We start from the raw sequence: 114,030 nt of genomic DNA, 5'->3' as shown, positions 1-114,030 counted from the left end.
GGTCGCCCACTCGTCGCAGGCACCAGGGCTCCGCGGCCACCCGGTCGCGAGCGACAACCGGAAACACGGGCCAGGGGACGCCGGCACTGCCGGCAGACCGGGCCCGGACGTGTGCGGGCCGATGCGGCCCGCGCCAGGAAAGGACGTGCCATGGCCGTCGTCACCATGCGCCAGCTCCTCGAGAGCGGCGTGCACTTCGGGCACCAGACCCGCCGTTGGAACCCGAAGATGAAGCGCTTCATCTTCACCGAGCGCAACGGCATCTACATCATCGACCTCCAGCAGTCGCTGAAGGACATCGACCGCGCCTACGAGTTCGTCAAGGAGACCGTCGCCCACGGCGGCAACATCCTCTTCGTCGGCACGAAGAAGCAGGCCCAGGAGGCCATCGCCGAGCAGGCGCAGCGCGTGGGCATGCCCTACGTCAACCAGCGCTGGCTGGGCGGCATGCTGACCAACTTCGGCACCGTGCACAAGCGTCTGCAGCGCCTCAAGGAGCTCGAGCAGGTCGACTTCGACGACGTCGCCTCCTCCGCCTTCACCAAGAAGGAGCTGCTGATGCAGCGCCGTGAGAAGGAGAAGCTCGAGCGCACCCTCGGCGGTATCCGTGACATGGCCAAGATCCCCTCGGCCGTGTGGATCGTGGACACCAAGAAGGAGCACCTCGCCGTCGCCGAGGCCCGCAAGCTCAACATCCCCGTCGTCGCCATCCTCGACACCAACTGCGACCCGGACGAGGTCGACTACCGCATCCCGGGCAACGACGACGCCATCCGCGCCGTCTCGCTGCTCACCCGCGTGATCGCCGACGCGGCCGCCGAGGGCCTCGTCACCCGCCACGGCGGCGGCACCGCCGAGACCGGCACCGCCCAGGAGCCGCTCGCCGAGTGGGAGCGCGAGCTGCTCGAGGCCCACGAGGCCCAGCAGAGCACCCAGGCGTCCGTCGTCGCGGCCGACGCCCCGGCCGAGGCCGTCGAGGCCGCGCAGCAGACCGCGGGCGCGACGCACGACGCCGAGGAGGTCGCCGAGGCCGCCGAGGCCGCGGACGAGAGCGCGCCCGTGACCGACGTGGCCGGCCCGGACACCACGCAGGTCGCGGACAACGCCGCCGCCGCGCAGGACGCCCAGGCCGCCGAGTCCGAGCAGGCCTGACCACCACCACCGATCTGGAGAGGATCGTCCATGGCGAACTACACCGCCGCTGACATCAAGGCTCTGCGCGAGAAGACCGGCGCGGGCATGCTGGACGTCAAGAAGGCTCTCGACGAGTCCGACGGCGACCAGGAGAAGGCGCTGGAGATCATCCGCGTCAAGGGTCTGAAGGGCGTGGCCAAGCGTGAGGGTCGCACCGTGGCCGAGGGTCTGGTCGCGGCCGAGGTCGTCCCGGGCGACGCCGGCGAGACCGGCGTCATCGTCGAGGTGAACTCCGAGACCGACTTCGTCGCCAAGAACCAGTCCTTCATCGACTTCGCGAACGACGTCCTGAAGGCTGCGGTCTCCACCGGCGCCGCCGACGTCGACTCGCTGCTCGCCGCCCAGCTCGACGGCGAGACCGTCTCGGACAAGGTCGACGGCATCGCCGCGACCATCGGCGAGAAGATCGTCGTGCGCCGGGTCGCCCGTGTCAGCGGCGACAAGGTCTCCCTGTACCTGCACCGCACCGCCAAGGACCTCCCGCCGTCGGTGGGCGTCCTCGTCGCCTCGGACGAGGCCGGCGCCGCGGTGGCCCGCGACGTGGCGATGCACATCGCCGCGTACTCCCCGGCGTACCTCAGCCGCGACGAGGTTCCCGCCGAGACGGTGGAGAACGAGCGCCGCATCGCCGAGGAGACCGCCCGCAACGAGGGCAAGCCCGAGGCCGCTCTGCCGAAGATCGTCGAGGGCCGCATGAACGGGTACTTCAAGGAGAACGTGCTGCTCGACCAGGCGTTCGCCAAGGACCCGAAGAAGACGGTCGGCAAGGTCGTCGAGGAGGTCGGTGGCACCCTCACCGGCTTCGTCCGCTTCCGCGTCGGCAACTGACGCACCCCCGGTGGCCCCGGTCCGGATCACGGACCGGGGCCACCGTGCAACCGGGGCGCGTCCGGCGAGCGGCGCGCGACCCACGGCCAGTACCGTCACCGCAGGAGGTTGACATGACGCACGACGAGACCACGCACCCACGCCGGGTGCTCCTGAAGCTCTCCGGAGAGGTGTTCGGGGGCGGGAGCGTCGGGCTGGACCCGGACGTCGTCTCCGGTGTCGCCCGCCAGATCGCCGTGGCCGTCGCGGACGGCGTCCAGGTCGCCGTCGTCGTCGGCGGTGGCAACTTCTTCCGCGGCGCGGAGCTCTCCCAGCGGGGGATCGACCGCTCGCGCGCGGACTACATGGGCATGCTGGGCACCGTCATGAACGCCCTGGCCCTGCAGGACTTCCTCGAGCAGGCCGGCGTGCGCACGCGCGTGCAGACCGCCATCACGATGGGGCAGGTGGCCGAGCCGTACATCCCGCTGCGGGCGATCCGCCACCTGGAGAAGGGGCGCGTTGTCGTGTTCGGCGCAGGCGCCGGCATGCCGTTCTTCTCCACGGACACCGTCGCCGCCCAGCGCGCCCTGGAGACCCACTGCGACGAGGTCCTGGTGGGCAAGAACGGGGTCGACGGCGTCTACACCGCGGACCCGCGCACGGACCCGTCGGCGCAGAAGCTCGACCACCTCACCTACGAGGACGCGATCCGCGACGGCCTGCGCGTCGTGGACGCCGCGGCCTTCAGCCTGTGCATGGAGAACAACCTCACGATGCGCGTGTTCGGCATGGGCGAGCCCGGCAACGTCACCCGCGCCCTGCGTGGTGAGAAGATCGGAACGCTCGTGACCGCGAACCTACAACACCAAGGAGTGACGCCGTGATCGACGACGCCCTGCTCGAGGCCGAGGAGAAGATGGACAAGGCCGTGGAGGTGGCGCGCGAGGAGCTCAGCCACATCCGCAGCGGCCGTGCCAACGCCGGCATGTTCAACAGCATCCTCGTCGACTACTACGGCGCGCCGACGCCGCTGCAGCAGCTGGGGTCCCTGACGATCCCCGAGGCGCGCACGGTGCTGATCGCCCCGTACGACCGGTCTGCCTCCAGCGCGATCGTCAAGGCGCTGCGCGAGTCGGACCTGGGCGTGAACCCCACCGACGACGGCAACGTCATCCGGGTGGTGCTGCCCGCCCTGACGGAGGAGCGTCGCCGCGACTACGTCAAGCTCGCCAAGACCAAGGGCGAGGACGCGCGCATCTCCATCCGGGCCATCCGGCGCAAGACCAAGGAGCAGCTGGACCGCATCAAGAAGGACGGCGAGGCGGGCGAGGACGAGGTCGACCGCGCCGAGAAGGAGCTCGAGGTGCTGACCAAGAAGCACGTCGAGATCGTCGACACGGTGCTGGAGGGCAAGGAGCGCGAGCTCCTCGAGGTCTGAGGCCGTCTGACGCGATGAACGACCAGTCCTCGCCGGACGCCTTCTCCAACGCCGTCCGGCGGCTCCGGGAGGCCCGCCAGCGCGCGCGCACGGCGCTGGTCGAGCCGGCGCCGCCGCGCCCGAAGCCGCTGCCGCCGACAGGACGGGCCGGCCGGAACCTGCCCGCGGCCATCGGGGTCGGCGTCGGCCTCCTCGCGGTCGTCGCGCTGAGCCTGTTCGTGCGCCGCGAGGCGTTCGTGGTGCTGGTCGTCGTCGCTGTCGCCGGCGCCCTGTGGGAGCTGGCGGCCGCGGTGGGCCAGCGGCACATCCGGATCCCGGTGCTGCCCCTGTGGGTCGGCGCGGTCGGCATTCTCCTCTCCGCCTGGGTGGCGGGCGCGGAGGCCATGCTCATGGCCTTCACGCTCACCGCCGGCGGCGTCTTCGTCTGGCGGGTGCTCGACGGCGGAGGGATGGACGCCGTCCGGGACGCCTCGGCGGGCATCTTCGCCGCCGCGTACGTGCCGTACCTGGCCGGGTTCGCCCTGCTGCTCCTGCGCCAGCCCGACGGCCCGTGGCTCGTGGTGACGTTCCTCCTGGCCACGATCGCCAACGACACCGGCGGGTACATCGCCGGGGTGCTGTTCGGCAGGACGCCCATGGCGCCGTCGATCAGCCCGAAGAAGTCCTGGGAGGGGCTGGCCGGGTCCCTCGTGCTCTCGGTCGCGATCTCCGTCGTCCTCGTCACCCTCGCCCTGGACGGGCCGTGGTGGGGCGGGGTGGTCCTCGGCGCCGTCGTCGTCGCCTCCGCCACCACCGGCGACCTCGCCGAGTCCCTGCTCAAGCGCGACCTCGGCCTCAAGGACATGGGCTCGCTCCTGCCCGGGCACGGCGGCATCATGGACCGGCTGGACTCGCTGCTCATCACCGCACCCGTGTGCTACCTCGTCCTGCGGCTGGTGCTCGGCGGGTGAGCGCCGGATGAGAGGATGGGCGACGTCATGACGCAGCCACCCCCCGCACAGCCCCAGGTCCGGCCCGCCCACGAAGGGCCGGGCGAGCGCCCCACGCTGACCTTCACCGCCCGCCGCCGCGGCAAGCCGCCGCGCCACCTCGCCGACCTGACGACGGCGGAGCGGGCGGCCGCGGCCGTCGAGCTGGGGCTGCCCGCCTTCCGGGCCGACCAGGTGTCCCGCCACTACTTCGACCACCTCACCCGCGACCCGCAGGACATGACGGACCTGCCCGCGGCCGCCCGGGACCAGATCGCCGGCACCCTGCTGCCCGAGCTCGTCACCAAGGTCCGCGACATGCAGGCGGACAAGGGGGCGACGGTGAAGTCCCTGTGGCGCCTGTTCGACGGTGCCATGGTCGAGTCGGTGCTCATGCGCTACGCCGACCGCACCACCCTGTGCGTCTCCTCCCAGGCCGGCTGCGGGATGGCGTGCCCGTTCTGCGCGACCGGCCAGCAGGGCCTGACCCGCAACCTCTCCACCGCCGAGATCGTCGAGCAGGTGCGGCTGGCCGCCAGGGCCTCGCGCGACGGCGACCTCGCCGGCGGCCCGACCCACCTGCGCAACGTCGTGTTCATGGGCATGGGCGAGCCGATGGCCAACTACAAGGCCGTCATCGGCGCGGTGCGCCGGATGGTCGAGCCCGCGCCCGCCGGCCTGGGCCTGTCCGCCCGCCACGTCACGGTGTCCACCGTCGGGCTGGTGCCGGCCATCGACAAGCTCGCCAAGGAGGGCATCCCCGTCACCCTGGCCGTGTCCCTGCACGCCCCGGACGACGAGCTGCGCGACGAGCTCATCCCCATCAACTCGCGGTGGAAGGTGGGCGAGCTCCTCGACGCCGCCCGCCGCTACTTCGAGGCCACCGGCCGCCGGGTGAGCATCGAGTACGCCCTCATCAAGGACATGAACGACCACGCCTGGCGCGCCCAGCTCCTCGCCGACGAGCTCAACGCGCGGGGCCGTGGCTGGGTCCACGTCAACCCCATCCCGCTCAACCCCACCCCGGGCTCGGTGTGGACGGCCAGCGAGCGGGACGTCGAGGCGGAGTTCGTCGACACGCTCCGACGTGCCGGGATCCCGACGACGGTGCGGGATACTCGCGGCAGCGACATCGACGGCGCGTGCGGCCAGCTCGCCGCGGAGGTGCTGGACCCGCCGCGCGCCGGGACCAAGGAGCAGGAGCAGGAATGACGACGATGTTCCCGCCGGCGGGGCGCTGGCGCACCGGGTACGACCGCGCCCAGGTCGAGGAGTTCTTCACCCGCGCCCGCGCCGCCTACGAGAGCGGCGAGAAGGGCACCCCCACCGACTCGCTCGACGAGAACGACGTCCGCACGGCCGCGTTCGACCTCGTGCGCGACGGCTACGCCACGGCCGCCGTCGACGCCGCGCTCGACCGGCTCGAGGCGGCCTTCGTCCAGCGTCGGCGCACCCGGTTCGTCGCCGAGCACGGCGAGGCCGCGTGGATGGACCGCATCGCCGACCTCGCCACGACCCTCTACCCGCGCCTCCTGCGCCCGGCCGGGCAGCGCTTCCGTGCGCCGGAGAGCGGCCGCGGCTACGACCGCGACGCCGTCGACGCGGTGCTGGAGCGGCTCGTCGCCTACTTCGACGACGGCGGGGAGCTCACCTCCGGCGAGCTGCGCTCCACGACCTTCCCGAGCGCGCGGGCCTCGCGCGCCTACCACGAGGGCACCGTCGACGCCTACCTCGACCGCGCCGTCGAGGTCCTCGTCGCGGTCGAGTGAGCGTGGACACGCCCACCGACGTCGTCCTCCTCGGCTCCACGGGCTCGATCGGCACCCAGGCCCTCGAGGTCGTCGACGCCGCCGGCCCCGGCACCTTCCGGGTACGGGCACTCTCCGCCGGCGGGGCCAACCTCGAGCTGCTGGCCGCGCAGGCCGTCGCCCACCAGGTCGAGGCGGTCGCGATCGCCACGGACGACGCCGACGCCGCCACCCGGCTGCGCGAGCACCTCGCCGACGCGGCGGCCCGTGCCGGCCGCGGCGGCCGGCTGCCCGAGATCCTCACCGGGCCCGGCGCCGCCACGCAGGTGGCCGGCATGCTGGGCCAGGCGGGTCGGGAGGCCGGCGCGCCGGAGGGCCGTGCCGTCGTCCTCAACGGGATCACCGGCTCCGTCGGGCTGGAGCCGACCCTGGCGGCCCTCCGTTCCGGTGCGACGCTGGCGCTGGCGAACAAGGAGTCGCTCGTCGTCGGCGGGGCGCTCGTGCGGTCCGCCCAGCGCCGTCCCGGCCAGGTGGTCCCCGTGGACTCCGAGCACTCGGCCATCGCGCAGGCCCTGCGTGGCGGGCGGCACGAGAGGGGCATGACCAGCGAGACGGTCACGGGCCGCACCGAGGTCCGCCGGCTCGTCCTCACCGCCTCCGGCGGTCCCTTCCGTGGCAGGCGGCGGGCCGACCTCGCCGACGTCACCCCCGAGCAGGCGCTCGCGCACCCCACCTGGGCCATGGGACCGGTGGTGACGGTCAACTCCTCGACCATGGTGAACAAGGGGCTCGAGCTCATCGAGGCGCACCTGCTGTTCGACGTGCCCGCCCAGGACGTCGTCGTGGTGGTGCACCCCCAGTCGGTCGTCCACTCGATGGTGGAGTTCCACGACGGCTCCACCCTCGCCCAGGCCAGCCCCCCGGACATGCGCCTGCCCATCGCCCTGGGCCTGACGTGGCCCGACCGGGCCGTCGACGTCGCCGCACCGTGCCGGTGGGACGCGCCCACCGCCTGGAACTTCGAGCCCCTCGACGAGCAGGTGTTCCCGGCGGTCGCCCTCGCCCGTGCGGCGGCCGCCGCCTCGGCGACCCACCCGGCGGTGCTCAACGCCGCGAACGAGCAGTGCGTGGCCGCGTTCCTCGACCACCGCCTGCCCTACCTCGGCATCGTCGACGTGGTCGGCGACGTCCTCTCCCAGCACGACGGCGTCGTCGAGCCCTCGCTCGCGGACGTGCTCGCCGCCGAGACCTGGGCGCGCGCCAGGGCGGACGAGCTGGTGGCCGCCCGGGTCTGACCCGCGGCCCCGGCGCGTAGACGCACCTCGTCGCACCACCACCGCCGCCAGTGCGGGTGATCTCACCCAGTGCCGGCAGCGTGCCGCCAGCACTCGGCGGCCTCGCGCGCAGTGGGCAGCTTCGTGGGCGGTCGGGCGGGGTGTTGGCGGGCGTTGGCGGGAGGCGAGTGTGACGTTTCCGGGAACGCCGCCGGCCGGTCCCGCGTTGACCACTCCGCGGGGCATGATTGACGGGACGTGACCCAGCCCCACCGGAACGAGGAGGAGTGACCGTGGACTTCGTCGTCGGCGTCCTCATCGTGGTGGTGGGCCTGCTCCTGTCCATCGCGCTGCACGAGATCGGCCACCTCATGCCGGCGAAGAAGTTCGGCGTCAAGACGCCCCAGTACATGATCGGCTTCGGCCGGACGCTGTGGTCGCGCACCGTGAACGGCACCGAGTACGGCATCAAGGCGCTGCCGCTCGGGGGCTACGTCCGCATGGTCGGCATGTACCCGCCGGCCCGGGCGGGCGCCTCGCGGAGGCGGCGCGACGGTCGTCCCTCGATGGTCGAGGAGGCCCGTGCCGCCGCGCTGGAGGAGATCCGGCCCGGCGAGGAGCACCGTGCGTTCTACCGGCTGACCGTGCCGAAGAAGCTCGTCGTCATGCTCGGCGGGCCGACGATGAACCTGCTCATCTCCGCGGTCCTGCTCGGGGTGCTCGCGGTCGGGCTCGGCGTCGGCCAGTACACGACCACGGTCAGCAACGTGCAGCAGTGCCTGCCGAAGAACCCCGACGCCACGGCGTGCGCGCCGGGCGACCCTGCCGCACCGGGCGCCGAGGCCGGCCTGCAGCCGGGTGACAAGATCGTCGCGTGGGCCGGCACCCCGGTGAAGACCTGGGAGGACGTCACGGGCGCCATCGCCGCGGGAGGCACCGGGCCGGCCGACGTGCAGGTGCTGCGCGACGGCCGGGAGACCACCGTCTCGGTCACCCCCGTGCTCCGTGAGCGCCCGGTGGTCAAGGACGGCGCCGTCGCGGTGGACTCCAAGGGAAACGACCTGACGGAGGAGCGGCCCTACGTGGGCATCGGGCCCTCGTTCGAGCTCGTACGCCAGCCGGTGACAGAGGTCCCCGGCATGGTCTGGAACGTCTTCACGCGGACCGTCGAGGTCGTCGTCTCGCTCCCGCAGCGGCTCGTGGACGTCGCCCAGGCGGCGTTCGGCACCCAGGAGCGCGACCCGGGTGTCGTCGGACTCATCGGCGTCGGCCGTTTCGCGGGGGAGATCGCCTCGCTCGACGGCCAGGGGTACGGCCTCGCCGAGCGCAGCGCCGACATGCTGTCCCTGCTCGTCTCCCTCAACATGGCCCTCTTCGTCTTCAACCTGATCCCGCTGCTGCCGCTCGACGGCGGACACATCGCAGGTGCGCTGTGGGAGGGCGCCCGGCGCCGGGTCGCGCGCTGGCGCGACGCCCCCGACCCCGGGCCCGTCGACACGGCGCGGCTGCTCCCGGCGACCTACGTCGTCGTCGCGCTCATGCTCGGGATGAGCGTGCTGCTGGCGTACGCCGACATCGTGCGCCCGGTGAGCCTGACCGGCTGACCGGCGGACCCGCCGGACGGCCCCGCCCGCCCCGCGACTCGTCAAGCCCTCCGCGACTCGTCAACTCCTCCGCGACTCGTCATCCTCTCCCTGACCGGTCATCTTCTCAGCGAGGGGTTGTTCCCGCTGCGTCCCGCCCGGACGACATCCGACCGGCATGGCGACCCTCACGCCGCCTCGGGGTGGGGCCCGTCCGATGTCGGTGCGATACTGGGCCGGTGAGCACCCCCATCTCCCTCGGAATGCCGACCGTCAAGGAAGCGCCGCCCGTGCTGTCCCCGCGCCGGAAGACGCGGAAGATCCGGGTGGGCTCGGTCGAGGTCGGTGGCGACGCGCCCGTGTCGGTGCAGTCGATGACCACCACCAAGACGCACGACATCAACGCCACGCTCCAGCAGATCGCCGAGCTGACCGCGTCGGGCTGCGACATCGTGCGCGTGGCCTGCCCGACGGACAAGGACGCCGAGGCGCTGCCGATCATCGCGAAGAAGTCGCAGATCCCGGTGATCGCGGACATCCACTTCCAGCCGAAGTACGTCTTCGCGGCGATCGAGGCCGGGTGTGGGGCCGTGCGCGTCAACCCCGGCAACATCCGCAAGTTCGACGATCAGGTCAAGGAGATCGCCCAGGCCGCCAAGGACGCCGGCGTCTCCCTGCGCATCGGCGTCAACGCCGGCTCGCTGGACAAGCGGCTGCTGCAGAAGTACGGCAAGGCCACCCCCGAGGCGCTCGTCGAGTCGGCCGTGTGGGAGGCGTCGCTCTTCGAGGAGCACAACTTCCACGACTTCAAGATCTCCGTCAAGCACAACGACCCCGTGGTCATGGTGCGCGCCTACCAGCTGCTCGCCGAGCAGGGCGACTGGCCGCTGCACCTCGGCGTCACCGAGGCCGGCCCCGCGTTCCAGGGCACCATCAAGTCGGCCACCGCCTTCGGCGCCCTGCTCAGCCAGGGCATCGGTGACACGATCCGCGTCTCTCTCTCCGCGCCGCCGGTCGAGGAGATCAAGGTCGGCAACCAGATTCTCGAGTCGCTGAACCTGCGCCCCCGCAAGCTCGAGATCGTCTCCTGCCCCTCCTGCGGACGGGCCCAGGTGGACGTCTACGAGCTCGCGGACTCCGTCACCGCCGGGCTGGAGGGCATGACCGTCCCGCTGCGCGTCGCCGTCATGGGCTGCGTCGTCAACGGCCCGGGGGAGGCCCGCGAGGCGGACCTCGGTGTGGCCTCCGGCAACGGCAAGGGGCAGATCTTCGTCAAGGGTGAGGTCATCCGGACCGTCCCCGAGGACCAGATCGTCGAGACCCTCATCGCCGAGGCCAACCGCATCGCCGCCGAGATGGGCGAGCCGGCCGACGGCGCAGCCGCCGCCGGCGCACCCGTCGTCACCGTCAGCTGACCCGGGGCAGACGCGTGCCGCGGTGGCGCCGCTCGACGGCGACGGTCCGGTCGCTCGACGGGCGTGACCGCAGTGCGGCGCTCGACGTGTGCCGCCGCGACCCGGTCGGCTCCGTCCTCGCCGCTGTGCAGGCCGAGCGGCTGGGGGAGCCGGGCCCGCCCGGCACCGAGATGCTCGGGATCTTCGACCACGACCCGGAGACCCCTCAGGCGCTGTGCTGGGCCGGCGCGAACCTCGTGCCCGTCCAGGTGGGTGAGCCGCAGCTGGACGACCTGGTCGAGCACCTGCGGCGGCGCGGGCGCCGGTGCTCCTCCATCGTCGGCCCGGCCGAGGAGGTGCTGCCCCTGTGGGACCGGCTCGCCCCGGTGTGGTCGCGGCCCCGTGAGGTGCGCCCGGACCAGCCGTCCCTGGTGATCGACCGGGACGCCGACGTGGCGCCGGACCCCCAGGTGCGGCTGGCGGCCCTGGAGGAGGTCGACCTCGTCGTGCCTGCGAGCGTCGCCATGTTCACCGAGGAGGTCGGCTACGACCCGACCGCCGTCGGCGGGGCGTACGCCGCACGCGTCGCCGAGCTCGTCGCCACCGGGCGCACCTACGTGCGCATCGAGGAGGGCGAGCACGGCCCGGAGGTCATCTTCAAGGCCGACGTCGGAGCTCTCGCCCTCGGCGTCGCCCAGATCCAGGGTGTCTGGGTCCACCCCGAGCGGCGCGGCGAGGGACTCGCCACCGCCGGCATGGCGGCCGTCGTGGCCGACGTGCGTGCCCGCCTGGCGCCGACGGTCTCGCTCTACGTCAACAGCTACAACGCCCCCGCACTCGCCACCTACGACCGGGTGGGCTTCCGCCGGGTGGGCACCTACGCGACCGTGCTGTTCTGAACCAGCCCGGCCGTCAGGCGGAGGAGTCCTCGCGCCGTGTGCTCGTGATCGCCTCGACCGCCGGCTGGTTCTCCGTCACGGTCGCCCGCGCGGCGCGCCGCCGGTCCCACGCACTGCGCAGGCGACGCTCGACCGGCTTCTCCACCAGGTGGTGCGCAAGGGCGGCGGCCAGCACTGACAGCGCCAGGAACGGCACGTGCCAGGCCAGGTTCGTCCACGACGTCCCGGCCGGTCCGCCGGCGATCCCGCGCGCCAGGTAGATGCCCGTCGCGTGAAGGAGGTAGAACGCGAAGGACCACTCGCCCAGCCGCACCATGGGAGCCGAGGTCAGGTGGGACCGGCCCCCGCGCAGCTCGTGCCCGACGGCGGCCACGATCACCACGGCGCACAGCACACCGATGAGCACCGGGACGAGACGGACGAAGCGGTCGGAGCCGTTGAGGTCCGCGCCGAAGCGGGGGACCCACCAGATCGCCGCCGCGCCGAGCCCGAGCAGGCCGAACCCGACGACCGGCTTGAGCCGCGGCCGCCACCCGGCCTGGACGGCGCGACCCAGCGCCATGCCGAGGACGAACTCCCACAGCCGCAGCACAGGCTGCGGCACGAGGTCGAGACGCAGGGCAGGTGCTTCCGCGCGAAGCAGGTAGAACACGCCCGCACCGAGCACCACGCCTGCCGCGAGCAGCAGCGCACCACGGACGGTGGCCCGCCGGAGCGGCCGGTTCAGTGCTGGGTGCAGCGCGTAGAAGAAGGCCTCGCAGCTGAGCGTCCAGGCCGCCGGGTTGCCCGAGAACAGGATCCCGGGGGACGTCGACCACCCCTGCAGGAGCAGGACCGACAGGAGCAGCACGCCGAGGGAGAAGGGCTTCACCCAGGCCATCTCGGGGTCGGGGGCGGGCGAGTGGAACACCGGGACGGCGATCACCAGAGCGACCATGTGCAACGGCCAGATCCGGGCGAAACGCCGCCACCAGAACGTCGTCGCCGACACACCCGGCCGGGCCGACCAGGTCAGCACGAACCCGGAGAGGACGAAGAAGAACGTCACCCCCTGCGCCCCCAGCGCCAGCAGGCTGTGCGCGGGCAACGGTGCGATGTTCGTCATGTGGTGCAGGAACACCCCGAACGCTGCCCACCACCGCAGCCCGGTGAGCGAGTCCAGCCGACGCGGCGCCGAGGCGGGGTCCGGAGGAGCGGGGGAGAGCACCGACGCACTCTACCGACCGGGCAGACCTCACGTTCGAGCACGGCAGCGGGGGCCGGCGCCCGCGTGCGGCCGCCTGCCCGCTGGGCCGCCGATGTTCCGTTCCGGTGGCCCGCCACTACCGCAGCAGCTTCGACATCCGCCGGTCGGCGAGCACCTTCCCGTCCGTCTGGCAGGTGGGGCAGTACTGCAGGGAGGAGTCGGCGAAGGAGACCTCGCGGACCGTGTCCCCGCACACCGGGCACGCCTGCCCGGCCCGGCCGTGGACGCGCATGCTGCGCCGCTTGCTGTCCTTCAGCTCCGCCGCCGGCTTGCCGGACGCCTGCTCGACGGCGGAGGCCAGCACCTCGTGGATGGCCTCGTGCAGCCGCGTCGTGGTCCCGTCGTCGAAGGACCGCGTCAGCGCGAAGGGGCTGATCCGGGCGGCGTGCAGGATCTCGTCCGAGTAGGCGTTGCCGATGCCGGCGATCACCGACTGGTCCCGCAGCAGCCCCTTGACCTGCTGGTTGCGGGCGGTGAGGAGCTCACGCAACCGCTCCGGCGTCAGGTCGGCCGGCTCCACGCCGAGCGTCGCGATCGCCTCCACGGCCTCGGCGCGCGGGACCACGTGGACCGCGAGCCGCTTGCGCGTGCCCGCCTCGGTGAGGTCGAACCCCGCGCCGTCGTCCAGGCGCACACGCAGGGCGATCGGGGACCGGCCCGGACGCAGCACCGTCCTCGGCACCGTGTCGTACCAACGCAGCCACCCGGCCTTCGCCAGGTGGAAGACCAGGTGGAGCGCCTCGCCGTCGCCGGACGTGACGACGTCGAGCCACTTGCCGTGCCGGGCGACGGCGGAGACCTCGCGGCCAACCAGGTCCGTGGGCGCAGGGGAGAACGTCTTCAGCGCGCTGATCGCGCCGATCTCGACCGCCGCCACGGTGCGGCCGACGGCGCGCTCGCGAAGGAACCCGGCGAGTCCCTCCACCTCCGGCATCTCGGGCATGGCCCCATCCTGCCCTGCCCCGGGCCGCTCCGGCGCGGCAAGAACGGGGCGTCGTCGTCGGGGCGGCGCCGGACCGAGGCGCGGGCCCCGGACCGCGGGGCGGCGACCGGACCGAGGGCCGGGCCGGGGTGCGCCCGGGCTCCGGGCCCGCGTCCGAGACGGCCCGCGCGCGTCGGTAGGCTGGCCCGCGTGCTGATGAAGATGTCGTCCCTTTTCTTGCGGACCCTGCGGGAGGACCCGGCCGACGCCGAGGTCACCAGCCACCGCCTCCTGGTGCGGGCGGGCTACATCCGCCGTGCCGCGCCCGGGATCTACTCCTGGCTGCCGCTGGGCCTGAAGGTGCTCGCCAAGGTCGAGCAGATCGTGCGCGAGGAGATGGACGCCATCGGCGGGCAGGAGGTCCACTTCCCCGCGCTGCTGCCGAAGGAGCCCTACGAGGCCACCGGCCGCTGGGTCGAGTACGGGCCCAACATCTTCCGCCTGCAGGACCGCAAGGGCGCCGACTACCTCCTGGCACCGACGCACGAGGAGCTGTTCACCCTCCTCGTCAAGGACCTCTACAGCTCCTACAAGGACCTGCCGCTCGCCCTGTACCAGATCCAGACGAAGTACCGCGACGAGGCGCGTCCCCGGGCCGGTCTCATCCGCGGGCGCGAGTTCATCATGAAGGACGCCTACTCCTTCGACGTGGACGACGCCGGGCTCGAGCGTTCCTACGACCTCCAGCGCCAGGCGTACCAGCGCATCTTCGACCGCCTCGGCCTCGAGTACGTCATCGTCCGCGCCATGAGCGGCGCCATGGGCGGGTCGCGGAGCGAGGAGTTCCTCCACCCGACGGCGATCGGGGAGGACACGTTCGTCCGCTCGCCCGGCGGGTACGCCGCGAACGTCGAGGCCGTCACCACTCCCGTGCCGGAGCCGCTCCCCTTCGACGGCCTGCCGCCGGCCGAGGTGCTCGACACCCCGGACTCGCCGACGATCGACACCCTCGTGGACGCGGCGAACCGGCTGCACCCGCGCGAGGACCGCGCGTGGACGGCGGCGGACACCCTCAAGAACGTCGTCCTCGCGCTCGTCCACCCGGACGGCACCCGCGAGGTGATCGCCGTCGGTCTGCCCGGTGACCGGGAGGTCGACCTCAAGCGGCTGCAGGCCGCGGTCGAGCCCGCCGAGGTCGAGGCCGCCACGGAGGAGGACCTCAAGGGCCGCCCCGAGCTGGTCAAGGGCTACATCGGCCCCGCCGTCCTCGGCCCGAACGGCGCCCCCCGGGAGACCGACGACGACGGCAGGCCCGTGGAGGGCACCGGCGCGATCAGGTACCTCCTCGACCCCCGGGTGGTCCCCGGCACCGCCTGGATCACCGGCGCCGACGAGCACGGGAAGCACGTCTTCAACCTCGTGGCCGGCCGCGACTTCACCGCGGACGGCACCATCGAGGCCGCCGAGGTGCGCGCCGGCGACCCGGCACCCGACGGGTCCGGACCCCTCGAGCTCGCCCGCGGCATCGAGATCGGCCACATCTTCGCGCTCGGGCGCAAGTACGCCGAGGCGCTCGACCTGAAGGTGCTGGACCAGAACGGCAAGGCCGTCGTCGTCACCATGGGCTCCTACGGCATCGGCATCACCCGTGCGCTCGCCGCGCTGGCCGAGGCCAACAACGACGAGAACGGACTGGTTTGGCCCATGCAGGTGGCGCCCGCCCACGTGCACGTGCTCGCCACCGGCAAGGGTCAGGAGATCTTCGCCACCGCCGAGCGGCTCGCCCGCGAGCTGGAGGCGGTCGGCGTGGAGGTCCTGTACGACGACCGGCAGAAGGTCTCGGCCGGGGTGAAGTTCGCCGACTCCGAGCTGCTGGGCGTGCCGCTGAGCCTCGTCGTCGGGCGTGGCCTGGCCGACGGCGTGGTCGAGATCCGTCAGCGGGCCACCGGCGAGCGCGAGGAGGTGGCGCCGGACCTGGCCGTCGCCCGCCTGCGCGAGCTCGTCGACGAGGCGCTCGCCGGCTGACGGACGCCGCGGCCCCCACGGGCGGCCCGCGGCCCCCACGGGCGGCCCGCGGCGCTGCGGGCGGCCCGCGGCGCTGCGGCGGGCGGCCACGCGTCCCGGCGGCCCGCTACGCGCCGGGCTGCTCCAGACCCGGCAGTGCCGGGAGCGTGCCGCCCGCGTCCACGACCCGCTGTGCGCTGTCGGCCGCGGCGTCGACCAGCGCGGCCCGCTCCTCGGGGCCGACGAGCCCCAGGCTGAAGAGCCAGTGCTCGAGCAGGCGGGACTCGGCGTCGACCACGGCCGCCTGCTCGGCGCTCAGTCCGGCCTCCTCGTCCGCGCCCGGGAGCCCGTAGACGCCGAGGCGCCCGTCCGGCGCGCCGGCCTCGACGGCGACGTCCACGAGGGTCTGCAGGTGGTCCGCGCGGGCGGTCGCCGCCTCGCGTGCCGGTCCCGCTGACCGTGCGGCCACCGTCTCCCACGCGAACCGGGCCTGGTCGAGCACCAGCAGGGTCGGCCCGTCGACGCCGCGCGCGAGCAGCGCCTCGGCCTGCAGCGGGGCGGCGGGCGACTCGGGCAGGGCCTGGCCTCCCGCGCGCGCCAGGTCCGCGGCCGCCTGCGTGCGGGAGATCGACACGGCGGCCAGCACGGCCGCCAGCTCGTCCGTCGGCGCCGCCACAGCGTCCTCGCGCGCCTGCGCGGCGCCCCGGGTCAGCAGGTCGACGACGTCCGCCACGTCGGGGTCGGGCCCCGGGGGAGCGGTCGGCACCGGCGCCGGCGTCACCGCGCCCTCGGGGGCCCCGTCCGGCCATGGCGCCCAGACGCCGCCGAGCGCCTCCAGGTGCGCGTCCGCCTCGGCGCCGACCCGGTCCAGGAGCTGCGCACCCGCCCCGTCGGCCGTGACCTCGGACACGGTGGCGGCGATCGTCGCCGCGTCCGCGGCGGTGTCCTGACGCAGCTCCTCGGCGGCGTCAGGGCTCGGCGCCACGGGTGGCGGCGTCTCCAGGCGGACGCCGCAGCCGGCCAGGAGAACGGCCGCCGCGGCGCCCGCGAGGGCGGCCACGGCCCGGCGCCCCGCGGCGCGGCGGGCGGGCGGGAGAACCGGGGGGAGCGCGGGCGTGGAGGAGGGCATCGGGGCGATCCTCCCACGGCGGCCGCGCGCGCGGGCGCGCCGCCCGGTTGAGTAGAGTCGACCACTGACCGCACCGCCTGGACCAGGAGTGACACCACCATGACCCCCGCCCGTCGAGACGACCTGCCGGACCGCCTGCGCGGCGCGCTCGGACCGGTCGTCGACGCCGCCGGCCTGTACCTCGAGGAGGTCACCGTGGCCGCGGCAGGGCGCCGCAAGGTCGTGCGCGTTGTCCTCGACCTGCCCGACGGCCCGGGCGGCGTGGACTCCGACCGGCTGGCGGAGGTCTCCCGCAACATCTCGACCGTCCTCGACGACGTCGACCTGGTCGAGGGTGCCTACCACCTCGAGGTCTCCACCCCGGGTGCGGACCGTCCGCTGCGCGAGCCCCGGCACTACCGCCGCGCCGTCGGCCGCCTGGTGCGCGCACGCACCCGGGCCGGCCGCTCCGTCACCGGGCGGCTGCTCGAGGCCGATGACGTCGCAGCGGTGCTCGACGTCGACGGCCGCCGGGAGCAGCTTCCCTACGCCGAGCTCGCGGACGCCCGCGTCGAGCTCGAGCTCAACCGTCCCGACCAGGCCTGAGGAGTACCGATGGACATCGACATGACCGCCCTCCGGCTGATCGAGAGCGAGCGCGGCATCAGCCTGGACGTGCTGGTGCGCGCCATCGAGGAGGCCCTGCTGCTGGCCTACCACCGCACCCCGGGCGCCGTGGCCAAGGCGCGGGTGGAGCTCGACCAGCGAACCGGCCGCGTCACCGTCTGGGCCACCGAGGTCGACGAGGAGGGCAACGAGATCGGGGAGTTCGACGACACGCCGTCGGGCTTCGGCCGCATCGCCACCGCGACCGCCCGCTCCGTCATCGTCCAGCGCCTGCGTGACGCCGAGGATGACCAGGTGATGGGCAACTACCGCGACAAGGCCGGCGAGATCATCTCCGGCATCGTCCAGCAGGGCCGCGACCCCCGCGTGGTGCTCGTCGACATCGGCGACCTCGAGGCGGTCCTGCCCCAGCACGAGCAGGTGCCCACGGAGAGCTACGTGCACGGGGACCGGCTGCGCGCGTACGTCCTCGACGTCTCGCGCGGCGCCAAGGGCCCGTCGGTCACGCTCTCCCGCACCCACCCCAACCTCGTGAAGAAGCTCTTCGCGCTCGAGGTTCCCGAGGTCGCCGACGGCAGCGTGGAGATCGTCGCCCTCGCGCGGGAGGCCGGCCACCGCACGAAGATGGCGGTGCGCGCGACGGTTCCCGGGCTCAACCCCAAGGGCGCCTGCATCGGACCGATGGGCCAGCGCGTGCGCGCCGTCATGGCGGAGCTCGACGGCGAGAAGATCGACATCGTCGACTACTCCGACGACCCGGCCACCTTCGTGGCCAACGCGCTGTCGCCGTCGAAGGTCAGCAGCGTGGAGGTCGTCGACGCCGAGGCGCGCGCGGCACGGGTGGTCGTGCCCGACTTCCAGCTCTCCCTCGCGATCGGCAAGGAGGGGCAGAACGCCCGCCTCGCCGCCCGGCTGACCGGCTGGCGCATCGACATCCACTCCGACACCGAGGACACCCAGGGCACCGACGCGTCCGACGTCACAGAACCGGCCGCGGAGCCGGGCAAGCACGCCGGCGGGGTGCAGGGGTAGAGTGTCCGGTGGGCACGCGCCCGGATCCCATGAGTCGACGCAGCGAGACACCTACGCCCACCGGGCCGGTGCGGACCTGCATCGGTTGCCGTGGCCGCGCCCCGAGGTCCGCCCTGGTCCGCCTGGTCCTGGACGACACCACGCCCCGCGTGGAGGTCGACCCGGAACGCAGCGCACCAGGACGGGGCGCCTGGCTCCACCCGAGCCGGGAGTGCCTGGACCTCGCCCTGCGGCGCCGAGCGATCGGCCGGGCACTGCGAGCAGCAGGACCGGTCGGCACCGACGCGGTGGCGGCGTGGTTCGACCGGTACGTCAGTCACCGGGCGTCCGATGCGCCTGGTGATCAACGAGTCATCGACGAAGAAAGCGGGTTGGAAGCCGATGGGCACCCGATGAGTACCCAGCGATGAGCTGCCAGCACTAAAGACGGTCCTCCCTGTCCCGGGATGGGCCGAGACAGGAGAGTTGTGGCAAAGGTCCGCGTCCACGAGCTTGCCAAGGAGCTCGGCGTCGACAGCAAGACGGTGCTCGCCAAGTTGCGCGAGCAGGGAGAGTTCGTGAAGTCGGCGTCGTCGACCATCGAGGCTCCCGTCATCCGTCGGCTGCGCGAGGCGTTCCCCGCCGTCCCGGCGGAGGACTCCCAGAAGAAGTCCGGGGGCACCCCCGCCCCCAGGAAGCCCGCCCCGAAGGCGGCACCGGCCCCGACGGCGCAGCCCGCCGCACCGGCCGGCCAGACCCCGCAGGCTCCGGCCGCGCCGACCCCCGCCACGGCGGGACCGGGCGTCCGCACGCCGAAGGCCCCCGAGGCCCCGGCCCCGGCGGCTCCCGCGGCACCGGCCGCCAGGGCGCCGGAGGCTCCCGCCCCGGCGGCCCCGGCCCCGAAGGCGCCGGAGGCCCCTGCGGCACCGGCCGCGCAGGCACCGGCCGCGCCGGCCGAGCAGGCGGCCACGCCGTCCCGTCCGGCACGCCCGGGCGCACCGAAGCCCGGCGCCCGTCCCGCGCCGGCGGAGAAGCCCGCCGACAAGCCCCGTGAGAGCTCGGCCCGTCCGGGCGGCGCAGCCCGTCCCGGTGGAGCACCCCGTCCCGGGGCCCCCCGTCCGGGCAACAACCCGTTCGCGACCTCCCAGGGCATGCCTCGCCCGGGTGGCAGCGGCGGTCCGCGACCCGGCGGGCCCCGTCCGGGCAACAACCCGTTCGCGACCTCCCAGGGCATGCCTCGCCCGGGTGGCACCGGCGGCCCGCGTCCCGGCGGCACCGGCGGTCCCCGTCCCGGTGCGCCGGCCGGCGCCCGTCCGGGCCCGCGGCCCGGCGGTCCGCGCCCGAACCCGGGCATGATGCCGGGGCACAGCTCCGTCGGTCGTCCGGGCGCCCCCGCGCGCGGCGGCGGCCGCGGTCGTCCCGGCGGCGCGCCCGGTGGTGGCGGCGGCTTCGGCGGTCGTCCCGGCGGCGCGCCCGGTGGTGGCGGCGGCTTCGGCGGTCGTCCTGGCGGCGGCGGTCGTGGTGGCCGTGGCGGCACGCAGGGTGCGTTCGGCCGCGCCGGCGGTCGTCCCGTCCGCGGGAGGAAGTCGAAGCGCGCGAAGCGCCAGGAGTTCGAGCAGCAGTCCGCGCCGTCGCTCGGCGGCGTCCAGGTTCCCCGCGGGGACGGCAGCACCGTCGTCCGGATCCGTGCGGGCGCCTCGCTGGCGGACTTCGCGGACCGTATCGACGCCAACCCCGCGTCGCTGGTGACGGTGCTCTTCCACCTCGGCGAGATGGCCACGGCCACCCAGTCGCTGGACGAGGACACCTTCAAGTCGCTCGGTGCCGAGCTCGGCTACGTGGTCGAGATCGTCTCGCCCGAGGACGAGGACCGCGAGCTGCTCGGCACGTTCGACATCGACCTCGAGGCCGAGGAGGCCGGGGAGTCCGACGACGTCCTGCGGCCGCGTCCGCCGGTCGTGACCGTCATGGGTCACGTCGACCACGGAAAGACCAAGCTCCTCGACGCCATCCGGTCCACGGACGTCGTCGCCGAGGAGCACGGCGGGATCACCCAGCACATCGGCGCGTACCAGGTGCGCACCGAGCACGAGGGCGAGGACCGCGCGATCACGTTCATCGACACCCCCGGTCACGAGGCGTTCACCGCCATGCGTGCCCGCGGTGCCGACGTCACGGACATCGCGATCCTGGTGGTCGCCGCGGACGACGGCGTCATGCCGCAGACCGTGGAGGCGCTCAACCACGCCCAGGCGGCCGACGTGCCGATCGTGGTCGCGGTCAACAAGGTGGACAAGGAAGGGGCCAACCCCGCCAAGATCCGCCAGCAGCTGACCGAGTACAACCTGGTGGCCGAGGAGTACGGCGGCGACACCATGTTCGTCGACGTCTCCGCGCTGCAGCGCATGGGTATCGACGACCTCCTCGAGGCCGTCCTGCTCACCGCCGACGCCGCGCTCGAGCTGCGGGCCAACCCCGACAAGGACGCCCGCGGTGTGGCCATCGAGGCCAACCTCGACAAGGGCCGCGGCGCCGTCGCGACCGTCCTGGTCCAGTCCGGCACCCTGCACGTCGGGGACGCCATCGTCGCGGGCACCGCCCACGGCCGTGTGCGTGCCATGTTCGACGAGCACGGTCAGACCCTGAAGGAGGCGGGCCCGTCCCGTCCCGTCCAGGTGCTGGGGCTGCAGTCCGTGCCCCGGGCCGGCGACACGTTCCTCGTGGCGCCCGACGACCGCACCGCCCGGCAGATCGCCGACAAGCGTGAGGCCGCCGAGCGGGCCGCCACGCTGGCCAAGCGCCGCAAGCGCGTCAGCCTCGAGGACTTCACGAAGGCGCTCGAGGAGGGCAAGGTCGAGAACCTCAACCTCATCCTCAAGGGTGACGTCTCCGGTGCCGTCGAGGCGCTCGAGGACTCGCTGCTCAAGATCGACGTGGGCGACGAGGTCGCGCTGCGGATCATCCACCGCGGTGTCGGTGCGATCACGCAGAACGACGTCAACCTGGCAACCGTGGACAACGCGGTCATCATCGGCTTCAACGTGCGTCCCGCCGAGCGGGTCGCCGAGCTGGCCGACCGTGAGGGCGTGGACCTGAAGTTCTACTCGGTCATCTACGACGCGATCGAGGACGTCGAGAACGCCCTCAAGGGCATGCTCAAGCCGGAGTTCGAGGAGGTGCAGCTGGGCTCGGCGGAGATCCGCCAGGTCTTCCGCTCCTCCAAGTTCGGCAACATCGCCGGCTCGATCGTCCGGTCGGGCCTCATCCGCCGCAACGCCAGCGCCCGCCTCGTGCGCGACGGTGTCGTGGTGGCGGACAAGCTCACCATCGAGTCGCTGCGCCGCGAGAAGGACGACGTCACCGAGGTCCGCGAGGGCTTCGAGTGCGGTATCGGTCTCGGGTTCAGGGACATCCAGGAGGGCGACGTCATCGAGACGTTCGAGATGCGCGAGAAGCCGCGCGCCTGATGCACGACCCGGGCGGCCCCGCAGGTACTCGCACGTACCCGCGGGGCCGCTCGCTCCCCACCCACCACCAGGAGGACCTCCATGGCTGACGCGCCCCGCGCCCGCAGGCTCGCCGAGCGGATCCAGCAGATCGTCGCGCGCATGCTCGACACCCGCATCAAGGACCCCCGCCTGGGGTTCGTCACCGTCACGGACGTGCGCGTGACCGGCGACCTGCAGAACGCCACCGTCTTCTACACCGTCCTGGGCTCCGACGAGGAGCGTGCCGCCTCCGCGGCGGCCCTCGCCTCGGCCAAGGGCCTCATCCGTTCCGAGGTCGGCAAGCAGACCGGCATCCGCCTGACCCCGACGCTGGAGTTCGTGCCCGACGCCGTCCCCGAGACGGCCGCGAGCCTCGAGGACGCCCTCCGCGAGGCCGCCGCCCGTGATGCCGAGGTGGCCGCCCTCGCGGCCAGGGCCAGCTACGCCGGCGAGGCCGACCCGTACCGCAGGCCCGGCGAGGAGGACGAGGACCTCGGCGACGAGGACGAGCGCGTGGACGACGGCGAGCTCGAGGACGCCCTCGGGGACGCCGTCGACGCCCCCGGCGACGAGCCGGCCGCCGGCCGGTGACGACGCCCGCGACGCCCCAGACCCCGCGGGGCGCCGTGACGGCGCAGGACGGCCTCGTCGTGGTGGACAAGCCCCAGGGGTGGACCAGCCACGACGTGGTCGCCCGCACCCGACGGCTGGCGGCGACCAGGAAGGTCGGCCACGCCGGCACGCTCGACCCCATGGCGACCGGGGTGCTCGTGCTCGGCGTCGGCCGCGCGACCCGGCTGCTGACGTACCTCGTCGGCGCGGACAAGATCTACACGGCCACGATCCGGCTCGGCCAGCGCACCGTCACCGACGACGCCGAGGGTGAGGTCACCGAGGCCCGCGGCGCGGCCGGCGTGCTGGACGGCTCCGGTGCGGTCGACGACGGCGTCCTCGAGCCGGCCCTCGCGCGCCTGCGCGGCACCGTCGAGCAGGTCCCGAGCGCGGTGTCGGCCATCAAGGTCGACGGGCGCCGCTCCTACGCCCGCGTCCGGGCGGGGGAGGACGTCGACCTGCCCGCCCGCACCGTCACCGTGCACCGGCTCGAGATCACCGGCGCGCCCCGTACGTGGACCGTCGACGGCGCGAGGGTCGTCGACCTCGACGTCCTCGTCGCCTGCTCGTCCGGGACCTACGTGCGTGCGCTCGCGCGCGACCTCGGCCGGGCCCTCGGCACCGGCGGCCACCTCACGGCGCTGCGACGCACCGCCGTCGGCCCCTTCACGCTGGAGCACGCCCGCACGGTGGACCAGCTCGTGAGCGAGGTCACCGACGACGCCGCGGCCGCCGCGCCGCGCGGCCTGCCCGTGCTCTCCCTCACGGACGCCGCGCGCGCCTGCTTCCCCGCGCGGCAGCTCGACGACGCCGAGACCGGCGCCGTCCGTGTCGGCAAGGTGCTTGCACCGGGCGGGCACGACGGCGCAGCCGGGGACGCACGGCGCGACCCGCAGGGCCCGGGCCCGGTCACGGCGGCGTTCGCTCCCGACGGGCACGTGGTGGCCCTGCTCCAGGACCGGGGCGGTAAGGCCCGGCCCGTCCTGGTGCTCGACCCGGCCTGACCGCGGCGCGTGACCACGGACCGCGGTGAGGCCGCGAGGCGGGGCGGCGGACGCGTGCGGGGGCACCCCCTCACGGGAGATACAGTCGTCCACGCGCGCCGGAGGGCGCACGGAGGAGGACGACGCGTGCAGGTGTGGAGAGGAGCCGGGGAGGTCCCGGCCGACCTGGGCCCCACCGTGGCCACCCTCGGGATCTTCGACGGTGTGCACCGCGGGCACCAGGTGGTGCTCGCCGCCACCGTCACCGAGGCGGAGGCCGCCGGCCTGACCTCGGTCGCGGTGACGTTCGACCCGCACCCGACCACCGTGCACCGCCCCGAGGAGGACTTCGTCCTCATCAGCTCCCTGACCGACCGGCTGGAGCGGCTCGCCGGCACCGGGCTGGACGCCGTGCTGGTGCTCGGGTACACCCTCGACTTCTCCCGGGCCACCCCCGAGGAGTTCGTCCGTCGCTACCTGCTCGACCTCCTGCACGCGCACGTCGTCGTGGTGGGGGAGGACGTGCGCTTCGGCCGCGACAACACGGGCGACCGGCGCACCATGGTCGAGCTCGGCCGCACGCTGGGGGTCGGCGTGGAGATCATCGAGGACATCGCCGACCCCCAGACGGGCCGGCGCTGGTCCTCCACGTGGGTCCGCGAGCTGCTCGCCACGGGCGACGTCGCCGGCGCCGCCCACGTGCTCGGCCGGCCGCACCGGGTGCGCGGCGTCGTCGTCCACGGCGCGAAGCGCGGGCGGGAGCTCGGCTACCCCACGGCGAACCTGCACGCCGACGACCTGGGCGTCGTCCCCGCCGACGGCGTCTACGCGGGGTGGCTCATCCGCCCCGAGCACGCCCCCGACGACGGCTCCTCCAAGCGGCTGCCCGCCGCGATCTCGGTGGGCACCAACCCGACGTTCCACGGTGTCGAGCGCACCGTCGAGGCGTACGTGCTGGGCCGGACGGACCTCGACCTGTACGGCGAGGAGGTGGTCGTCGAGCTGGTCGAGCGGCTCCGGCCCATGGTCGCCTTCGAGGGCATCCCGGCCCTGCTCGACCAGATGGCCGACGACGTCACCCGCACCGCCCAGGTCCTCGGCGTGCCTGCGCCGGCCGCGTCGGCGCAGGCTCCGCGAGCAGCCGACCGCCGCTGATCCGCGCGACGGCGTCCACGGAGCCGAGCGTGGACTCGTCGTGGCTGACGAGCAGCGTCGCCGCGCCGGTGGCCCGCGTCAGCGACGTCACGAGCTCGACCACCTGCTCGCCGCGCTCGTGGTCGAGGGCGGACGTCGGCTCGTCGACGAGGAGCACGTCCGGCTCGTTGACCAGCGCGCGGGCGATGTTCACCCGCTGCCGCTGACCCCCCGAGAGGGCGTGCGGCCGCCGGTCCGCCACCTCCTCCAGCCCGACGGCGGCCAGCACGGCCCGCGCGCGGGGCTCGGCGTCCCGTGGCCGGCCGCCCTGCAGGTGAGCCACGAGGGTGAGCTGCTCCAGCGCGGTCAGGCTCGGCAGCAGGCGGTGCTGCTGGAACACGATGCCGATGCGGGTCCGGCGCAGCTCGGCGCACCGCGCCGGTGGCAGCGCCGCACCGTCGGCGACGACCTCGATCCCGCCGACCGCGACGCGACCGGAGTCGGGGACGGTCAGCGTGGCCGCGACGGCCAGCAGGCTGGACTTGCCGGAGCCGGACGGGCCGAGCAGTGCCGTGGTCGAGCCGGGCGGGACGGTGAGGGAGACGTCGTCGACGGCGGTGAGCCGGGACGTGCCGTCGGGGTAGGTGAGGGTGACGTTCTCGAGGACCAGCCCGGTGCGGGCGGGGCCGGCGGTGTCTGTGGTGGCGGTGCTCATCGGTCTCTCCTTCAGCTGGCGTTGAGGGCGGCGTGCGGGTCGACGGCGGCGAGCCGGCGCAGGGCGAGGGCGGCACCCGCGAGGCCCAGGCACACCAGGACGACGGTGGGGACGAGAACGGTCGAGGGGGAGACCACGACCGGCACCACGTCGGCGAGGGCGAGGGCCGCCGCCGACGCCGCACCCGCCCCGACGCCGGCGCCGACGACCAGCACGACGAGGGCCTGGGCCACGGCGTCGCGCAGGAGGTAGCGGGTGGACGCCCCGAGAGCCTTGAGCACCGCGACGTCGGCGGACCGGTTGATCGTCCAGACGGTGAAGAACGAGCCGACGACCAGCGCCGAGATGACGAGGAGAAAGCCCTGCATGGTGCGCAGGGACGTGTTCTCCGCGGCGAAGGAGCCGATCGCGGTCAGCGCCTCGGCCCGGGGCACGGTCGTGGTGCCCAGACGGGCGTCGGCCCCGGCGAGGTCGGCGCCGCCGTCGGTGCGCAGCGCCACGACCGTCGCCGAGGGTTCCTCCGGCGCGGCTCCGCCCAACGCCTGCCAGTCCGCGAGCGTCACCCACGCCACCGGCGTGTGGGAGTAGCTCGCGTCGACGTCGAGGACCCGGGCGACGGCCAGCTCCCGTCCCGCCACCACGACCCGGTCTCCCGGCGCGGCGCCGAGCCCCTCGGCGGTCTCGTCCGTCAGGACGACCGTCCCGGCGGCCGGTGCCGCAGCGTCCGGCGGCATCATGGTCGTGCCCGGCGCGACGCCCAGCAGGGTCACGGTGGCGGCCGAGCCCGTGGTGCCTGCCCCGGCCGAGACGCGCGTGGTCGCGATGCCGAGGGGCTCGGCCGCCGTCACACCGTCCTCCTGCGCGAGGGACTCCCACACCTGAGGTCCCACGCGGGAGGCGGTGAAGGAGATCTCGCCGTCGGCGGCGACGAACGCGAGGTGGTCGGCGGGCAGGTCGGCGACCGCCGAGGTCGACTCCCGCGCCAGCCCGGCCGTCAGGGCGGCGAGGAACGTGACGAGGACGGTGATGAGTGCGACGACGCCGGTCATGAGCGCGAAGCGCCCGGCGGCGAAGCGGAGGTCGCGGTACGCGACGAACATGGTGCTCCTTCTGCTGTGCGGCCCGGTCGGCCGGTTGCCCTCCAGCCTTCCGGGACGCGGTCGGCTGGACATCGGCGACGTGGTCGGTCTCGCGCGGCCGCCCGGTCGACCCCGGGGTCGACCGTTCGGTCGATCCGCCGGGGCGCTGCTCCCTCGTACGCTGGAGGCGTGACAGCCCTGCCGAGCGCCCGCGGCGCCGCGCGCGCCATGCAGGCAGGGGTCGACCTGCTCGTGGCCGTCCTGTGCCTGCTCGTGGCGCTCGGTGGTGGGGCCGCCACCGCCGTCGGGGTGGGGTTCGCGCTGGTGCACGCGGCCGGGCGCACCGCCCTCGGTGGCGTGGTGCGCAGCGACGCGCGGCCGGACCGCCGCCGCGCCGCCCTGGTCTGGGCGGCCCTGCTCACCGTGCTGGCCGTCGTGGCGGCCGTGGTGTCCCCGGCCGGCATCTGGCTCGCGTTCCCGGTGTTCCTGGTCCAGCTGCACGTCCTGCCCGCGGTCCCCGGCGTCCTGGCCGTCGCCGCCACCACCGCCGTGACGGTGGCGACCGGGGTGTGGCGGGCGGGCCCGTCCGCCGGCGCGGTGCTCGGCCCGGCGATCGGGGCCGGCGTCTGCGTCGGGGTCGTCCTCGGCGTCCGGGCCGTGATTGCCGAGGCGGAGGAACGGCGGACGCTTCTCCAGGACCTCGTCGAGGCCCGTGACGTCCTCGCCGAGCGGGAGCGTGCCGACGCCGTCGTCGCCGAGCGTGAGCGTCTCGCACGGGAGATCCACGACACCCTGGCCCAGGGGCTCGCCTCCATCGAGCTGGTGCTGCGGGCGGCGGACGTCGCGCTCGGGGCCGGCGACGTCGCCCGGGCCCGGGAGCTGGTGGCGACCGCCCGCACGACGAGCGCGGAGAACCTCGCCGAGGCCCGCGCCTTCGTCCGTGACCTGCCGTCCCCGTCCGTGCGGGCGGGGCTGACCGAGGCACTGACCCGGCTCGCCGCGCAGACGGCCGGACGCACCGGGCTGGCGGTGGACGTGCGGGCCTCCGGGGAGGCCCGGCCGCTCCCGCAGCAGGTGGAGCAGACGCTGTGGCGGGTCGCCCAGCAGGCGCTCGCCAACACGGCCGAGCACGCCGCGGCCCGGCGGGCCACCGTGACGCTGAGCTACCTCGGGGACGCGGTGGCGCTCGACGTCGTCGACGACGGCGACGGGTTCGACCCGTCCGCTCCCGTGAGGGACGGCCGCGCGGAGGACGGGGCGCCGGGTCGCGGCAGGGGACTGGCCGGGATGTCGGCGCGGGTCGCCGAGCTCGGCGGCACGCTGCACGTGGAGTCCGCGCCGGGCAGGGGCACCGCCGTCGCCGCGGAGGTGCCGCTGTGAGCGGACCGGTGCGCGTGGTGATCGTCGACGACCATCCCGTCGTGCGGGCCGGCCTGCGGGCCGTGCTGGAGGCGCGGGAGGACATCGCGGTGGTCGCCGACCACGCCCGGGGCGAGGACCTGCTCGCCGCCCTCGGCGAGGGCGCGGGGTGCGACGTCGTCCTCATGGACCTCCAGCTCGGGCGGGACGCCCTCGGCGGCGTCGAGGTCACCCGGCGCGTGCGCGCGGCGGGCGGGCCGCCCGTCGTCGTCCTCACCACCTACGACTCCGACGCCGACATCGTCGCGGCGCTCGACGCCGGGGCGAGCGGCTACCTCCTCAAGGACGCCCCCACCGGTGACCTCGTGGACGCGGTGCGGGCCGCCGCGGCAGGCCGGACCGCGCTCGGGCCGGCGGTGCAGGAGCGGCTCGTGGACCGGCTGCGCTCGCCGGCCACCACGCTGACGGCCCGGGAGGTGGAGGTGCTGGAGCGGCTGGCCCACGGTGACTCCAACGAGGCCATCGCCGCGGCCCTGTTCCTCTCGCGCGCCACGGTCAAGACGCACCTGGTCCACATCTACGACAAGCTCGGGGTGAGCTCCCGCACGGCAGCCGTGGCGCAGGCACGCGCGCGGGGGATCCTGCGGACCTGAGCGGGGACGGGAGCTCCTCGGGAGCTGAGCGGGGACGGGCGCCGGTCCTGAGCGAGGGCGGGCGCGCCCGCCCGTGTGGCGCACGCCGCTCCTCCCGCACCGACCCGCACTCGCGGGGGATCCGGCCCGCCTGCTAGTCTGGCCTGTGCCGTCAAGCCGGCCACGGATGTGTCATGCCCGGGAGAACATGCCCCGGTGCTCCGTGCAACGACCTACCAGGAGAACCAATGGCCCTCGCTGCTGACGTGAAGCAGTCCATCATCGCTGAGTACGCCACCCACGAGGGTGACACCGGTTCGCCGGAGGTCCAGATCGCCCTGCTGAGCCGGCGTATCAAGGACCTCACCGAGCACTTCAAGACCCACAAGCACGACCACCACTCGCGTCGTGGTCTGATGCTCCTCATCGGTCAGCGCAAGCGTCTGCTCGCCTACCTGGCCGCCGAGGACATCGAGCGCTACCGCAGCCTCATCGCGCGGCTCGGCCTGCGCCGCTGATCCCCCGACCGGCTCGGACCCACGGGTCCGGGCCGGTCGTGCATGCGCGGCGACCCGGGTGACCGGCCCGCCCCGCAGCCAGCCAACTGAACAACCAGCACCCGCCCCGGGACGGTACGTCCGGTCCTCGGTAGTGGCCTCCGGAACCCGGAAGGGAGTCCGTGGGCCTCGATCGAAGGCCGTCGGCCGACCGGGCGGACGACACAGAAGGAGGGCACCCATGGAGGGTCCCGAGATCACGTCCGCCGAAGCCGTCATCGACAACGGCCCCTTCGGCACCCGCACCGTCCGCTTCGAGACGGGGCGTCTGGCCCGCCAGGCCGCCGGCTCCGCCGTCGCCTACCTCGACGACGAGACGATGGTCCTGTCGGCCACCACGGTCGGCAAGCACCCCAAGGACCAGTTCGACTTCTTCCCGCTGACGGTCGACGTCGAGGAGCGCCAGTACGCCGCCGGCAAGATCCCCGGCTCGTTCTTCCGCCGCGAGGGCCGCCCCTCGACCGAGGCGATCCTCGCCTGCCGGCTCATCGACCGCCCGCTGCGCCCCACGTTCGTCAAGGGCCTGCGCAACGAGGTCCAGATCGTCGAGACGGTCCTCGCGATCCACCCCGACGACTCCTACGACGTGCTCGCGATCAACGCCGCGTCGATGTCGACCCAGATCTCCGGTCTGCCGTTCTCCGGCCCCATCGGCGGCGTGCGCATCGCGCTGATCGGCAACCAGTGGGTGGCGTTCCCCCGCTACAGCGAGCTCGAGAAGGCCGTCTTCTCCATGGTGGTCGCCGGCCGCGTCGTCGGTGACGACGTCGCCGTGATGATGGTCGAGGCCGAGGCCACCGACAACGCCTGGACCCTCATCAAGGAGCAGGGCGCCACCGTCCCGACCGAGGAGGTCGTGGCCGAGGGGCTCGAGGCGTCCAAGCCGTTCATCAAGGCCCTGGTCGAGGCGCAGCGCAGCCTCGCCGCGGAGACCGCGAAGCCGACGGCGGAGTTCCCGCTGTTCCTCGACTACCAGGACGACGTCTACGCCGCCGTCGAGGAGCAGGTCTCCGCCGACCTCGCCCAGGCCATCACGATCGCCGGCAAGCAGGAGCGCGAGGCCCGGCAGGACGAGATCAAGTCCGCCATGCTCGAGGCGCTCGGCGAGCGCTTCGAGGGCCGCGAGAAGGAGCTCTCCGCCGCCTACCGCGCCGTCACCAAGAACGCCGTGCGCCGGCGCGTCCTCACCGAGGGCGTGCGCATGGACGGCCGTGGCCTGCGCGACATCCGCACCCTGTCCGCCGAGGTCGAGGTCCTGCCGCGCGTGCACGGCTCGGCCCTGTTCGAGCGTGGCGAGACCCAGATCATGGGCGTGACCACGCTGAACATGCTGCGCATGGAGCAGCAGCTCGACACCCTCTCGCCGGTGACGCGCAAGCGCTACATGCACAACTACAACTTCCCGCCGTACTCGACCGGTGAGACCGGCCGCGTGGGTTCGCCCAAGCGCCGCGAGATCGGCCACGGCGCCCTGGCCGAGCGGGCCCTCATGCCCGTGCTGCCCACCCGCGAGGAGTTCCCCTACGCGATCCGTCAGGTCTCCGAGGCCCTCGGCTCCAACGGCTCGACCTCGATGGGCTCCGTCTGCGCCTCCACGCTGTCGCTGCTCAACGCCGGCGTGCCGCTGCGCGCGCCCGTCGCGGGCATCGCGATGGGCCTCATGAGCGACGAGGTGGACGGCGAGACCCGCTACGCGGCGCTCACCGACATCCTCGGCGCCGAGGACGCGTACGGCGACATGGACTTCAAGGTCGCCGGCACCCGCGAGTTCGTCACGGCCATCCAGCTCGACACCAAGCTCGACGGCATCCCCGCCTCCGTGCTGGCCGGCGCGCTGACCCAGGCGCGTGACGCGCGCCTCTACATCCTCGACGTGATGAACGAGGCCATCGACACCCCGGACGAGATGGCCCCGACCGCCCCGCGCGTCATCACCGTCAAGGTGCCCGTGGACAAGATCGGCGAGGTCATCGGCCCCAAGGGCAAGATGATCAACCAGATCCAGGAGGACACCGGCGCCGACATCTCGATCGAGGACGACGGCACCGTCTACATCGGCGCCACCGACGGCCCGTCCGCCGAGGCGGCCCGCCAGGCCGTCAACGCCATCGCGAACCCGCAGATGCCCGAGGTGGGCGAGCGCTTCGTGGGCACGGTCGTCAAGACCACCTCCTTCGGCGCGTTCGTCTCCCTCACCCCCGGCAAGGACGGTCTGCTGCACATCTCGCAGATCCGTCGCCTGGTCGGCGGCAAGCGCGTGGAGAACGTCGAGGACGTCCTCGCCGTGGGCCAGAAGGTCCAGGTCGAGCTCGCCGAGATCGACCCGCGCGGCAAGCTCTCCCTGCACGCCGTCGTCGAGGGCGAGGAGAACGGCGAGGCCGCCGAGGAGCACGAGGAGGCCGCCGACGAGCGTCCCGCCCGCGAGGAGCGTCCCGCCCGCGACGAGCGTCGCGGCGGTCGTGACGGTGGCCGCGACGGTGGTCGCCGTCGTGAGCGCACCCGCACCCGCCACTCCGGCGAGGAGAAGGCGGAGCGCGAGCCGGCCGAGTCCGGCGCCGGCGAGGCCGACGCCTGAGGATGCCTCACCCGCTGATTCTGGGCCCGGCCGGTGGGCCGGGCACCGAGATCCGCACCGAGCAGGACGGCAGCGTCATCCGGCGCTCCGTCCTGCCCGGCGGTATCCGGGTGCTGACCGAGGCGATGCCCGGTCAGCGCTCGACCGCCGTCGGGGCGTGGGTGGCCGTCGGCTCGCGCGACGAGACCGACGGCCACCACGGCTCCACGCACTTTCTGGAGCACCTGCTCTTCAAGGGCACGCCGTCCCGCACCGCCCTCGACATCGCCGAGGCGTTCGACGCCGTCGGCGGCGAGGCGAACGCGGCCACCGGCAAGGAGCACACCGCCTACTACGCCCGGGTGCTCGACGTCGACCTGCCGATGGCCGTCGACGTCATCCTCGACATGGTCACCTCCTCGCTGCTCGACCCCGGCGAGCTCGAGACCGAGCGCGGCGTGATCCTCGAGGAGCTCGCGATGAACGACGACGACCCCGTCGACGTCGCCCACGAGCGCTTCTCCCTCGCCGTGCTCGGCGACCACCCGCTCGGCCGCCCCATCGGGGGCACCGCGGAGACCATCCGCGCGGTGCCCCGTGAGGCGGTCCTCCAGCACTACCGCCGCACCTACGTCCCGTCCGAGCTGGTCGTCACCGCGGCCGGCAGCGTCGACCACGACGCCCTGTGCGAGCAGGTGCTCGCCGCGGTGCGCCGCGGCGGCTGGGCGCCCGACCCCGCCGCCGTGCCCGCCGAACGCCGGCTCGGCGCCGTCGCAGCCCGGGCCCGCGGCGTCGACGTGCCCGGCTCCGGCGCCGTCGTCGTCCCTGGGCCCGAGTCCGCCCTGCTGCCGACCCACGGCTCCGCCGTGACCGTCATGCGCCCGACCGAGCAGGCCAACGTCCTCCTCGGCGGCCCCGGCATCGCGGCCGGCGACGAGCGCAGGTACACGCTGTCCGTGCTCACCACCGTCCTCGGCGGCGGCATGAGCTCGCGCCTGTTCCAGGAGATCCGCGAGAAGCGCGGGCTCGCGTACTCCACCTACGCCTTCGCGTCGTCCTACGCCGAGGCCGGCACGTTCGGCCTCTACGCCGGGTGCGCACCCGGGAACGTCGAGCAGGTCACCGAGCTGCTCGACGCCGAGTGGCGACGTCTAGCCGAGGAGGGCATCACCGAGGAGGAGCTGGGCCGTGGCGTCGGCCAGCTGCGCGGGAACATGGTCCTCGGGCTCGAGGACAACGGCTCGCGCATGTCCCGCCTCGGCCGCGCCGAGATCGTCCACGGCGAGCTGATCAGCCTCGACGAGCTCATCGCGCGGATCTCCCAGGTGACCGCCGGGCAGGTGCGCGACCTCGCGGCCGAGCTCGCCGCCGCGCCCCGCTCGCTGGTGGTCGTCGGCCCGTTCGAGGACGACGTCGCCGCCCGCCTGCTCGCCTGACCGCCCCTCCCGCCCCGCCCCCTCCCTCCCGCACCTCCGGTGAGATGTCATCTTCTCCGTGAGATGTCATCTTCTCCTTGAGAAGTCATCTCCTCCGGCGATGACGAGATGAGGGTGCGACGCCTCGTCCGGGTTCTGGCGGTGACCGCGGCTCGACCACCAGACTCCTCGACGAGAGCCTGACCTCTCGCCAGCGGGTGACTCGAGGTTCGACCTCGACCACCTGACTCCTCGGTGAGAACTTGACCTCTCGGTGAGAACTTGACCTCTCGGTGAGAACTTGACCTCTCGGTGAGAACTTGACGTCTCGAGGAGGACTTGACGTCTCGCCGGGGAGGGGGCAGGGGCTCGTCAGCGAGGAGCTGGCCTCTCGCCGGCGGTGGTGGGGAGCACGGCGGGGAGCCAGCCCCGGACCGCGGCACGGACCGCCGGGACGTCCCTGGCCAGGTTGTGGTCGCCGGCGACCACCACCACCTCCCGGCCCGGCGCCGGCGGCGGCATGCCGAAGGGGTCGCGCTCGCCCTGCACCACCAGGACCGGGACGGTGACCTGCTCCAGCTCGGGCAGGCGGCTGGGCCGGTCCGGGCGCCCGGGCGTCTGCAGCGGGAACGCCAGGCACAGCACCGCGGCGGCCCCGATTTCGGCGGCCGTCCGGCACGCCACCCGGGCGCCGGAGGAACGACCGCCCACCACGAGCGGAACCCCCGCGAGTGCGCCGGCGCGCAGCTCGGCCATCACCGCCGTCCACGCGGCGTCGAGCTGGCGCGCGGGGGCGGGCGCGCGGCGACCCGCCACCCGGTAGGGCTGCTCGACGAGGGCGACGGCGAGGCTCAGACCGGCCGCCACCTCCGCCGTCGCCACGAGATCCTTGGCGCCGACACCACCGCCCGCGCCGTGCCCGAGCGCCAACGCCCCGCGCGGGGAGTCGGGCACCGTCACGTGCACGCGTGCGGGTCCGTGAGGGGTCGTCACGTCGAGGACGTCGTCCTTCTCGCTCGTCACATCGTCCCTCCGCGCACGGCGCCACCGACGGGTGAAGCAAGACGTGAGGCTACCCGAGCCGGGCGCGACGGACCTGTGCCCCGAGACCGGCAGGGGGGCGTACCGCGCCGGTTGCGGACGGCCGGGGCAACGTTTGGCAACCGTTTGCCATTCGGGTGACCCACGCAACATGGTGGCCACGTGCCCGGACCTCCGGGCGACCGGCGGGAGCCGGGGTGCCGGGGTGCAGACGCCCCGGGACAGGAGCGAGCCGCAGGGGGCGGCTCGACACGTCGAGGGAGACAGTGTGAAGAGAACGACAAAGGGCGGACTGGTCGGCGTCGCCGTCGCGGTGCCGCTCTCGCTCGGACTGGTGGGCAGCGCGTTCGCCGCGCCGCCGGACCACGCGAGCAACAACGGGCGCGCGGCCGAGGCCGCCGCCGGGAACGAGGGGAACCACGGCCGGCCGCCGGAGCTCGGCGCCGAGGTCAAGGACGTCATCACCGTCAAGGGACGGGAGTTCAAGGACCTCAACGACAACGGGAAGCTCGACCCGTACGAGGACTGGCGCAAGCCCGTCGACGAGCGCGTGGAGGACCTCGTCGGGCAGATGACGCTGGACGAGAAGGCCGGCCTCATGCTCATCGACACGCTCAACGCCTCGTGCGACCCGGCGACCGGTGAGTTCGGCACGCTGCCTGCGGTCGCCGACGACTACATCGACAACCAGCACATGCACCGGTTCATCTTCCGCAACGTCGTCGACAGCGGCGAGCGTGGCGCGTGCGAGACCGGCGGCGGCGGCTTCTCGACCAACGTGCGCGTCACCCCCGGCGAGGCGGCGGCGTTCATGAACAAGGTGCAGGCGAGGAGCGAGGCGACCCGCCTCGGGATCCCGGTGCTGTACAAGTCCAACGCCCGCAACCACATCGACGCGCAGGCCCGCGCGGGCATCAACGAGGCCGCCGGCGCCTTCTCCGCCTTCCCCAAGGAGGCCGGCATCGCGGCGGCCGCGCTCGGCGAGCAGGCGAAGGCCACCGGCGAGGCGACCGACGGCGACATGTCCGTGGTCGAGGACTTCGCCGGCGTCATGGCGGCGGAGTGGGAGTCGATCGGGCTCCGCGGCATGTACGGCTACATGGCCGACCTGTCGACCGAGCCGCGCTGGTACCGCACCCACGAGACGTTCACCGAGGACGCCGACCTGGGCGCGAACATCATGGGCGAGCTGGTCGAGACGCTCCAGGGGCCCGTCGGCAAGGACGGCAACTCCCTGAGCCCCGACACCTCGGTCGCCCTCACCATGAAGCACTTCCCGGGCGGCGGACCGCAGGAGCTCGGCCTGGACCCGCACTACGCCTTCGGCAAGACCCAGGTATACCCGGGCGACGCGTTCGGCTACCACCTCAAGCCCTTCGAGGCGGCCATCGAGGCTGGCGTCTCGTCGATCATGCCGTACTACGGCGTGCCGATGGACGTCACCTACGAGGGGGTCGACTACGACGAGGTCGGTATGGCGTTCTCCGACCAGATCGTCAACGGCCTGCTGCGTGACCAGATGGGCTTCGACGGCTACGTCAACTCCGACACGGGCATCATCAACGACCGTGCCTGGGGCCTGGAGGAGGCCACCATCCCCGAGCGGGTCGCCGCGGCGATCAACAGCGGGACCGACACTCTCTCGGGCTTCCACGACGTCAAGACCATCACCGACCTCGTCGCGGACGGTCTCGTGAGCCAGGAGCGCGTGGACCTGGCCGCCGAGCGACTGCTCGCCCCGATGTTCGAGATGGGCCTGTTCGAGAACCCCTACGTCGACCCGGAGGTCGCCGACGCGACCGTCGGCTCGGACGAGAACCGCGAGGTCGCCCTCGACCTGCAGCGCAAGTCCAGCGTGCTCCTGCAGAACCAGGAGGTCGACGGCGAGGCGGTGCTGCCCCTCGACGGCGACGAGAAGGTCTACGTCCTCGGCAACGTCGACGCCGCGGAGGTCGAGGCCTCCGGCTACGAGGTCGTCGACGGCAACGTCGCGGCGGGCGAGACGCGGCCGAGCGCCGCGGACGCCGACGTCGCGCTCATCTCGGTGACGGCGAAGAACGTGGGCACCGGGGCCTACCGGAGCAACGACCCGGCCACGGGCATGAACCCGGAGCACCTCAACCCGATCGTCTGGGACGGCGCCAGGAACCTCGACGGGCAGAGCCCGTACGGTGCCGCCGACGCGTGCGTCGCCTACGACGAGGCGGCGTGCACGGACAACGGGCTCCGCTTCGGCGGCTCCTTCCCGTGGGAGTCGAGCATCCTCGACCTCACCGGCATGGAGAACGAGGCGCAGTCCTGGGAGGTCACCCCGTCCCTGGAGACCATCCAGGCCGTGATGGACGAGGTCGGTGCCGAGAACGTCGTTCTCGACATCTACTTCCGCCAGCCGTACGTGCTCGACGAGGCCAGCGGTCTGCGTGACGCCGGCGCGATCCTCGCGAACTTCGGCAACAGCACCACCGCGCTGATGGACATCGTCTCGGGCGACTTCGCGCCGCAGGGGAAGATGCCGTTCGCGCTGCCGGCCACCCGCCTGGCCGTCGAGCAGCAGCACAGCGACCTGCCCGGGTACGACGAGACCGAGGACGGAGCCCTGTACGAGTACGGCTTCGGTCTGACGTACGAGGAGTGACGCCAGTCCTGTGAGACGTGCGGCCCCCGCCCACCCGGGCGGGGGCCGCGCTGCGTCCGGATGGTGCACCCGTGACGCCGGGCGCGGGTCCCCGGACTACGCTGCCCGACGTGACGAAGCTGGGTGTGGCAGTGATCGGCGCCGCCGGGCGCATGGGACGCGCGGTCTGCGAGGCCGTCGACGGCGCAGCGGACCTGGAGCTGGTGGCACGGCTCGGGGAGGACGACGACGTCGCGGCCCTGAGGGCCTCCGGCGCGAGCGTCGGGGTGGACTTCACCGTCCCCTCAGCCACGGAGGCGAACGTCCACGCGCTCATCGACGCGGGCCTGCACGCCGTCGTGGGCACGACCGGGTGGACCGACGAGTCGCTCGGCCGGGTCCGCGAGCACCTCGACCGGGTCAACGCGGGACGCGAGCAGGGCCTCGGCGTCCTCATCGCCCCGAACTTCGCGCTCTCCGCGGTGCTCGCCATGCGGTTCGCGCAGCAGGCGGCCCGCTTCTTCGAGTCGGCCGAGGTGGTGGAGCTGCACCACCCGGACAAGGTCGACGCCCCGTCCGGCACGGCGCTGACCACCGCCCGCCACATCGCGGCCGCCAGGGCCGAGGCGGGGCTCGGGCCGGTGCCGGACGCCACGGAGAAGCAGGTGGACGGCGCCCGCGGGGCCGTGGTCGACGGTGTGCACGTGCACGCGGTGCGGCTGCGCGGCCTCGTCGCCCACGAGGAGATCCTCCTCGGCAACCCCGGCGAGCAGCTGACGATCCGCACGGACTCCTTCGAGCGGTCGAGCTTCATGCCCGGCGTGCTGCTCGCGGTCCGCGCGGTGGTGAGCCGGCCGGGGCTCACGTTCGGGCTCGACCAGGTCCTCGACCTGGGCTGACCGGCGCCGCCCGGCGGGGAGCTACAGGTCGGCGTACCAGCAGATCTCGACGACCTCCTCGCCGCCCACGTCCAGCGACCGGCGCAGCCCGGCCGGCGCGAACCCCGCCTGGCTCAGGAAGCGCGTCCGCGACTCGTCCGCCTGCACCGTCCACACCTGCACGCGGGTGGTGCCCTCCTGGCGGAGCAGGTCCGCGCAGGCGGCCAGCAGGCGGGAGCCGTGCCCGCGTCGACCGTGGGCGGCGGGCACCTCCAGCGCCAGGATCTCGGCGACGGCCCGGGCCTCGTCGTCGCCGTCCGGGGCGTCGGCCCCCGCAGGGTCGCCCGCGGCGGCGTCAGCGGGGACGGGCTCGTCGGTGCCGTCCTCGGAGCCGTCCTCCGCCGGGGCCGGGCGCACGTCCACCGGTACCTCGGCGGGCGCGAACGCGGCGAAGCCGACCACCTGCGCCCCCGCCACCGCCGTCAGCACCCGGTGGCGCGGCGACGGCGGCGAGCCGATGGCGGCGGCCCAGGACGCCCCGAGCGCCGCAGGGTCGAGCGCCGCGGCGAGCTCGGGACCGAGGTCGTGGCCGACCCCGGCCGCCAGCGAGGCGCGCAGCGTGCGGGCGTGCAGGTCCCCGATGGCCGTGGAGTCCTCCGGCACGGCCGGACGGACAGAGAGGTCCGCCGTCGGGCGCAGCGGGTCGTCGTGCGCGTGGCCCGCGTGCGGGTCCTCGGTGCCGGTCCCGGCGAGGAGCCCGCCCAGCACGTCCTGGTGGCCGAGGTCGTCCGGTGAGGTCATCGCCCCAGGCTAGCCGCCCGGCCGGGGGAGCCCCCGGCGCGGTCGCCACCATGTGGAACGTGTGGCCCGCGGCACGGGCCTGCCGCGTTACCGTCATGCCCATGGACTCCACCGCCTCCCCGCGCCTCCCGTCGCGCACGTTCGGCTCCGTCGCCACCGCGATGGTCACCCCGTTCCACGAGGACGGCTCGATCGACGTCGACGCCGGCGTGGCGGTCGCCGTCAAGCTCGTCGACGACGGGTGCGACGCCCTCGTCCTCCACGGCACGACGGGGGAGTCCCCCACGACCCACCAGCCGGAGAAGGACGAGCTGGTGCGTGCCGTCGTCGAGGCGGTGGGGGAGCGCGCCATGGTCATCGGCGGCGCCGGCTCGAACGACACCGCGCACGCGGTCCGGATCGCCCAGGGCGCCGAGCGCTCGGGCGCCCAGGGCCTGCTGGTGGTCTCCCCGTACTACAACCGGCCCTCGCAGGAGGGGGTGTACCAGCACATCAAGGCCGTCGCCGACGCGGTCGACCTGCCCGTGATCCTGTACGACATCCCCGGCCGCACCGGCGTCGCGATCGCCGACGAGACCCTCGACCGGCTCGCCGAGCACCCCCGGGTCAAGGCCGTCAAGGACGCCACCGGCAACGTCCCTGCCGGGTTCGAGCGGATGGCCCGCACCGGCCTGGAGTTCTACTCCGGCGACGACGCCCTGAACTTCGACTGGCTCGCCCACGGCGCCTCCGGTGTGATCTCCGTCGTCGGCCACGTCGCCGCCGGCGCGTACGCCGAGATGGTCTGCGAGGTCGACGCCGGGGACCTGCCCGGCGCCCGCGACGTCGCCGCCCGCCTGCGCCCCCTCGTCGCCGCCATCATGGGCGGCGGGCAGGGCGCGGTCATGAGCAAGCACGCCCTCCACCTCCAGGGCGTGATCCCCACCCCGACCGTCCGCCTGCCGCTCGTCCCGGCCGGCGAGCAGGAGGTCGCGAACCTCGCCGCGGTGCTGCGCGCCGAGGGCCTGCTCACCGCCTGAGCGGGGCCGCGGGACCGGCCGGCCGCGCCGCCCTGGCAAGATGGGTCCGTGAGCCATCCCCATCCTGAGCTGTCCGCGCCCGGTCCGATCCCCCAGGGAGGCCTGAGGATCGTCCCGCTCGGCGGGCTCGGCGAGGTCGGCCGGAACATGACCGTCTTCGAGCACGCCGGCCGACTCCTCATCGTCGACTGCGGCGTCCTCTTCCCCGAGGACAACCAGCCCGGCGTGGACCTGATCCTGCCGGACTTCGACTACATCGCCGACCGTCTCGACGACATCGAGGCCATCGTCCTGACCCACGGTCACGAGGACCACATCGGCGGCGTCCCGTACCTGCTGCGCCAGCGCCGCGACATCCCGCTGATCGGCTCCCAGCTGACCCTCGCGTTCATCGAGGCGAAGCTCAAGGAGCACCGCATCACGCCCGTGACCATGGCCGTGCGCGAGGGCCAGACGGAGCAGCTCGGGCCGTTCGGGCTCGAGTTCATCGCCGTCAACCACTCCATCCCGGACGCCCTCGCCGTCATGATCCGCACCGGCGCCGGCAACGTCCTGCACACCGGCGACTTCAAGATGGACCAGCTCCCGCTGGACAACCGCATCACCGACCTGCGGGCCTTCGCCCGCATGGGCGAGGAGGGCGTCGACCTGTTCATGGTCGACTCCACCAACGCGGAGGTGCCCGGCTTCACCGCTCACGAGCGGGACATCGGCGGGGTCCTCGACAACGTCTTCGGCCAGGCTGAGGGGCAGATCGTCGTCGCCTCCTTCGCCTCCCACGTCCACCGGGTCCAGCAGGTGCTCGACGCCGCCGCCCTGCACGAGCGGAAGGTCGCCCTGGTCGGCCGGTCGATGGTGCGCAACATGGGCATCGCCGCCGACCTCGGCTACCTCAAGGTGCCGCCGGGCACCCTCATCGACGTCAAGAACATCGACAGCTTCCCGCCGAACGAGACGGTCCTCATGGCCACCGGCTCGCAGGGGGAGCCGATGGCCGCGCTCAGCCGGATCGCCAACCGCGACCACCGCGTCTCCGTCGGCCCCGGTGACACGGTGATCTTCGCCTCCTCCCTGATCCCGGGCAACGAGAACTCGGTGTTCCGCGTCATCAACGGGCTGATGCGGCTGGGGGCGAAGGTCGTGCACCAGGGCAACGCCAAGGTGCACGTCTCCGGCCACGCCAGCGCCGGCGAGCTGCTGTACTGCTACAACATCGTCCGGCCGAGGAACGTCATGCCGGTCCACGGCGAGATCCGCCACCTGGTCGCCAACGGCGCGCTCGCCGTCCAGACCGGCGTGCCGGCCGAGCGGGTCGTCCTCGCCGAGGACGGCGTCGTCGTCGACCTCGTCGACGGCAGGGCGCGGATCGCCGGCGCGGTGCCGTGCGGGTACGTCTACGTCGACGGCTCCTCCGTCGGCGAGATCACCGACGCCGAGCTGAAGGACCGCCGCATCCTCGGGGAGGAGGGCTTCATCGCCATCTTCGCCGTCGTCGACACCGCCACCGGCAAGGTGCTCACGGGGCCGCACATCCAGGCCCGCGGCATGGCCGAGGACGACTCCGTCTTCGACGCGATCCTGCCCGACGTCACCAACGCCCTGAACGAGGTGGTGGGCCGCGGCAACGCGGACACCCACCAGATGCAGCAGGCGATGCGCCGGGTCGTGGGCCGCTGGGCGGCCAAGCGGCTGCGCCGCAGCCCGATGATCATCCCCACGGTGGTCGAGGCGTAGCTCCCCGGCGAGACCCGGGTGTGGCGCTTCTCGCTCACGCCCTGAGCCGCCCCTGCGGCGCGGCGTCACGGCAGGGGCGCCGCCCCCGGGCTAGTTTGGGGAGATCATGGCTACCCGTACGACTTCTCGCGGACGGTCGGCCTCGACAGCACGAGGGTCCCAGTCGCGCGGCTCCCGGAGCGGCAAAGGAACCCGTGGTGGCGGGCGGTCGACGAGACAGTCGCGCCCGCGGCGCCGGTCGCTCCCGGTGCGCGCGGCCCGCGGCCTCTGGATGGGAGGAGCGCACCTGGTGGGTGGCACCGCACGCAGCGTCGGATCAGGCGCCAAGGATCTCGACCCGGCCCTGCGCCGCGACGGGCTGGCGTTCCTGCTCCTCGGCGTCGCCATCGTCATCGCGCTGCGCGAGTGGTTCGGGCTCTCCGGCATCGCCGGGGACGTCATCCACCACGTCGCCGCCGGCGTCGTGGGGGTGCTGGGTGTCCTCCTGCCGCTCGTGCTGGTGGCCATGGCCGTCCGGCTGATGCGCCACCCCGAGCGTGCCCAGGCCAACGCCCGCGTCTCGATCGGCCTCACCGCCGTCATCGCCGCGGTGTGCGGGCTGATCCACATCGGTCTCGACCTGCCCAGCCCGGCCGACGACTTCGCCGCGGTCGAGCGGGCCGGCGGACTGCTCGGCTGGCTGCTGGGGACCCCGCTGACGATCCTGCTCTCCGAGTGGGGAGCGGTCCCGATCCTCGTCCTCGTCGGCCTGTTCGGGATCCTCGTCGTCACCGCCACCCCCGTCGCCGCCGTGCCGGCCCGCCTGCGCAGCGCCGGCGCCTGGTTCCTGGGGCGCCCGGCCGACGGTTCCGACGGCGACGCCGCCACCACCGAGGTGGTCGCCGCCGACGGCACGCACCGCCCGCCCGCCCCGCGCCGCCGTCGGAAGAAGGCCGAGACCGCCGAGGCCGTCGTGCCCGGGGAGTACGCGGCCGACGAGGCCTTCACGACCGCCGCCGAGCTCGCCCCCGCCCAGGAGGGGGCCCCCGCCGCGCCCGGCCGGAAGGGACGCAAGCGGGGCGGCGCCACCGCGGCCACGGCGGCGACCGCCGACACGGCCGGCCCGACGGCGGACGTCACCGCCGAGGAGAAGGCGGAGCTCACCGCCCCGCCCACGCAGGCCCTGCCGGCGCGGGCCGAGCAGCTCGAGCTCGCGCCGGACGTCATCTACACGCTCCCCGCAGACGAGATGCTCATCAAGGGCGCCCCGCACAAGGTGCGCTCCGCCGCCAACGACCGCGTCGTCGAGGCGCTGACCCAGGTCCTCACCGACTTCTCCGTCGACGCACGGGTCACCGGCTTCTCCCGCGGCCCGACGGTCACGCGTTACGAGCTCGAGCTCGGCGCCGGGGTGAAGGTCGAGCGCATCACCGCGCTGAGCAAGAACATCGCCTACGCCGTCGCCAGCGCCGACGTGCGCATCCTCTCGCCGATCCCCGGCAAGTCAGCCATCGGCGTCGAGATCCCCAACGCCGACCGCGAGACCGTCGCCCTGGGCGACGTGCTGCGCTCCTCCGTGGCCCGGCGCACCGAGCACCCGCTCGTCGTCGGGGTCGGCAAGGACGTCGAGGGCGGCTACGTCGTCGCCAACCTCGCCAAGATGCCGCACCTCCTCGTGGCGGGCGCCACGGGCGCCGGTAAGTCGAGCTTCGTGAACTCGATGATCACCTCGATCATGATGCGCGCCACCCCGGAGGAGGTGCGCATGGTGCTGGTCGACCCCAAGCGGGTCGAGCTGACCATCTACGAGGGCATCCCGCACCTGATCACCCCGATCATCACCAACCCGAAGAAGGCCGCCGAGGCCCTGGAGTGGGTCGTGCGGGAGATGGACGCCCGGTACGACGACCTGTCCATGTACGGCTACAAGCACATCGACGACTTCAACGCGGCCGTGCGGGGCGGCAAGGTCAAGCCGCTCGAGGGCTCCGAGCGCAAGATCTCGCCCTACCCGTACCTGCTCGTGATCGTCGACGAGCTCGCCGACCTCATGATGGTCGCCCCGCGCGACGTCGAGGCCTCCATCCAGCGCATCACCCAGCTCGCCCGCGCCGCCGGCATCCACCTGGTCCTGGCCACCCAGCGGCCCTCGGTCGACGTCGTCACCGGGCTCATCAAGGCCAACGTGCCCTCCCGGCTGGCCTTCGCCACCTCCTCCCTGGCCGACTCCCGCGTGGTCCTGGACCAGCCCGGCGCGGAGAAGCTCATCGGGCAGGGCGACGCCCTGTTCCTGCCGATGGGCTCGGCCAAGCCGATGCGCGTGCAGGGGGCGTGGGTCACGGAGTCGGAGATCCACGCCGTCGTCGAGCACGTCAAGGCCCAGCTGCAGCCGACCTACCGCGAGGACGTCATCGCCCCGGTCGCGAAGAAGCAGGTGGACGAGGACATCGGCGACGACCTCGACCTGCTGCTCCAGGCCGCCGAGCTTGTCGTGACCACGCAGTTCGGCTCCACCTCGATGCTCCAGCGCAAGCTGCGCGTGGGCTTCGCCAAGGCCGGGCGGCTCATGGACCTGCTCGAGTCGCGCGAGATCGTCGGCCCCTCCGAGGGGTCCAAGGCCCGGGACGTCCTGGTCCAGCCGGACGACCTGCCCGGGACCCTGGCGATGCTGCGGGGCGAGGAACCCGCCGAGGCGCCGTACGACCCGAACGACGCGGCCGACGTCGTCCACGTGGACGAGGCGCCGGTGGACCGGTACGCGGACGGGGTCGCGGGCCACCTGCCCCAGGCGGCGGCCGGCTACGACGACGAGGACAGTGACGACGGCGAGGACGCCTGGGAGCTCACCGGGCGCTGAGGGGGGGGCTCCGCCGTCATCGTGGGCGGGGGAGGACCGTCGGCTCCGGGCCGGTCGGCCGGGGTGCCTGCAGCCGCTCGCCCTCGGTGCCCATCACCTCGCTGACGCGGGCGTCGCGCGCGGCGATGGTGGCCGCGTCGAGGCCGAGCCCGTCCGGCCGGACGCCCGCCGCCAGGTCGTTCAGCGCGTGGACGCGGCGGCTCTCGGCCACGTCGACCGTGACGGGCGTCCACTCCAGGGCGGTGACCGCGGCGGGCCCGCGCGCGGGGACCTGCACGGTGGCGGTGGTCATGACCCCGGTCGCCGTCTCCATGGTGCAGCACTCCTCGTCCTGGTTGGAGAGGAAGTTCCCCATCGACCACGCGACCCACATGCCCTCGCCGCGCGGGCCGCCGGGCAGGCGGTCGATCGGCTGCGGCACGTGCGGGTGGCTGCCGAGGACCACGTCGACCTGGCCGCCCTGCGCGAGCGCCGTGGCGATCCGGAGCTGCTCGGCGTCGGGGGAGTGGGCGTACTCGACGCCCCAGTGCAGGTTCGCGACGACCACGTCGGCCCCGGCCTCGCGCGCCGTGCGGGCCTGCTCGGTCAGCGCCGCGGGGTCCGCCCCGGTCACCGACCGGTCCGTCGCCGACGGCCCGGCCCGGCCGTTGACGACGGCCGTGGCCGAGAGGTGGGCGACGACGATCGTGCGCCCGCCGCGCTCGAGCCGGTACAGCTGGGGAGCCGCCGCCTCCGCCGCGCTGCGGGCGGTGCCGACGTGGCCGAGCCCCGCCGCGTCCAGCATGTCGAGCGTGTGCGTCACGCCGGCCGTGCCCCGGTCGAGGGCGTGGTTGGTCGCGGTCGCGCAGCCGTCCCAGCCGAGCTCGGCGAGCGCCGTGACCAGCTCGGCGGGCGCACCGAACACCGGGTACCCCGTGACCTCCTGGCCGGGAGGGGCGAGCGGGACCTCGAGGCTGCACAGGGCGAGGTCGGCCCCGGCTGTCCACTCCCGCACCCCAGCCATGAGCGGCACGAAGTCGTACCCGCCGCCGGGCAGCGCGGCGACGCGGTTGACGTTGGCGTGGGGGAGCACGTCGCCGGCGGACAGGATCGTGAAGCTGACGTCGTCGGACGACGGCGCAGCAGCGGCCGCCGCGGACGGCGCCCTCGAGGCGTGCGCACGCGGTGCGGCCGTCGTGGCGCCGGAGGCCCGATCCTCCCGGAGCCCCGGCGTCGCGCTCCGCTGCGGCGTCGGGGCCGGGTGCGCCGTCGTCCGCCCGCCGGTCCCGGCGCCGGTCCCGGCGTCCACGCGGACGCCCAGGACCACCGAGGCGAGCGCCGCTCCGGCGGCCCCGAGCGCGAGCGCGCGCTCCCGGCGCAGGCGGCGCCGCCGCCCGCGCTCCCGACGGGACACCGCGCTCACGAGCGAAGCGTAGAGGGCCGCGACGCCCTCTCGGCGGGCCCAAGGTGCCGACGAGCCGTGGGGCTCACCGTGTCGGGCGGCCGACCGGCCGCGCGGGCCATAGGGTGGGGCCGTGACGACCGACCCCGCGACGACGCCGGCCGGTGCCGGGCAGCCGACCCCCGTACCGCTGTGGAACGTGGCCAACATCCTGACGATGGCCCGCATCGTGATGGTGCCCGTGTTCGTGTACCTGTTCCTCCAGGAAACCACCGCCTCCCGGCTGTGGGCCACCGCGGTCTTCGCGCTCGCGGCGGCCACCGACAAGCTCGACGGCTCGCTCGCCCGCAGTCGCGGGCTGGTGACCGACTTCGGCAAGATCACCGACCCCATCGCTGACAAGGCGCTGGTGATCTCCGCCCTCGTGCTGCTCTCCGCCGACGGTCTGCTCCCGTGGTGGGTGACCGTGGTCATCATCGTCCGAGAGCTCGGCATCACGGTGCTCCGCTTCTTCATGATCCGGCGCGCCGTGATGGCGGCGAGCAAGGGCGGCAAGCTCAAGACCACCCTGCAGATCGCGTTCATCCTGCTGCTGCTGGTGCCGTGGGACGGGATCCTCTCCAACGGGGTGGTGGACGCCATCGCGGTCGTGACGTGGGTCGTCGTGCTCCTGGCCGTGGCGGTCACCGTGATCACCGGCATCGACTACGTCGTCCAGGCGGCCCGCATCTCCGCGGCCGCCAAGGACGACGGCGCCTCCCGGACCTGATGTCGGACCGGTCCGCGGGGCTGCCGAGGCGGTCCCACGCCGGGTCGCGGCACGCGGAGCTGGTGGGGCGTGCGGTCGCCGGCCTGCGGGACCGGGGAGCGACCCTCGCGGTGGCGGAGTCGCTGACCGGCGGTGCCCTCACGGCCACCCTGGTCACCTTCCCGGGCGTGTCCGCGGTGCTGCGCGGCGCCGTCGTCGCCTACGCGGCCGACGTCAAACGTGACCTCCTGGGGGTGGACCCCGACCTGCTCGCCGCCGAGGGGACCGTGCACCCCGAGGTGGCGCGCCAGATGGCCGCCGGGGCGGCACGGCGGCTCGGCGCCACCCACGCCGTCGCCACCACCGGGGTCGCCGGGCCCGGCCCGGCCGAGGGACGTCCCGCGGGGACGGTGCACGTCGCCGTCCACGCCCCTGGTCTGCTGCGGGTGCGCTCCCTGCGGCTCGCTGGCGGGCGGGCGCAGCTGCGGGCGGCGAGCGTCGAGGTCGCGCTCGTGCTGCTCGCCGGCACCGTCGACGGACCGCACCCCGGCGCCGGTGGCCCATGACGGGGAACAACCGGGCGGGCGGGTGCGTTGACATCGGTGATGACAACAACCAGGTACACCTATCGGGGTGGCAAGCAGCAGCTGCGCCGACCCCAGGGACGTCCCGCCAGCCTTTCCGAGCAGCGCCGCGCGCCCGGTGCAGGGTACGGTAGGACGACATCGCCCAACCGGGCAGGGGAGGAGGGCAGCACGATGATCCTGCTTCGACGTGAGATCGGTGACGTGCTCCGTGACGCCCGCCAGCGCCAGGGACGGACGCTGCGCGAGGTCTCGTCCGCCGCCCGGGTGTCACTCGGCTACCTCAGCGAGGTCGAGCGCGGCCAGAAGGAGGCCTCCTCCGAGCTGCTCGCCTCGATCTGCGAGGCGCTGAACGTACCCCTGAGCTTCGTCCTGCGGGCCGTGTCCGAACGGGTCGCGGTCGCCGAGGGTGTCCACGTGCCCGACACGGTGCCCGACGAGCTGCTGCGGCGCGAGAGCCTGCTCACCCCGGTCGGCTGACCCGCCGACCGACGTGCGGCGATCGGCCGCGCCCTACGAGCCCCGGAGCGATCCGGGGCTCGTGGTCTGTCCGGGCCCGGCGGACCGCCTCAGGGCCGCTGGCAGGCCGGGCAGTAGAACACCTGCCGGGCGGTCGGCGCCCTCCCCACCTCGGAGCGCACGATCGGGGTGCCGCAGCGGGGGCAGGGACGACGCTCGCGGGAGTGGACGTTGCTGGTGCGGCGAAGGTCGCCGGTCGCCGTCGGCGTCCGGGCCGCCACGGAGCGCTGCATGATCCGCCGGGCGGTGCGCACGAGGTCCTCCGCCACGGCGCCCGTCCCGCCCGCGGGAGCCCACGGCCACACCCGGTTCAGCCACAGCGTCTCGGCCATGTAGATGGTCCCGAGGCCGGCCACCACCGTCTGGTCGAGCAGCGTCTCCCCGATGCCGCGCTCGCCCTGCGCCAGGATCCTCGCGGCGGCGGCCGGCACGTCCAGGTCCGCGGCGAGGACGTCGGGGCCGAGATGGCCGACCAGCAGGTGCTCGTCCCGCGTCGGCACGAGATCCATCATCCCGAGGTCGTAGCCCAGGCACGTCCACTGCCGCGTCGCCAGCACCGCCCGCACCTGGGGCGAGCGGTCGGCCCGGCTGCTCCCGCCGGGCCCCAGCTCGCCGGTGCGCACCAGGCGCCAGCGGCCCTCCATCCGCAGATGGGTGTGCAGGGTGCGGCCGTCGTCCAGGCGGGTCAGCAGATGCTTGCCGACGGGGGCGTTGCCGACGACGCCGACCCCGGCCAGGTCCGTCCCGCCCAGGTTCGGCCAGCGCAGCTCCCCGCGCGCGAGCACCTGGCCGGCCAGGGCCAGGTCGAGGCGCCTGGCCACGCGCGCGACGATGTCACCTTCGGGCACTGCCGACCTCCCGTTCATCCTCGGGCACTGCGCACCTCCGCGTCCCCGTCGGGCCCCGGGACGTGCGCCCGCCCGTCGGCCGCCAGGGCCTCTGCTCCGGTCGCCCCGCCCCGGCGTGCGGCCCGCTCCTGCCGCCAGGCGGGCAGGTAGAGCGGTGCGGCCAGCGCGAGCACCGCCCCGCCCACGCACACCGCGACGCTCACCGACGTCCCGTCCGCCAGGGCGGTCAGCACAACCATGCCCGCCGCCCCGGCCGGCTGCATCACCATCGAGTTCAGGGACACGACGGTGGCCCGGTGCTCGCCGGTGACGCGCCGGTGCAGCAGGGTGGCGTGCGCGGCGCCAGAGGCCCCGTGCACCAGGTAGCACGCCACGTAGGCGGCGAGCATGGCGGCCACGCCGCCGAGCAGGCCCATGCCGACGACCGCCGCGCCCTGCGCCACCCGCAGGGCGGCGGCGGCCGCGGACGTGCCGAGCCGGCGGCCGAGCCACGGCATGGCCGCCGCCCCGGCGGCCGAGACCAGCCACGCGGCCGCCGTCGCCGGTCCGGTGATCGCTGCGGCGCTGTCGGGGTCGCCGACCAGCTCGGTGAGCCGCACCGGCATCAGCTGCTCGAAGGTGACCATGCCGAAGCCCCAGAACAGCTCGACGGCGACCAGGGCGAGCAGGATGCGGTCCCGGCGCAGCAGGGAGGCCCCACCGGCGATCGCCCGCGGGGTGGTGGCCGCCGCCCGCCAGACGGCGCGCACGCCCCGGGCGCGCGGCTCCTCACGCAGGAGGGTCACGATGCCGACCAGCCCGGCGACCTGCAGCAGCAGCGAGACGAGGACCGGCACCGCGAGAGCGTCGAGCCCCCACAGCGCGTCGCGCCCCCACGCCGGGGCGAGGCCGACGAGGGCGCCGCTCGTCAGCGACCCGCCGGCGATGGCCACGCCGGCGACGACGCCGTGACCGCTCAGGCCCTTCTCGATCGCGGCGCCCGGGTCGGCCTCGAGCACCGCGTCGACGTACCACGCGTCGAGCGGCCCGCTGTCCAGCGCCCGGAACGCCCCCTGGAGCGCGAACGCGACGGCGAACGCCGCCGCGGTTCCCGCCGTGAGGAGCAGGGTCGTGGCGGCCAGGCCGACGGCGGACGCCACCAGGAGGACCCGGCGCCTGCCCACCGTGTCCGCGAGCCCGCCGGTGGGCAGCTCGAGCGCGAGCACCACCAGCCCCTGCAGGGACGCGGCCAGCCCCACCTCGGCCAGGCTCAGCCCGCGCTCCAGCGGCAGCAGCATGATCACCGGGATGACGAGCCCGACCGGGAGCCAGCGCAGCGCGGTCAGGGCGAGGAAGCGCCGCGTCACCGAGCGGGCCGTCAGGGGCGGGCTCATGACGCGCCGCCGCCGCCGTCGCCGTCGCTGCCCCCCGGCCTGGCGGGCGCGCCGCCGTCCGGCTCGGCGGGCCGGCCGAGGACGTCCGGGCAGGCGTGCAGGTAGAGGAACACGCGGTGCGAGCCCTCGCCGGGGGTCTCGCCGCGGTAGCGCTCGACCACCGCGTCGAGGTCGTGGAGGAGGGCCGCGAGCCGGTCGGGCGTGAGGTCGAGGAAGTAGTCGGACAGCCCCGCGACGTCGCGCCAGGGCAACGGCCACGACTGCTTCTCGGCGTGCCACGCGGAGACGCGCTCCTGGGCCAGCCGCGTGGCGTCCTGCTGGAGCCAGTCGTTGGCGGCGACAGCGTCCGGGTCGTCCCCGGCGGCCGACGTGGTCCAGGAGTGCCGGTCGTGCGCGGCGCGCCAGACCCGCTGACGCCCGGTCCCCGTGCCTGTCTCCTCCACCAGCCCGACGTCGGCGAGGCGGCGGAGGTGGTAGCTCGTCGCCCCCGAGTTCGTCCCGAGCAACCGCGCCAGCCCCGTGGCGGTGTCAGGCCCCTCCAGCCGGAGCGCGCCGAGCAGCCGGGTGCGCAGCGGGTGCGCCAGGACCTTCATCGCACGGGCGTCGAGCCGCGCCTCCCGGGGTGTCTCCACGGGACGCACAATAGTTCTGCACACTTTCTCTGTACAGAGCCGAGGTGCGGCACCGGCACCGTCCCCGTGCGCCCGCGCGCGACCTGCTCAAGGCGCCGCCGTGCTGGACCACCCACGAGAACGGCCTCAGGCAGGGCCAGGCTCCCGCGCCGCGCCCGCACCCTGCGCGCGGTCCAGGACGTCGAGCACCGTGCGCACGCCCTCGACGTCCACCTGCCCAGGGGCGGACGCGGTGCCGGCGGACGCGAACGTCGCCGCGGAGCCGAAGAGGTGGCCGGCGAGCCGGGAGACCACACCGAGCGGACCCATCGACATGGTGATGACCGGCACCTCCGGGTGCTCCTCGCTGACCTGCCTCGTGGCGTCGAGGAGCGCCAGGACGTCGGCGCGGGAGCGGGGCATGACCGCGATCTTGGCGAGGTCGACACCGAGCTCCTGCATCTCCCGCAGCCGCCTCACGATCTCCTCGGCCGGCGGCGTCGTGGTGAAGTCGTGCTCGGAGGCGACCACCTTCACCCCGTGCCGGCGGGCGGCCGTGACGATCCCCGCGACGACGTCACCCGGGCGCCGGTGCTCGACGTCGAGCAGGTCGGCCGCCCCGGAGCTGGCCAGCGCGGACAGCAGCTCCCCGTACGACTGCGGGTCGAGGTCCGCGACCCCGCCCTCGGTGCGCGTCCGGCAGGTGACCAGCAGGGGGACCGGGCCGAGGAGCCGGACCAGCGCACGCGCGGCGTCGAGCACCGCCGGGATGTCCGTCAGCGCGGCGAAGTGGTCCACGCGCCACTCGACGACGTCCACCCGGCGACCGGAGAGTCCGACGACCTGCGCCCGCAGCTCGGCCGGGGTCGCACCGAGGACGGGGACGATAACCACCGGGCGGCCGTCACCGATCGTGACGTCCTTCACCCGTACGGGTCGCGCCGCGGTGCTGCCCATCCTGTGCTCCTTCTCGCTCGTCCCGCCGGGGCCCCTGCCCGGGCAGGGTAGAACGGGGCGCGCCGCGTCCGGCGCGGCGTTCCGTCCGTGGTCAGCGCCGGCCTCTCGGGCGGCCCCCGCGCCCCGGACCGCCTGACCCTCTGCCGGACGTCCGCCGCTGCTGCCCGCCGCCGCTGCGGCCCGATCCCCCGCGTGAACCCGTGGCCCCCACCTTGCCGGTCGTGGCGCCCGTGGCGGCTCCGTCCTTCGGGCCCGCACCGTCTGCGGCGGTGCCTCCCCGGCTGCTGCGCTCGGTCCGGCCACGAACGATGCCGATGAAGGTCTCGATCCGCGGGTCGTCGTCGTCAGTCCGCCAGGCGAGCCCCACCTGCGACGTCGCGACCCCGGTGACCGGGCGGTGCACGACGTCCTTGCGGTGGTGCAGGCGGGCGACCGAGAGCGGGACGATCAGCACTCCCGCTCCCGAGGCGGCCACCGCGACGGCCTGCGCCACAGTCATCGGTTCCAGCGCCGGGCGCGGGCGGTCCGTCGCGGCGGCGGACCACTCGGGAACCGCACCGGGGTCCTGGAGAAGGTTCTCGTCGGCGAGGTCGGTGACGTCCACCTCGTCGAACGCGGCCACCGGGTGCTCGCGGCTCGCGATCACCACCGGGACCTCCTCGTACAGCGGGATGACGTGGAGCCCCGACCGGTCGACCGGCAGCCGGACGAACGCCATGGAGCACTCGCCCCTGCGCAGCGCGGCGGTGGGGTCGTCGTCCTCGGCGTCCAGGAGGGCGGCGTCGATCGGGGCGCCCGGCATGCGCGCGGCCCAGGTACGCAGCCACTTGTCGGGGGTCACCCCGGGCGCGAACCGCAGACGGAAAGGCTCCGACATGCCGCCTCCTCTCGCGTCGCGGCTGCCCCCAGGCTAGTGCGGCGGCGGTCGGACCGGCCGCGGACCGCCTACGCTGGGCCGGTGAGCACCCCCAAGCAGCAGACCATGAAGGCCCAGACCGCTGCCCGCAAGCTCGGTGTGCTCCTGGCGGCCACCCCGGAGGAGTTCCGCGGCCGGGACATCAGCCGCGAGGAGCTGAACGAGCTGCAGGCGAACCCGCCGGCGTGGCTGGCCGAGCTTCGGCGCAACGGCCCGCACCCACGTCAGGAGGTCGCCCGGCGCCTGCGCGTCTCCACCTCGGGCCTGGCCCGCGGCGGCGTCACCCAGCCGCTGACGACCGAGCAGATCAAGGCGCTGCTGGACGAGATGCCCGCCTGGCTCGAGGCCGAGCGGGCGACCCACGAGCAGGTCCGTGCCGAGGAGGCCCGCCTGCGCGAGCGGGCCGCGGAGCAGCCGCGGGGCTGAGACCCGGGACCGCGAGGGAGCAGCCATGGACGAGGCGGCAGCCCGGGGCGGGGACGTCGCCGCCGTGCTGCGGGCCGCCGGGTGCGTCTTCGCCGAGGACGAGGCCCGCCTCCTGGCCGCCGCGGCCCGCACCCCGGCCGAGCTGGACGCCCTGGTGCGCCGGCGCGCCGGTGGTGCGCCCCTCGAGCACATCCTCGGCTGGGCCCAGTTCGCCGGCCTGCGGATCGGTGTCGACGACGGCGTGTTCGTCCCGCGCCGGCGCACCGAGCTGCTGGTGCGCGAGGGGGCGGCGCACCTGCGGCGGACGGCCCGGGCCCGACCGGGGAGCCGGACACCACCGGTGGTCGTCGACCTCTGCTGCGGCTCGGGCGCCGTCGGCACCGCGCTCGCGGCCGTCGCCGGCCCCCTCGAGCTCCATGCCGCCGACGTCGACCCGGTCGCCGTCGCCTGCGCGCGGCGCAACGTCGCGGGGGTGGGCGGCACGGTCCACCTCGGTGACCTCTACGCCGCCCTGCCGAGCCTGCTCCTGGGCCGGGTGGACCTGCTGGTCGTCAACGCGCCGTACGTGCCCTCCGACGCCGTCGCGCTGATGCCGCCGGAGGCACGGCTGCACGAGCCGAGGACCGCGCTCGACGGCGGGGCCGACGGGCTGGACGTGCACCGCCGGGTGGCGGCCGGTGCCCGCCGGTGGCTGGTTCCCGGGGGTGCGCTGGTGCTGGAGACGAGCGTCGTGCAGGCGCCGGCGAGCGCCGGGGCGCTCGTGCGTCACGGCCTGACCGCGCGGGTGGTGAGGGACGACGATCTCGACGCCACCGCCGTCGTGGGGCACCCGGTCGCCGTGCGGCCCGCCGTCGCGCAACCCGCGGACGTGCCACCGGTCGCCACGCGAACCGGTCGTCACGCAACCGGTGGTCCCGCGCCCGGTCAGTGCGCCGCCGGCTGTGGGTGACGGAGCCGGAGGCCCCTCGGCGTCGGCCCGAACCCGGCACTGAGGAGGGCGTCGCTGAGGGGGCCCCGGGCCTCGAGCGCGGCGGAGCCGTCGATGCGGCCGAGCGTGAGCGGGCCGAGGTCGCCGGTGGCCGCGCGACCGGCCAGCGCCGACGCGGCCAGGGCCAGGCTCTCCGGGGCCTCGCTGAACGAGAGCAGGGTGCGCCCGCCGCGCTCGACGTAGAGCACCAGGTCACCGTCCACGAGGACGACGACCGCACCGGCCTTGCGCCCGGGGCGGTGGCCCTCCCCGGCCGTCGTCGCCGGCCAGGCCAGCGCCGCGCCGTAGGGGTTCGCCGGGTCCGTCGCCGCCAGGAGGTGGACCCGGGGGGACGAGGCCGCGCGCTCGTCGTCGGACCTGCGGGAGGCGAGGTCCGCCGCGTCGGCCCGCAGCCGGTCCACCACCTCGGGGAGGGCGAACTGCGCGGCCCCCAGGCCCTCGACGAGATACCCCCGCCGCACCTGACCCGACTCCTCCAGACGCCGGAGCACCTGGTAGGCGGCGCCGAACCCGCCCGGCAGGTCCTCGAGGCCGGCCGCACCGCGCACCAGGACCCCGTGCCGCTCGAGCAGCGCCGCCGTCAGCACCGCGGTCCGGGCGGTGCGCGCCGCCACCTGGTCCGCCGGGTCGGTGTCCCGTGGCAGCAGCGACCACCGGCCGGCGGCCGCGGGCAGGTTCACGGACGCCCCCGGCGCACCCGAGGACGCGGCGCGCACCGCCCCGGCGAGCCCGGCGCGGGAGAGCGCCCCACGGCGCAGCCCTGCGCCCGTGCGCACCGAACGCGGACGCGCCGACGGGGCGCGTGAGGCATGGGCCGGCCGTCCGCCCCCGAGCCGGGCGCGGACGGGCGCGAGGGTGTCGTTGGTGACCAGCCCCGCCCACACCAGCTCCCAGAGGGCCTCCAGCACGTCCGTCGGCGGCACGCGGCGGGGGAGCCCGGCCTCGTCGACCTCGTCCGGGGGCAGCAGCTCCCGGAAGAACCGGCCCCCGCCGCCCCCGAGCGTGTCCAGGAGGTGGCGGTGCAGCGACCCCTGCTCCAGCTCGCCGGCCACCGGCGAGAGGTCCGCGACGGCGTCGGCCGGCAGCAGCGTGACGAGCCCGTCGACGCCGGGCAGGGCCCCGCCGCCCGCCCAGACCACCTCGCCCGCGGCCGTCAGCTCGTCGAGCAGGCCGGGCCGGTAGTCCCGCACCCGCGCCGGCAGCACGAGCGACTCGAGCGACGAGGCCGGGACGAGCGCACCCGCCAGCTGGTCGACCACCGTGAGCACGCCGTCGGTGCCGCGCAGCTCGGGTCGGGAGCCGACGGGAGCCACCTGCTGCCAGCGCGGCGTGAACACGCCGAGCGTGCGGGCGGGGACCGGCTCGACCTCGCTGCGCAGGTGGGAGAGCGACCGGCGCCGGATCCGCCGCATCACCTCGGCGTCGCAGTACTCCACCGCGCCGTCGGCGGGCGGAGGGCCGGGGCTGAGCCGGCCCTGGACGAGCAGGCCGGTGCGCACCAGGTCGGCGAGCACGGCGTGCACCGCCCCCACCGCCAGGCCCAGCCGCTCGGCGACCTGCTGCGCGGTGAACGGGCCGTGGGTGCGGGCGTGCCGGCGGACCAGGTCACCCAGCGGGTCCGGCACGGGCTCCAGGACGGCCTCGGGCAGACCGACGGGCAGCGCGGTGCCCAGCGCGTCCCGCAGCCGCGCGGCGTCCTCCAGCACCACCCACTGCAGCGTGCCCGCCACCCGCACGTCCAGCACGCGCCGGTCGGCGGCCAGCTCCTCCAGCCACCCGGGGACCAGCTCGGGCGAGGTGCTGCGCGCGGCCAGCTCCGCCGTCGTGACGGGACCGAGGCGCCGCACGTGGTCGACGAGCGCCTCGGCGTCCCGGGCCCTCGCGCTCTCCGTCAGCAGCCCGACGGCCGCCGCGACCTCCGCGACCGCCTCGGGGTCGAGCAGGTCGGCCAGGTCGCCGAGGTCGGAGCCGACGAGCTCGGCCAGCAGCGCCGGGTCCAGCGCCAGGGCGGCCGCCCGGCGCTCGGCGAGCGGGGCGTCGTCGTCGTAGAGGAACTGCGCGACGTAGCCCATGAGGAGCGAGCGCGCGAAGGGGGAGGGGGAGGTGGTGGAGACCTCGACGATGCGGACCTCGCGCCGGGCGATCTCGCCCATGAGGTCGGTCAGGGCGGGGACGTCGAAGTCGTCCTGCAGACACTCGCGCACCGCCTCGAGGACCACGGGGAAGTCCGGGTAGGCCGAGGCGACGGCGAGCAGCTGGGCGCTGCGCTGGCGCTGCTGCCACAGCGGCTGGCGGCGGTCGGGACGCCGGCGGGGCAGCAGCAGGGAGCGGGCGGCGGCCTCCCGGAACCGGGCCGCGAAGTGGGCCGAGCCCGCCAGCGCCTCCACGACCAGGCCGGAGACCTCCGACGGCTCCAGCAGCAGGAGCGTCGGGTCCAGCGGGCCCCGCCCCTCGCCGTCGGACCCCTCGGTGTCCGGCAGCCGCAGCACGATGCCGTCGTCGCTCGGGGCCGCCTGGACGTCCATCCCGGTCAGCTCGCGCAGGCGGCCGGCCAGCACCATCGCCCACGGGGCGTGCACGCGCGCGCCGAACGGGGAGTGGATCACCACGCGCCAGTCGCCCAGCTCGTCACGGAAGCGCTCGACGACGATCGTGCGGTCGTCGGGGAGGCGTCCCGTCGCCTCACGCTGCTCGCCGAGGTAGGCCGTGAGGTTCTCGACGGCCCAGCCGTCCAGGCCGGCCCCGGACAACCGGTCCGCGGCGCTGCCGTCGTCCAGGCCCGCGAGCAGCTCCCGGGTGGTCCGCCCCAGCGCACGGCCCAGCTCGGCGGGACGGCCGGGGGAGTCGCCCTTCCAGAACGGCAGCCGCCCCGGCTGGCCCGGCGCCGGGCTGACGAGGACCCGGTCCGGGGTGATCTCCTCGATGCGCCAGGTGCTCGTCCCGAGCGTGAAGGTGTCGCCGACGCGCGACTCGTAGACCATCTCCTCGTCGAGCTCGCCCACCCGCCGCCCGCCCCGGCCCCGGGCGCGCGCGGTGACGCCGTCCGTGCCGGGCCCGTCGTCGGTGGCGGGACCGCCGGCCAGGTAGACCCCGTACATGCCGCGGTCCGGGATGGTGCCGCCGGACGTCGTCGCCAGGCGCAGCGCGCCGGGCCGGGCGCTGAGGACACCGGCGGTGCGGTCCCACACGATCCGCGGCCGCAGCTCCGCGAAGTCCTCGCTCGGGTAGCGGCCGGCGAGCATGTCGAGCACCGCGGTGAGCGAGCGGTCCCCGAGCGTGACGTAGGGGGCCGAGCGGCGCACCAGGGCGGCGAGCTCCTCGACCGTCAGGTCCTCGACGGCGAGCATCGCCACGACCTGCTGGGCGAGGACGTCGAGCGGGTTGGCCGGGACGTGCAGCTCCTCGATCTGCCCGTCGCGCGCCCGGACGGAGGCCACCGCCGCGGGCATGAGGTCGCCCCGGTGGGTCGGCAGGACGACGCCGTGGGAGACGGCGCCCACCTGGTGGCCTGCCCGCCCGACGCGCTGCAGCGCCGACGCGACCGACGGCGGGGAGCCGACCTGGACGACCAGGTCCACGGCCCCCATGTCGATGCCGAGCTCGAGCGAGGAGGTCGAGACGACCGCGCGCAGCTCGCCCGACTTCAGGGCCGACTCGGTGCGGACGCGCTCCTCGCGGCTCATGGACCCGTGGTGGGCGCGTGCCAGCACCTCCTCGACCGGCAGCGAGGTGCCGGACTGTGCCGGCAGCTCGGCGGCCCAGGTCGCGCCCGCCTCGTCCAGGACGGCGGTGCCGGCCGTGCCCTCGTGGCGCGCCTGCCACTCCTCGTTGATGCGCGCGGTCAGCCGCTCGGCGGACCGGCGGGAGTTGGTGAAGACGATCGTCGAACGGTGCTCGGCCACCAGGTCGACGATCCGCTCGGTGATGTGCGGCCACACCGACGGCTGCCGCTGCTCGGGCAGCGCCCCGGCCGCGGCGCCCGAGAGGTCCGGCCCCTCGGGTGCCGGTGCGGGCTCGCGGCCCGCCGAGCGCAGCGGGGTCGCCGACGGGTCCGAGAGGTCGGCGACCGGGACGACGACGTCGACGCGCAGCTCCTTGCTGCTGGCCGGCTCCACCACGCGCACGTGCCGTCCGCCGTCGGCCAGGGTCCGGTGCCCCGCGAGGAAGCTGGCCACCGTCGGTACGGGGCGCACGGTGGCGGACAGGCCCACCCGCTGCGCCGGGGCCTCCAGCAGCGCGTCCAGCCGCTCGAGGCTCACCGCCAGGTGCGCCCCACGCTTGGTGCCGGCCACGGCGTGGACCTCGTCGAGGATGACGGTGCGCACCCCGCGCAGGCCCTCCCGGGCGGCGGACGTCAGGACGAGGTAGAGAGACTCCGGCGTGGTGATGAGGATGTCCGGCGGGTGTGCGGCGAGCCGGCGACGCTCGTTGGCCGGGGTGTCTCCCGTGCGCACGCCGACCCGCACGTCGTTGACCGGGACCTCCAGCCGCGCGGCGGCCCGCGAGATGCCCACGAGCGGCGAGCGGAGGTTGCGCTCCACGTCGACGGCCAGCGCCTTGAGGGGGGAGATGTAGAGCACCCGGCACCGGTCCGCGGCCTCCGGCACCTCGCCCGTGAGCATCTGGTCGATCGCCCAGAGGAACGCGGCCAGCGTCTTGCCGGAGCCGGTCGGGGCCACCACGAGCGCGTGCTCGCCGGAGGAGATCGCGTCCCACGCCCCGGTCTGCGCCGCCGTCGGTGCGGCGAAGGCGCCGTCGAACCACGACCGGGTGGCTTCGGAGAAGGGCAGCACCCTCGACATTGTGCCGCCCCGCACCCACATCCGCCCCGGTGCGGCGGCGACCGGCCCGTCCCGGGCGTGGCACCCTGGAGGCGTGAAGCACTCCGAGTTCTGGCAGGTGCTGGAGGAGACCTTCGGCGCGGGCTACGGCCGCTCGGTGGCGGAGGACCTGGTTCTCTCCGCCGTCGGGGGGCGCACCGCGGCACGGGCCCTGCAGGACGGGGTCCCGCCGCGGGTGGTCTGGGACGCGGTGTGCGACGAGATGGACCTCGACGAGGCCACCCGGTGGCGGCACCGGATCGATCCGCGCGAGCGGCCACGCGGCCCGGCACGGTAGCCGGGCGCGGTTCGTCGTCGGGCGGTTCGCTGAGATCCCGCTCGCGGATGTCGGGCCTGTCGGCGTGTCGTTCGACGTCGAACACCCGTTCGGCGTACCTTCGTCCCCAGGCGACGACGTCGGCACGTTTCCACAGCTTTGCGGGGGTGCTCCGGCGGATGTCAGTGGTCAGGCATAGCGTCGCCTGCAGGTAGCCGTCCGGCGAGGGCGGGCCCTGCCGAGACCAGCCCTGACCGACCCGAGGGCCGCAGATGCGGCCCGCCTGCCGAAAGGTGAACTGACATGCCCGCTCCTGTAGCAGACCGCAGCAAGGCCCTGGAGGCCGCGCTCAGCCAGATCGACCGCCAGTTCGGCAAGGGGTCGGTCATGCGCCTGGGGGACGACACCCGCCCCAAGGTCCAGGTGATCCCCACCGGTTCTGTCGCCCTGGACGTCGCTCTCGGCATCGGCGGCCTCCCGCGAGGCCGCGTGATCGAGATCTACGGCCCGGAGTCCTCCGGAAAGACGACCGTCGCGCTCCACGCCGTGGCGAGCGCGCAGAAGGCGGGCGGGATCGCGGCCTTCATCGACGCCGAGCACGCGCTCGACCCCGAGTACGCGAAGAAGCTGGGGGTGGACACCGACGCCCTCCTGGTCTCCCAGCCCGACACCGGCGAGCAGGCCCTGGAGATCATGGACATGCTGATCCGCTCCGGCGCCCTCGACATCGTCGTCATCGACTCCGTCGCCGCCCTGGTGCCCAAGGCGGAGATCGAGGGCGAGATGGGTGACTCGCACGTGGGTCTCCAGGCACGCCTGATGTCCCAGGCGCTGCGCAAGATCACCGGTGCGCTCTCGGCCTCCGGCACGACCGCGATCTTCATCAACCAGCTGCGCGAGAAGATCGGCGTCTTCTTCGGCTCCCCGGAGACGACCACGGGCGGCAAGGCGCTGAAGTTCTACGCCTCGGTCCGTCTGGACGTGCGCCGGATCGAGACGCTGAAGGAGGCAGGCGACGCGGTCGGCAACCGGACCCGCATCAAGGTCGTGAAGAACAAGATGGCCCCGCCCTTCAAGCAGGCCGAGTTCGACATCCTCTACGGCCAGGGCATCTCCCGCGAGGGCGGTCTGATCGACCTCGGCGTGGAGAACGGCATCGTGCGCAAGTCCGGCGCCTGGTTCACCTACGAGGGCGACCAGCTCGGCCAGGGCAAGGAGAAGGCCCGCGCGTTCCTCCGGGACAACCCGGAGCTGGCCGAGGAGATCGAGAAGAAGATCCTCACCAAGCTCGGGATCGGCGAGGCCGCTGCGGAGGCTGCGGCTGCCAAGGCGCCGGCCGACGGTGAGGTCCCGGTCGACTTCTGATCGCGATGACGCACCCCGGAACCGGTCGGCGGCGTGGCGGTCGACGGCGCGACGAGCTCGAGCCGCCGTCGACCGGCGCCGCCGCCCAGGACGCCGAGCCTGATGCGGAGGAGGTGGCGCGGAGCATCGCCCTGCGGCAGCTCGCCGCGGCGCCGCGCAGCCGGGCCCAGCTCGAGGCGGCGATGGCGAAGCGGGACGTGCCGGAGGACGTCGCGGCGCGGGTGCTCGACCGGTTCACCGAGGTGGGCCTGATCGACGACACCGCCTACGCCGAGATGCTCGTGCGGACCCGGCACGCCGAGCGTGGGCTCGCCCGCCGGGCGCTGGCCCAGGAGCTGCGGCGCAAGGGCATCGAGCCGGAGGTGGCCGCGGGCGCCCTGGAGCAGGTGGACGAGGATGACGAGCGTGCCGCCGCGCGACGCCTGGTCGAGAAGAAGGCGCGGGCCACGCGAGGGCTGGACCCGCAGGTCCGCCGGCGCCGCCTCGCGGGCATGCTCGCCCGCAAGGGGTTTCCGGGCGGTGTCGCCATGCGCGCCATCGACGAGGTGCTGGCCGAGGACGGGGTGGACCCGATGGCCGGACCGGGCGACTGGGAGGCGCTGGACTGACGCTGTCCTGCGCCGTCCGTGGCGGCCTGCGCCGTCCCGTGGCGGCCCGGCGCGCCGGGCGCCCGGCGGGTCAGGTGATGTCGCGTCGCAGGGTGGTGAGCCGTCCGGCCACGGCGAGCAGCACGGCGTAGCCGAGCAGCACGAGCAGGCCCGCCCAGGACGGCAGCAGGCCGGGCGCCATGCCCGAGTCGGCGTAGAAGGAGCTGCCGGTGATCGCCTCGCCCGCGGCGCCGGGCAGGAACTTCGAGACACCCTCCAGGGCGTCGACCTGCCCGAGCACGATCCGCAGGATCGGCTCGACGAACTGCGTGAACGCGAGCAGGACGACCACGGCGGCCACCTGGTTCGTCAGGAGCGTGCCGAAGCCGACGCCCACCACGGCCCAGACCGTCAGGGCCAGCACCGACAGCCCGGCGCTGCGCAGCACCACCGGGTCGCCGAGGTAGGTCGGCTCGCCGAGCAGCGCGAGGACCCCCGCGCCGGCGCCGACGGTGGCCAGCGTGCCGACCACCCCGAACAGCAGACCGACGGCGAGGGAGGAGAGCATCTTCGCCGTCAGGAAGACGGTGCGCCGGGGCTCTGCCAGCAGGGAGGGGGTGATCGTCTGGTGCCGGAACTCCCCGGTCATGGCGAGCGCCCCGACGATGACGGGGAAGACGTACCCCAACGACGTCGCGAGGGTGTACACGGTCCGGGCCGTCTGTTCCGGCGACATCGGGGCACCCGGCTCGGTGCCCGGCATCCCGGCGCCCGCCGCCTCGGGGGACTCTGCCAGCGTGAAGCCCATGACGCCCGCCAGGAAGGCCATGTACGCCGCCATGGTCAGCAGCAGGATCCACCACAGGCGTGTGGTGACGAGCTTGCGGTACTCGGTCGCCAGTGCGGCGGTCATCGTGCTTCCTCCCCGGCCTGAACGTGCCCGGGCCGCTCGTCGACCAGCCGCAGGAAGGTGTCCTCGAGGCCGACCTCCCGCGCACTGAGCTCGTGGATCTCCAGACCGGCGGCGAAGGCGCGCGCACCGACCTCGGCGGCGGCGACCCTCCGCAGGACGGCGGTACCGGTCGAGGCCGTGCCGTCCTCGGCGACGCGGTCCGCCCACCCGGCCGACTCGATCAGGTCGGCCAGCCCCCGCGCGTCGGGGGAGACGACCCGCACGCTCGGCTCCGCGAGGGCGGCGAGCTCGGCGAGGGAGGACTGGTGCACGAGCGTGCCGCGCGCGATGATCACGACGTCGTCGACGGTCTGCTGGACCTCCGAGAGCACGTGGCTGGAGACCAGCACGGTCCGGCCCTCGCCGGCCAGGTGGCGCAGCAGCGCCCGGAGCCACGCGATGCCCTCCGGGTCGAGCCCGTTGGCCGGCTCGTCGAGCACGAGGACGCCCGGGTCGCCCAGCAGGGTGGTGGCGAGGCCCAGCCGCTGACGCATCCCCAGGGAGAACCCGCCGACGCGCCGGCCCGCGACGGCATCGAGCCCCACGAGCTCGAGCACCTCGCTGCAGCGCCGGTCGTCCACCCCGACCTGGGGCGCGTACACGCGGAGGTGGTCGAGGGCGGTGCGGCCGGGGTGGAAGCTCGCAGCCTCGAGGGCCGCGCCCACGGTGCGCGTGGGCCGGACCAGCTCGCCGTAGGTGCGGCCGGAGATGGTGGCCCGCCCCGAGGTGGCCCTGACCAGCCCCAGCAGGATCCGCAGCGTGGTCGTCTTCCCGGCACCGTTCGGGCCCAGGAACCCGGTCACCCGGCCGGGTCGGGCGGTGAAGGAGAGGTCGTCGACCGCTCTGACGGCACCGAAGGTCTTCGTGAGGTGGTCGACGGCGAGCTCTGCCCCCTCGTGCAAGCGGCTCACTCCCCGGCGTCCGCGGGCGTCAGCTCGGCCGGCCGGGTCCCGCCCGCGGTCCGCTTGCTCAGGCGGCGGGCCAGGAGCTCGGCCAGCCACGTCAGGGTGTAGTTGATGACGATGAAGATCACCGCGGCGACGATCAGCGCGGGGACGTAGTTGGCGAAGGTGGAGCCCACGAGCCGGGCGGAGCGCAGCAGCTCGCTGTACGTGATGATGTAGCCGAGCGCCGTGTCCTTCAGGATGACGACGAGCTGACTGACCATCGAGGGCATCATCGCGATCAGCGCCTGCGGCACCTCCACGAGCCGGAGGCTCTTCGACCGCGTCAGCCCGATGGCGAGGGCCGCCTCGCGCTGCCCGCGCGGGAGGTTCTGCACGCCCGAGCGCACCAGCTCGGCGATGACCGAGCCGTTGTACAGCGTCAGCCCGAAGACGACGCCGTAGAACGGCGGCGCGGCCATCCACGGGCCGGGCACGTAGGAGAAGAGCTGCCAGAAGAAGATCATCATGATCAGCACCGGGACAGCTCGGAAGAACTCCACCACGGTGCCGCACACGCCGCGCACCAGCCGGGACTGCGAGAGCCGGCCCAGGCCGAAGAGCAGCCCGAAGGCGTTGGCGGTGACGATCGCGATCAGGGCTGCGCGCAGGGTGTTCCACAGCCCGACGAGCAGGTAGTCGGCCCACACCGTCTCGGTGAGGAACGGGTTCCACTTGGCGGCGGTGAGCTGACCCTTCTGGGCCAGGCCCCAGATCACCCAGGCGAGGACGCCGAGGACGACGAGGGCGCCCACCACGTTGACGACGGCGATGCGGCGACGCGTCCGGGGGCCCGGGGCGTCGAAGAGGACGGAGCTCATCGGGCGACCCCCAGTCGGCGGGACAGGTACGTGCTCACCAGGCCGATCGGCAGGACGATGATCACCCAGCCGAGCGCGATGACGAGGAAGATGGCGACCATGAGGTCCGGGCGGAACTCGATCATGGTCGCCATGACGGACGCGGCCTGCACGACGCCGGCGGCCTGCGCGACGGTGGTGTTCTTCGCGAGGGCGATGAGGGTGTTGCCGAGCGGCGCGATGGCGCCGCGGATCGCCTGCGGGAGGATGATCATGCGCATCGACTGGCCGAACCCGAGGCCGATCGCCCGGGCGGCCTCCGCCTGGCCGGCCGGGACGGTGTTGACGCCCGAGCGCAGCGACTCGCACACGAAGGCCGCGGTGTAGGCGGACAGGCCCAGGACCGCCAGCCGGAAGCTGTTGGACGTGATGTCGACCCGGCCGGCCTCGTTGGTGGCCAGGATGACGCCGAGCTGACCCCACAGCCCCAGCGAGCACGCGAGGATGATGAGCGTGAGCGGGGTGTTGCGCACCAGGTTCACGTACGTCGCTCCTGCCCAGCGCAGGCTGGGCGCGGGGGAGACCCGCATGACGGCGAGCACGGTGCCGATGATGAATGCGAACAGGGCGGACCAGAAGGTCAGCTGGATGTTGACCCAGAACGCCCCGATGAGGTTGTAGCTGCCGAGGAGCTCGGCCATGTCGGCCAGGTAGCCGCCCACTCAGGTCTCCTTCTCTGCCGCTGGCCAGCGGCCGCGCGGGCGGTGCCCGGGGCGGACGCCCCGGGCACCGCACGGTTCACTCAGGCGCAGGGCTGCGGCTTCGGCGGGTTGAGCTCCTGGTTCCACTTGAAGTTGTCGCCGACGTTCTTCTTGAGCAGCTCCTCCCAGGTGCCGTCGTCGATCATCTCCGTGATCGCGGAGTTGACGTCCTCGCAGACGTCGTTCTCCTTCGGCAGGCCGACACCGTAGTTCTCCTCGGAGAACGGGTTGCCGACCACCTTGAACTGCCCCTCGTACTGCGGCTGCGCGGCGTAGCCGGCGAGGATCACGTCGTCGGTGGTCACCGCGTCGACGTTGCCCGCGGAGAGCAGCTCCACGCACTCCGAGTACGTCTGCGCCGGGTAGAGCTCCACACCCTCGGAGTGCTCGTCGCGGATGCGCTCGGCCGAGGTGGAGCCCTCGACGGAGCACAGCACCTTGCCGTCGAGGGTGTCGGGCCCGGTGATGTCGGTGTTGTCCGCGGCGACGAGGAGGTCCTGGCCGGCGACGAAGTACGGGCCGGCGAAGGCCACCCGCTGCTTGCGCTCGTCGGTGATCGAGTAGGTCGCGAAGATCATGTCGACGGAGCCGTTCTCCAGCAGCGTCTCGCGCTGGGAGGAGACGGACTCCACGAACTGGATCTGGTCCTCGGAGTAGCCCAGCTTCCCGGCCACGTACCGGGCGACGTCGACGTCGAAGCCGGTGTAGTCGTTGCCCTCCTTCAGGCCCAGACCGGGCTGGTCGAACTTGATGCCGATGGTGATGCCGTCGCCGCCACCGCCGCCCGAGGTCGCGGCACCGCCACCGCCTCCGGCCGTCTGGCCCGTCTGGCCGGGCTCCCCGGCTGAGCAGGCGGTCAGGGCCAGGGCAGCGGCCAGGCTCACGGCGGCGAAACCGGCTGTGCGAGTGCGTCGCATGTCGTCTCCTACTGGTCGGTCCCCCGGCGGGGGACGGTCGGGTGGTGCGTGGGGTTCAGTGGCTGAGCAGCTTGGACAGGAAGTCCTGGGCCCGGGCGGACCGCGGGTTGGTGAAGAACTCGTCGGGGGTGCTCTCCTCGACGATCTGGCCGGCGTCCATGAAGATCACCCGGTCGGCCGCCTTGCGGGCGAAACCCATCTCGTGGGTGACCACGACCATCGTCATGCCGTCCCGGGCCAGGGACGTCATGACGTCGAGGACCTCGGTGATCATCTCGGGGTCCAGCGCGGAGGTGGGCTCGTCGAAGAGCATCACCTTGGGCTGCATGGCCAGCGCGCGGGCGATCGCGACGCGCTGCTGCTGGCCCCCGGAGAGCTGCGCCGGGTACTTGGCGGCCTGGTTGGCGACCCCCACCCGCTCGAGGAGGGTCATCGCCCGCTGCTTGGCCTCGGCCGGCTTGATGCCCTTCGCCTTCACCGGCCCGAGCATGACGTTGTCGAGGATCGTCTTGTGGGCGAAGAGGTTGAAGGACTGGAAGACCATGCCGACGTCGGCACGCAGGCGCGCCAGCTCCTTGCCCTCCGCCGGCAGCTCCTTGCCGTCGATCGTGATGGTGCCGTTGTCGATGGGCTCCAGCCGGTTGATGGCGCGGCACAGGGTCGACTTGCCGGAGCCGGAGGGGCCGATGACCACGACCACCTCGCCGCGCGTCACGGAGAGGCTGATGTCCTTGAGGACGTGGAGGTCCCCGAAGTGCTTGTTCACGTCGCTGAGCACGACCAGCGGCTCGCCCCGCGCGGCGCCCATGCCCGTCGGCGCCGATGTGAGGGAGGTCTCGTTCCGTTCGGTCATGGGGGTCAACCTAACGTGCCGGGGGGCCGTCGGCCGACATTGCCGGTAACAAGGTGGAAACGAAGGCCGTGAACAGCCGCCTTTCGGCCCGCCTACACTTTGTCCACGATGTCTTCCACCACCACCGCGCCCGTGCCGAGCCCCGCCGAGAGGCGCACGTACCTGGTGCGCACGCTCGGCTGCCAGATGAACGTCCACGACTCCGAGCGGCTCGCCGGCCTGCTCGAGGAGCGGGGCTACCTGCCCGTCGGCGACGTGCCCGAGGCGGCCGCCCGCGCGACCGAGGCGGGGGACGGGGGCGCCGACGTCGTCATCATCAACACCTGCTCCGTCCGCGAGAACGCGGCAACGCGCCTGTTCGGCAACCTCGGCCAGCTCGCCTCCGTCAAGCGTGAGCGCCCGGGCATGCAGATCGCCGTCGGCGGCTGCCTCGCCCAGCAGATGCGCGAGGGCATCGTGGAGAAGGCGCCCTGGGTCGACGTCGTCCTGGGCACCCACAACCTCGACGTGCTGCCGGCCCTGCTCGAGCGAGCGCGGCACAACGCCGCGGCGCAGGTGGAGATCGAGGAGTCGCTCAAGGTCTTCCCCTCCACCCTGCCCACGCGGCGCGAGTCCGCCTACGCGGCGTTCGTGTCCATCTCCGTGGGCTGCAACAACACGTGCACGTTCTGCATCGTGCCGCACCTGCGCGGGAAGGAGCGGGACCGCCGGCCGGGCGACGTCCTCGCCGAGGTCGAGGCCGTCGTCGCCCAGGGCGCCGTCGAGGTGACGCTGCTCGGGCAGAACGTGAACAGCTACGGGGTCGGCTTCGGCGACCGGGGCGCGTTCGCGAAGCTCCTGCGCGCCTGCGGGCGCGTCGAGGGGCTCGAGCGGGTGCGGTTCACCTCCCCCCACCCGGCGGCGTTCACCGACGACGTCATCGACGCCATGGCCGAGACGCCCAACGTCATGCCCAGCCTGCACATGCCGCTGCAGTCCGGCTCCGACACGGTGCTCCGGGCGATGCGCCGCTCCTACCGGCAGGCGAAGTACCTCGGCATCATCGAGCGCGTCCGCGCCGCCATCCCCGACGCCGCGATCACGACCGACATCATCGTCGGCTTCCCCGGGGAGACCGAGGAGGACTTCCAGGCCACCCTCGACGTCGTCGAGGCGTGCCGGTTCTCCTCCGCCTTCACCTTCCAGTACTCCCCCCGGCCCGGCACCCCCGCGGCCGACCTGCCCCAGGTGCCCGCGGACGTCGTGACCGAGCGGTACCAGCGCCTCGCCGCCCTGCAGCAGCGCATCTCGACCGAGGAGAACGAGGCGCAGGTCGGTCGCACGGTCGACGTCCTCGTCGCCGAGGGGGAGGGGCGCAAGGACGGCGCCACCCGCCGGGTGACCGGGCGCGCGGCCGACAACCGGCTGGTGCACGCCGCCCTGCCGGTCGGGCTTCCCGACGGCGACCGGCCCCGCCCGGGCGACATGGTCACCGTCGAGGTCACCCACGGCGCGCCGCACCACCTCGTGGCGGACTCGGCGCTCGCCGGGGGCACCTTCGCGGTCCGGCGCACCCGCGCCGGCGACGCCTGGGCACGGCGCGAGGGACTGCTCGAGGAGCCGCACTCCCACGGGGAGCCGCCCGCGGCCGGACCGGTCACGCTGGGAATGCCGACGCTGATGCGCCGCTGAGGCTCAGATCTCGGCAGACGGCTCAGATCTCGTCTCGGACGACCGGCTCAGATCTCCGGCGACGGCTCGTGCGGCGGCGGCATCGACGCGCCGAGCGCCTGGAAGAACTGCACCCCCGCCGACAGGCCGGCCTCCACCAGCTCGACCAGCTGGCGGTCGGTGGCGCCGGCCCCGACGTCGGCGAGGATCTCCGTGCGCACCGTGGTGCCGGACTCGTCGGAGACGGTGAAGACCGTCGGCCAGATCTTGTCCCGGTTCCAGTCGTTGACGGCCTGCGCGACGGCGCTGCCCATCTCCTCCGGCACGCTGCGGCCCCAGGTGCCCAGCACGCTGAGGTAGTCCTGGGAGGTGCCGGTGAGGCGGAGCTGGAACGGGTAGCCGTCCCACAGCCCCGTCAGCGAGGCGTCCGGCTCCACCCTGACGTGGTAGCCGCGGGCCGCCACGACGTCGCGCAGCCGCCCGGGCGTGACCGGCTCCGTGGTCTCGACCCGACGGCGCAGCAGGGCGGGCGGACGGGCGGTGGTGTCCGGTCGCGCCCCCCGGGGCGCCGGACGGGGGGTCGGTGCCGGTCGGCGACGACGACGGCGCAGCCAGCCGATCACGACACCCCCGGTGCCCGGGCGGCGGGGTCGGGGTAGAGCTCCTCCAGGTCACGCATGACCCGCATGCCCTGACCCACCCCCCGTTCGAGCAGCCGGACCAGCTGGCTGTCGCTCACGCCCGACGCCAGCGGGGTCGAGGACTCCGCGACGACGGAGAGCAGCCCGTCGTCGAGCACCCGCACGTAGCACTTGGGGCCGACGTACTCGCGGTTCCACCCGTCGAGCATGGCCAGCACCTCGCCGAGGCGTTCGATGTTGAGGCGGCGGTGCCAGGAGCCGCGCACCTGCAGGACGGTCTCGTCGTGGCCGAGGAGGTAGACGTGGAAGACAGCCTGGGCCCACATGGCGCCGAGGTCGCCGCCGGAGTCCCGGAACCAGGGGTAGCCCAGCTCCGTCAGCGCGTCGGCCACCCGGGACCGGGTCAGGGGCAGCACCACGTCACGGGCGGCCCGCACGCCCCCGGGGCCGTCCGCCTGCGCGGGACCCACCGGGACCCGCCCCTCGTCGAAGGTGCCGGACGAAGCCATGTGACGAGACTAACCGGGCGAGGTGTCCCGCGTCCCTCCCGGGAGGGACGGCCTTCCCGGGGACCGGACGCGGTCCTCCTCCGCGGCAGGCCGCCGCCGGGGCCGGCCCCCGTGGCGGTGCGGGGTAGGTTGACGACGTGCAGGACAGGGGAGGAGCGCAGCAACCGCAGGTGATCGCCGTCGTCGGCATGACGGCCACGGGCAAGTCGGCCCTCGCCCTCGACCTCGCGGAGGCCCTCGGCGGGCCGGACGCCGTCGAGATCGTCAACGCCGACGCCATGCAGCTCTACCGCGGCATGGACGTCGGCACCGCGAAGCTCTCGCTGCCCGAGCGCCGGGGCGTCGCCCACCACCAGCTGGACGTCCTGGACGTCACGGAGGAGGCCTCGGTCGCCGCCTACCAGGAGGCGGCCCGCGCGGACCTGGCCGCCGTCCGTGCGCGGGGGCGGGTGCCCCTGCTGGTGGGCGGGTCCGGGCTGTACGTGCGCGCCGTGCTGGACCACCTCGACTTCCCCGGCACCGACCCGGACGTGCGCGCCGAGCTGGAGGAGCGCGCGGCACGCCTGGGCACCAGGCCGCTGCACGACGAGCTCGCCGCCCGCGACCCCGAGGCGGCCGCCCGGATCGACCCGCGCAACACCCGCCGGGTGGTGCGGGCGCTCGAGGTGATCGCCCTGACCGGACGTCCCTTCTCCGCGCGCCTGCCCGAGCACGTCTACGCCGTCCCGGCGGTCCAGCTGGCCATCGCCGTGCCCCGCCCGGAGCTCGACGCGCGCATCGCCGCCCGGACGGAGCAGATGATGGCCCACGGGCTGGTGGAGGAGACGGAGCGCCTGCTCGGGCAGGGCCTCGCCGAGGGGGTCACCGCGAGCCGCGCCGTCGGGTACGCCCAGGCCGCCGAGGTGGTCGCCGGGCGGATGGGGCGCGAGGAGGCGGCGGAGGCGATCTCGGTCGCCACACGGCAGCTCGCCCGGCGCCAGGAGAAGTGGTTCCGCCGCGACCCGCGCGTGCACTGGCTGCCCGCGGACCCGGCCGACGCGCTCGCCGCTGCGCTGCCTATCCTTCAGCCATGACCACGAGCTTCGGCGTGCTGGCCGGCCGCACCCTGACCACCGGCCACGGCACGGAGAACGACTTCGTGCTGGTGCTGGACCCCGACGGCGAGCTCGAGCTCACCGCGGCCGAGGTGGCGGCCGTGTGCGACCGGCACGCGGGCGTCGGCGCCGACGGGCTGATCCGGGTGGTGCGCTCGCGGGCGCTGCCGGAGGGCGTCGCGCTGCTCGCGCAGGACCCGGACGCCGAGTGGTTCATGGACTACCGCAACGCGGACGGCTCCCTCGCCGAGATGTGCGGGAACGGCGTGCGGGTCTTCGCCCACTACCTGCGCACCACGGGCCTGGCCGCGCTGGACGACGGCGGGAGCGTCGTCGTCGGGACCCGGGGCGGTCCGCGCCGGGTCACCCGAGAGGGCGGGGCGTACACGGTCGACATGGGCCGCTGGGCGATGCCGGGAGGGCCGCAGGCGGAGGCCGAGGGGTACGACGTCGTCGTCGAGGTCCCCGGCCTCGACGGGCCGCGTGCCGGGCTGCGGGTGAGCGTCCCGAACCCGCACACCGTGGTGGCCCTGCCGGACGAGGAGTCGCTCGCGGCGGCGCAGCTGGCCCTGACGCCGACCTACGACCCGGTGCCGCCGGAGGGCACGAACCTCGAGCTCGTCGTCCCGCTCGGCGAGGACGGCTCCGACGGGACGGCGGTGGGGACCGTGCGCATGCGCGTCCTCGAGCGGGGGGTGGGGGAGACCCGTTCCTGCGGCACCGGCACCTGCGCGGCCGCGCTCGCGGTGCGCGCGTGGGGCGGGGCCGGCGCGCCGGACGTGTGGCGCGTGCTCGTGCCGGGCGGCGAGGTGACCGTGCGGGTCGACGGCGACCGCGTGCTCCTGACCGGCCCTGCCGTGCTGACCGCGGACGTGGTGCTGCGCGCCTGAGCTCAGCGCGGGCGGACGGTGAGCACGCGGAAGCCCTTCGAGCTCGCCGTGCGGGTGACGTCCGTGCCCAGCTCCTCCGCCAGCCACCGGTGCAGGGAGTCGGCGCCGAGGTTCCGCTGCACCACGAGGTGGGCGCGCCCGTCGGGCCGCAGGCGGGTGAGCCACGTGCTGAGCAGCTCGTGCAGCGCCGCCTTGCCGATGCGGATGGGCGGGTTCGACCAGATCTCGTCGATCCCGGCGCCGAGCCGGTCCAGGGCCTGCGCGGGCTCCAGGACCGTGACGTTGCCCAGCCCGAGCGTGGCGGCGTTGCGGGCCGTGAGGTCGCGGGCGCGCGCGTTGACGTCGACGGCGACCACCCCGGCCTCCGGCGACGCCTGGGCCATCGCGATGGTCAGTGGTCCCCAGCCGCACCCGAGATCCACGAGCGTCCCGGTCGCGGGCGGGTCGTCGACCGCGTCGAGCAGCACCCGCGTGCCCAGGTCGAGCCGGTCCCCGGAGAAGACACCGGCCGCCACGCGGACGGAGACCTCGCGTCCCCGCAGGCGTACGCGGAGGGCGCGAAGCTCGCCCGGGGAGGCCGGCTCGGCGGAGAAGTAGTGGTCGTGCGCGCTCACCGCGGAAACGCTACCGGCTCGCCGTGCGGCCCGTGCCGGGCGGGGTCCGCCGACGGTGGAAAGAGATGGCTCCCGGCGACGGGGCGTGGGATCCTTGAGGGGCACCGACGAAAGGACACCATGGCGCGCACCGACCACCACCTCCCGACCGCTGCGGACCGGGAGCCGAGCACCGGCGACCAGCAGGCGGCAGAGGACGTGGTCGCGCGTATCCTCGCCCGCGCCGGTTCCCTGCGCTCCACCGAGGGCACGGCCCTGCAGCCGGACGCGGACACCGAGTCGGACCACGACGGCGACCAGCTCGAGCGCGAGGAGCGGGCCGCCCTGCGCCGCGTCGCCGGGCTGTCCACCGAGCTCGAGGACGTCACCGAGGTCGAGTACCGGCAGCTGCGCCTCGAGCGGGTGGTGCTCGTCGGCCTGTGGTCCACCGGCACCGCGGAGATGGCAGAGGTCTCGCTGCGCGAGCTCGCCGCGCTCGCGGAGACCGCCGGCTCTGAGGTGCTCGACGGGCTGCTGCAGCGACGGGCCACCCCCGACCCCGGCACGTACCTGGGTTCGGGCAAGGCGGCCGAGCTGGCCGACCTCGTCCGCTCCGTCGGCGCCGACACCGTCATCGTCGACGGCGACCTGAGCCCCTCCCAGCGTCGCAGCCTCGAGGACATCGTCCAGGTCAAGGTCATCGACCGCACCGCGCTCATCCTCGACATCTTCGCCCAGCACGCGAAGTCCCGGGAGGGCAAGGCGCAGGTCGAGCTGGCCCAGCTCGAGTACCTCCTCCCGCGCCTGCGCGGCTGGGGCGAGTCCATGTCCCGGCAGGCCGGTGGGCGCGTCGCCGGGGGTGAGGGCATCGGCTCCCGCGGTCCCGGTGAGACCAAGATCGAGCTGGACCGGCGCCGCATCCGCACCCGCATGGCTCGGCTGCGCCGTCAGATCAAGGAGATGGCGCCGTCCCGCGAGACCAAGCGCGGGGCGCGCAGGCACCACCAGATCCCGTCCGTGGCGATCGTCGGCTACACGAACGCGGGCAAGTCCTCGCTGCTCAACCGGCTCACCGGCGCGGGGGTGCTCGTCCAGAACCAGCTCTTCGCGACCCTCGACCCCACCGTGCGGCGCGCCACCACCCCGGACGGCCGTGTGTACACGCTCGCCGACACCGTCGGCTTCGTGCGCTCCCTGCCCACCGAGCTCGTCGAGGCCTTCCGCTCCACGCTCGAGGAGGCCGGCGAGGCGGACCTGCTGCTGCACGTCGTGGACGCCGCCCACCCCGACCCCGAGGGCCAGGTGCGCACCGTGCGGGCCGTCGTCGCCGACATCCCCGGCGGCACCGAGGTTCCCGAGCTCATCGTGCTGAACAAGGCCGACCTCGCCGGACCCGAGGATCTCGCGGCGCTGCGCACCCGCTACCCCGGCTCGGTCGCCGTCTCGGCCCGGACGGGCGAGGGTGTGGAGGAGCTCGCGGCCCGCATCGCCGAGCTCCTGCCCCGGCCCGCCGAGGAGATCGACCTCGTCGTGCCGTACAGCCGTGGCGACCTCGTCTCCCGCGCCCACACGGACGGGGAGATCCTCGCCGAGGAGTACGCCGAGGGCGGCACGCGCCTGCACGCGCTCGTCCCGCCGGACCTCGCGGCGGACCTGCGCACGGCCGGCCTGCCCGACGGCGGAGAGGCACCCGCCGCCCGTTCGGCGTCCTGACGTGGCCGCGCCCGACACCGACGACCTCCTCGCCGACGCCGTCGCCGCACTGGGCGGCACCCCGCGCGAGGGTCAGCAGCGCATGGCCCGGGCGGTGACCGAGGCCCTGGAGGGTCAGCGGCACCTGCTGGTCCAGGCCGGCACCGGCACGGGCAAGTCGCTCGCCTACCTCGTCCCCACCCTGGCGCACGCCGTCACCGCGGGGAAGCGGGCCGTCGTCTCGACGGCGACCCTGGCGCTCCAGCGCCAGGTGCTCGTCCAGGACGCCCCGCGCGTCGCCGAGGTCGTCGCCGCCCGCACCGGGATGCGCCCCGACGTCGCCCTGCTCAAGGGGTGGCACAACTACCTGTGCCGGCACAAGGTCGCCGGCGGCTACCCGACCGACGAGGAGCCGGGCCTCTTCTCCGTCTCCGCCGCGACCGGCGTCGACCCCGCCGCGCCGCTGCCACCGTCCGACGGCGCGGACCCGGGCCCCGCCGTCGCGGGACGTTCCACCCTGGCCGAGCAGGTCCTGCGGCTGCGGGAGTGGGCCGAGGAGACGACCACGGGTGACCGGGACGACCTCGTCCCCGGGGTGAGCGAGCGGGCGTGGCGGCAGGTCTCCGTCACGAAGATGGAGTGTCTCGGCGCGAAGTGCCCCATGCTCTCCGAGTGCTTCCCGGAGGCGGCGCGGCAGGCGGCCCGCGAGGCGGACGTCGTGGTCACCAACCACGCCATGCTCGGCATCGCGGCGTCCGGCTCCCCGAACGTGCTCCCGGAGCACGACATCCTCGTCGTCGACGAGGCGCACGAGCTGACCGACCGGGTCACCGCCCAGGCGACCGGCGAGCTCAGCGCCGGTGTCGTCGAGCGGACCGCCCGGCTCGCGCGCCGCCACGCCGGGGTCGGCGTCGACGCGCTCGACACCGCCGCGGCTGCGCTGAGGGCCCGGCTCGAGGTCGTCCCCGACGGGCGGCTGCCCGACGGGCTTCCCGCCGACCTGCGCGACGCCGTCGTCCTCGTCGAGGCCGGCGCGCGGGAGGCCGTCACCGCCATGAGGCCGGAGCCCGGCGCGCAGGCGCAGGAGGCCGGGGCCCGTGCCATGGCGCGCTCGGCGATGGTCGTGCTGCACGAGGTGGCCGAGCGGCTGCTGGGCGACGGGGTGGCCCGACGCCGTGACGTGCTGTGGTGCGAGCGACCGCGCGGCGGCGTCGAGCAGCCGAGGCTGCGGCTGGCGCCGCTCGACGTGGCGGGTCCGCTGGCCACGAACCTGCTCGCCGGACGCGCGGCGGTGCTCACGTCCGCGACCCTGACCCTCGGCGGCACGTTCGACCCCATGGCCCGCTCCCTCGGCCTCACGCTCGGCGAGGACACGACCTTCGAGTCGCTCGACGTCGGCTCTCCCTTCGACTACCCGCGGCAGGGGATCCTCTACGTCGCCCGGCACCTCCCGCCGCCGGGCCGGGACGGACCCACCCCCGAGGCGCTCGACGAGCTCGTCGACCTGGTCCGGGCGGCCGGCGGTGCGACGCTCGGCCTCTTCTCGTCCCGGCGCGCCGCGGAGGCGGCGGCGCAGCGCCTGCGCGAGGAGCTCGACACACCGGTCCTGTGCCAGGGCGAGGACCAGCTGCCCACCCTGGTGCGCGCGTTCGCCGCGGACGAGGCCACGAGCCTCATGGGGACCCTCTCGCTGTGGCAGGGGGTCGACGTCCCCGGCCCCACCTGCCGTCTCGTGGTGATCGACCGCATCCCGTTCCCGCGCCCCGACGACCCGGTGCGCTCGGCACGCTCCGAGGTGGTCGCGGCCGCGGGAGGCAACGGGTTCATGAGCGTGGCGGCCACCCACGCCGCGCTCCTGCTCGCGCAGGGCGCCGGACGGCTCGTGCGGTCGACGTCCGACCGGGGGGTGGTCGCCGTGCTGGACCCGCGCCTGGCGACGGCCCGCTACGGCACCTTCCTGACCCGTTCCATGCCGCCGCTGTGGCGCACGCACGACGGAGAGGTCACCCGCGCCGCGCTCCGACGTCTCACGGCTGCGGCCCCGGCCGTCGCTTAGGGTGTAGCCGGAAGTACCGGGACGAAACCGCAGGGGAGACGGGCGATGAGCGAGCAGCTCGAGGTTGGCGGACGCAGCGAGCTGCTGGGCGAGAGCAGGCCGGGGGACCGGCGCCCGAGCAAGGTGGCGATCGTGGGCGCCGGCGCCGTCGGCTCCACCCTCGCGTACGCGTGCCTGCTGCGCGGCGCCGCCCGCGAGGTGGTGCTCTACGACCTGAACCGGGCGAAGGTCGAGGCAGAGGCGCTCGACATCGCGCACGGCATCGCGTTCACGCCCATGGGGACGGTGTCCGGCTCCGACGACCTGGCCATCTGCGCGGACGCCGACATCGTGATCGTCACCGCCGGCGCGAAGCAGAAGCCCGGGCAGTCACGCCTCGACCTCGCCGGCGCCACCATCGGGATCATGCGCGACCTGTTGCCCCGCCTGGTGGAGGTCGCCCCGGACGCCACGTACATCATGGTGGCGAACCCCGTCGACGTCGTCACCTACGCCGGGCTGAAGATCTCGGGCGTGCCGGAGAACAGGTTCTTCGGGTCCGGCACGGTCCTGGACACCTCCCGCCTGCGCTACCTCGTGGCGCAGCAGTGCGGGGTCGCGGTGCAGAACGTCCACGCCTACATCGCCGGAGAGCACGGCGACTCGGAGATCCCCCTGTGGAGCTCCGCCATGATCGGTGCCGTGCCCCTGCTGCAGTGGGGCTTCACGGCCGACGGGCGCCTGCTCGACGAGGCCGTGCGCGCGGAGATCGCCGAGGAGGTCGTCACCTCGGCGTACAGCATCATCGAGGGCAAGGGCGCCACCAACTACGCCGTGGCGCTGGCCGTGGTGCGCATCATCGAGGCCGTGCTGCGCGACGAGCGCCGCGTGCTGTCCGTCTCCTCGCTGCTGGACGACTACCTCGACATCTCGGACGTCTGCCTGTCCGTCCCGACCGTCGTCGGGCAGACCGGCGTCGGGCGCCGCCTCGTACCGGTGGTCACCGAGCACGAGCGCGCCGGCCTGCAGAAGAGCGCCGAGTCCGTGCGGGCGGTGATCCGCCAGTTCGGGTTCTGACCGAGGGTCAGAGGCTGCGCAGGACCGTCACCACGCGCCCGAGGATCTGGGACTCGTCGCCGGGGATCGGGGAGAAGGCGGGGTTCTGCGGCAGCAGCCACACGTGCCCGTCCTTGCGCTGGAACGTCTTGACGGTGGCCTCGCCGTCGATCATCGCGGCGACCACCTCGCCGTTCTCGGCCACCGGCTGACGGCGCACCACCACCCAGTCGCCGTCGCAGATCGCCGCGTCGATCATCGACTCGCCGACCACCTTGAGCAGGAACAGCTCACCGTCGCCGACCAGCTGACGCGGGAGCGGGAAGACGTCCTCGACCGTCTGCTCCGCCAGGATGGGACCGCCGGCGGCGATGCGGCCGACCACCGGCACGTACGTCGGTGAGCCGGTGAGCAGGCCGTCGGCGTCCATCGACCCCACCGGGTCGGCGGGCGACGGCACGCTCCTGGACGTCAGCTCGAGCGCACGAGGCCGGTTCGGGTCGCGCCGCACGAAGCCCTTCCGCTCGAGCACCCCGAGCTGGTGCTTGACCGAGGAGGGGCTGGTGAGCCCGACGGCCTCGCCGATCTCGCGCATGCTGGGCGGGTAGCCCCGCGAGGAGACGGCGTCCCGGATCGTCTCCAGGATCATGCGCTGCCGCTCGGTCAGCTCCTCCGTACCGGTCGGGCTCGGCTCTACCTGCTTCTCGACGTTGCTCACGACGACGGTCCTCCCTGGCGCTCGGCCGACGGCGGGTCCGCTGGCCGCCGATGTCAGTGGTCGGTGATGGGCTCTCGGACGTCAGCCTAGAAGGCTCGGCGCGCGATCTCAAACATCTGTTCGACGGTGTGTCGACAGCGGCGCCGGTCCCCGCTAGTCTGCGTACAGACGTTCGACGAACACGAGTTCGAGGAGACGGACATGAGTGCAGTCCTCGCACATCCCGCGTGGCAGCCCGCCCAGGCCCCGGGCGCCCGCCCGGCACGGCGCCGTACCGGCGTGCGCCCCGCGCGCCGCGGCAACCTCCAGCTCGTCGGCCCGGGGTTCGTGCCGCAGGTCGGGGCACCGGCAGCGGCCGACGGCCGGAGCCGTGCCGCCGAGGCTCGTTCGGAGGCGTCAGGACGCCTCCGTCTCACCGCACGCGGGCGAGGTGTCGTCACCGCTCTCGCGCTCGTGCTGGCCACGGCCGTCTCGGTCGGGGTCGGGGCGCTCGTCGGTGTCGCGGTCAACCCCGCCGTGGGCGGGGAGACGACCACCGTGACGGTCGGTGCCGGGGAGACCCTCTGGTCGCTGGCGAGCGCCGTGGCAGAGCCGGGCGAGGACCCGCGGGAGCTCGTGGAGCACATCACGACGCTGAACGGCCTCGCCTCCTCCGAGCTCGCGGTGGGCCAGGAGCTCGTGGTCCCCGCGGGGTGACGGGGTGCCTGCTTGCACGGTGGACCGGGCCGGACCTACGGTGCCTCAGGCGCCCGCGCCCCCGGTGCGTGCCGTGCCCGCGGGGACGGCCGTCGAGTGCGGTCCGCGCAGGGCGGACGCAGGGAGGAGCTCCACCGTGCACTGCCCGTTCTGCCGTCATGCCGACACCCGGGTGATCGACTCGCGCACGGCCGAGGACGGGTCGGCCATCCGCCGTCGTCGCCAGTGCCCCTCCTGCGGGCGGCGCTTCAGCACGGTGGAGACGTCGAGCCTGACGGTGGTCAAGCGGTCCGGCGCCACGGAACCGTTCAGCCGCGACAAGGTGGTCGCTGGCGTGCGCAAGGCCTGCCAGGGACGTCCGGTGTCCGACGACGACCTCGCGCTCCTCGCCCAGCAGGTCGAGGAGACCCTGCGCTCGTCCGGGGCGGCGCAGATCGACGCGCACGAGATCGGGCTGGCGATCCTCGGGCCGCTGCGTCAGCTCGACGAGGTGGCCTACCTGAGGTTCGCCAGCGTGTACTCCTCCTTCAGCAGCCTCAAGGACTTCGAGGAGGCGATCGCCATCCTGCGGGCCGAGCGGGCCGACCGCGGGCCGGCCGGGCAGGACGACGGTCTCACGGACGGTTCCGCCGACCTGGGCCCCGCCGGCGAGGTCGAGCAGGCACCGACGCACTGACCGCCGCCGGCGGCGGCGACGACCGCCACCACCGACGGCACGGTCACAGCCCGCGCGCGTCCCGCTCCGCCGTCGGCGACCCGGAGTCGGCGTCGCGCGGCCCGGCCTGCGTGCCCGGGCGCTCGGACGCCGCGGCGGGTGCCCGCGTGTCCCTCTCCTGCAGCTGCGAACGGACCTGCTCCGCGGCCGAACGGACGTGCTCGCCCGCGGAACGGACGTGCTCGCCGGCCGCGAGCACCTGCTCGCGGACCTTGCGGCGCAGCACCTTGCCCAGCTGCGAGCGGGGCAGCTCGTCGAGGATCGCCACCCGCCGCGGCATCGCGTAGTGCGCCAGCCGCTCGTGGGTCCACGCCCTGACCTGGGCGAGATCCACGTGGGTCCCCGGCGCGACGACCAGGGCGGCCACCACGCTCTCGCCGTAGGACTCGTCCGGCACCCCCACCACGGCCACGTCGATGACGCCCGGCATGGAGCGCACCGCCTCCTCGACCTGGGACGGGTAGATGTTGAAGCCGCCGGAGATGATGAGCTCCTTGCGCCGGTCGGCGAGCACCACGAAGCCCTGCTCGTCGCGCCGGACGATGTCGCCGGTGCGCAGCCAGCCGCCCTCCAGCAGCACCTCGGCCGTCTCCTCGGGCCGGCCGAAGTAGCCGGCGAAGACCTGCGGGCCGCGGACGAGGAGCTCACCCTGCTGGCCGTCGGGCACGTCGCGGGCGGGATCCTCCGGGTCGACGATCCGGATGTCGGTCGACGGGAACGGCAGGCCGAGGGTCCCGGGCCGCCGCCCGGGCCCCATGGGGCTCCCGAGCGCCACGGGCGAGGACTCGGTCATGCCGTAGCCCTCGATGATCAGCCCGCCCGTCAGGTCCTCCCAGCGTCGCGCCACGTTGGGGGAGAGCGCCATGGCCCCGGAGATGGCGTACCGCACGGACGACATGTCGACCCCCCGCTCGCGCGCCGCGGTCTCGAGCTTGTCGAAGATGGGCGGGACCCCGGGGAAGAACGTGGCCGGGTGGCGCCTCATCGCGGCGAGCACCATGTCGACGTCGAAGCGCGGCAGCACCACCTGCGTGGCGCCGAAGTGGACGGCGAACGTCAGGCACAGCGTCATCCCGAAGGCGTGGAAGAACGGCAGTACCGAGTAGATGGTCTCCTCGCCCGGCCGCAGCCCGTGGACCCAGGCGGCGCCCTGCACCACGTTCGCCATGAGGTTGCGGTGGGTCAGGGCGACCGCCTTCGGCGTGCCGGTGGTGCCCCCGGTGTGGATGAGCACCGCCAGGTCCTCCGCCCGCGGCAGCGGGTGCGCCGGGTCGAGACGCGGGGCGGCCGCCAGCATCCGTTCCCAGCTGCGGGTCCCCGCCGGGACCGGGCCGCGCAGGATCTCGCGCTGGCTGCGCGCCGCCCGGACCGGCAGGCGCAGCAGCAGGCGCGAGCGGCGGGGGAGGGCGGCGGCGAGGTTGACGGTGAGGATCCGCCGGCCGCCGAGGTCACCGCCCGGCGCCACCTGGTCGACCGCCTTCTCCCAGCAGACCACCACCCGCGCGCCGTGCGCGGCGAGCTGCGCCTGGATCTCCGAGGTGGGTGCGAGCGGGTTGTGCTCGGCGACGACGGCGCCCAGGCGCAGCACGGCGTAGAACGCGACCACGTGCTGGGGGCAGTTCGGCAGCACCAGGGCCACCCTGTCGCCCGGCCGGACCCCGGCCTTGCGCAGCATGCCGGCCGCGCGCTCCACCTGGTCGACGAGATCGCGGTAGGTGGTGTCCGCCCCGAGGAAGTCCAGGGCGACCCGGTCCCCGTACCGGCGCGCGGCGTCGGCCAGCAGGGTGGGGACCGGCCGGTCCGGCACCTCGATCTCCGCGGGCACCCCGGGGGCGTAGCCCGGGCGTGCGGGTGCGGGCGACTCGGTCTCGGTCATCGATGCTCTCCCGTTCCGGCGCGTGCTCCCGTCCGACTCACAGGTCGGAGGAGCGGGGCGCCCAGATGTTGATGCCGGCGTCGACGGCATGGTGGTCGATCTGCGCCAGCTCGTCCTCGGTGAACTCCAGGTTGTCGAGCGCCCGGACCGAGTCCTCCAGCTGGGCGACGCTGGAGGCACCGACGAGGGCGGTCGTCACACGAGGGTCGCGCAGCACCCAGGCGATGGCCATCTGCGCGAGGGTCTGCCCGCGGCGTGCGGCGATCTCGTTCAGGGCCCGGATGTTCTCGAGGGTGGACTCCTCGAGGAACTCCCGCCGCAGCGAGCCGCCCCGCGCGGCCCGGGAGCCCTCGGGGACGCCGTCGAGGTACTTGTTCGTCAGCATCCCCTGGGCGAGCGGGGAGAAGACGACGGCGCCCGTGCCGGTCTCGCCCAGCACGTCGAGGAGGCTCGGCTCGCCCTGCTCGACCCACCGGTTCAGCATCGAGTACGAGGGCTGGTGCACGAGGATGTCCAGGCCGATCTCGTCGGCGATCTCGAACGCCTCGCGGGTGCGCTCGGCGGAGTAGGACGAGATCCCCGCGTACAGTGCGCGCCCGGAGTCCACCGCCGTCTTCAGGGCACCGAGCGTCTCCCGCAGCGGCGTGGTGTCGTCGAACCGGTGGGAGTAGAACAGGTCGACGTAGTCGAGCCCCATGCGCTCGAGGGACTGGTCGAGCGAGGCCAGCAGGTACTTGCGGGACCCGCCGTTGCCGTACGGCCCCGGCCACATGTCGTAACCGGCCTTGGTGGAGATGACGAGCTCGTCGCGCAGGCCGGCGAGGTCCTCGGCGAGCATCCGGCCGAAGTGCTTCTCGGCCGAGCCGGGAGGCGGACCGTAGTTGTTCGCGAGGTCGATGTGGGTGATGCCCCGGTCGACGGCGCGCAGCACGATGTCGCGCTGGGTGGCGTACGGGTTGCTCTCGCCGAAGTTCTGCCACAGCCCCAGGGCGATCGCGGGCAGGTCCAGGCCGCTGCGGCCGCAGCGGCGGTAGGTCATGGAGTCGTAGCGCTCAGGCGCGGGGGTGAACATGCTCCGACGTTACTGCGCGGGCCGGGTCCGTCGCGCCGCGGGAGGTCACTGCCAGAGGTCGGCGGTGTCCTCGTAGCCCGGGCGCACCATGACGCGCAGGCGCAGGGTGTCCTCCATCCCGCGCACCGCCTCGACCGCCTCGCGGGGCAGCTCCGAGCCGATGTCCGTGACCACGTAACCGATCTCGCCGACCGTGCCGAGGATCTGCCCCTCGATGTTGGCGCCGTGCTCGGCGAAGGTCTGGTTGACCAGGGCCAGCACACCCGGGGTGTTGCGGTGGACGAAGGCGATGCGGTAGCGCGCCGCGTCCGACGGCTGGAGCGTGAGGCGGGGGAGGTTGACCGAGAGGTCGGTGGACCCGGCCCGCACGTACTTGCTCAGCTTGTTCGCCACGAAGTGACCGATGTTCTCCTGGGCCTCCTGGGTGGACCCACCCACGTGCGGCGTGAGGATCACGTTCGGCAGACCGCGCAGCTCGGAGTCGAAGGGGTCGCCGTTCTTGCGCGGCTCCTGCGGGAAGACGTCGACGGCGGCACCGGAGATCGACCCGTCGAGGATCTTCTCCCGGAGCACCGAGTAGTCCACGAGGAACCCGCGCGAGAGGTTGAGGAACGAGGCGCCGTGCTTCATCTGCTCGAACTGCTCGCGCCCGAACATCCCGGCGTTGCCGGCCCGGCCGTCCACGTGGAGGGTGACGATGTCGGCGACGGCGAGCACCTCGGCGAGCGAGCCCATGCGGTGGGCGTTGCCGAGCGCGAGCTTCTCGGCGGTGTCGTAGAACACCACGCGCATGCCCAGCGCCTCGGCCACCACGGAGAGCTGGGTGCCGATGTTGCCGTAGCCGATGATGCCGAGGGTGCGGCCGCGGACCTCGTGCGAGCCCGAGGCGGTCTTGTCCCACACGCCGGCGTGCAGGGCCTTGTCACGCACGGTGAGGCGGCGGGTCAGCGCGATGATCTCCGCGACGGCCAGCTCCACCACCGAGCGGGTGTTGGAGAACGGGGCGTTGAACACGGCGATGCCGCGGCGGGCGGCGGCGCGCAGGTCGATCTGGTTCGTGCCGATGCAGAACGCGCCGATCGCCGTCAGCTCCGGGTGGGCGGCGAGCACCCGCTCCGTGACGTGGGTCGTGGAGCGGATGCCGAGCAGGTCGACGCCCTCGAGGGCCTCGATCAGCTCGTCCTCCTCCATCGCGCCGGGGTGCCTGACCACCTCGAAGCCGGCGTCAGCCAGGATCGGGTCGGCGTCGGGGTGGGGGTTCTCGAGGAGCAGTGCGCGGGCCACCAGGCCATGCTCCGCCCGTCTCGCCATGCGGAGCAAGTTCGTCCAGGTGTTGGATCGGTCTCACCGGACCCGCGGAGGGGGCGTCAGGCGGGGAACCCTTCGGGCAGGTCCTCGGCGTGGACCACGTGCAGCCTCCGGGTGGGACGGGTCATCGCCACGTACAGGTCGCCGGCGCCGGAGGCGAGGATCGCGGCCGGCTCGAGGAGCACGACCACGTCGTACTCCAGACCCTTGGCCTGCACGGCGTCGACGACGGCGACGCGCGCCCCGAGCAGGTCACCGTGCCCCGACGTCAGTGCGTCACGCAGGTCGTCGTGCGCGAGCAGCGCCTCGCGGGCGGTGCGCTCGGCGCCCGAGGGCACGATGACGGCCACGCGGCCGGCGCCGGCGCCCACCTCGGCGTCCAGGAAGGAGAGCTCTCCGCGCACGACGGCGACCGTGGCGTCCGGCAGGTCCTCCTGCCCGGCCCGGGTGACCGCCAGGGCGTCCGGCAGGTCGCGCGCCGCCCGGACGGGGTAGCTCGGCTCCGCCCCGAGCGCCGTCATGACCTCTGTCGCGGTGTCCATGACGGTCGCGGGAGTGCGGTAGCTGACGGTGAGGACGGCCTCGCGCACGTGCTCGCTGCCGGCGGCCCCGAGGACCTCCGCCCAGGAGCGTGCCGGCCGGTGCCCGCTGCGCTGGGCCAGGTCCCCGACCACCGTCATCGACCGGGACGGGCAGCGGCGCAGCAGCGCGCGCCACGCCATGGGGGAGAGCTCCTGCGCCTCGTCGACCACGACGTGGCCGTAGGTCCACGTGCGGTCGGCGGCGGCGCGCTCCGCCGTCGTCAGCCGCGGCCCGGTGGCCGCGAAGCGCTCGGCGAGCATCTCCGCGGTGACCATGCCCATGCCCAGGCCCTGGGAGGTGATGGCTTCCTGGGCGTAGCGCACCTCCTCGGCCGCCTGCAGGCGTGCCTCGGCGGCCGCCCGGGCCGCCTCCGCCTGCTCGTGCGGGCCGAGCAGCTCGGCGAGCTCGTCCAGCAGGGGGACGTCGGCCACCGTCCACGGCGACCCCTTCTCCCGGTGCAGCAGCTCCCGGTCCCTCGTGGACAGGCCGCGGGCGTGGGCGGCGAGCAGGTCCGGGCGCGCGTAGAGCCGTTCGAGCAGCCCGTGCGGGGTGGTGGGCATCCAGCACAGGTTCACGGCCCGGCGCACGTCCCGGGCGGTGCGCACGTCCTCGCGCAGCCACGCGCGGTCCTCGGGGTCGTCGTCCCCCTCGCCGCCGCGGGCGACGGCGTACTCGCGCACCAGGACGTCGAGCATCGCGAGCGCGAACGTCTCCCGGGCCTGGTTGTGGGGCAGCCCGGTCCGGCGGGCACGCGCCATGGCGGTGCGCACGTCCTCCGGGCGCAGGTGCAGCCTCACGCCCTCGACATCGAGCTCCTGGACCCCCGCGGGGACCCGCTGGAGCGCCCGGACCGCGCGCGAGAGCACCTTCGCCATGTCCGCGCGGCCCTTGACCTCGGCGACCTCCTCGCGGTCCGCGGCGGTCGCCGTCGTCCCGGGGAGGAGCTCCGCCATGGTGGTGGCGACGACGTCGGTCTCGCCGAGCGAGGGCAGCACCTGCTCGATGTAGCGCAGGAAGACCCGCGACGGGCCGACGAGCAGCACGCCCGAGCGCTCCAGGCGCTGGCGGTGCGCGTACAGCAGGTACGCGGCACGGTGGAGGGCCACGGCCGTCTTGCCCGTGCCCGGGCCGCCCTGGACCACCAGCACGCCGTCGAGCGGGGAGCGGATCACCGCGTCCTGCTCGGCCTGGATGGTGGCCACGATGTCGCTCATGCGGCCCTCACGAGCCGCGGACATCGCCGCGAACAGGGCACCCTCACCGGTGAGCCCGTCGGCGACCTCGGCGTCCAGGTGCGCGTGGTCGAGGAGCTCGTCCTCGACCCCGACCACCGTGCGGGCGCGCGTCATCAGGTGGCGACGGCGCACGACGTCGCCCGGGTGGGCCGCGGTCGCCTGGTAGAAGGGCTGGGCGCTCGGGGCCCGCCAGTCGACGAGCAGCTGGTCGTGCTCGGCGTCCGACATGCCGATGCGGCCGACGTAACGGGGCTCGGACGCCCCGCGCAGGTCGAGCCGGCCGAAGACGAGGCGGTTCTCCACGTGGTCCAGCCGTGCCACGGTGTCCTCGTAGTGCGCCGCGAACGCGTCGCGCTCGGAGCGGTTCTGCGGCGAGCCCGACGGGCCGCCCCGTCGCACCTGGGCCAGCCGCTGCCCGTAGGCGGCACGCAGCTCGTCCAGCCGGGCGTAGACGACGTCCAGGTACTGCTGCTCCTGGGCGATCGCCGCCTCGACTGTCGATGCCGGCACTGCCTGCTCCGGCGTGATGGCCTCTCGTGGCACGCGGGCTCCCTCGTCGTTCTGGCCGTGTGCCGTCGACACACGGCCATCCATTATCCGCCACCGCGGGGCGTGCCGCAGGCGGTCCGCCACGTGGGAACCCGGGAATCCGGACGGCGCCCGGTGGCTCGCGCGGGGCCGTGGAATGATGCGGACGCCTCCGACGTTAGGAATGGCAGAGACCGACCGAGGTGACTGACGAGAGGAGCGCGGGAAACATGCGCGACCCCCACGACCTGTACTCCGTGAGCCCGGAGGCGTTCGACAACGGCCCTGTCCCCGTGCTCGTGCACGCCCTGCGCGGGGCGATGGACGCCGGCCACGCGGGGGAGATGGTCGCCCGGCACCTGCTGGACTCCCTCCCCGTCGAGCGGGTGGTGACCTTCGACTCCGACGCGCTGATCGACTACCGCTCCCGGCGGCCCGCCATGACCTTCGAGGACTGGCGCTACACCGACTACGACGAGCCGGTGATCGCCCTGGACCGCCTGCGCGACGACGAGGGCACGGAGCTGCTGCTGCTCCACGGGCCCGAGCCGGACCTGCAGTGGGACCGGTTCACCGCCGCGGTCGTCGACCTCGTGGAGGCGTTGGGCGTGCAGCGCACCATCGGCCTGCAGGGGATCCCCATGGCGGTCCCGCACACCCGGCCGATCAGTGTGACCGCCCACGCGACCCGGGACGGCCTCGTCGACCCGCAGCGCCACCTCATGGGCCGCGTGCAGATCCCGGGGAGCGCCGCGGGGCTGCTGGAGCTGCGGCTGGGCCGCACCGGCCACGACGCCCTGGGCTTCGCGGCCAACGTCCCGCACTACCTCGCGCAGTCCGAGTACCCGCAGGCGGCCGCGGAGCTGGTCCGCCAGGTGGCGGCCAGCACGGGGCTCGCCCTGCCCGTGGGTGAGCTCGAGGCCGCAGCCGCCGAGACCGCCCGCCAGATCGAGGCGCAGGTCTCCGCGTCGGCCGAGGTCGGGGCGGTGGTCCACGCGCTGGAGCAGCAGTACGACGCCTTCATGGAGGCCGCGGCGCAGCCGACCCACAAGACGCTGCTCGCCGAGCCCGACTCCCTGCCCACCGCGGACGAGATCGGCGCGGAGCTCGAGGCGTTCCTCGCCGAGCAGCAGGGCGACGACGGCGGGCAGCCCGAGCAGGCCTGACCCCAGCACGGCCACCGGCCGCGGCGTGTGAGCAGACTCATGCGCCGCGGCCGGTGCTCGTTGCGCCCGGATCGCCCCGGCCTGGGACAATGGCAGCCGTGTCCCCGTTCCAGGCCCCCGCCCCGACCCGGGTGGCGGCCACGGTGTGGGGGGCCGGACTGGCGGCCTACATCGTCGCCACCACCGGTCGCACGTCCCTCGGCGTGGCGGGGCTGCAGGCCGCCGAGCGGTTCGACATCTCGGCGTCCGTGCTGTCCCTCTTCGTCGTCGTCCAGCTCGCCGTCTACGCCGCGGCCCAGGTCCCGGTCGGGATCGTCCTGGACAAGGTCGGCAGCCGGAAGGTCATCTTCACCGGCGCGTTGATCCTCTCCTGCGGCCAGCTCATGCTCGCGTTCGTCGACACGCTGCCCCTCGCGCTGGTCGCCCGCGTGCTGGTGGGTCTGGGCGACGCGACCGCCTTCGTCTCGGTGCTCCGGCTCGTCCCGGCCTGGTTCCCGGGCCAGCGCGTGCCGCTCCTGACCCAGATGACCGGCATCGTCGGGCAGACGGGGCAGATCATCTCCGCCGTCCCCTTCCTCGCCCTCCTTCTCGGTGCCGGGTGGACGACGGCGTTCGCGTCGCTGGCCGCGCTCGGCGTGTTCGTGGCCTTCCTGGTGCTCGTCGTGGTGCGCGACCACCCGACGGCTCGTGCCACGCGCCGGTCGGGGGAGTCGGTGCAGCCGGTGGGTACCGGCGTCGAGGTCCCCGCGGCCCCCGTGCCCGCGGAGGCGACCCGGGTGCCGATCTCCGCGGTTCTCCGGGAGCCGGGGACCTGGCTCGGTTTCTTCACGCACTTCGTGTGCCTGTTCCCCACGAACACCTTCATGCTGCTCTGGGGGGTGCCGTTCCTCACCGCCGGGCAGGGGGTGAGCGCCGCGGCGGCGAGCTCGTTGCTCACCCTCGCCGCGCTCACGGGCGTGGTCACGGGACCGGTCACCGGGTTCCTCCAGAGCCGGCACCCGCTGCGCCGCTCCTGGCTGGTGCTGGGCGCCGTCGCCGCGACCGTCGTCGTGTGGGGCACCGTGCTCCTCCCGGCGTCGCCGCGGCCGATGTGGCAGCTCGCGCTGCTGGTGATCGTGCTGACCGTCTCGGCGACCGCGTCGAACATCGGGTTCGACTTCGCGCGCACGTTCGTGCCGTCGGAGCGGCTGGGCACGGCCACGGGGCTCGTCAACGTCGGCGGGTTCGTGGCGTCGCTCGTCGCGATCTTCCTCGTCGGGGCGGTCCTCGACGTCGTCCGCCCGGACGGCGCGTACACCCTGGACGACTTCCGGCTGGCCATGTCCTCCCAGGCCCTGCTGTGGGCCGTCGGCCTCGTCGGGCTGCTGCTGTGCCGGCGGTCGACCCGGCGGCGCATGGCCGACCGCGGCGTGGTGGTGCCACCGGTGCGGGAGGCGGTCGCGCGGATGCGCCGTCGGCGGTCCGGCGCCTCCTGAGCCCCGGCCGGCCGGCCCTGCCGCGCGGCCGGAACGGCGTGGGTAGCAGGTTCTTGGGAGGCGCGGGATCGGGCCGCAGATCCCTGGCCGCCCGACGTGACTTCTGCCATGCTGTGGCCGTTGCATCTGCGTTTCCCTGACGTGCGGTCCGGGACCTGCCGGAAGACGGGTTCCACGGGCACCGTTCGCTCCGGCGGGCGGTACCCGAGCAAGGAAGTGGGACGAGGTATTGCGGCACGAACCGGGCCCGCACGAGGCGGGCCCACCGACGTCCCGGAAGGACACAGCAAGATGGCACAGGGAACCGTGAAGTGGTTCAACGCTGAGAAGGGTTACGGCTTCATCGAGCAGGACGGTGGCAACGCCCCCGACGTGTTCGTCCACTACTCGGCGATCCAGTCCGACGGCTACCGCTCGCTCGAGGACGCGCAGCGGGTCGAGTTCGAGATCACCCAGGGCCCGAAGGGCCCCCAGGCCGAGAACGTCCGCGCTCTCTGACCTCACGGCCGGTGGTCCGGCCATCCCGACGGGCCCGCACCTGATGGTGCGGGCCCGTCGCTCGTCCCCCCGCTCAGCGGGGCGGCGTCGTCCTCGGCGTCACGGCCGCGTCGCCGTCGGGAGCCTCGCCGTCGGCCTGCGGGTCGAGCACCGGCTGCACCGTCCCCCGGAAGGCGTCGAGCTCCTCACCGTGGAGCAGACGCACCGGCAGGGGCAGCCGCCGCAGGCCCCGCTCGACCTCCGTCACCGGGAGCGGGTGGTCAGAGGCGGCGAGCACCACGTTGCCGTAACGCCGTCCGCGCAGGATGGCGGGGTCTGCCACCAGCTGCACGTGCGCGAACACCTGCTGGAGCGTCGCGACCTCCATGCGCGCCTTCTGCAGCGGCGGGTGGTCGGTGAGGTTCAGCAGGTAGAGGCCGCCCGGCACGAGCGCCCGGTGCACGTCGGCGGCCGCCTCGAGCGTGCGGACGTGACGGGGTACCTCGGCATGGTGGAACACGTCGCGGACCACCACCTCCCAGGTGCCGGTCCGCTGGGCGGCCGTGACGGCGCGGGCATCCCCCGTGCGGATGCGCAGGCGCGGGGCGCGGGGCAGGTCGAACCACTCGCGCACCAGGGCCGCGAGCTTCTCGTCGAGCTCCACGGCCAGCTGGGTCGAGCCGGGACGGCGGGCATCCAGGGCGCGAGGAAAGGCACACCCCGCCGCTCCGAGGTGGAGCGCACGCAGGGGCCCGGCGGGCCGGGCGGCGTCGATGACGACAGCCATCTGCTGCATGTACTCGAACTCGAGGTAGCCGGGGTCGTCGAGGTCGAGCGAGGAGCTCTCGGTGCTGCCGAGCATCAGCGTCACCCGGTGCGGGGCACCGGGGTCCCGGCGGAGGCTCGCCGTCCCGAGCGAGGTCTCGACGGTCTCGGTCGGCAGCTCGGCTGCTCTCGTTGCGGCGGGGGCGGGACGACGACGGCGGTCTGGCACCCGGCCACGTTAACCTGGGACCTGGCCGGCGAGAGGGGGTGCGTGGTGAGCAGAGCTCCCCGCAGCGCCGCGGCCAGACGGTCCTGGGGCGAGGACGACACCGGCTGCACCATCCTCCACGTCGACATGGACGCCTTCTTCGTCTCCGTCGAGCTGCTCGACCGTCCCGAGCTTCGCGGCCGGCCCGTCATCGTCGGTGGTGACCACCGGGGCGTGGTGGCGGCCGCGAGCTACGAGGCCCGGGCCTTCGGCGTCCACTCCGCGATGCCCGCCGCGCGGGCGAAGATCCTGTGCCCGCAGGCGGTGGTGCTGCCCGGCCGGCACGACCGTTACGGCGAGGTCTCGCGCGAGGTCATGTCGGTGCTGTCCGAGGTCACCCCCGTCATGGAGCAGGTGAGCATCGACGAGGCGTTCCTCGACGTCGCAGGCGCGGTGCGGCGCATGGGGCGGCCGGTCGAGATCGCCCGCTGGGTCCGGCAGGAGGTGCACCGGCGGTGCGGCGTCCCCGCCTCCGTGGGCGTCGCCGCCAGCAAGCACGTGGCCAAGCTCGCCTCGACGCACGCCAAGCCCGACGGTCTGCTCCTCGTGCCGGCCGACGCCACGGTGCCGTTCCTCCACTCGCTCCCGGTCGGGGCGCTGTGGGGGGTGGGGGAGAAGACCCAGGAGGCGCTCGAGCGGCACGGGATCGAGACCGTGGCCCAGCTGGCGGCCACGCCCGTCACGGTGCTGCACCAGACCCTGGGGGTGGCCGCGGGGCAGCGGCTCCACGAGCTGGCGTGGGGCAGGGACGCGCGCCAGGTCCAGCCGACGCGGGTGGAGAAGTCCGTCGGCACGGAGACGACGTTCGCCGAGGACGTCACCGACCGGGCGCACCTGGAGAAGATGCTGCTGCGCCAGGCGCACGAGTGCGCCGCGCGCCTGCGCGCGGAGGAGATGGTCGCGTGGACGGTCGCGATCAAGGTCCGCCACGCGGACTTCACCACCCTGAGCCGCTCCCGCACCCTTCAAGCGCCCACCGACCTCGCGCACGACATCAACGCCGCCGCCCGGGCCCTGCTCGCCGGCGTCGACATCCCGACGGCCGGTGTCCGGCTGCTGGGCGTCCGGGCGGAGCGACTCGCGCCGGCCGCGACCACGGGCGTGCAGGGCGCCCTCGACGACGACCCGCAAAGGGCGCTCGCGGAGCGCGCCATGGACGGTGTGAGGGCCCGGTTCGGCTCCCAGGTCGTGCGTCCGGCCACGTTGCTCGACAACAAACGGCACTCCGCTTTCAACAGCGCCTCCGGAGACCTATCCTGATCCCATACCGCCAGTGACAGGCGGTCTCGTGGCGAGACTGGAGGTCCAATGCCTCTCTCCGAATATGAGCAGCGGATGCTCCAGCAGATGGAGCAGCAGCTGCGCTCCGACGACCCCAAGCTCGCCAACACGCTCGCCGACAAGCCGCGGCCGAACGTGCGCAGGCTCAGCCTGGGCGTCCTCCTCTTCCTGGTCGGCCTCGGCGGCCTGGTCGGCGGTGTCGCGACTGGCTACGTCTGGCTGGGCGTGCTCGGGTTCCTGGCGATGCTCGGTGGCGTCATGCTCGCGATCACCGGCCCGCGCGGCGGCGCGACCAAGGGCGGCGGCCGCGGCGGCGTTCGCCGTCCGGGGGGCAAGGCCCCGTCCGCCGGGTTCATGCAGCGTCAGGAGGACCGGTGGAACCGGCGCAACGAGGAGCGCGGGCGCTGACGCCCCACTCGTCGTTCATCTCGCTGACACAGCCCGTGACCGGACGGTCACGGGTTGCTCGTTCTCCGGGCGGGCGCCGGTCGTCGTCAGCGTGACTGCCGGCGGGGACGTCACCTAGCCCCACCGGGCGGTCTCCACTTCGCTCCACCGGCCGGTCTCCACTTCGCTCCACCGGGCGGTCTCCACGCCGCTCCACCGGGCGGTCTCCACTTCGCTCCACCGGCCGGTCTCCACTTCGCCCCACCGGCCGGTCCCCACTCCGCTCCACCGGCCGGTCTCCACTTCGCCCCACCGGCCGGTCTCCACGCCGCTCCACCGGGCGGTCTCCACTCCGCTCCACCGGGCGGTCCCCACTCCGCTCCACCGGGCGGTCTCCACTCCGCTCCACCGGGCGGTCTCCACTCCGCTCCACCGGGCGGTCTCCACTTCGCTCCACCGGGCGGCCCCCACTCCGCTCCACCGGCCGGTCTCCACTCCGCTCCACCGGCCGGGTGCTCCTCTCACGAACGCCGGACGAGCTGGCCGAAATGGTTCGTCGAGCGCCGGAATCTGACCAGAACGGCAACCTCGTCGCCCCGCCGGTGGACCTTTCGCGCCGGTGGAGTCAGGACGTTGTCGATCCGGGCGAGGCCGCCCTCCCGTCGCTCGCACGAGGCCGCCACTGCGGACGCCAGCACCGGGCGCCGGCGTTGTTTTTCCCTCCACCCTGCCCCACCAGCGTTCACCTGCGATTTCGCGTGCCGAATCTGCAAGAAGTGCCCACAAACTCCTGCGCAGGGGAGGGAAGTGGAGTAATGTGGGGCCCACTGGTGGCGAGCGGAGAAGGAGGGGAGGTGCCGATGTGTTCCTGGGTACTCACGCACCTCGTCTCGACGACAAGGGGCGCCTCATCCTTCCCGCCAAGTTCCGCGAGGAGCTGGCGGGCGGCATCGTCCTCACCCGCGGCCAGGAGCGGTGCCTCTACGTCTTCCCCATGCGGGAGTTCGAGGACATGCACTCCCGGCTGCGACAGGCCCCCGTCACCAGCAAGCAGGCCCGCGACTACCTGCGTGTCTTCCTCTCCGGCGCCACCGACGAGGTCCCGGACAAGCAGGGCCGCATCACGATCCCCTCGGCGCTGCGCCAGTACGCCGGGCTCACGCGGGACCTGGCCGTGATCGGCGCCGGTACCCGGATCGAGATCTGGGACGCGGCGGCGTGGGAGACGTACCTGGCCGAGCAGGAGCAGGCCTTCGCCGAGACGGCGGAGGAGGTGGTCCCCGGTCTCTTCTGAGGTACCCCACGCTCCCGTTCGAACCGATCCGGCACCACCCCCGCACGACGAGGTCTCTCACCGCGACTCTGACGCACTTCCCCGGCGTCAGAGCAGGCGGAGGGAGTCCTGGTCGGGCGGTGGAGGGCCCCCGACCAGACACTCACCAGCACCACCCACGACCCGAACGGACCAGGAGCACCGCATGAGCCAGGCGGACGCCGACGCGCTGCACGTCCCCGTGCTGCTCGAGCGCTGCCTCGACCTCCTCGCTCCCGCCGTCGGCGAGCCGGGCGCCGTGATGATCGACGCCACGCTCGGTATGGGTGGTCACACCGAGGCCGCGCTGCGGCGCTTCCCGGACCTGCACGTCGTCGGGATCGACCGCGACCCGCAGGCCCTCGAGCTCGCGACGGCCCGCCTCGCCCCGTTCGCCGGCCGCTTCACCGCCGTGCGCGCCACCTACGACCACATCGACGACGTCGCCGCCGACCACGGGCGGGACGGCCTCGTGCAGGGCGTGCTCATGGACCTCGGTGTCTCCTCGCTCCAGCTGGACGACACCGCCCGCGGGTTCTCGTACGCCCACGACGCCCCGCTCGACATGCGGATGGACCAGTCGAGCGGCATCTCCGCCGCAGAGCTGCTCGCCACGGCCGACGAGGCCGAGCTGCGCCGGATCCTCCGCGTCTACGGCGAGGAGAAGTTCGCCGGGCGCATCGCCGCCGCGATCGTGCGCCGTCGGGCGACCGCCCCGCTGGAGCGCACCGGCGAGCTCGTCGACATCGTCCGCGAGAACCTCCCGCAGGCCGCCAAGCGCCGGGGAGGCAACCCTGCGAAGCGCACCTTCCAGGCGCTGCGCATCGCCGTCAACGGCGAGCTCGAGGTTCTCGAGCGGGCCCTGCCGCGGGCGGTCGAGGCGCTCGCCGTGAAGGGGCGCATCGTCGTCGAGTCCTACCACTCGCTCGAGGACCGCGCCGTGAAGACGGTGCTCGCCGCCGGCGCCCGCAGCTCGGCCCCGCCGGACCTGCCGTTCGAGCCCGAGACGCACCGGCCCTACCTGGAGCTGCTCACCCGTGGCGCCGAGGAGGCCGACGAGGAGGAGCGGGCCCGCAACCCCCGTGCCGCCTCGGTCCGCCTGCGCGCCGCCGAACGTGTCCGACCCACCCCCGACCACCTGCTCCCACCCCCTGACCGGAGCCACAGGAGGAATGCCGCATGAGCGCTGCAACCGCACGCGCGACCAGAGCGACCGCGCCACGCCCGTCGTGGCGGCCACGCCTGGAGGTGGTGCCCAGTCCGGCCCCCGCGCGCAGCGTCGTCCCGTTCCTCCTCCTGTGCGCGGCGGTCCTCGGTGGTGCGCTGCTCGGGGTCCTCCTGCTCAACACCCAGATGGCGGCGACCTCCTACGAGATCCACGACAAGCAGGTGGCCCTGAACAGGCTCGACGAGGGCGAGGCCTCCCTGCGCGCCCAGGTCGAGCAGGCCGGGTCGCCGGCGGCTCTCGAGGAGCGGGCCAAGGAGCTGGGCATGGTCCCGGCCGAGGACATCCGCTTCGTGCTACTGGCCGATGGCAGCATCCTGGGGGCGGAGGACGAGGGATGAGCGCGAGGAACGCCGCGCTGCGCGGCCCGCGGCTGCGTCGGCAGGCCATCCTCGTCCTCGTCCTGACCGTCCTGCTCGTCTTCAGCGGCCGGCTGGTCTACGTCCAGGCCTTCCAGGGCCAGGAGCTGGCCGACCAGGCGCGGGAGGACCGCACGCGCACGTCGCCCATCCGCGCCCCCCGCGGCGACATCGTCGACAGCGACGGCGAGATCCTTGCCACCTCCGTCGAGCGGTACAACGTGGGCGTCAACCAGCTCCGGGTGCGCAACTACGAACTGAAGGACGAGGAGACCGGTGAGGTCCTCTCCACCGGCGCCGCCGCCGCGGCGGAGGTGCTCGCCCCCCTGCTCGACCGCGACAAGGCCGAGCTCGGCGCCCAGATGGTGGGGGACTCGACGTTCGTCTACCTCGCCAAGGGCCTGACCCCGGAGCAGTGGCGCGAGATCGACGCCCTGAACATCCCCGGCATCGAGCCGGAGGAGACGACGGCGCGGATCTACCCCAACGGCAGCACTGCCGGCAACATCATCGGCTACGTCGGGCGCGACCGGCACGGCCTCGCCGGCCTCGAGCTGACCATGGACGACGTGCTGACCGGGAAGGACGGCTCCCTCACCGTCGAGATCGGCGCCACCGGGCAGGTCATCCCCACCGGCCACCGCGAGGAGGTGCCCGCGGTCCAGGGGCACACCGTCCACACCACGATCGACCGCGACCTCCAGCACGTCGCCCAGCGCAGCATCGACGAGGCCGTCGAGAAGCACGGGGGTGCCTGGGGCGCCGTCGTCGTCGAGGAGATCGGCACCGGCCGCATCCTGGCCCTGGCCGACTCCGGCAGCGTCGACCCGGGCAACTACCAGGACTGGGCGCCCGAGGACCGCGGCTCCCGTGCCGTCTCGAGCCCCTACGAGCCCGGCTCCACGGGCAAGCTGCCCACCTTCGCGCTCGCGCTGGAGCAGGGCAAGATCGACGCGACCACCGCGTTCACCGTGCCGGACACCCTGACCATGCCCAACGGGCAGACCTTCCGCGACAACAGCCCGCACGAGACCCGCCACCTCACCACCACGGGCGCGCTGCAGATGTCCTCGAACACGGCCACCGTGCAGATCGGTGACATGGTCGACGACCGCGACCGGTTCAACCTGCTGCGGGGCCTCGGCTTCGGCCGGACCACCGGCGTCGAGCTGCCCGGCGAGGCGGCCGGCGTGGTGCGGGACCCGGACGACTGGGACGGCCGCACCCGCTACACCACGATGTTCGGGCAGGGCATGTCGGTGACGCTCCTGCAGAACACCTCCATGGTGGCCACCCTCGGCAACGGCGGCGTCCGGGTCGACCCGCACATCGTCGACGGCACCACCGACGGCGACGGGCAGTTCAGCCCCACCGAGGTCGGCCCCGGCGAGCAGGTGCTCAGCGAGGAGACCGCGGACACGATGCTCGCCATGATGGAGTCCGTCGTGCAGAAGGGCGGCACGGGCCCCCAGGGCGCGGTCGACGGGTACCGCGTCGCCGCCAAGACCGGCACCGCCGAGATTCTCGACGCGGCCGGCGGGCTCTCCAACCGGCTCGGCTCCTACGTGGGCGTGGCACCGGCGGAGAACCCGCGGGTGGCCGTCGGCGTCGTCGTCTACCGCGGCGCGGGCACCTCCTACGGCGGCACCGTCGCCGGCCCGACCTTCAGCGAGGTCATGGGCTTCGCCCTGCGTGACATGGGCGTCCCGCCGTCGACCGAGCCGACGCCGGACCTCCCGCTCGAGTCGGGGCAGTGACCGCCCCGGATGGACGTGGCGCCGGGAACGACAACAATGGGGCGGTGACCTCCTCCCGACAGAAGCTGCGTACAGCTGTGCCTCCGCCCCGCCGCCTCGGTGACCTGGTGGGACCGTTCCCGCTCACCGTCGCGGGGGCCGGGGGGCCCGGGTGGGCGGACGTGACCGTCCGGGGAGTGCGCGCCGACAACCGGGAGATCGCCGGCGGGGAGCTCTTCGCCGCGCACACCGGCGGGCACGTGCACGGCGCCCGGTTCGCCCGGGCCGCGGTCGACGCGGGGGCCGCCGCGGTCCTGACCGACCCCGCCGGCGAGCGGCTGCTCGCCGGCGACGACCCGCTCGGCGTCCCGGTGCTGGTGGCCGACGACGTCCCCGCCCTGCTGGGGGAGCTCGCCGCCACGCTGTACGACCGCCCCGCGGACCGCCTCGGCACCTTCGCGGTGACGGGCACGAACGGCAAGACCACCACCGTCTTCATGCTCGAGCACGCGCTCCGTGCCCTCGGCCGGCGCACCGGGCTCATCGGCACCGTCGAGCTGCGCGTGGGCGAGCACGCCGTGCCGGCCACCCTGACGACGCCGCAGCCCGCGGACCTGCAGGCGCTCCTGGCGACGATGGTCGCGGAGGAGGTGGACGACCTCGTCATGGAGGTCTCCTCCCACGCCCTCGCCCTGCACCGGGTGGACCCGGTGGTCTTCGACGTCGCCGGCTTCACCAACCTCACCCAGGACCACCTGGACTTCCACGCCACCCTCGACGAGTACTTCGACGCCAAGGCGGAGCTCTTCACCCCCGCCCGCTCGCGCCGCGGTGTGGTGCTCGTCGACGACGACTGGGGCCGGCGGCTCGCGGAGCGCTCCGCGACCGTCCACCCCGGCGCCGTCGTGACCCTCGCCGTCCACGACGGCACGTTCGAGGACCCGGACTGGCGGGTGCGGGAGGTGGCCGCGGACGGCACCGGCACCGCCTTCACCCTCGTCCACCGCGACGGGCGGACGCTGCGCACCCGCACCGGCCTGCCCGGCGACTTCAACGTCGCCAACGCCGCCCTGGCCGCCGCGATGGTGCTGGAGAGCGGCGTGGACCCCGCCACCCTCGGGGACGCCCTCGCCGCCGCCGGCGGCCTGAGCCCGCAGGTGCCCGGACGCATGGAGCAGCTCGCCGACGCGCCCCGCGTGATCGTCGACTTCGCTCACAACCCCGGCGCGCTCGACAAGGCGCTCGCCGCCCTGCGCCCGACGACGAAGGGCAGGCTGGTGCTCGTCTTCGGCGCCACCGGCTCCCGCGACCGCTCCAAGCGGCCCGAGATGGCCAGGGTCGCGGTCGACGGCGCGGACGTCGTCGTCGTCACGGACGACGACCCGCACGACGAGCCGGCCGAGCAGATCCGGGCCGAGGTTCTCGCCGCGGCGCGCGTCCATGTGCCCGACGCCACGGTGCGTGAGATTGGGAGCCGGAGCGAGGCCATCCGTACGGTTGTCCTCGAGGCCGGCGAGGACGACACGGTGCTCGTCGCCGGCCGCGGCCACGAGACCGTGCAGGAGATCGCCGGCGTGGACCACCACCTGGACGACCGCGAAGAGGTGCGTGCCGCCCTGGTGCAGCGCGCCGGAGGACACAGCTGATGATCGAGATGACGCTCGCGCAGGTCGCCGCCGTCACGGGCGGCGAGCTCGCGGGGGAGGAGGACGTGCCCGTCACGGGCGACGTCGTCACCGACTCCCGCGCGGTCGCGCCCGGGGCCCTCTTCGCCGCCTTCGTCGGCGAGCACGTGGACGGGCACGACTTCGTCGTGGGCGCGCTGGAGGCCGGCGCCGCCGGGGCGCTCGTGTCCCGTCCCGTCCCCGGTGCCGACGCGGCCCGGACCGTCCTCGTCGACGACGTCGCCGCCGCCCTGGGCCGCCTCGCCAGGCACGTGCTCGCCGAGCTCCGTGCGCGCCGGGGCGCCGAGGACCCGCTGCAGGTGGTCGCCGTGACCGGCTCGGTGGGCAAGACCACCACGAAGGACCTCCTCGCCCGCCTGCTCGCGCCGCTCGGCGAGCGCATCGCCCCGCCCGGGTCCCTCAACAACGAGATCGGCCTGCCGCTGACGGTCCTGCGGGCCACCGGCACCACCCGGACCCTGGTGCTGGAGATGGGCGCCGACCACGTCGGCAACCTCGAGTACCTCACCTCGGTCGCCCCGCCGGACGTCGCCGTCGTCCTCGCCGTCGGCCGGGCGCACCTGGGCGAGTTCGGCGGCATCGAGAACGTCGCCCGCGCCAAGTCCGAGCTCGTGGCCGGCCTCGCGCCCGGCGGCACCGCCGTCCTCAACGCCGACGACGCCCGCGTCGCCGCCATGGCCTCGCTCGCCCCCGCCAAGGTGGTGCGCTTCGGCCGCTCCGACGGCGCGGACGTGCGGGCGGAGGACGTCCGCGTGGACGACGCCGGACGGGCCGCCTTCCGCCTGGTGACCCCCCAGGTCAGCCTGGACGTCCGCCTCGCGCTCGTGGGCGAGCACCACGTCACCAACGCCCTCGCCGCCGCGTCCGTCGCCCTGGAGCTCGGCGTCGCGCCCGAGACCGTGGCCGACGTCCTCGCCGGCGCCGGCGCCGCGAGCCCGCACCGCATGGACGTGCGCGACCGCGCCGACGGCGTGCGAGTCGTGGACGACTCCTACAACGCCAACCCCGACTCGGTGCGAGCCGGGCTGCGGGCCCTCGTCGGGCTCGCCGACGGCCGGCGCAGCGTCGCCGTCCTCGGCGAGATGCTCGAGCTCGGCGAGTACTCCGACGCCGAGCACCGTGCCGTGGGCGCGGACGCCGTCCGGCTGGGCGTCGACGTCGTCGTCGCCGTCGGGGAGGGCACGACCGCCCTGGCCGCGGGGGCCCGCGAGGCCGCCGACGGCGCCCCGGGAGGATCCGCCGACCGCGCCGGCCACGAGGTGGTGCAGGTGCCCGACGTCGACGCCGCACGGACGCTGCTGGACCAGCGGCTGCGGCACGGCGACGTCGTGCTGCTCAAGGGCTCGAACGGCTCCGGGATCTGGCGCCTGGCGGACGCGCTGCTCGAGGGCACCACCGGGAGGACCGCCTCATGATGTCCGTGCTCATCGCGGGGGCGGTGGCGCTCATCGTCGCCATGGCCGGCACCCCGCTGTTCATCCGCCTGCTCGTGGCGAAGAACTACGGCCAGTTCATCCGCCAGGACGGACCGACCGCCCACTTCACCAAGCGCGGCACGCCCACCATGGGCGGCGTCGTCATCATCGGCGCCACCGTGCTCGGGTACACCGTCTCGAACATCGTCACCGGGCGGCTGCCGAACGCCTCCGGCCTCCTGCTGCTCTTCCTGATGGTCGGCATGGGCCTGATCGGCTTCCTCGACGACTACATCAAGATCTCCCGACAGCGCTCCCTCGGCCTCGACGAGCGCGGCAAGCTCATCGGGCAGGCCGTCATCGGCATCACGTTCGCGGTGCTGGCGCTGCAGTTCGAGAACGAGAACTACCGCACGCCGGGCTCCACCCGGATCTCCTTCATCCGGGACACCGGCATCGACCTCGCGTGGGCCGGGGCCGGGCTGGGGGTCGTGCTCTTCGTGCTGTGGGCCAACTTCCTCATCACCGCCTGGTCCAACGCGGTGAACCTGACCGACGGGCTGGACGGCCTCGCCACCGGCGCGTCGATGTTCGTCTTCGGCGCCTACACGGTCATCACGATCTGGCAGTCCAACCAGTCGTGCCAGTACCTGAGGGAGCCCGGCCCGGGCTGCTACGAGGTCCGCGACCCGCGGGACCTGGCCATCGTCACCGCCGCCATCGTCGGCGCGTGCTTCGGGTTCCTGTGGTGGAACACCTCCCCGGCACAGATCTTCATGGGCGACACCGGCTCCCTCGCCCTCGGCGGCGCGCTGGCCGGCCTGTCGATCCTCACCCGGACCGAGTTCCTCGCCGTGATCCTCGGTGGGCTCTTCGTCATCATCGTCATGAGCGACGTCATCCAGATCGGCTTCTTCAAGATGACCGGCAGACGGGTGTTCCGCATGGCCCCGCTGCACCACCACTTCGAGCTCAAGGGCTGGGGCGAGGTCACCATCGTCGTGCGGTTCTGGATCATCGCCGCCCTGTGCGTCGCGCTCGGCCTCGGCATGTTCTACGCCGAGTGGGTCTCGGTGGCGCCGTCATGACCGGCGGCCCCGGCGTGAGCGGTGCCGGCGCGGGCGGCGGCGGGCCCCTCCACCTCGACGGCGCCCGCGTCGCCGTCGTCGGTCTCGGTGCCTCGGGGCGGGCGGCGCTGGACGTCCTCGGCAGCACCGGTGCAGAGCTCTCCGGCCACGACGCCGACGCCGCCGCGCTGGACGCCGCCCGCGAGAGCGGGGAGGTGCCCGCGGGGGCACGGCTCGCCGCGGCCGCCGACCCCGCCGACCTCGCCGAGCAGGTCCTCGCCGGGGAGCCGGACTTCGTCGTCGTCTCGCCCGGGGTCCCGGCGGTCTCGCCGCTGCACGTGCGCGCCGCGGCGGCGGGCGTGCCGCTGTGGAGCGAGGTCGAGCTGGCGTGGCGCGTGCAGGCACGCCGCCCCGACGGCACCCGCGCCCCGTGGCTGACCCTGACCGGCACGAACGGCAAGACCACCACCGTCTCGATGCTCGCCTCCATCCTGACGGCGGCGGGGGAGAACGCACCGGCGGTCGGCAACGTCGGGACCCCGATCGTGCGCGTGGCGGCCGCCGGGGGAGCGGACGTGCTCGCGGTCGAGCTCTCCAGCTTCCAGCTGCACTCCACCCACACCGTGAGCCCCCAGGCCAGCGCGTGCCTGAACCTGGCCCCCGACCACATCGACTGGCACGGCTCCTACGACGCCTACCGGGCGGACAAGGCCCGCGTGTACGAGCGCACCCAGGTCGCCTGCGTCTACAACGAGGCCGACCCCGCCACGCGCGCCATGGTGGAGGAGGCCGACGTCGTCGAGGGGGCGCGCGCGGTCGGGACCACGCTGCGGACCCCGTCCGTCGGCCAGCTCGGCCTCGTCGAGGAGTTCCTCGTCGACCGGGCGTTCATCGCCGAGCGGCACACCGCGGCCGCCGAGCTCGCCACCCGCGCCGACCTGGCCCACCTGGCCCCGGCGGGCGCCGAGGTGCCCGACCACGTGCTCGCGAACGCCCTCGCCGCGGCCGCCCTGGCCCGCGCCCACGGGGTGGCGCCCGAGCACGTGCGTCAGGGCCTGCGCGACTACGCCCCGGGAGCCCACCGGATCGAGCTGGTGGCCACCGTCGACGGCGTCGCCTACATCGACGACTCCAAGGCGACCAACGCCCACGCCGCCGCCGCGTCGCTCGGGGCCCTGCCGGCCGGCACGGTCGTGTGGATCGCCGGCGGCCTCGCCAAGGGAGCCACCTTCGACGACCTCGTGGCCGCCCAGCGGGACCGGCTGCACGCCGTCGTCCTGATCGGCACCGACCGCGAGCCGCTCCGGGGCGCCCTGGCACGACACGCGGCCGACGTCCCGGTGATCGAGGTCGTCCCTGGTGAGGATGGGGACGTGATGACGCGGGCGGTCGCCGAGGCGGCACGGCTCGCCCGGCCGGGCGACACCGTGCTGATGGCCCCTGCCTGCGCCTCGATTGACCAGTTCCGCAGCTATGCCGAGCGCGGCGACGCGTTCACCCGTGCCGCGCGCGCCCTGAGAGGCAGCAGATGAGCACGCTCGACGGCGTGCGGCGCCGCACCCGCACCGCCCCGGCCCGGCCGGCGCGGTCGACGGCCCGTCCTGCGCGGCCCGCGCGGTCGACGGGAGGCGCGCCCCGCCCCGCCCGGCCGGCCGGCGGCGCCGCCAGGCCCGCGGGACGCACCACCGCGCGCAGCACCCCGGGGACCACGACCCGGGAGATCGCCGCGCTCAGCTACTACCTGGTGGCCGGCTCGGCCCTGCTCCTGCTGGCCCTGGGCGTCGTCATGGTGCTCTCCGCGTCCACCATCTCCTCCATCCGCGACAACGACGGCAACCCCTACGCGGAGTTCCTCGGTCAGGCCAAGTTCGTCTTCATCGGCCTGCCGCTGGCGATCGCCGCCTCCCGCATCCCGGTGACCTGGTACAAGCGGCTCGCCTGGCCCGCCCTGGGCGGGGCCCTGGCGCTGCAGCTGCTGATCTTCACCCCGCTCGGCCTGGAGGAGAACGGCAACGTCAACTGGATCTACGTCCCGGGCGTGAACCAGACCCTGCAGCCGTCGGAGTTCCTCAAGCTCGGCCTGGCCCTGTGGCTCGGCCTGGTGCTGTCCCGCAAGGCCGCGCTGCTCCACGACTGGAAGCACGTGCTGGTCCCGGCGGGGATCGGCTCGCTCACGGCCGTCGGGCTCGTGCTCGCCGGGCACGACATGGGCACCGTGCTCGTCATGGTGGGACTCGTCGTCGGCGCCTTCTTCGTCGCCGGGCTGCCGATGAAGTGGTTCGCGTTCGCCGGGGTGGCCGGCGCGGGCGTGGCCACCGCGCTGATCCTCTCCTCGCACAGCCGCACCACCCGCGTGATGTCCTTCCTCGGCCTGGTCGAGGCCGACCCCTCAGGCGCCGGCTTCCAGACCCGGCACGGCCTGTGGGGCCTCGGCACCGGGGGGCTCTCCGGCGTCGGGCTGGGCGCCTCCCGGGAGAAGTGGTCGTACCTGCCCGAGGCCCACAACGACTTCATCTTCGCGATCGTCGGCGAGGAGCTCGGGCTGCTGGGCACCCTCCTCGTCCTCGGCCTCTTCGGGGGGCTCGCCGTCGGCATGTTCCGGATCGTGCGACGCCACCCGGACCCCTTCGTCCAGATCGCGACGGCAGCCATCGCCACGTGGATCCTCGCCCAGGCGCTGGTGAACATCGGCGTCGTCATCGGGCTCCTGCCCGTCATCGGCGTGCCCCTCCCGCTGGTCTCGGCAGGCGGCTCGGCGATGATCTCCACCCTCATCGCGATCGGGGTGCTGCTGTCCTTCGCCCGCTCCGAGCCGGGTGCGGCCCAGGCCCTCGCCACCCGCAAGGGTGTCGTGCGACGCTCGCTCGCCGTCGTCTCCGGGCGGTCACGCCGTGGCTGAGACCCTGCGCGTCCTCCTCGCCGGCGGCGGCACGGCGGGGCACGTCAACCCGCTGCTGGCCACGGCCGCCGAGCTGCGCGCCCACGACGGTGCCGACATCACCGTGCTCGGCACCGCGGCCGGGCTCGAGCGCACCCTGGTGCCGGAGGCGGGGTACCCGCTCCGCATCGTCGAGCGCGTGCCGCTGCCGCGCCGGCCCTCCGCCGACCTGCTGCGACTGCCCGGGCGTCTCTCCGGCGCCGTCCGCGCCGCGGGCGCGGCCATCGACGAGAGCGGCGCCCAGGTGGTCGTCGGGTTCGGCGGCTACGTCGCCACCCCCGCCTACCTCGCCGCCCGACGGCGCCGCGTGCCCGTCGTCATCCACGAGCAGAACGCCCGCCCGGGGCTCGCCAACCGGCTCGGCGCCCGGTGGGCCGCCGTCGTCGCCCTCACCTTCGCGTCGACCCCGCTGCGGGCCGCACGCGGCCGCACCGAGGTCACCGGGCTGCCGCTGCGCCCGGCCGTCGCCGCCCTCGTCGCCGACCGGGCCACGCCCGAGGGGGCCGCGGCCCGCCGGGCCGCCGGTGCCGCGGAGCTCGGCCTCGACCCCTCCCTGCCGACGCTGCTCGTGACGGGCGGCTCGCTCGGCGCCCAGCGGCTCAACGAGGCCGTGGCCGGCGCCGCCGCCGCCCTCGCCGGCGCGGGCGCGCAGGTGCTCCATCTGACCGGCCGGGGGAAGGACACGGAGGTGCGGGCCGCCGTCGCGGCCGCCGCCCGGGACGTCCCCGAGGTCGCCGACCGCTACCACGTGCGCGAGTATCTCGGTGCCATGGAGCTCGCCTACGCCTGCGCCGACCTGGTCCTGTGCCGCTCCGGCGCCGGGACCGTCTCCGAGCTGGCCGCCCTCGGCCTCCCCGCCGTCTACGTGCCCCTGCCCGTCGGCAACGGCGAGCAGCGGCTCAACGCCACGGACGTCGTCGCGGCCGGCGGCGGTGTCATCGTCGAGGACTCCGCCCTCGACGCCACGTGGGTCGCCCAGCGGGTCACCGCGCTGCTCGCCGACGGCGAGGAGCTGCGGCGCCGTGGCGCGGCGGCCGCGGCCGCCGGCCCCAGCGACGGCGCGTCCCACCTGGCCGCGCTCGTGCGGGAGGCCGCCGAGGCCGCGGAGGCGCACCGCGCCGGTGGGGGGCACGACCGTGGCTGAGCGCTTCCACCTCGTGGGGGTGGGCGGGGCGGGCATGTCCGCCGTCGCCGAGCTCCTCGCCGCCCGCGGGCACGACGTCTCCGGCTCGGACCAGCGCGACTCGGCCGTGCTGGCCCGCCTGCGCGGCCTCGGTGTCCGCACCTACGTCGGCCACGACGCGGCGCACGTGCCAGACACGGGGTCGCTCGTCGTCTCCACGGCGGTGCGCGAGTCCAACCCCGAGCTGGCCGCCGCGCGCGGACGCGGCCTGCCCGTCCTGCACCGCTCCCAGGCGCTCGCGCGCGCCGCCGCGGGCCTGGACTTCGTCGCCGTCGCCGGCGCCCACGGCAAGACGTCCACCTCGGCGATGCTCGCCGTCGCGCTGCGTGCCGCCGGCCAGGACCCCTCCTACGCCATCGGCGGGACCGTGCTGGCGCTGGGGACCGGCGCCCACCTCGGGACCGGGCGGGCGTTCGTCGCGGAGGCGGACGAGTCCGACGGGTCCTTCCTCAACTACGCGCCCCGCGTGGCGCTGGTGACGAACGTCGAGCCGGACCACCTCGACCACCACGGCAGCGAGGCCGCCTTCCGGCGCTCCTTCGAGGAGTTCGTGGACCGCCTCGTCCCGGGAGGGCTGCTCGTCGCGTGCGCGGACGACGCCGGAGCTCTCGCCCTGGTCCGGCACGCCGTGGCCGGCGGCACCCGGGTCGTCACCTACGGACGCGGCCCCGCCCCCGAGGGGGTGGAGGCGCACGCCACCCTCGCCCCGGCGACCTCGATGACCGGGGGCACCTCGTCCGCGCGGGTCACCCTCGCCGGCCTCGACGACGCCGTCGTCGAGGTGGACCTCCACCTGCGGGTCGGCGGCGCGCACATGCTCCTCAACGCGGCCGGCGCGTGGTGCGCCGGGCTCGAGCTCGGCGTCGGCCCCGAGGAGATGGCGGCGGCCCTCGGCGCGTTCACCGGCACCGGGCGGCGCTTCGAGCACCGCGGCGAGGCCGCCGGCGTGCGGGTGGTGGACGACTACGCGCACCACCCGACCGAGGTGGCCGCCACGCTCGGCACCGCGCGCCTCGAGGCCGGGGAGGGGCGCGTGGTCGTGCTGTTCCAGCCGCACCTGTACTCGCGCACGCGGACCTTCGCCGAGGAGTTCGCCGCCGCCCTCGGGGCAGCGGACGAGGTCGTCGTCACCGACGTCTACGGAGCACGCGAGGACCCTGTCCCCGGCGTGGACGGCAGCCTCATCACCGACGCGATGGGACGGCGCGGCGGTGGCGCGCGCGCCCGCCACGTCGCCGACCGCGTGCAGGCCGCCCACGCCGCCGCGGACGCGGCCCGCCCCGGCGACCTCGTCCTCACCGTCGGGGCCGGCGACGTCACCGAGCTGGGGCCGGTGATCCTCGCCCGGCTCGAGGAACGGGCATGAGGCCCCCGGCCGCGCCCCGCCAGCCCCGCCGCCAGCCCGAGCCCGAGACGCCTGCGCCCCGAACCCCCGCCGCCCGCGGGGCCACGTCTGGTGCCAGGGGTGAGAGGTCCGGCGCCCGCGGCAGCACGTCCGGCGCCGGCGGCAGCACGTCCGGCGCCGGCGGCAGGGGCCGCGCCCCGGCCGACGCGGAGGCACGGGCCGGCGAGCCACGGCAGCGCCCCGGTGCGCAGGCGCCGGCTCCGGCCGCCCGCACCTCGCCGGCTGGGGATCAGCCACGGACGGGTCGCGCCCTGGCGCGTCCACCGTTCGTCCCCACCGGCGCCCAGCTGCCCGACCGTCCGCAGGGTGCCGCGTCGACCGCCGTCAGCACCGGCCTGGCCGCCCGCCTGGCCGAGAAGGCCGCCGCCGACCGGCGCCTGCTGCTGCGACGGCTCGGCATCGCCGTCGCGGTGGTCGCCTTCCTCGCGGGCCTGACCTGGGCCGTGCTGTTCTCGCCGCTGCTAGCCCTGGACGGCGAGCGGATCCAGATCGACGGCGTCGGCGGGCACGTCGACGCCGCGCAGGTCCGGGCCGCCGTCGAGCCGGAGATCGGCACCCCGCTGCTGCGCGTCGACACCGCGGGCGTGGCCGACCGGGTGGCCTCGGTGACGGCCGTCGAGAGCGCGCAGGTCGCCCGGTCCTGGCCCCACGGCCTGACCGTGACCGTGGTCCCGCGCGAGCCTGTCGCCTCCGCGCCCGCCGAGGGCGGGTGGGTGCTGCTCGACGACCAGGGCGTCCAGGTCACCACCGTGCCGGAGGCGCCGGCCGACCTGCCCGAGGTGACCGTGCCGCTGTCGACCTCCGCCGAGACCGCACCGGCACTCGACGCCGTGCTGACCGTGCTCGGCTCGCTGCCGACCGACCTGCTGGGCCAGGTGGCCGAGGCCGGCGCGAGCTCGGCCGAGCACGTCACCCTCAAGCTCGCCGACGGGGCCACCGTGCAGTGGGGGAGCGCCGAGGAGAACGAGCTCAAGGCGGAGGTGCTCCTCGTGCTGCGTCAGCAGCCCGCGGGCGTCTACGACGTGAGCGTGCCCCGCTCGCCGACGACGAGCGGCTGAGCGTGCTCGGCCGCACCCGCCGGCGCACGGGCGGCGTCCCGGAGTGCGCGACACGCCACCCGCGACACGCCCGCCGGCGCACCGTCGCCCGCGACACACCACTCCTGGTCGTTGCTCCGTGCATCCGTGGCACCTAGCGTCACCAGTGGCAGAAAATGACATAAGTCTGACCCTGAGGTAGAGGTTGAGGGTTGGGCCAAGGACGACGAGAGGGACCGACGTGGCGGCACCGCAGAACTACCTGGCAGTGATCAAGGTGGTGGGCATCGGCGGTGGCGGCGTGAACGCCGTCAACCGCATGATCGAGGTCGGGTTGAAGGGCGTCGAGTTCATCGCCGTCAACACCGACGCGCAGGCGCTGCTCATGAGCGACGCCGACGTCAAGCTCGACGTCGGCCGCGAGCTCACTCGCGGCCTGGGCGCCGGCGCGGACCCCGAGGTGGGCAAGAAGGCCGCCGAGGACCACGCGGAGGAGATCGAGGAGGTGCTCCGCGGCGCCGACATGGTCTTCGTGACCGCCGGCGAGGGCGGCGGGACCGGCACCGGCGGCGCGCCGGTGGTCGCCCGGATCGCCCGCTCGCTCGGTGCGCTGACCATCGGCGTCGTCACGCGCCCGTTCACCTTCGAGGGGCGCCGGCGCGGTGTGCAGGCCGAGTCCGGCATCGAGGCGCTGCGTGCCGAGGTCGACACCCTCATCGTCATCCCGAACGACCGTCTGCTGTCCATCTCCGACCGCGGCGTCTCCGTCCTGGACGCCTTCAAGTCTGCCGACCAGGTCCTTCTCTCGGGTGTCCAGGGCATCACCGACCTCATCACCACCCCGGGTCTGATCAACCTCGACTTCGCCGACGTCAAGTCGGTCATGCAGGGCGCCGGCAGCGCCCTGATGGGCATCGGCTCCGCGCGCGGCGAGGACCGCGCCGTCCAGGCCTCCGAGCTGGCGATCTCCTCGCCCCTGCTCGAGGCGAGCATCGACGGCGCGCACGGCGTCCTGCTGTCCATCCAGGGCGGCTCCGACCTCGGCCTCTTCGAGATCCACGAGGCCGCCCGCCTCGTGCAGGAGGCCGCGCACCCCGAGGCGAACATCATCTTCGGCGCGGTCATCGACGACGCTCTCGGCGACGAGGTCCGCGTGACCGTCATCGCCGCCGGCTTCGACGAGGGCACCGGCCCCGCAGGCTCGCAGAACAAGCTCGCCGGACGCCCCGTGGGCCAGGTGGCCCCGCCCGCCGCTGAGCCCGCGCCGGTGCCGCCCGCCGTGCTCGCCGAGCCGGCCGAGGCCGGTGCGCACCGGGCGGTGCTGCCGACGCCTGGTGCCCCCGTCCAGGCCTCGGCCCCGAGCCCCGGCACCGTGCCGGCACCCGCGCCAGAGCCTGCGCCCGTCACCGCCGGCGGCGGTGTCCCCGCCTTCATCGGCGAGGACGGCCAGCCCCGCCAGGCTCGCTCCTACGAGGTCCCCCGGGTCTTCGACGAGGAGCCGGCCCGCCGCCGCGACGAGGACTTGGACATCCCCGACTTCCTCAAGTGATCGAGCGGTCCCCGGCGGGCGTGGTCCCGCTGCTCGAGGCCGACCTCGGCCCCGGCGCGCGCGGTGTCTTCACCACCCGCGCCGGGGGCGTCTCCGCCGGGCCCTGGTCGGCGCCGGCCGGCGCGGGCGGGCTGAACCTCGGCCTGCACGTCGGGGACGACCGTGCCGCGGTCCTGGCCAACCGGGCCCGCCTCGAGGCCGCCGTCGGCACCCGGATCGTCTGGATGGACCAGGTGCACGGCGACGTGGTGCGCGAGGCCACGGGCGGGACCGGCACGAGCGCCGGGGAGTGCGACGCGCTCGTCGCCCGGGCGGCGGCCGGGGTGGCCCTCGCCGTGATGGTCGCCGACTGCGTGCCCGTGCTGCTCGCCGCCGCCGACGGCTCCGTCGTCGGCGCGGCGCACGTGGGGCGCCAGGGCCTGGTGCGCGGGGTCCTCGACGCGGCGGTCTCGCGGATGGCGGAGCTGGGAGCCGCGCCGTCGGACGTGCGTGCCGCGGTCGGGCCGAGCGTGTGCGGGCACTGCTACGAGGTGCCCCAGCCCCTCCAGGACGAGGTCGAGGCGGTCGTCCCCGGCACCGCGACGACCACCTCGTGGGGCACGCCGGCCCTCGACCTGCGCGCCGGGGTGCTCCGTCAGCTGTCCGAGCTCGGCGTGAGCGGCGTGGACACCGTCCACGGGTGCACCATGGAGGACGAACGGCTGTACTCCCACCGGCGTGCGGGCCGTGACGGTGCCGGGACGACCGGGCGGTTCGCCGGCGTGGTCCGGGCGCTCTGAGCGGTCCTCCGGGCCGGGACGACACGCCGCCGGACGTGCCGCCACGCATCCGTGCACTGGTCTAGCGTCGGGGGAAGCAGCAGGTCGCCGCAGGCGCGGCCGGTGACCGAAACCACGAGGAGCAGCGATGGCCGGAACGATGCGCAAGATGATGGAGTACCTCTCCCTGGCGGAGCCGGAGGACGAGCTCTACGACGACGCGCCCGAGCCGGAGGCGTACGAGGACGAGGCGCCCGAGCCTGAGCGGGACCGTGAACGCGACCGCACCGAGCACCGCGCGGAGGTCACGCCGATCTCCCGCGCCGCCGCCCTGCACATCGAGGAGCCCGTGGTGACCGAGGACCTGCGCAGGATCGTGACGGTGCACCCGGTCAGCTACAACGAGGCCCGGGTCATCGGCGAGGCCTTCCGCGAGGGCACGCCCGTGATCATGAACCTCACGGGCATGAGCGAGGCCGACGCCAAGCGCATGGTCGACTTCTCCGCGGGCCTCGTCTTCGGCCTGCACGGCGCCATCGAGCGGGTGACCAACAGGGTGTTCCTCCTCTCGCCGGCCACGGTCGAGGTCGACACCGACAAGTCCGACGGCGACCGGGTGCCCGGCCGCTTCTTCTCCCAGGGCTGACCCTTTGTCCTTCTTCTTCGACCTGCTGGGCCTGCTGCTGCTGCTCTACATGCTGGTCCTGATCATCAGGCTGGTCCTCGACTGGATCCAGGTCTTCGCGCGGTCCTGGCGCCCCACGGGCGTCGTCCTCGTGCTCGCGAACCTGGTGTACAGCCTGACCGACCCGCCGCTGCGGTTCCTGCGCCGCTTCATCCCGCCGCTGCGCCTCGGCCAGGTCCAGCTCGACCTCGGATTTCTGGTGCTCTTCATCGGCGTCCAGATCCTTCGCGTGCTGGTGGCGGGGGTCGGACGCAATTTCTAGTGCAACCAGATCGCCCGCTAATGTCCTCGCAGGCCCTGCCTGGCGGGGGTCCGCTACGGTTGCTCGAGTGAGCAGCGGGACCGAACGCTCATGACCGAACAAGACGACACCGAGGTGACGACCATGGCGCTGCTCACAGCAGACGACGTCCTCAACAAGAAGTTCCAGCCGACCAAGTTCCGTGAGGGTTACGACCAGGACGAGGTCGACGACTTCCTTGACGAGGTTGTCAACACGCTGCGGGTGGTGACGGGCGAGAACGAGGAGCTGAAGGCGAAGCTGGCCGCCGCCGAGCGCCGCATCGCCGAGCTGACCCGCGAGGGCGGCAACGGCGCGCGCGCCACCGAGGAGGCCGACAAGCGCGAGGAGGAGGTCGTCGAGGCGCCCGTGCGCCCCGTCCCCGCCGCCGCCCCGGTCCAGCCGGCCCCGGTGCAGGCCGCCCCTGTCGCTCCGCAGGCCGCACCGGCCGGCGGCTCCAGCGAGCCCGAGTCCGCGACCGGCATGCTCGCCCTCGCGCAGCGCCTGCACGACGAGTACGTCAACAACGGCCGGGAAGAGGGCGAGCGGATCGTCTCCGAGGCCCAGGCCGAGGGTGCTCGGATCATCAAGGAGGCCGAGGACCAGCACAACCGGACCCTCACCCAGCTCGAGCAGGAGCGTTCGCTCCTCGAGCGCAAGATCGACGAGCTGCGCACCTTCGAGCGTGACTACCGCACGCGCCTGAAGAGCTACCTCGAGTCGCTCCTGAGCAACGTCGAGTCCGGCGCCCCCAAGGCCGAGGGCATCTGACCCCGGACGAGCACGACGGACGGCGGCGACCCCACGGGGTCGTCGCCGTCCGGCGTGCCGGGGCCGACGTGGGAGGATGACCCCGATGGACAGCCAGCCCGAGACGCCGCCCGGGCGCGCCCCGCAGCGGCGCGCCGACGTGCCAGCCCTGACCGACGCGGATGACGACGGCGCTGCCCTGCCCGGCACGGACGTGGCCGCACCCACCGCGGGGTCCGCAGCGGTCTCGCCCACCCGCCGCCGTCGGCTCCTCGGCCTCCTGCTCGGCCTCGCGGCGGGCATCTTCGTCGTCGACCAGGTGACCAAGTACCTCGCCGAGGCGAGGCTCGTGCGCGGCGAGCTCGTGCCCGTTCTGGGTGATGCACTCGGGCTGCAGCTCGTCTACAACCCCGGTGCGGCGTTCTCCTTCGCCACCGGGATGACGTGGGTGTTCACCATCGTGATGGTCGTCGTGGCCGTCGCCGTGCTCCGAGTCGCCCGCCGGCTCGGTTCGACCGCCTGGGCCGTCGCGCTGGGCATGCTGCTGGGCGGCTGCCTCGGCAACCTGTACGACCGGCTGTTCCGCGACCCCGGCTTCGCGGTCGGGCACGTCGTCGACTTCATCAGCTACAACGGCTGGTTCGTCGGCAACGTCGCCGACATCGCCATCGTCGGCGCCGCCGTGCTCGTCGGCTACCTCGCCCTGCGGGGCCAGGAGGTCGACGGCAGCCGCACCGACGACGCCGCCAGGGGAAGCAGAGGGACCGGGACGGTCGCCGATGGCTGAGGTCCGATCCCTCCCGGTGCCGGACGGCCTCGTGGGAGAGCGGGTCGACGCCGCCCTCGCCCGGCTCCTGGGCCTGTCACGCACCCGCGCCGCCGAGCTCGCCGCCGCCGGGGGAGTCACCCTCGACGGCCGCACCCTCGGCAAGGCCGACCGGCTCGTCGCCGGCGGCTGGCTGGAGGTGACCCTGCCCGACGTCGACGCACCGGCACCCGCGCCGGTCGCCGTCGCGGGGATGCGGCTGGTGTACGAGGACGACGACGTCGTCGTCGTCGACAAGCCGGTCGGGGTCGCCGCCCACCCGTCGCCGGGCTGGGACGGGCCGACCGTGGTCGGCGCCCTCGCCGCGGCGGGCCACCGCATCTCGACCTCGGGGGCCGCCGAGCGCCAGGGCATCGTGCACCGGCTCGACGTCGGCACGTCCGGGCTCATGGTGGTCGCCAAGTCCGAGCTGGCGTACAGCACCCTCAAGCGCGCCTTCAAGGAGCGGACCGTCGAGAAGGTCTACCACGCCCTCGTCCAGGGCCACCCGGACCCCACGACCGGCACCGTCGAGGCGCCCATCGGAAGGCACCCCACCGCGCCGTACAAGATGGCCGTGGTCGCCGGTGGCAAGGACTCGGTGACGCACTACGAGACCGTCGAGGCGATGCCCGGCGCCTCGCTCCTCGAGATCCATCTCGAGACCGGCCGCACCCACCAGATCCGGGTCCACATGTCGGCCGTGCGCCACCCGTGCGTGGGCGACGTGACCTACGGCGCCGACCCGCGGCTCGCCGAGCGCCTCGGCCTGACCCGCCAGTGGCTCCACGCCGTCCGCCTCGGCTTCGAGCACCCGAGCACCGGACAGTGGACCCAGGTGAGCAGCGACTACCCGGACGACCTCGCCCACGCGCTGGACGCGATGCGGGAGGGAGCGCGATGACGGAGGTCCTGCACAGCGGCGACGGCGTGAGGGTCGTGCGCGTGAGCGAGCGCGAGGAGCTCGAGCTCGCCTGGGACGTACGCACCGAGGTCTTCGTCCACGAGCAGCACGTGCCCGTGGAGGAGGAGATCGACGAGCTCGACACGGCGGCGAGCACCACGCACGTGCTCGCCCTCGACGAGGTCACCGGCGAGGCGCTCGGCACCGGCCGGCTTCTCTCCGACCCGGGGCACGAGGGGGAGGTGCACCTGGGCCGGCTCGCCGTGCGCGCCGCCGCCCGCGGACGTGGCATCGGCGCCCGGCTCGTGATCGCCATCGAGGGCCTCGCGCTCGCCGGGCACGCGGCGGCGGAGAGCGGCACGCCGGCCCGGCCCGGAGCGACGGGCCCCGGAGCGACGAACGGCGCGACGGGCAACGGCACCTCGGACGATCCCGGGACGCTCCGCGTGCGGGTGGTGCTGTCGGCGCAGGAGTCGGCGATCGGGTTCTACCGGCGGCTCGGGTACGAGATCGTCTCCGGCGAGCGGTACCTCGACGCCGGCATCTGGCACCAGGACATGGCGCACACGGTCATGTCCTGACCGCCGCCGCGCGGTGATTCCCGCCACCCTCGTGGCAGACGGGTCCGGCGCCCTCGCGCCCTCGTGCGCGACCCGCCGACGGCGACACGCCGGTCCGCCGCGGCTCGCCCCGCACCGCCGACGCGCCTGGCCGGAAGCGTCGGTGGCCCCACCTAAACTGGACCGCATGGCTGCTGGCGGATCCGATGACTTCGTCCACCTCCACGTCCACACCGAGTACTCGATGCTGGACGGGGCCGCCAAGCTGAACCCCCTCTTCGACGAGGTGAACAGGCTCGGCCAGCGGGCCATCGCCATGACCGACCACGGCTACATGTTCGGGGCCTTCGACTTCTGGAGCACCGCGCGCGGCGCGGGGGTGAAGCCGATCATCGGCGTCGAGGCGTACCTCACGCCGGGCACGGCGCGGGCGGACAAGACCCGTGTGCGCTGGGGCGACGAGTCCCAGGGCGACGACGACGTCTCGGCCCGCGGGTCCTACACCCACATGACCATGCTGGCCCGCACGACCGAGGGCATGCACAACCTCTTCCGGATGGCGTCCCTCGCCTCCCTCGACGGGCAGATGGGCAAGGCCCCGCGCATGGACCGGGAGCTGCTGACCACCTACGGCAAGGGGCTCATCGCCACCACCGGCTGCCCGTCCGGTGAGGTGCAGACGCGCATCCGGCTCGGCCAGTACGAGGAGGCCAGGCGGGCCGCCGGGGAGTTCCAGGACATCTTCGGCAAGGAGAACTTCTACGTCGAGCTCATGCAGCACGGGCTCGACATCGAGTCGCGCGTGATCCCGGACCTGCTGCGCCTGTCCAAGGACATCGGCGCCCCGCTGCTGGCCACGAACGACTCCCACTACGTCAAGGCCGAGGACCACACGACGCACGACGCCCTGCTGTGCATCAACTCCGGCTCCACCCTGGCCGACCCCAACCGGTTCAAGTTCACCGGCGACACCTACTACGTGCGCTCGGCGGCCGAGATGCGCGAGGTGTGGCGCGACCATCCCGACGCCTGCGACAACACCCTCCTCGTGGCCGAGCAGTGCGAGGTGGAGTTCCACACCGCCGCGCAGGGCGCCAACTACATGCCGCGCTTCGACGTCCCGGCGGGGGAGGACGAGCACTCCTGGTTCGTCAAGGAGGTCGAGAAGGGACTGCACTACCGTTTCCCTGCCGGCATCCCCGACGACGTGCGCAGGCAGGCCGAGTACGAGGTCGGCGTCATCACCCAGATGGGCTTCCCCGGCTACTTCCTCGTCGTCGCCGACTTCATCAACTGGGCCAAGTCCCGCGGCATCCGCGTGGGCCCGGGCCGTGGCTCCGGCGCCGGCTCGATGGTCGCGTACGCCATGCGCATCACCGACCTCAACCCGCTCGACCACGGGCTGATCTTCGAGCGGTTCCTCAACCCCGACCGTGTGTCGATGCCCGACTTCGACGTCGACTTCGACGAGCGCCGGCGCGGCGAGGTCATCGAGTACGTGACCAAGAAGTACGGCGACGACCGCGTCGCCCAGGTCGTCACCTACGGCACGATCAAGGCCAAGCAGGCCCTGAAGGACTCCTCCCGCGTGCTCGGCTACCCCTTCGCGATGGGGGAGAAGCTGACCAAGGCGATGCCGCCGTCGGTCATGGGCAAGGACATCACCCTCTCGGGCATCTTCGACCCCAAGGACAAGCGCTACGCCGAGGCGGAGGAGTTCCGCCAGGTGCATGCCGCCGACCCCGAGGCGCAGAAGATCGTCGCCTACGCCCAGGGCCTCGAGGGCATCAAGCGTCAGTGGGGCGTCCACGCCTGCGCGGTCATCATGTCCTCCGCCCCGCTGATCGACATCATCCCGATCATGCGCCGCCCCCAGGACGGCGCCATCATCACGCAGTTCGACTACCCGACCTGCGAGGGCCTCGGCCTGCTGAAGATGGACTTCCTGGGCCTGCGCAACCTCACCGTGATCGACGACGCGCTGAAGAACCTCGAGATGAACGGCAAGGAGCCCGTCGACCTCGAGACCCTCGGCCTCGACGACCCCAAGACGTACGAGCTCCTCGGCCGCGGTGACACCCTCGGCGTGTTCCAGCTCGACGGCGGCGGCATGCGGACGCTGCTCCGGCTCATGCGTCCCGACAACTTCGAGGACATCTCCGCCGTCGGCGCGCTCTACCGGCCCGGTCCGATGGGCGCGAACTCGCACACCAACTACGCGCTGCGCAAGAACGGCCAGCAGAAGATCGAGCCCATCCACCCGGAGCTCGAGGAACCGCTGAAGGACATCCTCGGCACGACCTACGGCCTGATCGTCTACCAGGAGCAGGTCATGGCCATCGCGCAGAAGGTCGCCGGGTTCAC

Annotated in this window: 100 protein-coding genes (1 of these 100 running past the window's edge); 71 read left to right on the top strand and 29 right to left on the bottom strand. The window is 74.1% G+C overall.

Annotated features, from left to right (window positions below):
* The first annotated feature begins 150 nt into the window (after positions 1 to 150).
* The 11 genes from rpsB (at position 151) to ATJ97_RS04690 (ending at position 11,308) form a co-directional block, all read left to right on the top strand.
* On the top strand, positions 151 to 1,152 hold the full coding sequence (rpsB, locus tag ATJ97_RS04740; RefSeq protein ID WP_098482752.1) for a 30S ribosomal protein S2: 1,002 nt from the start codon (positions 151 to 153) through the stop codon (positions 1,150 to 1,152).
* Positions 1,153 to 1,182: 30 nt separating this feature from the next.
* The gene (gene tsf / locus ATJ97_RS04735; protein ID WP_098482751.1) at positions 1,183 to 2,022 is read left to right on the top strand and encodes a translation elongation factor Ts; all 840 of its coding nucleotides are present in this window, start codon (positions 1,183 to 1,185) and stop codon (positions 2,020 to 2,022) included.
* A 113-nt stretch (positions 2,023 to 2,135) separates the two neighbouring features.
* Positions 2,136 to 2,888, top strand: coding sequence for a UMP kinase (pyrH, locus tag ATJ97_RS04730; protein ID WP_098482750.1), 753 nt, complete (start codon positions 2,136 to 2,138; stop codon positions 2,886 to 2,888).
* Positions 2,885 to 3,442 carry a ribosome recycling factor gene (frr, locus tag ATJ97_RS04725; RefSeq protein WP_098482749.1) on the top strand — a complete coding sequence of 186 codons (558 nt, stop codon included), beginning with the start codon at positions 2,885 to 2,887 and terminating at the stop codon, positions 3,440 to 3,442. The genes pyrH and frr overlap by 4 nt, the downstream gene beginning before the upstream one ends.
* A 14-nt stretch (positions 3,443 to 3,456) precedes the next feature.
* On the top strand, positions 3,457 to 4,392 hold the full coding sequence (locus ATJ97_RS04720) for a phosphatidate cytidylyltransferase (protein ID WP_098482748.1): 936 nt from the start codon (positions 3,457 to 3,459) through the stop codon (positions 4,390 to 4,392).
* Positions 4,393 to 4,419: 27 nt separating this feature from the next.
* Entirely contained in the window at positions 4,420 to 5,622 is a 1,203-nt protein-coding gene (gene rlmN / locus ATJ97_RS04715) for a dual-specificity RNA methyltransferase RlmN (RefSeq protein ID WP_211287047.1), read from the top strand.
* Entirely contained in the window at positions 5,619 to 6,179 is a 561-nt protein-coding gene (locus ATJ97_RS04710; protein ID WP_098482746.1) for a DivIVA domain-containing protein, read from the top strand. The genes rlmN and ATJ97_RS04710 overlap by 4 nt, the downstream gene beginning before the upstream one ends.
* Positions 6,176 to 7,453 carry a 1-deoxy-D-xylulose-5-phosphate reductoisomerase gene (gene dxr, locus ATJ97_RS04705; protein WP_098482745.1) on the top strand — a complete coding sequence of 426 codons (1,278 nt, stop codon included), beginning with the start codon at positions 6,176 to 6,178 and terminating at the stop codon, positions 7,451 to 7,453. The genes ATJ97_RS04710 and dxr overlap by 4 nt, the downstream gene beginning before the upstream one ends.
* 272 nt (positions 7,454 to 7,725) lie before the next feature.
* The gene (locus tag ATJ97_RS04700) at positions 7,726 to 9,036 is read left to right on the top strand and encodes a M50 family metallopeptidase (RefSeq protein ID WP_098485234.1); all 1,311 of its coding nucleotides are present in this window, start codon (positions 7,726 to 7,728) and stop codon (positions 9,034 to 9,036) included.
* Between the two features lie 242 nt (positions 9,037 to 9,278).
* A complete protein-coding gene (ispG, locus tag ATJ97_RS04695; protein ID WP_098485233.1) occupies positions 9,279 to 10,430 on the top strand; it encodes a flavodoxin-dependent (E)-4-hydroxy-3-methylbut-2-enyl-diphosphate synthase in 1,152 nt (383 codons plus the stop codon).
* 14 nt (positions 10,431 to 10,444) lie between these two features.
* A complete protein-coding gene (locus tag ATJ97_RS04690; protein ID WP_098482744.1) occupies positions 10,445 to 11,308 on the top strand; it encodes a GNAT family N-acetyltransferase in 864 nt (287 codons plus the stop codon).
* Positions 11,309 to 11,321: 13 nt separating this feature from the next.
* Here the strand turns inward: ATJ97_RS04690 and ATJ97_RS04685 are convergent, their stop codons facing one another.
* Positions 11,322 to 12,515, bottom strand: a complete 1,194-nt coding sequence (locus ATJ97_RS04685) for an acyltransferase family protein (RefSeq protein WP_098482743.1) — start codon at positions 12,513 to 12,515, stop codon at positions 11,322 to 11,324.
* 115 nt (positions 12,516 to 12,630) lie between these two features.
* Positions 12,631 to 13,497, bottom strand: a complete 867-nt coding sequence (locus ATJ97_RS04680; RefSeq protein WP_098482742.1) for an Fpg/Nei family DNA glycosylase — start codon at positions 13,495 to 13,497, stop codon at positions 12,631 to 12,633.
* A gap of 189 nt (positions 13,498 to 13,686) precedes the next feature.
* On the opposite strand from ATJ97_RS04680, the gene ATJ97_RS04675 reads away from it, so the two are divergent.
* A complete protein-coding gene (locus ATJ97_RS04675; RefSeq protein WP_098482741.1) occupies positions 13,687 to 15,501 on the top strand; it encodes a proline--tRNA ligase in 1,815 nt (604 codons plus the stop codon).
* Between the two features lie 106 nt (positions 15,502 to 15,607).
* Here the strand turns inward: ATJ97_RS04675 and ATJ97_RS04670 are convergent, their stop codons facing one another.
* Positions 15,608 to 16,609 (bottom strand): DUF4439 domain-containing protein, encoded by a 1,002-nt coding sequence (locus ATJ97_RS04670; RefSeq protein ID WP_098482740.1) that lies wholly within the window; start codon positions 16,607 to 16,609, stop codon positions 15,608 to 15,610.
* A gap of 99 nt (positions 16,610 to 16,708) precedes the next feature.
* On the opposite strand from ATJ97_RS04670, the gene ATJ97_RS04665 reads away from it, so the two are divergent.
* The 7 genes from ATJ97_RS04665 (at position 16,709) to ATJ97_RS04635 (ending at position 24,464) form a co-directional block, all read left to right on the top strand.
* The gene (locus ATJ97_RS04665; RefSeq protein WP_098482739.1) at positions 16,709 to 17,194 is read left to right on the top strand and encodes a ribosome maturation factor RimP; all 486 of its coding nucleotides are present in this window, start codon (positions 16,709 to 16,711) and stop codon (positions 17,192 to 17,194) included.
* 9 nt (positions 17,195 to 17,203) lie between these two features.
* On the top strand, positions 17,204 to 18,247 hold the full coding sequence (gene nusA, locus ATJ97_RS04660) for a transcription termination factor NusA (protein WP_098482738.1): 1,044 nt from the start codon (positions 17,204 to 17,206) through the stop codon (positions 18,245 to 18,247).
* Positions 18,248 to 18,276: 29 nt separating this feature from the next.
* A complete protein-coding gene (locus tag ATJ97_RS04655; protein WP_098482737.1) occupies positions 18,277 to 18,657 on the top strand; it encodes a YlxR family protein in 381 nt (126 codons plus the stop codon).
* A gap of 57 nt (positions 18,658 to 18,714) precedes the next feature.
* Positions 18,715 to 21,693 (top strand): translation initiation factor IF-2, encoded by a 2,979-nt coding sequence (gene infB / locus ATJ97_RS04650; protein ID WP_098482736.1) that lies wholly within the window; start codon positions 18,715 to 18,717, stop codon positions 21,691 to 21,693.
* An 81-nt stretch (positions 21,694 to 21,774) separates the two neighbouring features.
* Positions 21,775 to 22,305 carry a 30S ribosome-binding factor RbfA gene (gene rbfA / locus ATJ97_RS04645; RefSeq protein WP_098482735.1) on the top strand — a complete coding sequence of 177 codons (531 nt, stop codon included), beginning with the start codon at positions 21,775 to 21,777 and terminating at the stop codon, positions 22,303 to 22,305.
* Positions 22,302 to 23,330, top strand: coding sequence for a tRNA pseudouridine(55) synthase TruB (gene truB, locus ATJ97_RS04640; RefSeq protein WP_245862135.1), 1,029 nt, complete (start codon positions 22,302 to 22,304; stop codon positions 23,328 to 23,330). The genes rbfA and truB overlap by 4 nt, the downstream gene beginning before the upstream one ends.
* A gap of 126 nt (positions 23,331 to 23,456) precedes the next feature.
* Positions 23,457 to 24,464 (top strand): bifunctional riboflavin kinase/FAD synthetase, encoded by a 1,008-nt coding sequence (locus ATJ97_RS04635; protein WP_098482734.1) that lies wholly within the window; start codon positions 23,457 to 23,459, stop codon positions 24,462 to 24,464.
* On the opposite strand, the gene ATJ97_RS04630 is transcribed toward ATJ97_RS04635, so the two are convergent.
* Together ATJ97_RS04630 and ATJ97_RS04625 are read right to left on the bottom strand one after the other, a co-directional pair.
* Positions 24,385 to 25,158: an ABC transporter ATP-binding protein gene (locus ATJ97_RS04630; RefSeq protein ID WP_098482733.1), complete on the bottom strand. Its 774-nt coding sequence runs from the start codon at positions 25,156 to 25,158 to the stop codon at positions 24,385 to 24,387. The two genes, ATJ97_RS04635 and ATJ97_RS04630, sit on opposite strands and share 80 nt — an antisense overlap.
* 11 nt (positions 25,159 to 25,169) lie before the next feature.
* Positions 25,170 to 26,258, bottom strand: coding sequence for an ABC transporter permease (locus tag ATJ97_RS04625; protein WP_098482732.1), 1,089 nt, complete (start codon positions 26,256 to 26,258; stop codon positions 25,170 to 25,172).
* Between the two features lie 168 nt (positions 26,259 to 26,426).
* Here ATJ97_RS04625 and ATJ97_RS04620 point away from each other — a divergent pair, with 168 nt between their 5' ends.
* From ATJ97_RS04620 to ATJ97_RS04600, 5 genes are all read left to right on the top strand, one after another.
* A complete protein-coding gene (locus tag ATJ97_RS04620) occupies positions 26,427 to 27,617 on the top strand; it encodes a sensor histidine kinase (RefSeq protein WP_211287045.1) in 1,191 nt (396 codons plus the stop codon).
* Positions 27,614 to 28,249 carry a response regulator gene (locus ATJ97_RS04615; protein WP_098482731.1) on the top strand — a complete coding sequence of 212 codons (636 nt, stop codon included), beginning with the start codon at positions 27,614 to 27,616 and terminating at the stop codon, positions 28,247 to 28,249. The genes ATJ97_RS04620 and ATJ97_RS04615 overlap by 4 nt, the downstream gene beginning before the upstream one ends.
* A gap of 227 nt (positions 28,250 to 28,476) precedes the next feature.
* Positions 28,477 to 28,746 (top strand): 30S ribosomal protein S15, encoded by a 270-nt coding sequence (gene rpsO, locus ATJ97_RS04610; protein WP_043498625.1) that lies wholly within the window; start codon positions 28,477 to 28,479, stop codon positions 28,744 to 28,746.
* 220 nt (positions 28,747 to 28,966) lie between these two features.
* Complete coding sequence (locus ATJ97_RS04605) at positions 28,967 to 31,360, top strand: polyribonucleotide nucleotidyltransferase (protein WP_098482730.1); 2,394 nt, start codon at positions 28,967 to 28,969, stop codon at positions 31,358 to 31,360.
* 2 nt (positions 31,361 to 31,362) lie between these two features.
* Positions 31,363 to 32,775, top strand: a complete 1,413-nt coding sequence (locus ATJ97_RS04600) for a M16 family metallopeptidase (protein WP_098482729.1) — start codon at positions 31,363 to 31,365, stop codon at positions 32,773 to 32,775.
* A gap of 351 nt (positions 32,776 to 33,126) precedes the next feature.
* On the opposite strand, the gene ATJ97_RS04595 is transcribed toward ATJ97_RS04600, so the two are convergent.
* A complete protein-coding gene (locus ATJ97_RS04595; RefSeq protein WP_098482728.1) occupies positions 33,127 to 33,777 on the bottom strand; it encodes an alpha/beta hydrolase family protein in 651 nt (216 codons plus the stop codon).
* 286 nt (positions 33,778 to 34,063) lie between these two features.
* Here ATJ97_RS04595 and ATJ97_RS04590 point away from each other — a divergent pair, with 286 nt between their 5' ends.
* Positions 34,064 to 36,430, top strand: coding sequence for a glycoside hydrolase family 3 protein (locus tag ATJ97_RS04590; protein WP_245862133.1), 2,367 nt, complete (start codon positions 34,064 to 34,066; stop codon positions 36,428 to 36,430).
* 110 nt (positions 36,431 to 36,540) lie between these two features.
* The gene (gene dapB, locus ATJ97_RS04585; RefSeq protein ID WP_098482726.1) at positions 36,541 to 37,308 is read left to right on the top strand and encodes a 4-hydroxy-tetrahydrodipicolinate reductase; all 768 of its coding nucleotides are present in this window, start codon (positions 36,541 to 36,543) and stop codon (positions 37,306 to 37,308) included.
* A 21-nt stretch (positions 37,309 to 37,329) separates the two neighbouring features.
* Here dapB and ATJ97_RS04580 read toward each other — a convergent pair whose 3' ends face one another.
* Entirely contained in the window at positions 37,330 to 38,088 is a 759-nt protein-coding gene (locus tag ATJ97_RS04580; protein WP_098482725.1) for a GNAT family N-acetyltransferase, read from the bottom strand.
* Positions 38,089 to 38,189: 101 nt separating this feature from the next.
* On the opposite strand from ATJ97_RS04580, the gene dapA reads away from it, so the two are divergent.
* The 3 genes from dapA to ATJ97_RS04565 all read left to right on the top strand — a co-directional run bounded on the left by dapA (position 38,190) and on the right by ATJ97_RS04565 (position 43,677).
* Positions 38,190 to 39,107, top strand: a complete 918-nt coding sequence (gene dapA / locus ATJ97_RS04575) for a 4-hydroxy-tetrahydrodipicolinate synthase (RefSeq protein ID WP_098485230.1) — start codon at positions 38,190 to 38,192, stop codon at positions 39,105 to 39,107.
* Positions 39,108 to 39,155: 48 nt separating this feature from the next.
* Positions 39,156 to 40,841 carry a ribonuclease J gene (locus ATJ97_RS04570; protein ID WP_098482724.1) on the top strand — a complete coding sequence of 562 codons (1,686 nt, stop codon included), beginning with the start codon at positions 39,156 to 39,158 and terminating at the stop codon, positions 40,839 to 40,841.
* A 271-nt stretch (positions 40,842 to 41,112) separates the two neighbouring features.
* The gene (locus tag ATJ97_RS04565) at positions 41,113 to 43,677 is read left to right on the top strand and encodes a DNA translocase FtsK (RefSeq protein WP_245862130.1); all 2,565 of its coding nucleotides are present in this window, start codon (positions 41,113 to 41,115) and stop codon (positions 43,675 to 43,677) included.
* Between the two features lie 16 nt (positions 43,678 to 43,693).
* On the opposite strand, the gene ATJ97_RS04560 is transcribed toward ATJ97_RS04565, so the two are convergent.
* Complete coding sequence (locus tag ATJ97_RS04560; protein ID WP_143426874.1) at positions 43,694 to 45,079, bottom strand: CapA family protein; 1,386 nt, start codon at positions 45,077 to 45,079, stop codon at positions 43,694 to 43,696.
* A gap of 112 nt (positions 45,080 to 45,191) precedes the next feature.
* Between ATJ97_RS04560 and pgsA the strand changes: the two genes are divergently transcribed.
* From pgsA to ATJ97_RS04545, 3 genes are all read left to right on the top strand, one after another.
* Positions 45,192 to 45,827: a CDP-diacylglycerol--glycerol-3-phosphate 3-phosphatidyltransferase gene (gene pgsA / locus ATJ97_RS04555; RefSeq protein ID WP_211287043.1), complete on the top strand. Its 636-nt coding sequence runs from the start codon at positions 45,192 to 45,194 to the stop codon at positions 45,825 to 45,827.
* Positions 45,827 to 46,372, top strand: a complete 546-nt coding sequence (locus ATJ97_RS04550) for a CinA family protein (RefSeq protein WP_098482720.1) — start codon at positions 45,827 to 45,829, stop codon at positions 46,370 to 46,372. The genes pgsA and ATJ97_RS04550 overlap by 1 nt, the downstream gene beginning before the upstream one ends.
* Positions 46,373 to 46,564: 192 nt before the next feature.
* Positions 46,565 to 46,870 carry a helix-turn-helix domain-containing protein gene (locus ATJ97_RS04545; RefSeq protein ID WP_211287041.1) on the top strand — a complete coding sequence of 102 codons (306 nt, stop codon included), beginning with the start codon at positions 46,565 to 46,567 and terminating at the stop codon, positions 46,868 to 46,870.
* A gap of 89 nt (positions 46,871 to 46,959) precedes the next feature.
* On the opposite strand, the gene ATJ97_RS04540 is transcribed toward ATJ97_RS04545, so the two are convergent.
* From ATJ97_RS04540 to ATJ97_RS04520, 5 genes are all read right to left on the bottom strand, one after another.
* Complete coding sequence (locus ATJ97_RS04540; RefSeq protein WP_098482718.1) at positions 46,960 to 47,757, bottom strand: DNA-formamidopyrimidine glycosylase family protein; 798 nt, start codon at positions 47,755 to 47,757, stop codon at positions 46,960 to 46,962.
* A gap of 14 nt (positions 47,758 to 47,771) precedes the next feature.
* The gene (locus ATJ97_RS04535) at positions 47,772 to 49,130 is read right to left on the bottom strand and encodes an MFS transporter (protein WP_098482717.1); all 1,359 of its coding nucleotides are present in this window, start codon (positions 49,128 to 49,130) and stop codon (positions 47,772 to 47,774) included.
* Positions 49,127 to 49,723, bottom strand: coding sequence for a helix-turn-helix domain-containing protein (locus ATJ97_RS04530; protein ID WP_098485229.1), 597 nt, complete (start codon positions 49,721 to 49,723; stop codon positions 49,127 to 49,129). The genes ATJ97_RS04535 and ATJ97_RS04530 overlap by 4 nt, the downstream gene beginning before the upstream one ends.
* Before the next feature lie 165 nt (positions 49,724 to 49,888).
* A complete protein-coding gene (gene aroD, locus ATJ97_RS04525) occupies positions 49,889 to 50,698 on the bottom strand; it encodes a type I 3-dehydroquinate dehydratase (RefSeq protein WP_098482716.1) in 810 nt (269 codons plus the stop codon).
* Between the two features lie 91 nt (positions 50,699 to 50,789).
* Complete coding sequence (locus ATJ97_RS04520; protein WP_098482715.1) at positions 50,790 to 51,575, bottom strand: LysR substrate-binding domain-containing protein; 786 nt, start codon at positions 51,573 to 51,575, stop codon at positions 50,790 to 50,792.
* 105 nt (positions 51,576 to 51,680) lie between these two features.
* Between ATJ97_RS04520 and ATJ97_RS04515 the strand changes: the two genes are divergently transcribed.
* A complete protein-coding gene (locus ATJ97_RS04515; RefSeq protein ID WP_098485228.1) occupies positions 51,681 to 52,040 on the top strand; it encodes a DUF5997 family protein in 360 nt (119 codons plus the stop codon).
* Between the two features lie 25 nt (positions 52,041 to 52,065).
* A complete protein-coding gene (locus ATJ97_RS04510) occupies positions 52,066 to 52,989 on the top strand; it encodes a putative protein N(5)-glutamine methyltransferase (RefSeq protein ID WP_098482714.1) in 924 nt (307 codons plus the stop codon).
* Here ATJ97_RS04510 and ATJ97_RS04505 read toward each other — a convergent pair.
* Positions 52,965 to 57,830 (bottom strand): ATP-dependent helicase, encoded by a 4,866-nt coding sequence (locus tag ATJ97_RS04505; RefSeq protein WP_211287039.1) that lies wholly within the window; start codon positions 57,828 to 57,830, stop codon positions 52,965 to 52,967. The two genes, ATJ97_RS04510 and ATJ97_RS04505, sit on opposite strands and share 25 nt — an antisense overlap.
* A gap of 73 nt (positions 57,831 to 57,903) precedes the next feature.
* On the opposite strand from ATJ97_RS04505, the gene ATJ97_RS04500 reads away from it, so the two are divergent.
* The 3 genes from ATJ97_RS04500 (at position 57,904) to ATJ97_RS04490 (ending at position 60,098) form a co-directional block, all read left to right on the top strand.
* Positions 57,904 to 58,146, top strand: coding sequence for a DUF3046 domain-containing protein (locus ATJ97_RS04500; protein WP_098482712.1), 243 nt, complete (start codon positions 57,904 to 57,906; stop codon positions 58,144 to 58,146).
* Positions 58,147 to 58,428: 282 nt separating this feature from the next.
* On the top strand, positions 58,429 to 59,490 hold the full coding sequence (gene recA / locus ATJ97_RS04495) for a recombinase RecA (protein ID WP_098482711.1): 1,062 nt from the start codon (positions 58,429 to 58,431) through the stop codon (positions 59,488 to 59,490).
* Between the two features lie 5 nt (positions 59,491 to 59,495).
* Positions 59,496 to 60,098: a regulatory protein RecX gene (locus ATJ97_RS04490; RefSeq protein WP_098482710.1), complete on the top strand. Its 603-nt coding sequence runs from the start codon at positions 59,496 to 59,498 to the stop codon at positions 60,096 to 60,098.
* A gap of 70 nt (positions 60,099 to 60,168) precedes the next feature.
* Here ATJ97_RS04490 and ATJ97_RS04485 read toward each other — a convergent pair whose 3' ends face one another.
* The 6 genes from ATJ97_RS04485 to ATJ97_RS04460 form a co-directional block, all read right to left on the bottom strand.
* Positions 60,169 to 60,990 (bottom strand): ABC transporter permease subunit, encoded by an 822-nt coding sequence (locus ATJ97_RS04485; RefSeq protein ID WP_098482709.1) that lies wholly within the window; start codon positions 60,988 to 60,990, stop codon positions 60,169 to 60,171.
* On the bottom strand, positions 60,987 to 61,931 hold the full coding sequence (locus tag ATJ97_RS04480) for an ATP-binding cassette domain-containing protein (protein WP_098485227.1): 945 nt from the start codon (positions 61,929 to 61,931) through the stop codon (positions 60,987 to 60,989). Before ATJ97_RS04480 ends, ATJ97_RS04485 begins: the two co-directional genes overlap by 4 nt.
* Before the next feature lie 5 nt (positions 61,932 to 61,936).
* The gene (locus ATJ97_RS04475; RefSeq protein ID WP_098482708.1) at positions 61,937 to 62,794 is read right to left on the bottom strand and encodes an amino acid ABC transporter permease; all 858 of its coding nucleotides are present in this window, start codon (positions 62,792 to 62,794) and stop codon (positions 61,937 to 61,939) included.
* Positions 62,791 to 63,495 (bottom strand): amino acid ABC transporter permease, encoded by a 705-nt coding sequence (locus ATJ97_RS04470; RefSeq protein ID WP_425432730.1) that lies wholly within the window; start codon positions 63,493 to 63,495, stop codon positions 62,791 to 62,793. Before ATJ97_RS04470 ends, ATJ97_RS04475 begins: the two co-directional genes overlap by 4 nt.
* Before the next feature lie 80 nt (positions 63,496 to 63,575).
* Complete coding sequence (locus ATJ97_RS04465; protein WP_098482707.1) at positions 63,576 to 64,451, bottom strand: glutamate ABC transporter substrate-binding protein; 876 nt, start codon at positions 64,449 to 64,451, stop codon at positions 63,576 to 63,578.
* Between the two features lie 55 nt (positions 64,452 to 64,506).
* The gene (locus tag ATJ97_RS04460) at positions 64,507 to 65,259 is read right to left on the bottom strand and encodes an amino acid ABC transporter ATP-binding protein (RefSeq protein WP_098482706.1); all 753 of its coding nucleotides are present in this window, start codon (positions 65,257 to 65,259) and stop codon (positions 64,507 to 64,509) included.
* A 153-nt stretch (positions 65,260 to 65,412) separates the two neighbouring features.
* Here ATJ97_RS04460 and miaB point away from each other — a divergent pair, with 153 nt between their 5' ends.
* Entirely contained in the window at positions 65,413 to 66,975 is a 1,563-nt protein-coding gene (miaB, locus tag ATJ97_RS04455; protein WP_098482705.1) for a tRNA (N6-isopentenyl adenosine(37)-C2)-methylthiotransferase MiaB, read from the top strand.
* Between the two features lie 47 nt (positions 66,976 to 67,022).
* Here the strand turns inward: miaB and ATJ97_RS04450 are convergent, their stop codons facing one another.
* Both ATJ97_RS04450 and ATJ97_RS04445 read right to left on the bottom strand, forming a co-directional pair.
* Positions 67,023 to 67,577 (bottom strand): type III secretion system chaperone family protein, encoded by a 555-nt coding sequence (locus tag ATJ97_RS04450; RefSeq protein ID WP_098482704.1) that lies wholly within the window; start codon positions 67,575 to 67,577, stop codon positions 67,023 to 67,025.
* On the bottom strand, positions 67,574 to 68,104 hold the full coding sequence (locus tag ATJ97_RS04445; protein ID WP_098482703.1) for a type III secretion system chaperone family protein: 531 nt from the start codon (positions 68,102 to 68,104) through the stop codon (positions 67,574 to 67,576). Before ATJ97_RS04445 ends, ATJ97_RS04450 begins: the two co-directional genes overlap by 4 nt.
* Before the next feature lie 170 nt (positions 68,105 to 68,274).
* Here ATJ97_RS04445 and miaA point away from each other — a divergent pair, with 170 nt between their 5' ends.
* Positions 68,275 to 69,177 carry a tRNA (adenosine(37)-N6)-dimethylallyltransferase MiaA gene (gene miaA, locus ATJ97_RS04440; protein ID WP_098482702.1) on the top strand — a complete coding sequence of 301 codons (903 nt, stop codon included), beginning with the start codon at positions 68,275 to 68,277 and terminating at the stop codon, positions 69,175 to 69,177.
* Positions 69,174 to 70,088, top strand: a complete 915-nt coding sequence (dapF, locus tag ATJ97_RS04435) for a diaminopimelate epimerase (RefSeq protein WP_098482701.1) — start codon at positions 69,174 to 69,176, stop codon at positions 70,086 to 70,088. Before miaA ends, dapF begins: the two co-directional genes overlap by 4 nt.
* A gap of 2 nt (positions 70,089 to 70,090) precedes the next feature.
* Here dapF and ATJ97_RS04430 read toward each other — a convergent pair whose 3' ends face one another.
* Positions 70,091 to 70,702, bottom strand: coding sequence for a class I SAM-dependent methyltransferase (locus tag ATJ97_RS04430; RefSeq protein WP_098482700.1), 612 nt, complete (start codon positions 70,700 to 70,702; stop codon positions 70,091 to 70,093).
* A 120-nt stretch (positions 70,703 to 70,822) separates the two neighbouring features.
* Between ATJ97_RS04430 and hflX the strand changes: the two genes are divergently transcribed.
* The 3 genes from hflX to ATJ97_RS04415 are packed head-to-tail and all read left to right on the top strand — an operon-like array spanning position 70,823 to position 75,485.
* Positions 70,823 to 72,394 carry a GTPase HflX gene (gene hflX, locus ATJ97_RS04425; protein ID WP_098482699.1) on the top strand — a complete coding sequence of 524 codons (1,572 nt, stop codon included), beginning with the start codon at positions 70,823 to 70,825 and terminating at the stop codon, positions 72,392 to 72,394.
* A 1-nt stretch (position 72,395) separates the two neighbouring features.
* Positions 72,396 to 74,429 carry an ATP-dependent DNA helicase gene (locus ATJ97_RS04420; RefSeq protein ID WP_245862120.1) on the top strand — a complete coding sequence of 678 codons (2,034 nt, stop codon included), beginning with the start codon at positions 72,396 to 72,398 and terminating at the stop codon, positions 74,427 to 74,429.
* 45 nt (positions 74,430 to 74,474) lie between these two features.
* Positions 74,475 to 75,485, top strand: a complete 1,011-nt coding sequence (locus ATJ97_RS04415) for an L-lactate dehydrogenase (RefSeq protein ID WP_098482698.1) — start codon at positions 74,475 to 74,477, stop codon at positions 75,483 to 75,485.
* Positions 75,486 to 75,492: 7 nt separating this feature from the next.
* Here ATJ97_RS04415 and lexA read toward each other — a convergent pair whose 3' ends face one another.
* A complete protein-coding gene (lexA, locus tag ATJ97_RS04410) occupies positions 75,493 to 76,239 on the bottom strand; it encodes a transcriptional repressor LexA (protein ID WP_483866842.1) in 747 nt (248 codons plus the stop codon).
* A 144-nt stretch (positions 76,240 to 76,383) separates the two neighbouring features.
* Between lexA and ATJ97_RS04405 the strand changes: the two genes are divergently transcribed.
* Both ATJ97_RS04405 and nrdR read left to right on the top strand, forming a co-directional pair.
* Positions 76,384 to 76,878, top strand: a complete 495-nt coding sequence (locus ATJ97_RS04405) for a LysM peptidoglycan-binding domain-containing protein (RefSeq protein ID WP_098482697.1) — start codon at positions 76,384 to 76,386, stop codon at positions 76,876 to 76,878.
* 136 nt (positions 76,879 to 77,014) lie between these two features.
* Positions 77,015 to 77,554 carry a transcriptional regulator NrdR gene (gene nrdR, locus ATJ97_RS04400; RefSeq protein ID WP_098482696.1) on the top strand — a complete coding sequence of 180 codons (540 nt, stop codon included), beginning with the start codon at positions 77,015 to 77,017 and terminating at the stop codon, positions 77,552 to 77,554.
* Positions 77,555 to 77,597: 43 nt separating this feature from the next.
* Here the strand turns inward: nrdR and ATJ97_RS04395 are convergent, their stop codons facing one another.
* From ATJ97_RS04395 to ATJ97_RS04380, 4 genes are all read right to left on the bottom strand, one after another.
* The gene (locus ATJ97_RS04395) at positions 77,598 to 79,469 is read right to left on the bottom strand and encodes an AMP-binding protein (protein WP_098482695.1); all 1,872 of its coding nucleotides are present in this window, start codon (positions 79,467 to 79,469) and stop codon (positions 77,598 to 77,600) included.
* Between the two features lie 37 nt (positions 79,470 to 79,506).
* Entirely contained in the window at positions 79,507 to 80,541 is a 1,035-nt protein-coding gene (gene mgrA, locus ATJ97_RS04390) for an L-glyceraldehyde 3-phosphate reductase (RefSeq protein ID WP_098482694.1), read from the bottom strand.
* 45 nt (positions 80,542 to 80,586) lie between these two features.
* Complete coding sequence (gene serA, locus ATJ97_RS04385) at positions 80,587 to 81,825, bottom strand: phosphoglycerate dehydrogenase (RefSeq protein WP_098482693.1); 1,239 nt, start codon at positions 81,823 to 81,825, stop codon at positions 80,587 to 80,589.
* An 83-nt stretch (positions 81,826 to 81,908) separates the two neighbouring features.
* Positions 81,909 to 84,176, bottom strand: a complete 2,268-nt coding sequence (locus ATJ97_RS04380) for a HelD family protein (protein WP_245862117.1) — start codon at positions 84,174 to 84,176, stop codon at positions 81,909 to 81,911.
* Positions 84,177 to 84,424: 248 nt separating this feature from the next.
* Between ATJ97_RS04380 and ATJ97_RS04375 the strand changes: the two genes are divergently transcribed.
* The 3 genes from ATJ97_RS04375 to ATJ97_RS04365 all read left to right on the top strand — a co-directional run bounded on the left by ATJ97_RS04375 (position 84,425) and on the right by ATJ97_RS04365 (position 87,333).
* On the top strand, positions 84,425 to 85,360 hold the full coding sequence (locus ATJ97_RS04375) for a proteasome assembly chaperone family protein (RefSeq protein ID WP_098482691.1): 936 nt from the start codon (positions 84,425 to 84,427) through the stop codon (positions 85,358 to 85,360).
* Positions 85,361 to 85,458: 98 nt separating this feature from the next.
* A complete protein-coding gene (locus ATJ97_RS04370; RefSeq protein WP_245862115.1) occupies positions 85,459 to 86,835 on the top strand; it encodes an MFS transporter in 1,377 nt (458 codons plus the stop codon).
* A gap of 291 nt (positions 86,836 to 87,126) precedes the next feature.
* Positions 87,127 to 87,333: a cold-shock protein gene (locus ATJ97_RS04365; RefSeq protein ID WP_043498042.1), complete on the top strand. Its 207-nt coding sequence runs from the start codon at positions 87,127 to 87,129 to the stop codon at positions 87,331 to 87,333.
* A gap of 73 nt (positions 87,334 to 87,406) precedes the next feature.
* Here ATJ97_RS04365 and ATJ97_RS04360 read toward each other — a convergent pair whose 3' ends face one another.
* A complete protein-coding gene (locus tag ATJ97_RS04360) occupies positions 87,407 to 88,306 on the bottom strand; it encodes a spermidine synthase (protein ID WP_245862112.1) in 900 nt (299 codons plus the stop codon).
* Between the two features lie 45 nt (positions 88,307 to 88,351).
* Here ATJ97_RS04360 and dinB point away from each other — a divergent pair, with 45 nt between their 5' ends.
* The 23 genes from dinB to dnaE all read left to right on the top strand — a co-directional run.
* On the top strand, positions 88,352 to 89,605 hold the full coding sequence (gene dinB / locus ATJ97_RS04355; RefSeq protein WP_098485223.1) for a DNA polymerase IV: 1,254 nt from the start codon (positions 88,352 to 88,354) through the stop codon (positions 89,603 to 89,605).
* 48 nt (positions 89,606 to 89,653) lie between these two features.
* Positions 89,654 to 90,034, top strand: coding sequence for a DUF3040 domain-containing protein (locus ATJ97_RS04350; RefSeq protein WP_098482689.1), 381 nt, complete (start codon positions 89,654 to 89,656; stop codon positions 90,032 to 90,034).
* 841 nt (positions 90,035 to 90,875) lie between these two features.
* Entirely contained in the window at positions 90,876 to 91,307 is a 432-nt protein-coding gene (gene mraZ / locus ATJ97_RS04340) for a division/cell wall cluster transcriptional repressor MraZ (RefSeq protein WP_098482687.1), read from the top strand.
* Positions 91,308 to 91,491: 184 nt separating this feature from the next.
* Positions 91,492 to 92,508, top strand: coding sequence for a 16S rRNA (cytosine(1402)-N(4))-methyltransferase RsmH (gene rsmH, locus ATJ97_RS04335; protein ID WP_098482686.1), 1,017 nt, complete (start codon positions 91,492 to 91,494; stop codon positions 92,506 to 92,508).
* The gene (gene ftsL / locus ATJ97_RS04330; RefSeq protein ID WP_098482685.1) at positions 92,505 to 92,891 is read left to right on the top strand and encodes a cell division protein FtsL; all 387 of its coding nucleotides are present in this window, start codon (positions 92,505 to 92,507) and stop codon (positions 92,889 to 92,891) included. Before rsmH ends, ftsL begins: the two co-directional genes overlap by 4 nt.
* Positions 92,888 to 94,666, top strand: coding sequence for a peptidoglycan D,D-transpeptidase FtsI family protein (locus tag ATJ97_RS04325; protein WP_098482684.1), 1,779 nt, complete (start codon positions 92,888 to 92,890; stop codon positions 94,664 to 94,666). The genes ftsL and ATJ97_RS04325 overlap by 4 nt, the downstream gene beginning before the upstream one ends.
* Positions 94,667 to 94,710: 44 nt before the next feature.
* Positions 94,711 to 96,291 (top strand): UDP-N-acetylmuramoyl-L-alanyl-D-glutamate--2,6-diaminopimelate ligase, encoded by a 1,581-nt coding sequence (locus ATJ97_RS04320; protein WP_098482683.1) that lies wholly within the window; start codon positions 94,711 to 94,713, stop codon positions 96,289 to 96,291.
* Positions 96,291 to 97,745 (top strand): UDP-N-acetylmuramoyl-tripeptide--D-alanyl-D-alanine ligase, encoded by a 1,455-nt coding sequence (locus ATJ97_RS04315; RefSeq protein ID WP_098482682.1) that lies wholly within the window; start codon positions 96,291 to 96,293, stop codon positions 97,743 to 97,745. Before ATJ97_RS04320 ends, ATJ97_RS04315 begins: the two co-directional genes overlap by 1 nt.
* Positions 97,742 to 98,833 carry a phospho-N-acetylmuramoyl-pentapeptide-transferase gene (mraY, locus tag ATJ97_RS04310; protein WP_098482681.1) on the top strand — a complete coding sequence of 364 codons (1,092 nt, stop codon included), beginning with the start codon at positions 97,742 to 97,744 and terminating at the stop codon, positions 98,831 to 98,833. Before ATJ97_RS04315 ends, mraY begins: the two co-directional genes overlap by 4 nt.
* Positions 98,830 to 100,344 carry a UDP-N-acetylmuramoyl-L-alanine--D-glutamate ligase gene (murD, locus tag ATJ97_RS04305; RefSeq protein ID WP_098485222.1) on the top strand — a complete coding sequence of 505 codons (1,515 nt, stop codon included), beginning with the start codon at positions 98,830 to 98,832 and terminating at the stop codon, positions 100,342 to 100,344. Before mraY ends, murD begins: the two co-directional genes overlap by 4 nt.
* A complete protein-coding gene (locus tag ATJ97_RS04300) occupies positions 100,341 to 101,711 on the top strand; it encodes an FtsW/RodA/SpoVE family cell cycle protein (protein ID WP_098482680.1) in 1,371 nt (456 codons plus the stop codon). Before murD ends, ATJ97_RS04300 begins: the two co-directional genes overlap by 4 nt.
* Positions 101,704 to 102,894: a UDP-N-acetylglucosamine--N-acetylmuramyl-(pentapeptide) pyrophosphoryl-undecaprenol N-acetylglucosamine transferase gene (locus tag ATJ97_RS04295; protein WP_098482679.1), complete on the top strand. Its 1,191-nt coding sequence runs from the start codon at positions 101,704 to 101,706 to the stop codon at positions 102,892 to 102,894. Before ATJ97_RS04300 ends, ATJ97_RS04295 begins: the two co-directional genes overlap by 8 nt.
* 34 nt (positions 102,895 to 102,928) lie before the next feature.
* Complete coding sequence (gene murC / locus ATJ97_RS04290; protein WP_098485221.1) at positions 102,929 to 104,299, top strand: UDP-N-acetylmuramate--L-alanine ligase; 1,371 nt, start codon at positions 102,929 to 102,931, stop codon at positions 104,297 to 104,299.
* Entirely contained in the window at positions 104,296 to 105,396 is a 1,101-nt protein-coding gene (locus ATJ97_RS04285; protein ID WP_098482678.1) for a cell division protein FtsQ/DivIB, read from the top strand. Before murC ends, ATJ97_RS04285 begins: the two co-directional genes overlap by 4 nt.
* A gap of 220 nt (positions 105,397 to 105,616) precedes the next feature.
* Complete coding sequence (ftsZ, locus tag ATJ97_RS04280) at positions 105,617 to 106,924, top strand: cell division protein FtsZ (protein ID WP_098482677.1); 1,308 nt, start codon at positions 105,617 to 105,619, stop codon at positions 106,922 to 106,924.
* Entirely contained in the window at positions 106,924 to 107,703 is a 780-nt protein-coding gene (gene pgeF / locus ATJ97_RS04275) for a peptidoglycan editing factor PgeF (RefSeq protein ID WP_098485220.1), read from the top strand. The genes ftsZ and pgeF overlap by 1 nt, the downstream gene beginning before the upstream one ends.
* 127 nt (positions 107,704 to 107,830) lie before the next feature.
* Entirely contained in the window at positions 107,831 to 108,328 is a 498-nt protein-coding gene (locus tag ATJ97_RS04270) for a cell division protein SepF (protein WP_098482676.1), read from the top strand.
* A gap of 4 nt (positions 108,329 to 108,332) precedes the next feature.
* On the top strand, positions 108,333 to 108,629 hold the full coding sequence (locus ATJ97_RS04265) for a YggT family protein (RefSeq protein ID WP_098482675.1): 297 nt from the start codon (positions 108,333 to 108,335) through the stop codon (positions 108,627 to 108,629).
* Between the two features lie 123 nt (positions 108,630 to 108,752).
* The gene (locus ATJ97_RS04260; protein WP_211287308.1) at positions 108,753 to 109,418 is read left to right on the top strand and encodes a DivIVA domain-containing protein; all 666 of its coding nucleotides are present in this window, start codon (positions 108,753 to 108,755) and stop codon (positions 109,416 to 109,418) included.
* Positions 109,419 to 109,503: 85 nt separating this feature from the next.
* Positions 109,504 to 110,184 (top strand): signal peptidase II, encoded by a 681-nt coding sequence (locus tag ATJ97_RS04255; protein ID WP_098485218.1) that lies wholly within the window; start codon positions 109,504 to 109,506, stop codon positions 110,182 to 110,184.
* On the top strand, positions 110,177 to 111,106 hold the full coding sequence (locus ATJ97_RS04250; protein WP_098482674.1) for an RluA family pseudouridine synthase: 930 nt from the start codon (positions 110,177 to 110,179) through the stop codon (positions 111,104 to 111,106). Before ATJ97_RS04255 ends, ATJ97_RS04250 begins: the two co-directional genes overlap by 8 nt.
* Positions 111,103 to 111,687 (top strand): GNAT family N-acetyltransferase, encoded by a 585-nt coding sequence (locus ATJ97_RS04245; RefSeq protein ID WP_098482673.1) that lies wholly within the window; start codon positions 111,103 to 111,105, stop codon positions 111,685 to 111,687. Before ATJ97_RS04250 ends, ATJ97_RS04245 begins: the two co-directional genes overlap by 4 nt.
* Positions 111,688 to 111,853: 166 nt before the next feature.
* A protein-coding gene (gene dnaE, locus ATJ97_RS04240) for a DNA polymerase III subunit alpha (protein ID WP_098482672.1) crosses the window boundary here: on the top strand, positions 111,854 to 114,030 show its 5' portion. 1,372 nt of this gene lie beyond the right edge of the window; the window shows 2,177 of its 3,549 coding nt (coding positions 1-2,177); it begins with the start codon at positions 111,854 to 111,856; its stop codon lies off the right edge, out of view.

Source organism: Georgenia soli, assembly GCF_002563695.1.
GTDB lineage: Bacteria > Actinomycetota > Actinomycetes > Actinomycetales > Actinomycetaceae > Georgenia > Georgenia soli.
Note: the sequence above shows the minus strand (reverse complement) of the source record. Positions and strands in the feature narration are given on the sequence as shown.

What these genes read in the sequence shown, in the direction of transcription:
- rsmH (WP_098482686.1), top strand. Translation starts at nt 91,492, where the DNA reads ATGAGCCAGGCGGACGCCGACGCGCTGCACGTCCCCGTGCTGCTCGAG.
- ATJ97_RS04505 (WP_211287039.1), bottom strand. Translation starts at nt 57,830, where the DNA reads ATGTCGAGGGTGCTGCCCTTCTCCGAAGCCACCCGGTCGTGGTTCGAC.
- rpsB (WP_098482752.1), top strand. Translation starts at nt 151, where the DNA reads ATGGCCGTCGTCACCATGCGCCAGCTCCTCGAGAGCGGCGTGCACTTC.
- dapF (WP_098482701.1), top strand. Translation starts at nt 69,174, where the DNA reads ATGACCACGAGCTTCGGCGTGCTGGCCGGCCGCACCCTGACCACCGGC.
- ftsL (WP_098482685.1), top strand. Translation starts at nt 92,505, where the DNA reads ATGAGCGCTGCAACCGCACGCGCGACCAGAGCGACCGCGCCACGCCCG.
- ATJ97_RS04580 (WP_098482725.1), bottom strand. Translation starts at nt 38,088, where the DNA reads ATGACCTCACCGGACGACCTCGGCCACCAGGACGTGCTGGGCGGGCTC.
- ATJ97_RS04520 (WP_098482715.1), bottom strand. Translation starts at nt 51,575, where the DNA reads ATGTCGGAGCCTTTCCGTCTGCGGTTCGCGCCCGGGGTGACCCCCGAC.
- ATJ97_RS04300 (WP_098482680.1), top strand. Translation starts at nt 100,341, where the DNA reads ATGAGCACGCTCGACGGCGTGCGGCGCCGCACCCGCACCGCCCCGGCC.
- ATJ97_RS04285 (WP_098482678.1), top strand. Translation starts at nt 104,296, where the DNA reads ATGAGGCCCCCGGCCGCGCCCCGCCAGCCCCGCCGCCAGCCCGAGCCC.
- ATJ97_RS04460 (WP_098482706.1), bottom strand. Translation starts at nt 65,259, where the DNA reads ATGGGCGCCGCGCGGGGCGAGCCGCTGGTCGTGCTCAGCGACGTGAAC.
- ATJ97_RS04530 (WP_098485229.1), bottom strand. Translation starts at nt 49,723, where the DNA reads ATGAAGGTCCTGGCGCACCCGCTGCGCACCCGGCTGCTCGGCGCGCTC.
- ATJ97_RS04625 (WP_098482732.1), bottom strand. Translation starts at nt 26,258, where the DNA reads ATGTTCGTCGCGTACCGCGACCTCCGCTTCGCCGCCGGGCGCTTCGCG.
- ATJ97_RS04475 (WP_098482708.1), bottom strand. Translation starts at nt 62,794, where the DNA reads ATGAGCTCCGTCCTCTTCGACGCCCCGGGCCCCCGGACGCGTCGCCGC.
- ATJ97_RS04565 (WP_245862130.1), top strand. Translation starts at nt 41,113, where the DNA reads ATGGGAGGAGCGCACCTGGTGGGTGGCACCGCACGCAGCGTCGGATCA.
- ATJ97_RS04445 (WP_098482703.1), bottom strand. Translation starts at nt 68,104, where the DNA reads ATGGCTTCGTCCGGCACCTTCGACGAGGGGCGGGTCCCGGTGGGTCCC.
- murD (WP_098485222.1), top strand. Translation starts at nt 98,830, where the DNA reads ATGACCGGCGGCCCCGGCGTGAGCGGTGCCGGCGCGGGCGGCGGCGGG.
- rlmN (WP_211287047.1), top strand. Translation starts at nt 4,420, where the DNA reads ATGACGCAGCCACCCCCCGCACAGCCCCAGGTCCGGCCCGCCCACGAA.
- ATJ97_RS04670 (WP_098482740.1), bottom strand. Translation starts at nt 16,609, where the DNA reads ATGCCCTCCTCCACGCCCGCGCTCCCCCCGGTTCTCCCGCCCGCCCGC.
- ATJ97_RS04545 (WP_211287041.1), top strand. Translation starts at nt 46,565, where the DNA reads ATGATCCTGCTTCGACGTGAGATCGGTGACGTGCTCCGTGACGCCCGC.
- ATJ97_RS04535 (WP_098482717.1), bottom strand. Translation starts at nt 49,130, where the DNA reads ATGAGCCCGCCCCTGACGGCCCGCTCGGTGACGCGGCGCTTCCTCGCC.
- ATJ97_RS04415 (WP_098482698.1), top strand. Translation starts at nt 74,475, where the DNA reads ATGAGCGAGCAGCTCGAGGTTGGCGGACGCAGCGAGCTGCTGGGCGAG.
- ATJ97_RS04485 (WP_098482709.1), bottom strand. Translation starts at nt 60,990, where the DNA reads ATGACCGCCGCACTGGCGACCGAGTACCGCAAGCTCGTCACCACACGC.
- ATJ97_RS04710 (WP_098482746.1), top strand. Translation starts at nt 5,619, where the DNA reads ATGACGACGATGTTCCCGCCGGCGGGGCGCTGGCGCACCGGGTACGAC.
- ATJ97_RS04680 (WP_098482742.1), bottom strand. Translation starts at nt 13,497, where the DNA reads ATGCCCGAGATGCCGGAGGTGGAGGGACTCGCCGGGTTCCTTCGCGAG.
- ATJ97_RS04515 (WP_098485228.1), top strand. Translation starts at nt 51,681, where the DNA reads ATGAAGGCCCAGACCGCTGCCCGCAAGCTCGGTGTGCTCCTGGCGGCC.
- recA (WP_098482711.1), top strand. Translation starts at nt 58,429, where the DNA reads ATGCCCGCTCCTGTAGCAGACCGCAGCAAGGCCCTGGAGGCCGCGCTC.
- ATJ97_RS04315 (WP_098482682.1), top strand. Translation starts at nt 96,291, where the DNA reads ATGATCGAGATGACGCTCGCGCAGGTCGCCGCCGTCACGGGCGGCGAG.
- mraY (WP_098482681.1), top strand. Translation starts at nt 97,742, where the DNA reads ATGATGTCCGTGCTCATCGCGGGGGCGGTGGCGCTCATCGTCGCCATG.
- ATJ97_RS04395 (WP_098482695.1), bottom strand. Translation starts at nt 79,469, where the DNA reads ATGACCGAGACCGAGTCGCCCGCACCCGCACGCCCGGGCTACGCCCCC.
- ATJ97_RS04405 (WP_098482697.1), top strand. Translation starts at nt 76,384, where the DNA reads ATGAGTGCAGTCCTCGCACATCCCGCGTGGCAGCCCGCCCAGGCCCCG.
- rpsO (WP_043498625.1), top strand. Translation starts at nt 28,477, where the DNA reads ATGGCCCTCGCTGCTGACGTGAAGCAGTCCATCATCGCTGAGTACGCC.
- ATJ97_RS04325 (WP_098482684.1), top strand. Translation starts at nt 92,888, where the DNA reads ATGAGCGCGAGGAACGCCGCGCTGCGCGGCCCGCGGCTGCGTCGGCAG.
- ATJ97_RS04600 (WP_098482729.1), top strand. Translation starts at nt 31,363, where the DNA reads ATGCCTCACCCGCTGATTCTGGGCCCGGCCGGTGGGCCGGGCACCGAG.
- ATJ97_RS04365 (WP_043498042.1), top strand. Translation starts at nt 87,127, where the DNA reads ATGGCACAGGGAACCGTGAAGTGGTTCAACGCTGAGAAGGGTTACGGC.
- aroD (WP_098482716.1), bottom strand. Translation starts at nt 50,698, where the DNA reads ATGGGCAGCACCGCGGCGCGACCCGTACGGGTGAAGGACGTCACGATC.
- ATJ97_RS04510 (WP_098482714.1), top strand. Translation starts at nt 52,066, where the DNA reads ATGGACGAGGCGGCAGCCCGGGGCGGGGACGTCGCCGCCGTGCTGCGG.
- nusA (WP_098482738.1), top strand. Translation starts at nt 17,204, where the DNA reads ATGGACATCGACATGACCGCCCTCCGGCTGATCGAGAGCGAGCGCGGC.
- tsf (WP_098482751.1), top strand. Translation starts at nt 1,183, where the DNA reads ATGGCGAACTACACCGCCGCTGACATCAAGGCTCTGCGCGAGAAGACC.
- pyrH (WP_098482750.1), top strand. Translation starts at nt 2,136, where the DNA reads ATGACGCACGACGAGACCACGCACCCACGCCGGGTGCTCCTGAAGCTC.
- ATJ97_RS04260 (WP_211287308.1), top strand. Translation starts at nt 108,753, where the DNA reads ATGGCGCTGCTCACAGCAGACGACGTCCTCAACAAGAAGTTCCAGCCG.
- ATJ97_RS04550 (WP_098482720.1), top strand. Translation starts at nt 45,827, where the DNA reads ATGTCGGACCGGTCCGCGGGGCTGCCGAGGCGGTCCCACGCCGGGTCG.
- ATJ97_RS04255 (WP_098485218.1), top strand. Translation starts at nt 109,504, where the DNA reads ATGGACAGCCAGCCCGAGACGCCGCCCGGGCGCGCCCCGCAGCGGCGC.
- rbfA (WP_098482735.1), top strand. Translation starts at nt 21,775, where the DNA reads ATGGCTGACGCGCCCCGCGCCCGCAGGCTCGCCGAGCGGATCCAGCAG.
- ATJ97_RS04605 (WP_098482730.1), top strand. Translation starts at nt 28,967, where the DNA reads ATGGAGGGTCCCGAGATCACGTCCGCCGAAGCCGTCATCGACAACGGC.
- ATJ97_RS04270 (WP_098482676.1), top strand. Translation starts at nt 107,831, where the DNA reads ATGGCCGGAACGATGCGCAAGATGATGGAGTACCTCTCCCTGGCGGAG.
- hflX (WP_098482699.1), top strand. Translation starts at nt 70,823, where the DNA reads ATGGCGCGCACCGACCACCACCTCCCGACCGCTGCGGACCGGGAGCCG.
- ATJ97_RS04490 (WP_098482710.1), top strand. Translation starts at nt 59,496, where the DNA reads ATGACGCACCCCGGAACCGGTCGGCGGCGTGGCGGTCGACGGCGCGAC.
- ATJ97_RS04665 (WP_098482739.1), top strand. Translation starts at nt 16,709, where the DNA reads ATGACCCCCGCCCGTCGAGACGACCTGCCGGACCGCCTGCGCGGCGCG.
- ATJ97_RS04375 (WP_098482691.1), top strand. Translation starts at nt 84,425, where the DNA reads ATGCGCGACCCCCACGACCTGTACTCCGTGAGCCCGGAGGCGTTCGAC.
- ATJ97_RS04655 (WP_098482737.1), top strand. Translation starts at nt 18,277, where the DNA reads ATGAGTCGACGCAGCGAGACACCTACGCCCACCGGGCCGGTGCGGACC.
- mgrA (WP_098482694.1), bottom strand. Translation starts at nt 80,541, where the DNA reads ATGTTCACCCCCGCGCCTGAGCGCTACGACTCCATGACCTACCGCCGC.
- ATJ97_RS04465 (WP_098482707.1), bottom strand. Translation starts at nt 64,451, where the DNA reads ATGCGACGCACTCGCACAGCCGGTTTCGCCGCCGTGAGCCTGGCCGCT.
- dapA (WP_098485230.1), top strand. Translation starts at nt 38,190, where the DNA reads ATGGACTCCACCGCCTCCCCGCGCCTCCCGTCGCGCACGTTCGGCTCC.
- ATJ97_RS04630 (WP_098482733.1), bottom strand. Translation starts at nt 25,158, where the DNA reads ATGAGCACCGCCACCACAGACACCGCCGGCCCCGCCCGCACCGGGCTG.
- ATJ97_RS04720 (WP_098482748.1), top strand. Translation starts at nt 3,457, where the DNA reads ATGAACGACCAGTCCTCGCCGGACGCCTTCTCCAACGCCGTCCGGCGG.
- ATJ97_RS04245 (WP_098482673.1), top strand. Translation starts at nt 111,103, where the DNA reads ATGACGGAGGTCCTGCACAGCGGCGACGGCGTGAGGGTCGTGCGCGTG.
- ATJ97_RS04350 (WP_098482689.1), top strand. Translation starts at nt 89,654, where the DNA reads ATGCCTCTCTCCGAATATGAGCAGCGGATGCTCCAGCAGATGGAGCAG.
- ATJ97_RS04250 (WP_098482674.1), top strand. Translation starts at nt 110,177, where the DNA reads ATGGCTGAGGTCCGATCCCTCCCGGTGCCGGACGGCCTCGTGGGAGAG.
- murC (WP_098485221.1), top strand. Translation starts at nt 102,929, where the DNA reads ATGTCCGCCGTCGCCGAGCTCCTCGCCGCCCGCGGGCACGACGTCTCC.
- ispG (WP_098485233.1), top strand. Translation starts at nt 9,279, where the DNA reads ATGCCGACCGTCAAGGAAGCGCCGCCCGTGCTGTCCCCGCGCCGGAAG.
- miaB (WP_098482705.1), top strand. Translation starts at nt 65,413, where the DNA reads ATGTCTTCCACCACCACCGCGCCCGTGCCGAGCCCCGCCGAGAGGCGC.